The 115,343-nt window shown below is 44.5% G+C and carries 93 protein-coding genes, 1 tRNA gene and 1 riboswitch (2 of these 95 running past the window's edge); of the genes, 33 read left to right on the plus strand and 61 right to left on the minus strand.

Annotation, left to right across the window (positions count from 1 at the left end; translation table 11 throughout):
* From WJM94_RS16360 to WJM94_RS16370, 3 genes are all read left to right on the plus strand, one after another.
* Window positions 1-2,891 carry the 3' portion of a transglutaminase family protein gene (locus tag WJM94_RS16360; protein WP_444495255.1) on the plus strand. 457 nt of this gene lie to the left of the window's left edge, so 2,891 of the gene's 3,348 nt are visible here — the last part of the coding sequence; its start codon lies off the left edge, out of view; its stop codon occupies window positions 2,889-2,891.
* A gap of 105 nt (window positions 2,892-2,996) precedes the next feature.
* Window positions 2,997-5,570 carry a circularly permuted type 2 ATP-grasp protein gene (locus WJM94_RS16365; protein WP_444495256.1) on the plus strand — a complete coding sequence of 858 codons (2,574 nt, stop codon included), beginning with the start codon at window positions 2,997-2,999 and terminating at the stop codon, window positions 5,568-5,570.
* Entirely contained in the window at window positions 5,567-6,448 is an 882-nt protein-coding gene (locus tag WJM94_RS16370) for a transglutaminase family protein (protein ID WP_444495257.1), read from the plus strand. The genes WJM94_RS16365 and WJM94_RS16370 overlap by 4 nt, the downstream gene beginning before the upstream one ends.
* Before the next feature lie 274 nt (window positions 6,449-6,722).
* Here WJM94_RS16370 and melB read toward each other — a convergent pair whose 3' ends face one another.
* Together melB and WJM94_RS16380 are read right to left on the minus strand one after the other, a co-directional pair.
* Window positions 6,723-8,096, minus strand: a complete 1,374-nt coding sequence (melB, locus tag WJM94_RS16375) for a melibiose:sodium transporter MelB (protein WP_444495258.1) — start codon at window positions 8,094-8,096, stop codon at window positions 6,723-6,725.
* A 362-nt stretch (window positions 8,097-8,458) separates the two neighbouring features.
* A complete protein-coding gene (locus WJM94_RS16380; protein WP_444495259.1) occupies window positions 8,459-10,579 on the minus strand; it encodes an alpha-galactosidase in 2,121 nt (706 codons plus the stop codon).
* A 780-nt stretch (window positions 10,580-11,359) separates the two neighbouring features.
* Between WJM94_RS16380 and WJM94_RS16385 the strand changes: the two genes are divergently transcribed.
* From WJM94_RS16385 to WJM94_RS16415, 7 genes are all read left to right on the plus strand, one after another.
* Window positions 11,360-12,601: a carbohydrate porin gene (locus WJM94_RS16385; RefSeq protein WP_444495260.1), complete on the plus strand. Its 1,242-nt coding sequence runs from the start codon at window positions 11,360-11,362 to the stop codon at window positions 12,599-12,601.
* Window positions 12,602-12,671: 70 nt separating this feature from the next.
* On the plus strand, window positions 12,672-13,547 hold the full coding sequence (locus tag WJM94_RS16390) for a MalM family protein (protein ID WP_444495261.1): 876 nt from the start codon (window positions 12,672-12,674) through the stop codon (window positions 13,545-13,547).
* An 83-nt stretch (window positions 13,548-13,630) separates the two neighbouring features.
* The gene (locus WJM94_RS16395; protein WP_444495262.1) at window positions 13,631-16,723 is read left to right on the plus strand and encodes a beta-galactosidase; all 3,093 of its coding nucleotides are present in this window, start codon (window positions 13,631-13,633) and stop codon (window positions 16,721-16,723) included.
* A 176-nt stretch (window positions 16,724-16,899) separates the two neighbouring features.
* On the plus strand, window positions 16,900-17,904 hold the full coding sequence (locus WJM94_RS16400) for a substrate-binding domain-containing protein (RefSeq protein WP_444495263.1): 1,005 nt from the start codon (window positions 16,900-16,902) through the stop codon (window positions 17,902-17,904).
* A 209-nt stretch (window positions 17,905-18,113) separates the two neighbouring features.
* Window positions 18,114-19,436 carry a PqiA/YebS family transporter subunit gene (locus WJM94_RS16405; protein WP_444495264.1) on the plus strand — a complete coding sequence of 441 codons (1,323 nt, stop codon included), beginning with the start codon at window positions 18,114-18,116 and terminating at the stop codon, window positions 19,434-19,436.
* The gene (gene pqiB / locus WJM94_RS16410) at window positions 19,429-21,075 is read left to right on the plus strand and encodes an intermembrane transport protein PqiB (RefSeq protein WP_444495265.1); all 1,647 of its coding nucleotides are present in this window, start codon (window positions 19,429-19,431) and stop codon (window positions 21,073-21,075) included. Before WJM94_RS16405 ends, pqiB begins: the two co-directional genes overlap by 8 nt.
* Window positions 21,075-21,644 carry a PqiC family protein gene (locus WJM94_RS16415; RefSeq protein WP_444495266.1) on the plus strand — a complete coding sequence of 190 codons (570 nt, stop codon included), beginning with the start codon at window positions 21,075-21,077 and terminating at the stop codon, window positions 21,642-21,644. The genes pqiB and WJM94_RS16415 overlap by 1 nt, the downstream gene beginning before the upstream one ends.
* Before the next feature lie 68 nt (window positions 21,645-21,712).
* Here WJM94_RS16415 and WJM94_RS16420 read toward each other — a convergent pair whose 3' ends face one another.
* The 4 genes from WJM94_RS16420 to WJM94_RS16435 all read right to left on the minus strand — a co-directional run bounded on the left by WJM94_RS16420 (window position 21,713) and on the right by WJM94_RS16435 (window position 25,909).
* Window positions 21,713-23,437, minus strand: a complete 1,725-nt coding sequence (locus WJM94_RS16420; protein WP_444495267.1) for an ArnT family glycosyltransferase — start codon at window positions 23,435-23,437, stop codon at window positions 21,713-21,715.
* Window positions 23,434-24,102 (minus strand): TVP38/TMEM64 family protein, encoded by a 669-nt coding sequence (locus tag WJM94_RS16425; protein WP_444495268.1) that lies wholly within the window; start codon window positions 24,100-24,102, stop codon window positions 23,434-23,436. Before WJM94_RS16425 ends, WJM94_RS16420 begins: the two co-directional genes overlap by 4 nt.
* On the minus strand, window positions 24,099-24,842 hold the full coding sequence (locus WJM94_RS16430) for a glycosyltransferase family 2 protein (RefSeq protein WP_444495269.1): 744 nt from the start codon (window positions 24,840-24,842) through the stop codon (window positions 24,099-24,101). Before WJM94_RS16430 ends, WJM94_RS16425 begins: the two co-directional genes overlap by 4 nt.
* A gap of 62 nt (window positions 24,843-24,904) precedes the next feature.
* A complete protein-coding gene (locus tag WJM94_RS16435; protein WP_444495270.1) occupies window positions 24,905-25,909 on the minus strand; it encodes an NAD-dependent epimerase in 1,005 nt (334 codons plus the stop codon).
* Between the two features lie 497 nt (window positions 25,910-26,406).
* On the opposite strand from WJM94_RS16435, the gene WJM94_RS16440 reads away from it, so the two are divergent.
* On the plus strand, window positions 26,407-26,646 hold the full coding sequence (locus WJM94_RS16440) for a hypothetical protein (protein ID WP_444495271.1): 240 nt from the start codon (window positions 26,407-26,409) through the stop codon (window positions 26,644-26,646).
* Between the two features lie 75 nt (window positions 26,647-26,721).
* Here the strand turns inward: WJM94_RS16440 and WJM94_RS16445 are convergent, their stop codons facing one another.
* The 8 genes from WJM94_RS16445 to sohB all read right to left on the minus strand — a co-directional run bounded on the left by WJM94_RS16445 (window position 26,722) and on the right by sohB (window position 35,814).
* Window positions 26,722-28,560 carry an extracellular solute-binding protein gene (locus WJM94_RS16445; protein ID WP_444495272.1) on the minus strand — a complete coding sequence of 613 codons (1,839 nt, stop codon included), beginning with the start codon at window positions 28,558-28,560 and terminating at the stop codon, window positions 26,722-26,724.
* 429 nt (window positions 28,561-28,989) lie between these two features.
* Entirely contained in the window at window positions 28,990-29,691 is a 702-nt protein-coding gene (gene pyrF, locus WJM94_RS16450) for an orotidine-5'-phosphate decarboxylase (protein WP_444495273.1), read from the minus strand.
* Between the two features lie 91 nt (window positions 29,692-29,782).
* Window positions 29,783-30,958 carry a lipopolysaccharide assembly protein LapB gene (gene lapB, locus WJM94_RS16455; RefSeq protein ID WP_444495274.1) on the minus strand — a complete coding sequence of 392 codons (1,176 nt, stop codon included), beginning with the start codon at window positions 30,956-30,958 and terminating at the stop codon, window positions 29,783-29,785.
* An 18-nt stretch (window positions 30,959-30,976) separates the two neighbouring features.
* Window positions 30,977-31,270 (minus strand): LapA family protein, encoded by a 294-nt coding sequence (locus WJM94_RS16460; protein WP_444495275.1) that lies wholly within the window; start codon window positions 31,268-31,270, stop codon window positions 30,977-30,979.
* A 310-nt stretch (window positions 31,271-31,580) separates the two neighbouring features.
* Window positions 31,581-31,865: an integration host factor subunit beta gene (gene ihfB, locus WJM94_RS16465; RefSeq protein WP_444495276.1), complete on the minus strand. Its 285-nt coding sequence runs from the start codon at window positions 31,863-31,865 to the stop codon at window positions 31,581-31,583.
* 213 nt (window positions 31,866-32,078) lie between these two features.
* On the minus strand, window positions 32,079-33,749 hold the full coding sequence (gene rpsA, locus WJM94_RS16470) for a 30S ribosomal protein S1 (protein WP_444495277.1): 1,671 nt from the start codon (window positions 33,747-33,749) through the stop codon (window positions 32,079-32,081).
* A 110-nt stretch (window positions 33,750-33,859) separates the two neighbouring features.
* Window positions 33,860-34,540 carry a (d)CMP kinase gene (cmk, locus tag WJM94_RS16475; protein WP_444495278.1) on the minus strand — a complete coding sequence of 227 codons (681 nt, stop codon included), beginning with the start codon at window positions 34,538-34,540 and terminating at the stop codon, window positions 33,860-33,862.
* Window positions 34,541-34,752: 212 nt separating this feature from the next.
* The gene (gene sohB / locus WJM94_RS16480; RefSeq protein WP_444495279.1) at window positions 34,753-35,814 is read right to left on the minus strand and encodes a protease SohB; all 1,062 of its coding nucleotides are present in this window, start codon (window positions 35,812-35,814) and stop codon (window positions 34,753-34,755) included.
* A gap of 259 nt (window positions 35,815-36,073) precedes the next feature.
* Between sohB and WJM94_RS16485 the strand changes: the two genes are divergently transcribed.
* The 4 genes from WJM94_RS16485 (at window position 36,074) to WJM94_RS16500 (ending at window position 42,169) form a co-directional block, all read left to right on the plus strand.
* A complete protein-coding gene (locus WJM94_RS16485; protein ID WP_444495280.1) occupies window positions 36,074-36,820 on the plus strand; it encodes a YciK family oxidoreductase in 747 nt (248 codons plus the stop codon).
* 146 nt (window positions 36,821-36,966) lie between these two features.
* Window positions 36,967-37,659, plus strand: coding sequence for a translesion DNA synthesis-associated protein ImuA (gene imuA / locus WJM94_RS16490; RefSeq protein WP_444495281.1), 693 nt, complete (start codon window positions 36,967-36,969; stop codon window positions 37,657-37,659).
* Window positions 37,660-37,663: 4 nt separating this feature from the next.
* Window positions 37,664-39,067 carry a Y-family DNA polymerase gene (locus tag WJM94_RS16495; RefSeq protein ID WP_444495282.1) on the plus strand — a complete coding sequence of 468 codons (1,404 nt, stop codon included), beginning with the start codon at window positions 37,664-37,666 and terminating at the stop codon, window positions 39,065-39,067.
* A 27-nt stretch (window positions 39,068-39,094) separates the two neighbouring features.
* Window positions 39,095-42,169: an error-prone DNA polymerase gene (locus WJM94_RS16500; protein WP_444495283.1), complete on the plus strand. Its 3,075-nt coding sequence runs from the start codon at window positions 39,095-39,097 to the stop codon at window positions 42,167-42,169.
* A gap of 92 nt (window positions 42,170-42,261) precedes the next feature.
* Here the strand turns inward: WJM94_RS16500 and mlc are convergent, their stop codons facing one another.
* Entirely contained in the window at window positions 42,262-43,479 is a 1,218-nt protein-coding gene (mlc, locus tag WJM94_RS16505; RefSeq protein ID WP_444495284.1) for a sugar metabolism global transcriptional regulator Mlc, read from the minus strand.
* A gap of 365 nt (window positions 43,480-43,844) precedes the next feature.
* Here mlc and pyk point away from each other — a divergent pair, with 365 nt between their 5' ends.
* Complete coding sequence (pyk, locus tag WJM94_RS16510) at window positions 43,845-45,287, plus strand: pyruvate kinase (protein WP_444495285.1); 1,443 nt, start codon at window positions 43,845-43,847, stop codon at window positions 45,285-45,287.
* A gap of 69 nt (window positions 45,288-45,356) precedes the next feature.
* Here the strand turns inward: pyk and WJM94_RS16515 are convergent, their stop codons facing one another.
* Together WJM94_RS16515 and cydH are read right to left on the minus strand one after the other, a co-directional pair.
* The gene (locus WJM94_RS16515; protein WP_444495286.1) at window positions 45,357-46,508 is read right to left on the minus strand and encodes a patatin-like phospholipase family protein; all 1,152 of its coding nucleotides are present in this window, start codon (window positions 46,506-46,508) and stop codon (window positions 45,357-45,359) included.
* Window positions 46,509-46,540: 32 nt separating this feature from the next.
* Entirely contained in the window at window positions 46,541-46,633 is a 93-nt protein-coding gene (cydH, locus tag WJM94_RS16520; protein WP_444495287.1) for a cytochrome bd-I oxidase subunit CydH, read from the minus strand.
* 127 nt (window positions 46,634-46,760) lie between these two features.
* On the opposite strand from cydH, the gene WJM94_RS16525 reads away from it, so the two are divergent.
* The 3 genes from WJM94_RS16525 to WJM94_RS16535 all read left to right on the plus strand — a co-directional run bounded on the left by WJM94_RS16525 (window position 46,761) and on the right by WJM94_RS16535 (window position 49,380).
* Window positions 46,761-47,351, plus strand: a complete 591-nt coding sequence (locus WJM94_RS16525; protein ID WP_444495288.1) for an outer membrane beta-barrel protein — start codon at window positions 46,761-46,763, stop codon at window positions 47,349-47,351.
* Between the two features lie 470 nt (window positions 47,352-47,821).
* On the plus strand, window positions 47,822-49,288 hold the full coding sequence (locus WJM94_RS16530) for a sodium-dependent transporter (RefSeq protein ID WP_444495289.1): 1,467 nt from the start codon (window positions 47,822-47,824) through the stop codon (window positions 49,286-49,288).
* Window positions 49,285-49,380, plus strand: coding sequence for a MetS family NSS transporter small subunit (locus tag WJM94_RS16535; protein ID WP_017633863.1), 96 nt, complete (start codon window positions 49,285-49,287; stop codon window positions 49,378-49,380). Before WJM94_RS16530 ends, WJM94_RS16535 begins: the two co-directional genes overlap by 4 nt.
* A 60-nt stretch (window positions 49,381-49,440) precedes the next feature.
* On the opposite strand, the gene WJM94_RS16540 is transcribed toward WJM94_RS16535, so the two are convergent.
* The 17 genes from WJM94_RS16540 to yceD all read right to left on the minus strand — a co-directional run bounded on the left by WJM94_RS16540 (window position 49,441) and on the right by yceD (window position 65,338).
* Window positions 49,441-49,842: a hypothetical protein gene (locus tag WJM94_RS16540; protein WP_444495290.1), complete on the minus strand. Its 402-nt coding sequence runs from the start codon at window positions 49,840-49,842 to the stop codon at window positions 49,441-49,443.
* 280 nt (window positions 49,843-50,122) lie between these two features.
* Entirely contained in the window at window positions 50,123-51,553 is a 1,431-nt protein-coding gene (gene ptsG / locus WJM94_RS16545; RefSeq protein WP_444495291.1) for a PTS glucose transporter subunit IIBC, read from the minus strand.
* Window positions 51,554-52,154: 601 nt separating this feature from the next.
* Window positions 52,155-52,604, minus strand: a complete 450-nt coding sequence (locus WJM94_RS16550) for a hypothetical protein (RefSeq protein ID WP_444495292.1) — start codon at window positions 52,602-52,604, stop codon at window positions 52,155-52,157.
* The gene (locus WJM94_RS16555; protein WP_444495293.1) at window positions 52,604-54,220 is read right to left on the minus strand and encodes a PTS transporter subunit EIIC; all 1,617 of its coding nucleotides are present in this window, start codon (window positions 54,218-54,220) and stop codon (window positions 52,604-52,606) included. The genes WJM94_RS16550 and WJM94_RS16555 overlap by 1 nt, the downstream gene beginning before the upstream one ends.
* Window positions 54,221-54,664: 444 nt before the next feature.
* Entirely contained in the window at window positions 54,665-55,432 is a 768-nt protein-coding gene (locus WJM94_RS16560) for a TatD family hydrolase (protein ID WP_444495294.1), read from the minus strand.
* Window positions 55,423-56,385: a DNA polymerase III subunit delta' gene (locus WJM94_RS16565; RefSeq protein WP_444495295.1), complete on the minus strand. Its 963-nt coding sequence runs from the start codon at window positions 56,383-56,385 to the stop codon at window positions 55,423-55,425. The genes WJM94_RS16560 and WJM94_RS16565 overlap by 10 nt, the downstream gene beginning before the upstream one ends.
* Window positions 56,386-56,411: 26 nt before the next feature.
* Entirely contained in the window at window positions 56,412-57,044 is a 633-nt protein-coding gene (tmk, locus tag WJM94_RS16570; RefSeq protein ID WP_444495296.1) for a dTMP kinase, read from the minus strand.
* The gene (gene mltG / locus WJM94_RS16575; protein ID WP_444495297.1) at window positions 57,041-58,057 is read right to left on the minus strand and encodes an endolytic transglycosylase MltG; all 1,017 of its coding nucleotides are present in this window, start codon (window positions 58,055-58,057) and stop codon (window positions 57,041-57,043) included. Before mltG ends, tmk begins: the two co-directional genes overlap by 4 nt.
* Window positions 58,054-58,869, minus strand: coding sequence for an aminodeoxychorismate lyase (gene pabC, locus WJM94_RS16580; protein ID WP_444495298.1), 816 nt, complete (start codon window positions 58,867-58,869; stop codon window positions 58,054-58,056). The genes mltG and pabC overlap by 4 nt, the downstream gene beginning before the upstream one ends.
* Window positions 58,870-58,994: 125 nt before the next feature.
* Window positions 58,995-60,245, minus strand: a complete 1,251-nt coding sequence (fabF, locus tag WJM94_RS16585; RefSeq protein WP_444495299.1) for a beta-ketoacyl-ACP synthase II — start codon at window positions 60,243-60,245, stop codon at window positions 58,995-58,997.
* Window positions 60,246-60,338: 93 nt separating this feature from the next.
* Entirely contained in the window at window positions 60,339-60,572 is a 234-nt protein-coding gene (acpP, locus tag WJM94_RS16590; RefSeq protein ID WP_004406112.1) for an acyl carrier protein, read from the minus strand.
* A 247-nt stretch (window positions 60,573-60,819) separates the two neighbouring features.
* On the minus strand, window positions 60,820-61,554 hold the full coding sequence (fabG, locus tag WJM94_RS16595; RefSeq protein ID WP_444495361.1) for a 3-oxoacyl-ACP reductase FabG: 735 nt from the start codon (window positions 61,552-61,554) through the stop codon (window positions 60,820-60,822).
* A gap of 38 nt (window positions 61,555-61,592) precedes the next feature.
* Entirely contained in the window at window positions 61,593-62,516 is a 924-nt protein-coding gene (fabD, locus tag WJM94_RS16600) for an ACP S-malonyltransferase (protein ID WP_444495300.1), read from the minus strand.
* Window positions 62,517-62,591: 75 nt separating this feature from the next.
* Window positions 62,592-63,542, minus strand: coding sequence for a beta-ketoacyl-ACP synthase III (locus WJM94_RS16605; RefSeq protein WP_444495301.1), 951 nt, complete (start codon window positions 63,540-63,542; stop codon window positions 62,592-62,594).
* Between the two features lie 5 nt (window positions 63,543-63,547).
* Window positions 63,548-64,573, minus strand: a complete 1,026-nt coding sequence (gene plsX, locus WJM94_RS16610; protein WP_444495362.1) for a phosphate acyltransferase PlsX — start codon at window positions 64,571-64,573, stop codon at window positions 63,548-63,550.
* A 10-nt stretch (window positions 64,574-64,583) separates the two neighbouring features.
* Entirely contained in the window at window positions 64,584-64,754 is a 171-nt protein-coding gene (rpmF, locus tag WJM94_RS16615) for a 50S ribosomal protein L32 (protein WP_011080823.1), read from the minus strand.
* A gap of 59 nt (window positions 64,755-64,813) precedes the next feature.
* On the minus strand, window positions 64,814-65,338 hold the full coding sequence (gene yceD / locus WJM94_RS16620) for a 23S rRNA accumulation protein YceD (protein WP_444495302.1): 525 nt from the start codon (window positions 65,336-65,338) through the stop codon (window positions 64,814-64,816).
* Window positions 65,339-65,487: 149 nt separating this feature from the next.
* Between yceD and WJM94_RS16625 the strand changes: the two genes are divergently transcribed.
* A complete protein-coding gene (locus WJM94_RS16625) occupies window positions 65,488-66,069 on the plus strand; it encodes a Maf family protein (RefSeq protein WP_444495303.1) in 582 nt (193 codons plus the stop codon).
* A 60-nt stretch (window positions 66,070-66,129) separates the two neighbouring features.
* Here WJM94_RS16625 and rluC read toward each other — a convergent pair whose 3' ends face one another.
* Window positions 66,130-67,074, minus strand: a complete 945-nt coding sequence (gene rluC / locus WJM94_RS16630; protein ID WP_444495304.1) for a 23S rRNA pseudouridine(955/2504/2580) synthase RluC — start codon at window positions 67,072-67,074, stop codon at window positions 66,130-66,132.
* Between the two features lie 637 nt (window positions 67,075-67,711).
* Here rluC and rne point away from each other — a divergent pair.
* Both rne and WJM94_RS16640 read left to right on the plus strand, forming a co-directional pair.
* The gene (rne, locus tag WJM94_RS16635; RefSeq protein WP_444495305.1) at window positions 67,712-70,813 is read left to right on the plus strand and encodes a ribonuclease E; all 3,102 of its coding nucleotides are present in this window, start codon (window positions 67,712-67,714) and stop codon (window positions 70,811-70,813) included.
* Between the two features lie 319 nt (window positions 70,814-71,132).
* Window positions 71,133-72,692, plus strand: a complete 1,560-nt coding sequence (locus WJM94_RS16640; RefSeq protein ID WP_444495306.1) for a SulP family inorganic anion transporter — start codon at window positions 71,133-71,135, stop codon at window positions 72,690-72,692.
* A 57-nt stretch (window positions 72,693-72,749) separates the two neighbouring features.
* On the opposite strand, the gene WJM94_RS16645 is transcribed toward WJM94_RS16640, so the two are convergent.
* Window positions 72,750-73,199: a low molecular weight protein-tyrosine-phosphatase gene (locus tag WJM94_RS16645; protein ID WP_444495307.1), complete on the minus strand. Its 450-nt coding sequence runs from the start codon at window positions 73,197-73,199 to the stop codon at window positions 72,750-72,752.
* Between the two features lie 124 nt (window positions 73,200-73,323).
* Here WJM94_RS16645 and cobO point away from each other — a divergent pair, with 124 nt between their 5' ends.
* On the plus strand, window positions 73,324-73,929 hold the full coding sequence (cobO, locus tag WJM94_RS16650) for a cob(I)yrinic acid a,c-diamide adenosyltransferase (protein ID WP_444495309.1): 606 nt from the start codon (window positions 73,324-73,326) through the stop codon (window positions 73,927-73,929).
* 220 nt (window positions 73,930-74,149) lie between these two features.
* Here cobO and WJM94_RS16655 read toward each other — a convergent pair whose 3' ends face one another.
* The 3 genes from WJM94_RS16655 to apbC all read right to left on the minus strand — a co-directional run bounded on the left by WJM94_RS16655 (window position 74,150) and on the right by apbC (window position 78,327).
* A complete protein-coding gene (locus WJM94_RS16655) occupies window positions 74,150-76,228 on the minus strand; it encodes an AsmA family protein (RefSeq protein ID WP_444495310.1) in 2,079 nt (692 codons plus the stop codon).
* Between the two features lie 189 nt (window positions 76,229-76,417).
* The gene (gene udk / locus WJM94_RS16660) at window positions 76,418-77,059 is read right to left on the minus strand and encodes a uridine kinase (RefSeq protein ID WP_444495311.1); all 642 of its coding nucleotides are present in this window, start codon (window positions 77,057-77,059) and stop codon (window positions 76,418-76,420) included.
* A 191-nt stretch (window positions 77,060-77,250) separates the two neighbouring features.
* Window positions 77,251-78,327, minus strand: coding sequence for an iron-sulfur cluster carrier protein ApbC (apbC, locus tag WJM94_RS16665; protein WP_444495312.1), 1,077 nt, complete (start codon window positions 78,325-78,327; stop codon window positions 77,251-77,253).
* 162 nt (window positions 78,328-78,489) lie between these two features.
* On the opposite strand from apbC, the gene metG reads away from it, so the two are divergent.
* Together metG and WJM94_RS16675 are read left to right on the plus strand one after the other, a co-directional pair.
* Window positions 78,490-80,565, plus strand: a complete 2,076-nt coding sequence (gene metG, locus WJM94_RS16670; protein ID WP_444495313.1) for a methionine--tRNA ligase — start codon at window positions 78,490-78,492, stop codon at window positions 80,563-80,565.
* A 219-nt stretch (window positions 80,566-80,784) separates the two neighbouring features.
* Window positions 80,785-81,591, plus strand: a complete 807-nt coding sequence (locus WJM94_RS16675) for a hypothetical protein (RefSeq protein ID WP_444495314.1) — start codon at window positions 80,785-80,787, stop codon at window positions 81,589-81,591.
* 108 nt (window positions 81,592-81,699) lie between these two features.
* On the opposite strand, the gene fadR is transcribed toward WJM94_RS16675, so the two are convergent.
* Entirely contained in the window at window positions 81,700-82,539 is an 840-nt protein-coding gene (fadR, locus tag WJM94_RS16680; RefSeq protein WP_444495315.1) for a fatty acid metabolism transcriptional regulator FadR, read from the minus strand.
* Window positions 82,540-83,181: 642 nt separating this feature from the next.
* Between fadR and nhaB the strand changes: the two genes are divergently transcribed.
* Window positions 83,182-84,768 (plus strand): Na(+)/H(+) antiporter NhaB, encoded by a 1,587-nt coding sequence (gene nhaB, locus WJM94_RS16685; protein ID WP_444495316.1) that lies wholly within the window; start codon window positions 83,182-83,184, stop codon window positions 84,766-84,768.
* Between the two features lie 84 nt (window positions 84,769-84,852).
* Complete coding sequence (dsbB, locus tag WJM94_RS16690) at window positions 84,853-85,389, plus strand: disulfide bond formation protein DsbB (RefSeq protein WP_444495317.1); 537 nt, start codon at window positions 84,853-84,855, stop codon at window positions 85,387-85,389.
* Window positions 85,390-85,459: 70 nt separating this feature from the next.
* On the opposite strand, the gene WJM94_RS16695 is transcribed toward dsbB, so the two are convergent.
* Window positions 85,460-86,068: an SEC-C metal-binding domain-containing protein gene (locus WJM94_RS16695; RefSeq protein ID WP_444495319.1), complete on the minus strand. Its 609-nt coding sequence runs from the start codon at window positions 86,066-86,068 to the stop codon at window positions 85,460-85,462.
* A gap of 169 nt (window positions 86,069-86,237) precedes the next feature.
* On the opposite strand from WJM94_RS16695, the gene dusC reads away from it, so the two are divergent.
* On the plus strand, window positions 86,238-87,206 hold the full coding sequence (gene dusC, locus WJM94_RS16700; protein ID WP_444495320.1) for a tRNA dihydrouridine(16) synthase DusC: 969 nt from the start codon (window positions 86,238-86,240) through the stop codon (window positions 87,204-87,206).
* Between the two features lie 267 nt (window positions 87,207-87,473).
* On the opposite strand, the gene malZ is transcribed toward dusC, so the two are convergent.
* The 5 genes from malZ to yfbV all read right to left on the minus strand — a co-directional run bounded on the left by malZ (window position 87,474) and on the right by yfbV (window position 93,222).
* On the minus strand, window positions 87,474-89,300 hold the full coding sequence (gene malZ, locus WJM94_RS16705) for a maltodextrin glucosidase (protein WP_444495321.1): 1,827 nt from the start codon (window positions 89,298-89,300) through the stop codon (window positions 87,474-87,476).
* A gap of 161 nt (window positions 89,301-89,461) precedes the next feature.
* Window positions 89,462-90,256, minus strand: a complete 795-nt coding sequence (locus tag WJM94_RS16710; RefSeq protein WP_444495322.1) for an ABC transporter ATP-binding protein — start codon at window positions 90,254-90,256, stop codon at window positions 89,462-89,464.
* On the minus strand, window positions 90,253-91,188 hold the full coding sequence (locus tag WJM94_RS16715) for an ABC transporter permease (RefSeq protein WP_444495323.1): 936 nt from the start codon (window positions 91,186-91,188) through the stop codon (window positions 90,253-90,255). Before WJM94_RS16715 ends, WJM94_RS16710 begins: the two co-directional genes overlap by 4 nt.
* Before the next feature lie 236 nt (window positions 91,189-91,424).
* Complete coding sequence (locus tag WJM94_RS16720; RefSeq protein WP_444495324.1) at window positions 91,425-92,387, minus strand: ABC transporter substrate-binding protein; 963 nt, start codon at window positions 92,385-92,387, stop codon at window positions 91,425-91,427.
* A gap of 382 nt (window positions 92,388-92,769) precedes the next feature.
* On the minus strand, window positions 92,770-93,222 hold the full coding sequence (gene yfbV / locus WJM94_RS16725) for a terminus macrodomain insulation protein YfbV (protein WP_444495325.1): 453 nt from the start codon (window positions 93,220-93,222) through the stop codon (window positions 92,770-92,772).
* A gap of 345 nt (window positions 93,223-93,567) precedes the next feature.
* On the opposite strand from yfbV, the gene WJM94_RS16730 reads away from it, so the two are divergent.
* Together WJM94_RS16730 and pta are read left to right on the plus strand one after the other, a co-directional pair.
* Window positions 93,568-94,764: an acetate kinase gene (locus WJM94_RS16730; RefSeq protein WP_444495326.1), complete on the plus strand. Its 1,197-nt coding sequence runs from the start codon at window positions 93,568-93,570 to the stop codon at window positions 94,762-94,764.
* Window positions 94,765-94,900: 136 nt separating this feature from the next.
* Window positions 94,901-97,045, plus strand: coding sequence for a phosphate acetyltransferase (gene pta, locus WJM94_RS16735; RefSeq protein WP_444495327.1), 2,145 nt, complete (start codon window positions 94,901-94,903; stop codon window positions 97,043-97,045).
* Window positions 97,046-97,108: 63 nt separating this feature from the next.
* On the opposite strand, the gene WJM94_RS16740 is transcribed toward pta, so the two are convergent.
* The 12 genes from WJM94_RS16740 to moaA form a co-directional block, all read right to left on the minus strand.
* A complete protein-coding gene (locus WJM94_RS16740; protein WP_444495328.1) occupies window positions 97,109-98,383 on the minus strand; it encodes an MgtC/SapB family protein in 1,275 nt (424 codons plus the stop codon).
* Window positions 98,384-98,495: 112 nt separating this feature from the next.
* Window positions 98,496-99,446, minus strand: coding sequence for a glutathione S-transferase family protein (locus tag WJM94_RS16745; protein ID WP_444495329.1), 951 nt, complete (start codon window positions 99,444-99,446; stop codon window positions 98,496-98,498).
* A 201-nt stretch (window positions 99,447-99,647) separates the two neighbouring features.
* Window positions 99,648-100,643, minus strand: a complete 996-nt coding sequence (gene oppF, locus WJM94_RS16750; RefSeq protein WP_444495330.1) for a murein tripeptide/oligopeptide ABC transporter ATP binding protein OppF — start codon at window positions 100,641-100,643, stop codon at window positions 99,648-99,650.
* Entirely contained in the window at window positions 100,640-101,611 is a 972-nt protein-coding gene (locus WJM94_RS16755; protein WP_444495331.1) for an ABC transporter ATP-binding protein, read from the minus strand. The genes oppF and WJM94_RS16755 overlap by 4 nt, the downstream gene beginning before the upstream one ends.
* Before the next feature lie 25 nt (window positions 101,612-101,636).
* Window positions 101,637-102,539 carry an oligopeptide ABC transporter permease OppC gene (gene oppC / locus WJM94_RS16760; protein WP_444495332.1) on the minus strand — a complete coding sequence of 301 codons (903 nt, stop codon included), beginning with the start codon at window positions 102,537-102,539 and terminating at the stop codon, window positions 101,637-101,639.
* Between the two features lie 15 nt (window positions 102,540-102,554).
* Complete coding sequence (oppB, locus tag WJM94_RS16765) at window positions 102,555-103,475, minus strand: oligopeptide ABC transporter permease OppB (RefSeq protein ID WP_444495333.1); 921 nt, start codon at window positions 103,473-103,475, stop codon at window positions 102,555-102,557.
* A gap of 129 nt (window positions 103,476-103,604) precedes the next feature.
* Entirely contained in the window at window positions 103,605-105,290 is a 1,686-nt protein-coding gene (locus tag WJM94_RS16770) for an ABC transporter substrate-binding protein (RefSeq protein ID WP_444495334.1), read from the minus strand.
* 559 nt (window positions 105,291-105,849) lie between these two features.
* On the minus strand, window positions 105,850-106,305 hold the full coding sequence (gene moaE / locus WJM94_RS16775; protein ID WP_444495335.1) for a molybdopterin synthase catalytic subunit MoaE: 456 nt from the start codon (window positions 106,303-106,305) through the stop codon (window positions 105,850-105,852).
* Window position 106,306: 1 nt separating this feature from the next.
* Window positions 106,307-106,564: a molybdopterin synthase sulfur carrier subunit gene (gene moaD / locus WJM94_RS16780; protein WP_444495336.1), complete on the minus strand. Its 258-nt coding sequence runs from the start codon at window positions 106,562-106,564 to the stop codon at window positions 106,307-106,309.
* Window positions 106,561-107,040, minus strand: a complete 480-nt coding sequence (gene moaC / locus WJM94_RS16785) for a cyclic pyranopterin monophosphate synthase MoaC (RefSeq protein ID WP_444495337.1) — start codon at window positions 107,038-107,040, stop codon at window positions 106,561-106,563. Before moaC ends, moaD begins: the two co-directional genes overlap by 4 nt.
* Window positions 107,041-107,067: 27 nt before the next feature.
* Window positions 107,068-107,580 carry a molybdenum cofactor biosynthesis protein B gene (moaB, locus tag WJM94_RS16790; RefSeq protein ID WP_308386786.1) on the minus strand — a complete coding sequence of 171 codons (513 nt, stop codon included), beginning with the start codon at window positions 107,578-107,580 and terminating at the stop codon, window positions 107,068-107,070.
* Window positions 107,581-107,683: 103 nt separating this feature from the next.
* The gene (gene moaA, locus WJM94_RS16795) at window positions 107,684-108,673 is read right to left on the minus strand and encodes a GTP 3',8-cyclase MoaA (RefSeq protein WP_444495338.1); all 990 of its coding nucleotides are present in this window, start codon (window positions 108,671-108,673) and stop codon (window positions 107,684-107,686) included.
* Window positions 108,662-108,800, minus strand: a riboswitch (molybdenum cofactor riboswitch). Its footprint overlaps the gene before it by 12 nt.
* Before the next feature lie 180 nt (window positions 108,801-108,980).
* Here moaA and WJM94_RS16800 point away from each other — a divergent pair.
* Window positions 108,981-109,880, plus strand: coding sequence for a YvcK family protein (locus WJM94_RS16800; RefSeq protein WP_444495339.1), 900 nt, complete (start codon window positions 108,981-108,983; stop codon window positions 109,878-109,880).
* A 65-nt stretch (window positions 109,881-109,945) separates the two neighbouring features.
* Here the strand turns inward: WJM94_RS16800 and luxU are convergent, their stop codons facing one another.
* The 3 genes from luxU to uvrB form a co-directional block, all read right to left on the minus strand.
* Window positions 109,946-110,290: a quorum-sensing phosphorelay protein LuxU gene (luxU, locus tag WJM94_RS16805; RefSeq protein ID WP_444495363.1), complete on the minus strand. Its 345-nt coding sequence runs from the start codon at window positions 110,288-110,290 to the stop codon at window positions 109,946-109,948.
* Complete coding sequence (gene luxO, locus WJM94_RS16810) at window positions 110,287-111,690, minus strand: quorum-sensing sigma-54 dependent transcriptional regulator LuxO (RefSeq protein WP_444495340.1); 1,404 nt, start codon at window positions 111,688-111,690, stop codon at window positions 110,287-110,289. The genes luxU and luxO overlap by 4 nt, the downstream gene beginning before the upstream one ends.
* Window positions 111,691-112,011: 321 nt before the next feature.
* Complete coding sequence (gene uvrB, locus WJM94_RS16815; protein ID WP_444495341.1) at window positions 112,012-114,042, minus strand: excinuclease ABC subunit UvrB; 2,031 nt, start codon at window positions 114,040-114,042, stop codon at window positions 112,012-112,014.
* A 565-nt stretch (window positions 114,043-114,607) separates the two neighbouring features.
* Here uvrB and WJM94_RS16820 point away from each other — a divergent pair.
* Window positions 114,608-114,683, plus strand: a tRNA-Asn gene (locus WJM94_RS16820).
* A gap of 485 nt (window positions 114,684-115,168) precedes the next feature.
* Window positions 115,169-115,343, plus strand: the start of a protein-coding gene (gene rsxA / locus WJM94_RS16825) for an electron transport complex subunit RsxA (RefSeq protein WP_444495364.1). It continues 404 nt past the right edge of the window; 175 of the gene's 579 nt are visible here — the first part of the coding sequence; the start codon lies at window positions 115,169-115,171; its stop codon lies beyond the right edge, outside the window.

A 115,343-nucleotide genomic window follows, 5' to 3' on the forward strand; every position in this document is an offset into this window, starting at 1 on the left:
CAGGACAGATAGAGTACGGTATTCGCATGGAACCGGGGGTGCAAACCTGTGAGGAAACCTTAACCCTGAAAAAGGGCTCCTGCCGGGATACTTCCTGGTTACTGGTTCAAATACTGCGCAGTCTTGGCCTGGCAGCACGCTTTGCTTCCGGTTATCTGGTTCAATTAACCTCTGATATTAAATCTTTGGATGGACCATCTGGACCAGAAGAGGACTTTACCGACCTGCACGCATGGTGTGAAGTTTATCTGCCTGGAGCGGGCTGGATCGGTCTGGATCCAACCAGCGGCTTGTTTGCAGGAGAAGGTCATATTCCGCTAGCCTGTACCGCAGACCCTATCTCTGCCGCGCCCATTACTGGCATGACAGAAAAGTGCGAATGCGAGTTTGAGTACAGCAACACGGTGATCCGAATCCATGAAGATCCGCGAGTAACCAAACCCTACACCGATGACGAATGGGAAAACATCAAAGCGCTTGGCTCTGCAGTGGACAAAGAGCTGGATGAGATGGACGTGCGCCTGACTATGGGCGGAGAACCGACATTCGTATCTATTGATGATATGGACTCGGCACAATGGAATACTAAAGCGCTGGGGGCGGATAAGCTCAAACTGGCAAAAGATCTGCTTATCAGCCTGAAAGACAAATTCAACACCCACGCACTGCTCCACTACGGTCAAGGTAAATGGTACCCGGGCGAAGAGTTACCACGTTGGGCGCTTGGCTGTTTCTGGCGTACCGATGGAGAAGCGCTATGGCACGATCCATCCTTGCTTGCACGGGTAGACCGAGACTACAAACATACGATTGAGGATGCCGAACGTTTCGGGCTGCAGCTTTGTGAGCGATTGGGAATTCATAATCAGTATCTGCAACCAGCCTATGAAGACTCGCTTTACTACCTATGGTTAGAGCGCTCCCTACCGGAGTCTGCCAACCCGAAAAAAGCCAAGCTGAGCGATGATATGGAAAGACGCCGTCTGGCAAAACTGCTGGGACGCGGGCTGGAAAGCGTTAGCGGCTACGTGCTTCCGGTTTCATTTGACGGACAAAGTTGGCGTAGCTCACTTTGGCAGATGCGAAGTGATGTGATCACGCTTATCCCCGGGGATAGCCCAATGGGATACAGGCTGCCGCTGGATTCTCTCCCGCATGTCAGCGAAGAGGAGATCCCGCATGAGCGTGATCCGTTCGAAACCAGAGAGGCACTACCCGTCTATTCGTTAACGGATACTGTCGCCCAGCGCCAACAGCCTCAGGAATCACCGGCACAAGACGCAAAAAGCAACAAAAAGACGGTTGATGTTATCCGTACTTCGATTTGTGTCGAGCCAAGAGACGGCCGATTACATCTGTTTCTGCCACCAGTGACTCATCTGGAGCACTATGTCGAACTCATCTATCAGATTGAGTCAACCGCTAACGCACTCTCTATTCCGGTTGTCATTGAAGGTTACGAGCCACCGAAAGACTATCGTTTGCAAAAATTCCTGATCACTCCTGATCCGGGTGTAATAGAGGTGAATATTCACCCTTCAAGAAACTGGCAGGAACTGGTGGAGAACACAGAGATTCTCTACGAACAGGCTCACCAGTGTCGTTTGGGCACAGAGAAATTTATGTTGGATGGCCGCCATACGGGTACTGGTGGTGGTAACCACATTACTCTTGGAGGTCCGACACCAGCGGACAGTCCTCTACTGAGAAAACCGGATCTATTACGAAGCTTGGTTAACTACTGGCAGCACCACCCTGGTCTTTCTTACCTCTTCTCCGGCATGTTTATCGGCCCAACCAGTCAGGCACCGCGTCCCGACGAAGGCAGAGATGAAGCCTTGTACGAGATGGAGATCGCCTTCCAGAACTTCCCTGAAGGTCTGGTCGATCAACCGTGGTTAGCCGACAGACTGATGAGAAACCTGCTGGTGGATGTGACCGGAAACACTCACCGTTCTGAGTTCTGTATCGATAAACTGTATGCGGCAGGCACCAGCAGCGGAAGACAAGGTCTGCTGGAATTCCGTGGATTTGAGATGCCACCGCATGCCAGAATGGCTCTGGTACAGACGCTCTTACTGCGCTGTCTGGTAGCACGCTTCTGGAAAGATCCTTACCACAAGCCTCTGGTACGTTGGGGCACCACCCTTCACGATAAGTTCATGATGCCTTATCACGTATGGCAAGATATCAAAGAAGTAGTCGACGACCTCCAACGCCACGGCTTCCCGTTTAAGCTGGAGTGGCTGGCACCATTTGAGGAGTTCCGTTTCCCTCATTACGGCCGACAACAGATCGACGATATTGAGATCGAACTGCGCTGGGCGATTGAACCTTGGCATGTTCTGGGTGAGGAAATCACTCAGACTGGTACAAGCCGATATGTCGACTCCTCTGTGGAGCGTCTGCAGGTTCGCCTGTCAGGGATGACAGATAGTCGCTATGTGCTGGCTTGTAATGGTCGTCGTGTACCGTTGAAACCAACAGGCAGAAAAGGCGAGTACGTGGCAGCCGTACGCTACAGAGCCTGGGCTCCGCCTTCGGCACTGCATCCGACGTTAGGAATAGATTCTCCGCTGATATTCGATTTGATCGACAGCTGGAACGGCGTCTCTATTGGCGGTTGCACTTACCACGTCAGCCACCCGGGCGGCAGAAGCTACGAAACCTTCCCGGTTAACGGAAACGAAGCAGAGGCTCGTCGGGTAAACCGTTTCTGGGATCATGGCTTTACTCAAGGGCCGCTGAATCCTCCGCCAGAGTTCGATGCACTGCGCAGCTTCTATGAAAATAAAACGGCACCTCGGCCGATGGCACCACCAAAAGAGGAGATATGCCACGAGTATCCAAACACTCTGGATTTGAGAAAACGAAAAAGCCATATTGCCTGAACCTAAAGCGAAAATTGAATGGTAACTGCCTGTTGATGAGCTGGTTGTCGTTCCCGGGTGGTATATACTAGGCAATAACGCATAGGGTAGTAACAAAAAGAGAATATGAGTCAATTCGTTTTAGACTGCAACGGGGCGGCAGAAAATCCGCCCCTCATCGGTCCTTATCAGGCATCAAAGCAGGCCTATGATGAGGCATATGATGAAAACAACCAGATCAGAGAACACTGGCAGCCTCTGTTTAATCATTTTGACAAACTGAAAGTTGAAAGACTTGAGGATTTGCAAAGGCGTGCACAGAGAATTCTGCGTGACGACGGTGCGACTTATGATCTGAAAAACGATCCACTCTCTCCAACGATGTGGTCTCTGGATGTCATCCCTAATATTATCGATCAGAGTGAATGGGAAGAGACCGAGCAAGGCTTGGCACAGCGTTCAGAGTTGTTTGACCTTATCCTGAAAGATATATACGGTGAGCAACGCCTTATCAAAGACGGAGTGATACCGGCAGAGATTGTTTTCGCCCACCCAGGTTTCTTGCGCCAGTGTCACGGCATTGATATCCCGGGATTGAAAAATCTTATCTTTCACTCCATCGATCTTGTCCGAGACTCGGACGGCTCCTATGTGGTCATAAGTGACAGAACTCAAGCCCCATCAGGAGCGGGATATGCTCTGGAAAACCGCACCGTTATCTCCAGAGTACTGCCATCTGTATTTCGTCGCAGCAATGTAAGACGCCTTTCCAGCTTCTTCCAGACCTTGAGAAACACCTTAAGCCAGCTCGTCGCACACAAGACCGATACACCCAGGATCGTTCTTTTAACACCTGGGTCTGCAAGCAGTACCTATTTCGAACATTCGTATCTGGCCAACTACTTGGGCTACCCTCTGGTACAGGCCGGGGATTTAACGGTAAGGCGCGGCAAAGTATGGCTGAAATCCCTGACCGGACTATCTCCAGTGGATGTCATTCTGCGTCGTACGGATGACAACGACTGCGACCAGTCGGAGCTGAGGCCAGATTCCTGTTTCGGTATACCGGGACTGCTAGAGGCCGCCCGAAGTGGCAACGTGGTGCTCGCCAATCCTCTCGGAAGTGCCGTGCTCGAATCTCCTGTGCTGATGGCATATCTTCCACAAATATGCGAATACTTGCTGGGTGAACCTTTGAAGTTGCATAGCGTCGATACTTACTGGTGTGGTGTCGATGACGCGATGCAATTTGTGACGCAGAATCTTGAAAAACTGATCATCAAGCCTGCATATCGACACGCGAACAGTCGGACCATTTATGGCCACTGTTTATCAGCAGACGAAAAGATAAAAACGCTGGAGATGATTAAGGCTAACCCGAAACAGTATGTGGCGCAGATTTATATTCCCGGTTCCACGGTTCCGGTCTGTTCAGAATCAAAGATAAACCGCCGACATAGTCTGCTGAAAGCCTTTACGGTTGCAGACGGCGACAGTTACTGTGTTATGCCGGGCGCGTTAAGCCGGGTTACTCAGTCCGACCAGGACTACATTGTGACCAACCTATCTGGCGCTAGCAGCAAGGATACCTGGATAACAGCAGATGAACCTGATCTCACGCACCAGTCACTGCTTGACGATTCTGGCTTCCATGTTGCTCAGAAAGGCAACGTACCTAGCCGGGTTGTAGAGAACTTCTTCTGGTTCGGACGTTATGCTGAGCGAGCAGAGCTGAGCATTCGCCTGATGCGGGTGCTATTTAAACAACTCAATGGTATCGAGGTGCTCTCGCCTTCCGCTCGGAATATTCTGTTAAGAGCTATCTCTTTGCAGACTAATTGCCTGCCCGGATTTTTAGCTGGCAGTTCAGAACTGCTGGAAAACCCGGATGAGGAACTGGCTGACTTGGTGGTGAACGGCAACCGAATCGGCAGCATCAAATCCAACCTGCTGGCGATGCTCACCTGTGGTGATCAGGTGCGGGATCGACTCTCTGCAGATACCCGGATTATTCTTAACAAGTTGCGTGACCATCTAAACGAGCTGGACAGAGCATACACCAGCGGCATACCGGATGATCCGGAGGAGTCACTCGATAACCTGGTGACCACTCTGCTGGCACTATCAGGACTTAGCAACGACAGCATGTTAAGAGGTGAAGACTGGATATTCCAGCAAATCGGCCAGCGCACTGAAAGGGCGATTCAGACCGCAAAAATGTTGCAGTCAACATTAAGCGTCAGACTGGACAGTTTTCCGCAGCAACAAGTACTGGAGTCAGTGCTTCTCAGTATGGAAGCGCTTATCTCCTTCAGAAGGCGCTATCGTACCAGAACCCGGGTGCCGTTTGGTCTGGATCTGTTGATGGTTGATCCTTCGAATCCGCGGTCACTGGTCTATCAGACAGAAAAACTAAAAGAATTTCTGGGTATGTTGCCACGCAGTAAAGCCTTTATTCCAGGCGGCTTAACCAGCGAAAACAGACTTATCCTGCTGACGCTGAACGATATTCAGCTCACCGATTTGGAACACCTTGCAAGGGCTAATCCGAACAATCAGACCAGAGAAGCACTTAGCGCTTTGATGGATAAGATAATCGCCCAGCTAGAACAGTTTACCTCACTAATCAGCGATAAATACTTTGATCACACTGTAGGACCTCAGCAGTTGATAAAACCCAAATGGAAATTGGATGTATGAGATATAAAGTCCAGCATAAAACGACCTACTCCTATAGTGCACCGGTAACCCTTTGTTACAACATGGCGCATTTATTACCGAGGGATACCACGAATCAGCGTTGTTTTAACCGAAAGATCAAGGTCACCCCACGGCCATTGTATCAAAATGAGGGACATGACTATTTCGGTAACGAAACCTTTTACTTCTCGATTCAAGAGCCACACCGGGAACTGACTATCGATGTCACCAGCATTTTAGAAATACAACCTCATAATTGGGCAGAGCTGGTAGAAAACCACACACTGACCTGTGGTGAGCTTCGCGGCATACTGAGCAGAGCTGAAAGTGCTGAGGTCAGGATGGCACAGGAATTCTGTCTGGACTCTCGACAAATTAAGCGCTCAGAAAGTCTAAGGCAATATGCTGAAGAAATATTTAGCGACAACCAGCCAGTACTAAAAGCAGCAATGGCATTTACTCATAAAATATTTACTGAGTTTACTTTTGATCCGACAGCAACCGACGTGACAACCCCGACTGAGCAAGTGCTTAAGGAGAAACGGGGCGTATGTCAGGATTATGCCCAACTGGCGATAGGTTGCGTCCGTTCAGTCGGCCTCGCCGCTCGCTATATGAGCGGTTACATAGAAACTCTGCCACCTCCTGGTGAAGAAAAGCTCGTAGGTGCGGATGCCTCTCACGCTTGGTTTGCCATCTTTGTGCCCGATCTTGGTTGGGTAGAATTTGATCCAACTAACGATCTCATCGCTCACGATCAGCATATCGTTACCGGTTGGGGACGCGATTACGCCGATGTTCCCCCACTACAGGGCGTGGTGTTTGATGGTGGTGAAACTCACAACCTAAGTGTGTCGGTTGATGTGGCTAGGGTTTGAAACAGATGGTGCCCGATCCAAACCATTTAGAAGCACTCTAGAAGCACCGTGATACGAGGCAACATCCATACTCACCCGAATCGCTTATTACCAATTATCTAGCATCAAGGCTACTACGGAAAAACACTTAACGGTAAGCAATTGGGCGCAAGCGCGTTTGAAAGCAGTACTGTTGAATAATGAATAAAATAAGGGGAGCGTCTAATACTGGACGCTCCCCTTTCAGTTTAAATAACCCGAGTTACCGCGGAGTTTTTTAGCTTATCTTGGCCCATTAAGCCTTAGCAGGAGCACTTTCTGGCAACGTATCTTGCTCTGCTTCGTCTTTATTAAAGCCTTCGTGTAAGTGGTAGTAACGTCGGTAAATAATACCGCTGATGATCATCATGATTGCAGGCAAACCAATCATCATAAACTCAAGCCCCATGATAGTACTTTCTGATTGTTCAACGTTTGGTACGTAACCAACAATCGACAGGCCTACACCGACAATGAAGCCACCGGCTGCACCAGCGAATTTCACAAGCATGGTTTGTACTGAGAAAATAACACTTTCACTACGACGACCTGTTTTGTGCTCACCATAGTCAACGACGTCAGCCAGCATTACCGTTTGCAGTGCGTTTGCAATGCCCACACCAAACTTAATCGCAGCACCAGCCATACCAATCATGAGCGCATTCGCTGGAGCAACAAAACCCATAACTAGTAGTAGTACACAAGAAATAACAGGGAAGCCACATGCGATTAGCCATAAGTTTTTACGTGGAAGAGCCGCTGCAATACGAGGAAATAAGAATACACCAGCAACTTCAGCCACACCTGCTACCATCATGTACACAGGGAATAATTCAGCATCACCCAACGCGTAAGAGAAGTAGTAAATGGCAAAGCCACCAACCAACAGGTTTGCGATTTGGAACGAAAGAACCGTACCGATAAGTGCTTTTAACTGGTCGTTTTTACCAATAATTGCCAGCACATCTTTGAAGTTAAATTTTTCTACAGTATTTGCGTTTGTAGGAGCTGCTTTCTCTTTTACGTTACGCGCAATCAGGAATGCACTCATAACAAACAGTACCGCAATTAGCATTGCCACATTAAAGAAGCCATCGCCTTGGTCACCGTTACCTAACTCACCCACAATGTGCAAGCCATAAGTACCTGTGATGAACCATGCAAGGCTAGCGAATAAACGAGGCCAAACGACTAACTTCTCACGCTCCTCGCGAGAGCTAGATAGCGCTGGAATCATTGACCAATACGGAATGTCCATGATGGTGTAGGTTAGGCCCCACAAGATGTAAGCCGCCGCCGCATAGATGTACAGAGCCGTACCCTCAAACATGTGAGTACTGAAAAGACCAACCAATACCACTGCGTTTAATAGCGTGCCGATCACAATCCATGGACGGAATTTTCCGAATCGAGAGCGAGTGTTATCAACGATCACCCCCATCATCGGGTCGGTGACCGCATCGATGATACGAGCCGCCAGGAAGATGGTACCAACAAATGCAGCAGACAAACCTGCGACATCAGTAAAGTAAAACATTAAGAAGATATAGATAGGAGCACAGGCAAAGTCTTTACCAAGTGCACCAAGACCGTATGAAGCCTTGGTCTGTAGCGTTATTTTATCAGACATAATAGTTCCTTAGTGTCGTACTGCTATGCATTCCCCTAACTAGAATTCATAACGTCGACGTCTTTTATTTATATTTCGATGGTAATGTTACTCACACACCTGTCGCCTTACTGTGATCCATTACCACTTTATGGAAACGTTTACAGTCAGTTTTTCAAAATGAGACATCGAGCAATATTTTCACCTATTAACGCGGACAAACCCTCTAAATAACCACAATTTATCAATATATTACATGAATCATTAATGAAAACGATTTCATGGAAGCGTTTTTAAATGGTCAAAAAAAGCCGCACAAACTTTACGTCTGTACGGCATGAATCAATAAAATCTGAAATAAACTAAGATCTGGCTATGCGGTGTTATTCGTTGACCCGTTCAAATTTCACCAACATCGCCGTTTCGGCATCTAAAATCGGCATGGTTAAGCCCACTTCCGCACACCAAGCACCGGAGAGCTCGCAATCCGACTCTGTCCATGGAGGCTGATAATTAACGATATCATCGTAATTCGAAGGCTTATCTAACACAGAAACTCGATATATCCCCTCAGGATCTAAACCCGGAACTCGTAAATGACCGCTGAGTGAATTGGTCGGCATCGCGAGCTGAGCGATCATTACCACAGCCTCGGATTGATCCTCAGAAACAACCGCATGAATCTGATGGGCTTTATCATCAGTTGGTACTCGCCATGTTCTGCCACTGTGCAGCAACGGACGCAATACTTTGTGTAGCCTGATGTAGCGCTCAAAGCCCTGCTTTTCTTGTTGTTCTTCTTTTACCGGGTCCAGCTCTATGCCCATGTGACCAAACAGAGCGGTTAGCCCACGAAACTCAATACTGTGACGACGACGCGTGCTATGGCAATGGCTGGCTCCGATATGGCTCCCCATGACTTCAGGCGGGAAGAAGTAGCTCATACCGCGTTGAATGGTTTGACGTTCAAGCGCATCGTTGTTGTCCGAAGCCCAGAAACGATGTGTACGTTTTAATACTTCGTAATCAATACGGCCGCCACCAGCCGCACACGATTCGATCTCAACGTGTGGATGTTTTTCACGTACTTTATCCACTAACTCATAGTAGCGTTGAGTTTGCTTGTGCGCTGCCGCTCGACCAAGGTGACCCGGCTGAACAACTTCACGGTTCATATCCCACTTGATGTAAGCAATATTGTAAGTCGACAGGAAGTGATCCAATCTTTCGAACAAGAAGTTAAAGGCGTTATCATTTTGCAGGTTAATCACATACTGATTGCGACCTGTCGGCTGATCGTATCCATCTACTGCAAGTAACCAATCTGGATGCATGCGGTACAAGTCAGAATCTTTGTTGATCATTTCTGGCTCGAACCACAAACCAAACTCCATACCCAGTACATTTACGTGGTCAACAATCGGTTGCAAGCCATTTGGATACTTGGATTCACATAAGAACCAATCCCCTAATCCTGCTTTGTCGCCATTGCGACCTTTGAACCAGCCGTCATCAATAATGAATCGCTCTACCCCCATTTCTGCCGATTGAGTGGCCATCGACATGATGTATTGCGGATCATGGTCGAAGTAAATGCCTTCCCATGTATTCAAGTGAATCGGACGCGGTTTGTCGCTAAAGTTACGAGGCAAAATTGCATCGCGGACGTGAGAATGGAAGTGATGGCTCATGCCATTCAAACCTGCACTGCTGTGGCTTGCGTACAGCCAAGGCGTAGTTACGCTTTCACCTTCTTCTAACGCTACTTCACCCGGTAGATAAATCACTTCTGCCTGCATGTAGCGACGTCCATCAGCTTTCACATCCGCGCGCAATCTGTGGTTTCCACTCCAGGCAAAATGGAATCCCCATACGTAACCAATCATTTCATCAAAGTGAGCCGTACCTGCAACAAGTGCAGGGTAATGCTCATGAGAGGTACGACCGCGGCGATTTTCTTGTTGGTAACCCCCCTGAGTTAAAGGTTGACGGACAGTCTGGAACTCATGTACCCAGCGTCCGTAATACGTCATCAACTCATTTGCTCTTGCTGGCAACGGAAGTGTATTAGCAAGACGATTTACATGATACGTCCCCGCTTTGATGTTCGTTAGCGTGTGACGGGTCCTGACCACATCATGCTCATCCATCTCCAAAATGGTATTTAAGCGCAGACCGGCAACAGTGTCTTCACTCTCGATAACAATGCAGTTTGTACTCTGTTCAATTCGAGTAATAACAAATACGGGTGCCCAATCCTGCCCATCGCGATGGCCTTCCAATCCAGGGCTACTGAACACTCCGCGACCAAGCTCAGGATTCAGAGTCATGGATACGTCTTTGTCTAAACGTCCATAAGGCACCGGACGTTGTAGAGTGACACGATAACCTCCAAGGTCACCACTTACCTTCTGTCCCCAATGCAGAATCTCCGCATACTCACCCAGCTCTACGATCAGTTGAGTCTCTTTACCTGCTAGCTCAATCAGCGTTGTGTCCGTCATCTTTCTTACCTTGAAACTGAAATTTACGTCGCATCATAATGAAAAGAACAAAATAATCTGTGAGCCAAGCCTAAATCATGGAAACGTTTACAGATAAATTTTTTATATTAAAGCGACAGCCATTTGGCCTACCACCCTCCTATATTTAACTCCTGCCAGAAAGAGAATATAAGTTTTTATTGTTGTAAAAACGGATAACCAAAATGAGCTAACCATTTGTAATAAATAGAACAAGCCCTATAAATCTTACAAGTAATAATGCAAATAAGGCTAAAGTCCACGCAGTTAAACCTTCAAACTCTTGCAGTGATTAAGCGACACTCGTATTCTTAATGCTTCGAGATTCATAATGAAGTGTCTCTCTTGGGTCCTAACTTTATATCCCAGCTTGACGATTCAGCATGTAGTTATGTGCATTATGCCCGTGAACGACTTGTTGTTTATACTTCCTTGTCTCACATGCCCAATTGAGTTCAGTTGGGCTCTCTTTCATCCTATTACACTCATCAAAATCCGCCCTGATAATTCACCAACCTAACAACCTAAAAAACATCAACTCATCCTTTCATACGAAAACGATTCCACAAGAAATACGTCCAAAACCCATCAAACCAAGCTAATAAAGCGATCCAAATCACACAAAACTACAAACAACCCCTATTCAGAGCAAAAATGCCAACCTCATCATGAAAACGTTTCCAGAGTTTCTTTACACTGCTCGCCGAGTTAGGACTCAAATAAAAAATAAATCCATAAATAAAAATAGAATGGAGACACTTCATGAGACAAAAGACGCTTGTAAGAGCGCTTGGGTTAACCCTTGCCCTGGCACCGCTTGCTAGTATGGCTGCAGTGGAAAACGTGACTTACTTTGGCTACGCCAAATGGGGCAATATCTACACAGATAACGACGAACACAACGATGGCAAAGGCGAACGTAACGACGTGATTCGCGCAGGCCAAGGTTATGGTAATTACCGCTTGGGTAACGAGCTGAACTGGTGGGAAGCGGGTGTAAAAGCTGACGTATGGCAGCAAGGCGATGCGTACTTTGATACCACTCTTTATCTGGGCAGTGGTGAAAGTTGGGGTGACGTAAGTTTGATCCAAATGTGGTCAGCTGGTTACGGACTATTCGACGATCAAGAAGAGGCTTCCATCTGGGCGGGTGAACGTTTTTACCGCCGTCATGAAGTGCACATGATCGACATTAAATACTGGGACACCTCAAGCACCGGTATCGGTATTGAAAACTGGGATCTTGGTTTTGCTAAAGGCCATTTTGCGTGGATGGCGCCAAATTCGAGTGCAGATGGACGTAGCTTACACAATTTGGATGCACGCTTGAGCGGTATCGAATTAAGCGACAGCGCAGATCTTACCGTCGGTCTGAATTACGTTTTCACCCAAAACTCAAGCTACGACGAGAGTGACATCACCACTTCTGGTGCAATGTTTTCTGCCCTTTATCGTCAAGCCTGGAACTATGGTTCAAACACGTTTGCATTCCAATACGGCACTGATGCGCTTGCGGGTGGTTTAATGAGTGCAGAAGGCGGCTCTAATCGTAAATACAGCACTGGCGTAGAACACGATGGTTACAGTTGGCGAATTTTTAACTCAGGTGATCTGAACGTCAATGAAGATTTCCAAGTGATGTACTCCATCGCCTATCAAGACAATAACCTGGATAACAACGAAGGCGAAAAGTGGTTTAGCGTGGGTGCCCGACCTCAATACAGCTGGACAGAATATATGGCGACCGCACTGGAAGTAGGTTACGAGTCAGTAGAAGCACAAAACGGTGCTGGCACAAATGATATGTACAAAGTCACGCTGGCGCAGATGTTCCAGGCTGGCAAAGGAGTTTGGGCTCGTCCGTCTCTGCGTTTATTCGCAACATACTCAGAAAAAACCGATGAATGGAATCGCGGTGGTGACGTTTATGGCGACTCACAAAGCATAGGCAAGAGCGACGTAGATGAAGTGACATTCGGCTTTAACGTCGAAACATGGTGGTAATGCACCAAGGCTACTATTTTTGAACGCAATGGGGTGAGAGATTCGCTCACCCCGTAAAAGGACAAAACCGATGAAACTAAAACCGTTGGCAACTCTACTCATGGCACTGTCTCTTGGCGCATGCAGTAGCTTACCAGAACAAGCCTTTAATACTGACTTGAACACGCAGGCTTGTTGTTCAGCATTAGACGCATTACCTTTGACGGCACTGTCGACGCCTTTCCACCAGCAAGTGGTTATGGACGCCAATTTGCCAACATTGAGTGCCGCAGTTTTATCTGGTTCAGAAACCGCTTCATCACAAGCACTTCCTGTAACGAGCTACCGAATTACAGCGGATACGCCTTTCTCACTGTTAGTTCGTTCTTATATCGATAACAATGCACTATTTGCTGCGAACATTCGTATTTATGACGGCAACTGGCAGCTAATTTCCAGCTACTCAGCTGAAACTTTCGACTACCAAACGACAGGAATGCGCGGATTAGAACGCATTGAGAGAGTCGTCACTATCAATCCACAACTTAATGGCGCGAAATACATTGTTATCGCGTCAGATAATGCTCTGCTTGGTACGGAGTTAACACGCATTCATCCTGAACAAGTCTACGCAGATTCACAAAATATTATCGGTAACAAGCAATTACTTCTCACTGCAGAATACCAACCATTTGGCGTGATTGACGTAACCACCAGTGCGTCGGACAACAATGCGGTACTGACACTCTTGGCAGAACTCGGCAAGAATCCTGATGTTCAACAGCACGGGGAAGTGTCACACGCATCAGTAACAGAATCCTCACAAGAGTGGGCACACTACCGGGAACAAATTGATGCGGCTCTGGAAGAGAACAACGTAAAACAAGCAGCAGAAATCGCAAATAAAGCCGAAGAACAAGGCATTCCCCAAGCGAAAGACTATCTCGTGAAGCAGTTAGCTAAATAGCGAGACAAATACAAAGATTTATTCATTACGAGCGTGATTGACGTAATGAAGCAAGATTAAAAATAAAAAATTAAGTAGGAAACATGATGGCATTTTCAGATATTATTCAACGACGCGATTGGGAAAACCCACAATCTGTGAATATTCACTGCCTGAAAGCACATAGCCCGCTTTCTAGTTATCGCAATATTGACCATGCCCGTGACGATATTCATGCTCAGCGACAATCTCTAAATGGTCAGTGGAAGTTTAAGCTATTCGAAGCGCCAGAGCAGGTCGACGGCGAATTCATTAAAACGCACTTCAATGATACCCATTGGGATGAAATTACTGTTCCTTCAAACTGGCAGATGCAAGGTTACGACAAGCCTATCTACGCCAACGTCAAATATCCATTTGAAGTGAACCCTCCGTTTGTACCAGCAGACAACCCAACCGGATGTTACCGCACAACGATTTCTCTTACTGACGAAGAACTTACAAATACACAACGCATCATTTTTGACGGCGTTAACTCAGCTTTCCATTTATGGTGTAACGGTAATTGGGTTGGTTACAGCCAAGATAGCCGACTTCCAGCTGAATTCGACCTTACACCTCACCTGATCGCAGGAGAGAATACTCTCGCAGTCATGGTGATTCGCTGGAGTGATGGTAGCTACTTAGAAGATCAGGACATGTGGTGGTTAAGCGGCATTTTCCGCGATGTGACATTATTATCTAAACCACAACACTGTATTGAAGATGTGTTCATCACTCCGGATCTGGACGCCTGCTATCGCGATGGTTCTTTGTCTGTCGTGACCCATATTTCAGCGCCAGACACATACCAAGTTCAGGTTCAGTTATTTGATGGCGAGCACGCCGTAACGAAGCCTCGTATCGACACACCGAATAATCGCCGGATTGACGAGCGCGGTTCATGGAATGACGTTGTGTTTCAAAACCTGCACGTGGATGATCCGCAAAAGTGGACGGCAGAAACACCAAACCTATATCGCCTTGTTGTCTCTCTACTGGACGAAAATGGTACACATCTGGAAAGCGAAGCCTACCAAGTTGGTTTTCGTAAAGTAGAGATCACCGATGGGCAATTGAAGTTAAATGGTCAACCACTGTTGATTCGCGGCGTGAACCGCCATGAACATCACCCTGAGCTCGGACATGTAATGACCGAAGAAGACATGGTTCGTGACATCTGTTTAATGAAACAGCATAACTTTAATGCGGTACGTACCTCCCACTACCCGAATCACCCACGTTGGTACGAGTTGTGTGACCAATACGGCTTATATGTATGTGATGAAGCAAACATTGAGACTCATGGTATGCAGCCGATGAACCGTCTGTCGAGCGATCCACAGTGGGCAAACGCCTACATGAGCCGCTACACGCAAATGGTCATGCGCGATAAGAACCACGCATCTATCATTATCTGGTCTTTGGGTAATGAATCTGGTCATGGCAGCAACCATAACGCCATGTACGCTTGGTCTAAGCACTACGATCCATCACGTCCTATCCAGTACGAAGGTGGCGGCTCAAATACTACGGCTACCGACATTATTGCGCCAATGTATGCACGTGTGAATACGGTAATCGAAGACGAAGCGGTACCTAAGTGGCCGATCAAAAAATGGATTTCATTACCAAATGAAACACGTCCTCTTATCTTGTGTGAATACGCTCATGCGATGGGCAACAGCTTAGGTAGCTTTAACGAGTACTGGGATGCTTTCCGCGAGTTTCCTCGCCTGCAAGGCGGCTTCATCTGGGATTGGGTAGACCAAGGCTTGAGTCAATGGGATGAAAATGGCAAGCACTTCTGGGCATACGGCGGTGACTTCGGCGATGAAATTAATGACCGCCAGTTTTGTATCAACGGGCTGATATTCCCTGATCGCACCGTGCATCCAACATTAGAAGAAGCAAAATATTGCCAGCGCATGATCACCGTATCACTCCAAGAGCAAACAAAAGAGCGTTGTAAACTGCTAGTCAACAATGAAAACCTTTTCCGCTCCACAGATAATGAACAGCTGAACTGGTCACTATTGGAAGACGGCAAAGTGATTAAGTCTGGCTCAGCACTGCTTGATATCGAAGCCAATAGCCAAGCCCTGTTGGAAATCGAACTAAGCTTCGAACCTAAAGCAGATGCTGTGTATCACTTAAACACGGACATTACCTTAATAAAAGAGACACCATGGGCTCCTGCGGGTCACGTTTGCGCGACAGAACAATGTTCTCTGCGTAACAATTCTGGCCTGGTGATACCGAAACTGGAATCAAAACCAATTCCTTCTTTGATTCAAAAAGATAACGCAATTTTGGTCTCGAGCTTAGATGAGGAATATAAATGGCGCTGGGATCGTCACACAGGCTTACTGGTTGATTGGCAAGTAAAAGGTAAAACTCAAATGCTGGCTGCACCGCAAGACAACTTCTTCCGTGCTCCGCTGGATAACGACATTGGCGTAAGTGAAGTTGACAACGTCGATCCTAACGCTTGGATATGCCGATGGGACATGGCTGGTATTGGTCAGTGGGAACGTGAATGTGTGGCTTGCCAAAGCGAGACGCTTGAGCAGGCAGTACAAGTGACATCTATCTATGCATACCACTTCAAAGGAGACGTGCAGGCTATCACGACTTGGATTTATACCCTAAACAATGATGGCAGAATGCAACTGGACGTTGATGTGAAACTGGCGGATAACTTACCTCCTATGCCACGTATTGGTTTGGAAATGCAATTGCCACTACAAGAGCAAAATACGACGGTAACGTGGCAAGGTTTAGGTCCGTTTGAGAACTATCCGGATCGTTTAGCTGCTGCGCGCTTTGGTCTGCACACTCAAACATTGGAACAAATGCACACGCCTTATATCTTCCCTACGGACAGTGGATTGCGCTGTGGTACTCGGAATTTAGAAATTAACGACCTGATCATTTCTGGTGATTTCCAGTTCAGTGTTAGCCAATATGCGCAGCACGCTTTGGCGGCAGCGAAGCACACCAATGAGATAGTCAAAGAAGAAAAGGTTTATCTGCGTCTGGATCATAAACATATGGGTGTAGGTGGTGATGACTCTTGGAGCCCGAGCGTACATAAGGAGTTCCAGCTTACCGACAATCACTATGCATACCGAGTCTCGTTTCAGCCCGCTCAATAAGGCGCTCTAGACAACTCTGTCGTTTCAATCCCCAAATTCCGGTTTGGGGATTTTTTATTCAAATCAACCTGTAATAAGTACAAAACCTTGAAACACAGCCACTATTCTTATCTCACTAATTGAGTTCCTACTACCTTCATAGTTAAATAGCTGAAAATTAATATTATGAGTTCCCTATGGCTACCATTAAAGACGTCGCAAAAGAAGCTGGAGTATCGATTGCTACCGCATCTCGCGTGATCAATAACGCCCCTCACACCAGTGAAGCTGCCATTATTGCAGTAAAAGAAGCAATGGAAAAACTGGGCTATCGCCCTAATGCCAATGCTCGAGCTTTGGTCAGCAAATCTTCGAATGCGATTGGTGTGTTAGTCAACGACGTTTCCGCCCCTTTCTTTGGCACCATGGTTAAAGCCATCGATACCATCGCTAGTGAGCAAGAAAAACAACTTCTCATCGGCAGTGGATATCACGATGCGATCAAAGAACGTAACGCGATAAACTTGCTGATTAACAGCCAATGTGAGTCTTTAGTTGTTCACAGTAAAGGGATGAGTGACTCGGAGCTTTGCAAGCTAGCAAAAGAAATTCCGGGTATGGTGTTAATCAACCGTATCGTTCCGGAGATTGCATCTCGCTGTATCGCATTAGATAACCGAAGGGGCTCTTACATCGCTACCGAGCATTTGATTCGCAATGGCCACAGGCACATCGGCTACATTTGCTCCAGTCACGATATCGAAGATGCTCGCGACCGACGAGAAGGTTATCTGGACGCTCTGCGTGATAACGGTATCGAAATCCGTGAAGAGTATATTGAATACGGTGAACCCGATGAAACTGGTGGTGAGCAAGCCATGGTGAATCTACTGGCTAAGAACGTTCCAATCACAGCTGTCGCCACCTACAACGATTATATGGCTGCAGGCTGTATGACCCTTCTACAAGAAAACGGCATTCGAATTCCTGAAGATATGTCTGTGATTGGTTTCGATGACGGTCATATAGCCCGTTATATTTACCCTCGCCTCACCACGATTCGCTACCCGATTCAGGTCATGGCCAACGAGGCAGTGAAGCTCTCTTTACAATTGGTCAACTCAGAAGAAGCGGAACGAACCGAGCACAAGCTCTTTATGCCTATTTTAGTCAGGCGCTCGTCCGTGAGCAGTATTAAATAACCCGAATGCTAAATACTCATGATTAGTAGGTTTATTTTATTTAATTTGCACCCAACTTATTTGCGCGCAATATAAATAACACTGTTTAAATTATCCGTACTAATTAGTCACTACCAAAGAATTATAATTTGTGTTAAATGCTTTGCCTTATATAAGCATCTCCTGTAAAACTGAGCATTGTTTGGATAAATGATTTACAATTCTATTCCATGAGTACTCAACCTAATTCACGTCAGCTAATTGCATGTGAAGAATGCGGTCTTGTTGTTCGCATCCCTGACATTGAGCAAGAACAGAAGGCAGAGTGCCCTCGCTGTTCACACCCGCTCACCAAAATTAGCGCCAAACCTTATCAAAGGGCCATTGCCATTTCGTCGGCATGTTTGATCATGCTCGTGCTCAGTATCTCGTTTCCTTTTATGTCCTTCAGTGTCCAAGGGCTATCCCAAGAGATCACTTTGTTACACGCAGCAAAAATGTTAGCGGAGTTCCAGAATGTCCTACTCGGCATTTTGCTATTAGCGACGGTTATCATCCTGCCAACGATCTACGTAGGTTTGATTCTCTTTCTCCATTTTGAAGCATTAAAGACACATAAGCGCCCACCATCTAAAAAGCAACAACGGATGGCAAAAGTCTTGTGCCGTATTTTATTTAAGGTTCAACCCTGGCTAATGGTTGATGTGTTTTTGATTGGCGTGTTGGTCAGCTTAATCAAAATCGCCTCTCTTGCAGATATCGGTATGGGAAGTTCGTTCTGGGCTTTCTGCGTATATACAGTTTTGGTCGTAAAGTGTATTTCGATGGTCGATAAAAGTTGGTTATGGGGACACTTTATTCCTGCGATCGAACTACCAGACGTCGCAGAAGGTGATACCCACCACAACCATAATCATATTGGTTGCCATACATGCCACCAGATTAACCACATTGATGATAAGTTCTGCGTTCGCTGTAAAAGTTCGCTTCACAAATACAACCCTGCGGACAACCTACAAAAAGCATGGGCGCTTTTGTTTGCTTCAGTTGTTTTTTATATTCCGGCCAACCTCTACCCGATGATGTACACCGTCAGCCTAGGTCATTCAGAAGGTTCGACCATCATGGAAGGCGTGATACTACTTTGGCATCTAGGCTCCTACCCGATTGCCATGGTGATTTTCTTCGCCAGTGTGTTTATTCCGATGGCGAAAATGTTGACACTGGCGTGGTTGTATTATCAAGCTCAAAAAGCGCAGTACCTTCCAACAGAAGAAAGTATTTCACGCTTGAAGATATATCGTTTAACTGAATTTATTGGCCGTTGGTCAATGATTGATATTTTTGTTGTCGCTATTTTGGTTGCACTGGTTCAGTTGCAAAATCTTATGGCGATTTATCCTGGCCCGGCTGCACTTTCTTTTGCTGCTGTGGTCATTTTCACCATGCTCTCTGCAATGATTTTTGATTCTCGCTTATTGTGGCAATTACCACAAAGTGATGTGCAAGAGCCTATGCCTGAAAACTTAAAAGAGAAAACCAAATATGAGTGATGAGAACAACGCAACCGCTCAAATAAAACCGCAAAAGCAGGTTTCTGCCATATGGATTGTTCCGATCCTTGCGCTAGTCATGGGAGCGTGGATGCTGTTCCAATACATCAACAGTACTGGTCCACAAATTACATTACAGCTACCAACCGCTGATGGAATTGAAGCGGGTAAGACCGAAATCAGAGCGCTTAACGTTAAAGTGGGCGTGATTACAGAAGTCACCCTCAGCGAAGATTACGGCCACATCATTGCCAAAGCGCAGATGAACAAAGACGCAGGGCGTATGCTCCGGAACGATACGATGTTTTGGGTCGTGAAACCTCGAATTGGTCGAGAAGGTGTATCAGGATTAGAAACTCTGCTATCTGGTGCTTACATTCAGCTTCAGCCTGGGAAATCAAAGAAAGAGAAAGAAAAGTTTACGGTGCTGGATGTGCCTCCGGTTGCCGCTCCCGATGCCGAAGGTCGGAGACTAGTATTAACTCACCGTGAAGCTGGAAAACTGGGTGTAGGCGCCCCGGTTATATATAAAGGTTTTACCGTTGGACGCGTCGAAAAAACCAGTTTTGATGTCGATTCTCGTAAAGCGCTTTATCAGCTATTTATCTTTAAGCCTTACGACAATTTAGTCCGTACCCGAACCAAGTTTTGGCTCAATTCCGGCTTAGATTTACAACTTAATACCGAAGGCTTTGAATTAAAATTCGGCTCTCTTGAAAGCATACTTACTGGTGGCGTGACCTTTGATTCCATTCCGGGTATGGATTCTGGTGATCCGTTAACGGAAGATATGGCAAATTTCCGTTTATATGACGATGCTAAGCAGCTACGTGAAGGCATGTACGACGAATACATCGAGTTTGTCATGCTGTTTGACGAATCTGTTCGTGGCCTCAAAGCGAAAGCACCTGTTGAGTACCGAGGTCTGCGCATTGGTACGGTAATGCGAGTGCCGTTGCGCTTCCCAACTCAGGAAGAAAGTTTTTCAGTGAAAAGAATTCCTGTATTGGTACGTATCGAATTAGGTCGCTTGTTCGAGCACTTCCACACGGATTCAATGTCTGACTACAGCGAAAAATTGAAACTGGAGTTTGCCAAAGGTCTTCGTGGTACGTTGAAAACAGGTAGCTTGATTACTGGGGCACTGTACATTGATACTGATTTCTATCCAGATGCCGAGAAATACGTACCAGACGAGTTTTTGGGCTTAGAGGTATTCCCTACCATGCGTGGCGGATTTGCTCAGGTTCAGAAACAAGTGAATGACTTCCTGGATAAACTCAATAAGTTGCCAATGGAAGACACACTAACGTCGCTAAATGAAACACTGAAAACCTCAGAACGTACATTGGCGTCAGCAGAGCGTGTGGCAAACAGCATTGATAAGTTGTTGAGCCAGAATGATACCCAGCAGATCCCAGCTGACATTCGCCAGAGCCTGCAACAACTGCAAAAAACTCTGGACGGTTACGGTCCTAATTCAACCATGTACAGTGAAATGGAATCCACACTCAAAGAACTAGAGAATGTGATGACAGAATTTAAGCCAGTGCTTAAGCAGCTTAACGAAAAACCAAACTCATTAGTGTTTGGAGAAGATGAAGTCAGCGATCCTGTTCCGGTCAGAGGGCAACAATAATGAAACGTGTATTTCTTTTAGTTTCTGCACTATTAGCCGGTTGTAGCAGCGCACCGGAAACGACAAGCTCGATGTATCTTTTACCTGCAGCCGAGTCTCAGAAGTTAAGCAGTGCGGTGATGGCAGAACGTCCTCTGTTGGTTGTTCGCCCTGTCGAACTGGCTAGCTACCTCAACAATAGTAGTATTGTTTATCGCACGTCTGAATCTCAGATTATTCAAGCGAAACACAATCAATGGGCACAAAGTATTTCAGAGCAAATAACTCAACGTGTCATTGACGATCTTCGCCAAAAGCAAAACCACTATTGGCCAGTTAAAGTACATAGCCTCCTAGACCAGAGTGGCGAAAATAAGCTGCAACTAAGTTTGAATAAGTTCAATGGGAATTATCAGGGTAATGCTGAACTGGAAGGAGAATGGATGCAGATTGATGCCGATGGCAAAGTAAAACGCCGTTCTCAAGTGAAAATCTTAATGCCTTTGCAGGATGAAGGTTACGACGCTTTGGTGAAAGCATTATCAGATGGTCTGAGTAACCTCACGGATAACATTGCCCAACAGCTGTAATTCACTTAGCTATAAACAAAAGTAAGGGGAGCATAATGCTCCCCTTTTCTCTTGTTCAGAACGCTATCTCACGAATATGGTTCATTAACATGTAACTCATAGCGTTTGATGCTTTTCGGTGGCTCGCAGGTATCAAGTACACTCGTTTCATCAAGTAAGATCCAGTCCCTGCGATGCGCTACGCCTAACTTCTTAGCATTGCTCATATCAAAGCAATCCATTTCGTGTTCACTTTGAGTCAATATGTAACGTTTTGGTTTCTCTTTCATCCACAACCAAGCGTTTCGCTCTTGATCTTTACGCTCCGATAAATAACTGAAATGGGTTAAAGATACTGGCGAAAATAGCAAGAACTGTTCTTTAAATTTCGTGAGTCCTAACTCCCCATCTTCACCAATCGCTTTATGCGCTTCAGCCATAATTTCTTTTGCTGGCGTGCGGATTGGGTTGAGCAGCATGTAACCAGCAACACTATACCAAACCCATGTTAGCGACAGAGCAACCCAAAATGCACCAATAGCCGGAACGGAGCGAGATTTGAAAAATGCCAATACCCAAATGATCGCAGCAACCAAAAAGAACGCCGCAAAAGGCAATGCAGAGTTATAGTCATCTAAATGTTTGGTGATTGATTTCACCTCCAGCGCTACCATCACTGCGCCAACAAAAAGAACCACACCCATTACAAGCGTTAGAGCTTTAAGTAATTTGTTTGTCCATGATGGCCAGGACTGATGGCTGAAAGCATAACCAGCCAAGATAGCCATCATTGGCAACGCTGGCAAAATATATACTCCGCGCTTGCCTGGGCTGATACTAAAGAAGATAACAACCAGCACAATCCAAGACAGCAGACTAATAAGAACCGGAGATAGACGTAATTGTTTCCAGAAATTCTTATTGAAGAATGCAAAGTACAGTGGAAACCACATAACGGGGATGACGCTTACAACGAAATAATGCCATGGCTGTATGTGTCCCCAAGAGTTCGCATAGCGCTCGCCGGTTTGCTTAAACAAGATATTATTTTTATAAGCCACAAAATCAGGATTATTGCTCGTTTCTACAAGCGACATCATCGGTATAAACCAACATGCGATAGTAGCTAGCATGAATACAGGACCAAGCAATAGTTTCCAAGTTACCGAGTCATTGAATCTGTGCTTACCGGTAAAGTGAAGAGCCAAAATTGGCAGCAAGAACAATAACGGAAGGAACCCGACGCCTTTAGTGATAATGCCTAGCCCCATGAAAACCCATGCAAGACAGTACCAAGCCCAACTGGCTTTAATAAAGAAATGCCGTAGTAACCCATACATGGAGATGGTAATCCAGGCTGCAACCATGGCATCTATTTGAGCTGCTTTAGACTGAATAATAAATTGCGGAGCAAGCAATAATAAAAAACCAACATTTCGAGCGGTTTTTACATTCCACAGTTTTGCGGAAATGTCATAACAGCAAACTAACGCAATTAAGCTAACAATCGCATTAGGCAGCATAAATGTCGCTTTTATGCTTCCTGTTAACCAGTAAAATACAGCCATCGACCACATAAACACTGGCGGCTTATCCGGATAAAGCTCTCCACCTCGTGTTGGAAAGAACCAGTTACCGGATTGAACCATTTCACGTGCAACTTCAACAAAGCGTGGTTCATCAGCAGGCCAGGGGTCGCGTAAGCCGATCCCTGAAAAAATAATGATCGTTGCGAGGATTAACAAAAAGTATAGGGTTTGGTAATAGTCTTCATTCTGCCAAACTTGCCTGCACTTAGTGACAACTGGATTCATAGTTCCTCTTCCATATTTAATAGTTCAACGCGGCTCTTAATATGATCTCGATAAAGAAAGCCTGTAAGGACAGCGCTTATCACTCCAAATAAAACACTGAGATAGATCATTGAATTACTTGACGATTGAATACCCGCCCCCATGAGCGCAAAGATTATGATTTGTGGGAGATAACCAATCAAGCTTGCAGAAAGAAATGCAACAAAAGGTACGCGAACGCTACCTGATAAGACATTAGTAACCACGTTATTTCCAATCGGAAATAAACGTAAAAGTAATATTTTATAAAATGGTTTACGGCTGGCAAATGAATTAAATTTAATCATTTTTTTTGGAAAGTGGCGATATAGCCAATGTGCAAAAATGAACCTGGCACAATAATAATTTAAAGTAGCGCCAAAAATACAAGCCAATAATGTTAAGATCACACCAAGATTAATATTATATAAATAGCCAAACACTAATGCGATAGCTTGCTTTGGTCCACTAAAAGTTAAAAATACCACACTGAAAGCGAATATAACTACTTCACCTGTCATACCATTTTGCTGAATATAACCAAGCAGCCAGTTTTTATCCGTTAAATGGACCAAAACGGGGTTATCAATTTGATTCGCAATCAAAACCCCAACTGCAATCAGTAAAAAGAGTTTTATCCACTTCATTGCTTTTGATTTGCACAACTAACAGCTTTAACCATTGGGTTTTTAGTACGTCTTTGTAGCCAAATAACGCCAAACAAATCCACTATACCAACCCACGCTCTATTCCATGCGTTGTAATTGGAGATCCCAGCCTCTCTGTCCCTATGCGCGACTTGGTGAACAACAATTTCGCCATCAAGTGACTTAATCAACGCTGGCAGAAAACGGTGCATGTGATCAAAGTATGGTAAACGCAAATAAGTCTCTTTAGGGATGATTTTCAGGCCACAACCAGAATCTGGCACGCCATCTCCCAATAAAGCGTGACGAATTTTATTAGCTACTTTTGACTGAAAGCGAACCCAAGCTGTATCTAATCGTTTCGCCCTATAACCCGCGATACAGAAGTGCGGATTTTTAACTTTAGCGGCAAGCTCAAGCATACTTGGCATGTCTGACGGATCGTTCTGGCCATCAGCATCTGAGGTGATAATCCATTCACCTTTCGCGTGTTTAACGGCCGTTAAAACAGCAGTGCTCTGCCCACAACTTTTCTCATGGCTTACAACTTGTAGGTCACAACCGCACTCCTGTGCGGCCTCAAGCGCTTCCTTCACGGTATTATCGGTACTGCCGTCATCAGTAATCACAATTTCTACTTCAGAATAAGCCTTCAGGCTATCATGAATCTCTTTAACTAACTTTCCGATATTCCCTTGTTCATTTTTGGCAGGGATAACGACTGATATACTCGGCAACATTCACACTAACCTTGTTCAAACATGCTTTAGAGATAAACCCTATAGCAATACAATAACTCATTTTACTTGTTATAAAACTCTCGGTACCAAGAAACAAACTCTGCAATACCTTCTTTTATCGATACCGCTGGTCTATATCCAGTCACCGCATAAAGATCTTCAGTATCCGCGTACGTCCGATACACATCCCCCGGTTGCATTTCTCTGAAGTTCTTTTTAGCTTCAATACCGAGCTCATCTTCTATCCCCTTAATAAAATCCATAAGATTGATAGGTGAACCATGACCGATATTGTATACCGCGAAAGGCGCAGAGCTGCTCGCTGGTGATCCGCTCTCCACCTTCCATTGTTCATTTTTGGCAGGAATGACATCTGCGATGCGTACGATACCTTCAACAATGTCGATAATATGTGTAAAGTCACGCCACATATCCCCATTGTTGTTGATGTCGATCGTTTCTCCTTCCAGTATCTTCTTGGTGAAGATAAAAGGAGCCATGTCGGGACGCCCCCAAGAACCATATACTGTGAAAAATCGTAATCCAGTAGTAGGAATTTGATAGAGATGAGAATAACAATGAGCCATTAACTCATTCGATTTTTTTGTCGCGGCGTAAAGAGAGACTGGATGATCAACGCTGTCTGACGTAGAGAATGGGACTTTATTATTCAATCCATAAACGGAACTGGAAGAAGCGTAAATCAAGTGTTGAATGTTATTCCGACGACAACCTTCGAGTATATTTAAATAGCCTGTTAAATTAGATTCAACATAACTATGAGGGTTTTCTATTGAATATCTCACGCCTGCTTGTGCAGCAAGATGAATGACTCGATCAAAATTCTCTTTTTCAAACAGAGCTTCTATTTCTTCTTTATCTGAAATATCAATAGGAAAAAAACGAAATGACGGGTTATTTATGAAATGTAATCTTGCATGTTTGAGCTGTACATCATAGTAATCATTGAGATTATCAACTCCGACCACTTCGTGCCCTAGTGCATTAAGTTTTTTAACAGTTGCACTACCAATAAAACCAGCAGCGCCGGTAACTAAGTACTTCATAAAGCCAAACCCAAAAATCCATCAAGTAAAAATAGTAATAATTTGTTGAAATGTAAAGTTTATTAACAAAATATAATTTATGAGATGGATTAGAAATCATATGTTGTGATATTGCTCTAGAATATTCTGAAATCATCGGTAACAAAACCAATTTAACGGTTCAAAAAAATCAGATTATGACCTTTGTCACACTTTTTATTCATTTAATATTTATGCAATAGAAACATAATTTTTACTTAATCTAGATAATAAAACTAATTTTAGATTAATATACTCAAGTACATTAATATGAAGGGCTAATTGTTTTTTTTCATCCATTATAATGCTTAATAAATTAAATAAGAATAAATATCATTACCTTATCTAAGACAGATAAGCGAATAGAACAACTTGATCTTCATCAGTCCACCACTTATTTTCTGATGCTATTCTACCAAGAAATATAAAACTGTATTACATGTTCAGTTTTTCACCATAGATAAGATTTTAGAGTAGCAATGTCAATTAACATTTCGGATCTATCCAGTGCACTAAACAAGGTTGAGCACATTCATAAAGTTCAACTAGAAAATGTTCATCGTTTTTTCAAAACAAACGAAGCTTTCTCAGTAAAAACATTTAATTACATCATCTCGAGTGACTCTATCGATGAACGGTTTAAAACAATCGACCAAGCATTTTCTTCGCTTGGGGATGTGAAAACCTATCTTTTAGAGGCTTCATATTTGGTTAGATAGTCAATCCAGGAAACGCGATAATAAAAAACCCCGAATCATCGATCCGGAGCTTCTATTTATAAGTTAAAACGATAACTATAACTTGTAACGATCATCAACAACGCTCACTTCAGGGAAAGTTTCGCCGTTTTTCATCGCTTTTTCCGTTTCTTTCTTAACTTCAGGATCAATCCAAAAGTTACCAATATCCATTGGATGAAGAACCCATTCCGTTGCCTTAGTCATTCCATCTTTTGGAATTTTCACCCAACGCCAATGAGCCACACGCGAATAAGGCACCATATACCCAGGAACGATGATGTTTGCTTGGGTCACATAATCTTGAATCTGGTGTGATAGATCGAAACGTTTTTGCTGATCAAACTCAGCATCATATGCCTCGATCAACTTGTCCAGTTCAGGACTACTAAAGTTAGTATGAGCGTTAGTCTGAGGCTTATTCGCGTTATCTGAGTGCAAATACTCCCAGTATGCCGGAATTTCACCCGATCCCATGTTCAAGAACGCCAGTTGGTGTTTTTTCTCTAGGATGTACTTAAATGCTGACGAACCGTCAACCAGATTAAGTGTAAACTCAAGGCCAGCCAATTTGGCTTGCTCTTTCAGAAAAGCGATGCGAGGCGTATAGGAGTTCGATCCGTATGTGATTGCAAAGCTTAAACGTTGGCCCTTGTCATTCACACGAATGCCATCTGCTCCAATGGTATCAAAACCTGCTTTTTCAAAATGCTTAACTGCCGCATCCACATCAAATTTTGGTGGTGTATTGTTTGGATCATCGTATTCACCGTGTCCAAAACCCAGGCCATGAGGCTTACGTGAGTAATCGCCGCGCATGATGTTTTCAATCATACCGTCGAAGTCGGTAGCCACCATAATACCTTTGCGCACTTCAAGATTATCAAGCAAAGGCATCGCTGTATTCATCCATATGCCACCCGCGCCTTGAGGAGCTTGGTTGAATCCCCAATATTTCTCAATGTAACCGTTCTTATAAACGTCACCGTTCGTTTTATCGTGCCAGTAACTAGGTAATACCATTTCAAAGTAATCCAGGTTGCCTTTTTCAAAGTGCTTCAGGGCAATATCAGGATCGCGAATGACAGTAATACGCACTTTGTCAACGTTGTAGCGATTCTTATAGTAACGGTTGTTATAACCCCACCAATCCTCTCCAACGTGTTTGAACGTTACGCTTTTGCCCTTTTTCACGTCATCCAGGTAATAAGGTGCAGCCGTCGGTTCTGCGTTGAAGTTAAACTTGCGGACGAAGTTATCTGGCATGCCATCTTTATTTTCGTCTTTTTCACCTTCAAAGAAGTGCTTTGGACGAGGCTGAAAACCATTACTCGGCATATTGATCATCACCATAAGAGAGTCATGGCTCTGTGCAACAGCTAGGTTAACACGGATGGTATAGTCATCGATCTTTTCTACGCTCACGATACTGTTCGTGAAGAAGTCGTTGTACCAAGGGTCAATAATGTCTTTCGACGTGTAGTACTGCATCATAAACACGTAATCGTCGGCGGTAATCTTCTCACCATCAGACCATTTTGCGGTTTCATCTAGCTTAAAATAAACCGTTTTATTGTCTTCACCAAACGCCCATGCCTTCGCAAGTTGTGGAATCCATTTGCCAGTATTTGGATGGCGTTGAGCCATTTTGGGGGTGCCGTCCATTAGGTATTGACGCAAGCCGGAATTGGCATCAGGACCAACACTACGTAATGTCTGTGGAAAGCTTTCGATATAAGTACGGTAAGTGCCACCATGAACTGCTTCTTCTGAAGCAAACAGGGGCTCGTTATTATTTGAGGTCCATTCAATATCAGCTGGCAATTCAGCCGCATTCAGTTGAAAACTGGCAGCGGTTAATATCGCAAGTACTGAAAATGGCAGTTTCTTTGTCATTTTTCTTCCTTGTTATGATTGCGATCTAAGGCTGGTACAAGGAAGACCGTGAGTGAAGCTCACAAAATCTGCGAGAAATATTGCACGCAAATAAGAAAGTAAGAGGAGTATAATATGAAGCGACGTCCTGACAACTTCTATATTGATATCAATGAGATTCACTAGGTCATCCTAGACCTTACAACGCAGTAAATGCATCCTCGACATAGTATTCGTAACCTATTTGTAACGCAACCCATCAATAACACATGCTTGCATTTTCTGTTTATCATAGCTCGTTATGTTGTGAAACTGTGACCGATATAGTGTTATGCCCTAGCCCAAAGCCGATTGACCGTAGAGCATTAAACCTACTCCTAAAGTTGCCTGATTTAAAATCAAAAAGGCGAAGCATTAATGCTTCGCCTTATTCATATCGAGATATGATAATTACATGTTCGCCAAACTGTCGTTGATTGACTTCAATACCGCTGCCGGATCTTCCGCCTGAGTGATAGGGCGTCCAATGACAAGGTAATCAGAGCCAGCTTGAATTGCGTCAACTGGTGTCATAATACGACGCTGGTCGCCTTGCTCAGATCCAGCAGGACGGATGCCAGGAGTCACCAACTTAAACTCTTGACCAAGCTCGCCCTTCAATAACGAAGCTTCTTGCGCTGAACATACAACGCCATCAAGGCCTGAATTTTTCGTCAGAGTCGCCAGGCGAATCACTTGCTCTTGAGGCGCAACATTCAAACCAATACCAGCCAAATCACTCTGTTCCATACTGGTGAGCACGGTGACACCAATAAGCAGTGGACGATCTTTACCATACGGTTCAAGAATCTCACGTGACGCTGTCATCATGCGTTCACCGCCGCTTGCATGAACATTCACCATCCAAACACCCAGTTCAGCCGCTGCACGCACTGCTTTTGAACAAGTATTTGGAATATCATGAAATTTCAAATCCAAAAATACTGAGAAGCCACGTTTGTGGAGTTCACGTACGAAATCAGGACCAAATAGTGTGAACATCTCTTTGCCGACTTTTAAACGGCATGACGCAGGATCAATGCGATCTACAAATGCAAGCGCATCCGCTTGGTTATCATAATCCAGTGCGACAATAACTTTTTGGTCGATCATTTCATCTCCTAATTATTTTGTTACTTTTTTACTTATTAAACATAAGGCTAAAAAAATGCAGCGGACAAATAACCTGTCAGCTGCATTAAAATTATTCACCATCCAATCCTCGGATTGGTTTGATTGTCCCCCACCCCTTGCATGAAGGACAATGCCAATAAAGGGATTGGGTAGAAAAACCGCACTTTCTGCATCGATAATGCGGCTTCACTTTTAACTGTTCACCAACCATGGCTTGCAATGTTGAGAGACTGTCTTTTGCACGGCCCTCTTCAGCCTCTGCAATATGGTAATCAATCAAACGATAGAAGCCTTTCATAGTTGGATTTTTTAGAAGCTGTTTAGTCAGCAACTCCTGTGCAGCACCCACACTTTCGTGATGAGCGACTAGCTGCGCCAACATCAATTCAGCAGAGACCCCTGCTTTCTTATCGATACAGGCACGAAGGAACTCCACCAGCTCATCTTCTTGCCCTAGGTGATGGTAGCATTCTGCAATCGTAGGCAAGACATCACTGATAAAGTCTTTGTCTTGATCCAAGATTGAAGTTAAATATTTGATGGTCTGTTTGTAATCTTCGGACTCTAAGTAAATACGCCCCAACGCAATACTGGCTCGAACACATTTAGGGTCTTCAGAGAGTGCCTTTTTAAAATGCTGAACCGCTTTGCTCTTATTGCCATCTGCTTGATCCAACATGGCAATTTCACACCAAAAATGCGCGATGTTGGTACGCATGAGTGAACGCTTGTTACTCACTTTTGCCAACTGATTCGCGTAGTGAATCGCTTTTTCCCATTCGCGAGTTTGCTGGTAAATTGTCACGAGCTGTTGAAGCGCCCCCTCTCGATGATCAGGCTCTTCCACTAACTGCTCAAATATCTTTTCCGCACGGTCTAAAAAACCAGAGACCATGTAGTCTTTAGCAAGCTGCTGAAGTGCAAGGTTTTTCTGATCAAGAGTCAGACCTGAACGAGAAATAAGATTTTGGTGAATGCGAATTGCACGGTCCACTTCCCCACGAGAACGAAACAGGTTACCCAGAGCAAGGTGGGTATCTATGGTTTCGTTATCGACTTGGAGCAATTCTATAAAGTGGTCTACCGCTTTGTCTGATTGATCAGAAAGCAGCAAGTTAAGACCCGTCATGTATTGACGGGAAATTTGATGTGATTGCTTCTGCTTGTCTTGCTGAGCGCTGCGATGCCCCATGTACCAACCATACGCAGCAGCTATAGGCAATAACAAGAAGAGTAATTCAAGCATTAAAGTGAAGCCTTATCCTTATGCCTGTTTGTCGATAGCAGGTTTAGCAGTGGCTTCTGCTTTAACTGGCTCGTACTTTTTCAATTTCTTTTTCAGACGGCGAACTTGAAGTTGAGTCTTAAGTTGGATGCTAGCAAAGATAGCCCATGCCAAAGCAAAACCAACAACAAATACCACGCCTAATAGCGTTGATAAATGGAACTCTCCTTTTGCTAAAAGATAATTAAAGGTCACAACATCTTGGTTTTGTGAGCCTAGAGCTAGCGCAATTAAAAAGAGAGCAAATACAGCAGCGATTTTTATAATTTTCATGTTACATCACCCTTAGAGGAGTAAGTAGGTCAGATTATGCAGTAAAATTTTTCTTCAGACCACGTATATTAGCAATAATCTATACCCAAGTAACCTCAAGATGTCCGGTTTGTAGACACACTTTTGAAGTTATCTGCTCCACCGAGGTCATCAAAACCATATCTCTGGGTTCAGTTCAGAAACGCGATACTTTATCGCCACTTAAATCAACAAGGATGCCCAGGGAATTCTTCTGATAAGTTTTACTTGGGGATTTATAAAAAAGCGGCATACACAAAGTATGCCGCTTTTTCAAACTAATAAGAGAGCATTAAATACCAAGATTTACGCGCTCACGAAGTTCTTTGCCAGGTTTAAAATGTGGGACGAATTTACCTTCTAATTCCACTTTGTCACCCGTTTTAGGATTACGACCTACGCGAGGTTCGCGGTAATGAAGAGAAAAACTACCAAAGCCGCGGATCTCAATACGGTCCCCACTTTCTAGTGTAGAGGCCATGTGCTCTAAAATATCTTTTACAGCATCCTCTACCTCTTTCGCTGATAAATGTGTTTGCTCAGCGCAGAGTCTTTCAATCAGTTCAGACTTAGTCATAGTTGCCCTCTTTGAGTATCTTTATCACTCATTATAGTAAGTAATACTAATTCCAACAAACACTTGCTAGTAATTCTAGACAATTTTTACGCAAAATATGCAATGAAGAAATGTCTTTTATTAAGATAGTTTACTGGTATTAGTATTACTACTTTTATTGCAATAAACATAAAAAAGGAGCCTTGCGGCTCCTTTTTTGCTTAAGCGAGTATATTATTCGCCTTTAGCTGCTTTGAAAGCGTCAGCCATTGCGTTACCGAATGCATTGTCATCTTGCTTGTTGATAGATGCCATTGCTTCTTGCTCGTCAGCTTCGTCTTTAGCTTTGATAGATAGGTTGATTACGCGGTTCTTACGGTCTACACCTGTGAACTTAGCTTCAACAACATCACCAGCGCTTAGGATTAGAGAAGCATCTTCTACGCGATCGCGAGATACTTCAGAAGCACGGATGTAACCTTCAACGCCTTCTGCGATTTCAACAGTAGCACCTTTAGCGTCAACTGCAGTTACAGTAGCGTTAACTAGAATACCTTTCTTGTTGTCAGCAACGTAAGCATTGAATGGGTCGTTTTCCATTTGCTTAACGCCTAGAGAGATACGCTCACGCTCAGCGTCTACTGCTAGAACAACTGCAGAGATCTCGTCGCCTTTCTTGTACTCGCGTACTGCTTCTTCGCCAGCAACATTCCAAGAAATGTCAGATAGGTGAACTAGACCGTCGATGCCGCCTTCTAGACCGATAAAGATACCGAAGTCAGTGATTGACTTGATCTTACCAGTAACTTTGTCGCCTTTAGCTTGTGCTTCAGCGAATGACTGCCATGGGTTAGCTTTACACTGTTTCAGACCTAGAGAGATACGACGACGCTCTTCGTCGATTTCAAGAACCATAACCTCAACTTCGTCGCCAACATTAACAACTTTAGATGGGTGGATGTTCTTGTTAGTCCAATCCATTTCTGAAACGTGAACTAGACCTTCAACGCCTTCTTCGATTTCAACGAAGCAGCCGTAGTCAGTTAGGTTAGTTACGCGACCTGATAGTTTGTGACCTTCTGGGTAACGCTTAGCGATTGCTACCCATGGATCTTCGCCTAGTTGCTTAAGACCTAGTGATACGCGAGTACGCTCACGATCGAACTTAAGAACTTTAACTTGGATCTCGTCACCAACGTTAACGATTTCAGATGGGTGCTTAACGCGCTTCCAAGCCATATCAGTGATATGTAGAAGACCGTCAACGCCACCTAGGTCAACGAACGCACCGTAGTCAGTAAGGTTCTTAACGATACCTTTAACTTCAGAACCTTCTTGTAGAGTTTCTAGAAGCTCGTCACGTTCAACGCTGTTCTCAGATTCGATAACTGCACGACGTGAAACAACTACGTTGTTACGTTTTTGGTCAAGTTTGATAACTTTGAACTCTAGCTCTTTGTTTTCTAGGTGAGCAGTGTCACGGATTGGACGTACGTCTACTAGAGAGCCAGGAAGGAAAGCACGGATACCGTTTAGTTCAACAGTGAAACCGCCTTTAACTTTACCGTTGATGATACCAACAACAGTTTCAGCTTCTTCGTAAGCTTTCTCAAGAACGATCCAAGCTTCGTGACGCTTAGCTTTCTCACGAGAAAGTTGAGTTTCACCGAAACCATCTTCAACAGCGTCTAGAGCTACGTCTACTTGTGCACCAACTTCAACTTCAAGTTCGCCAGCAGCGTTCTTGAACTGTTCAGCAGGGATAGCAGATTCAGACTTAAGACCAGCGTCAACAAGAACGAAACCGTTCTCGATAGCTACTACAGTACCTTTAACGATGCTGCCTTGTTGGAATTCTGTTTCGTTTAGAAACTCTTCAAAGAGTTGAGCAAAAGATTCAGTCATTTATTTAATCTTCAATAAATTAAACGTCCACGGGTGTCCTACCACATGGGGTTATTAAATTCGCCGGTCATCATCCTTGCGACCAACGCTCTTAGCTTAGATGAGCATCATCACTCAGCTAGCTTCGATTCGATATATTGTAGTGCCTTTTCTACCACTTCGTCGATAGTCATCGACGTAGAATCTAGCACAAGCGCATCCTCTGCAGGGCGTAGTGGTGCCACTGGGCGGTTACGATCTCGGTCGTCACGCTCTTGGATCTCGCTCAAAAGGTCAGCAAATCTAACATCTAACCCTTTACCTTGCAACTGTTTAAGGCGTCTATTTGCACGTTCTTCAGCGCTCGCATCAAGGAAAATTTTCGCTTGTGCATGCGGGAAAACAACGGTTCCCATATCACGACCATCAGCGACCAGGCCCGGAGCGGCTTCAAATGCACGCTGACGACGTAATAACGCTTCACGAACACGTGGTAAAGCAGCAACTTTAGATGCAGCCATTCCCGTTTCTTCTTTACGAAGCTCACCTGAAACATCTTCGCCTTCAAGAATCACCTTAACGAGGTCACCTTCAGCGATAAATTGCACATCTAGGTGTGTTGCCAGTGGGACAAGCGCATCTTCAGACTCAGTATCAACACCATGGTGAATAGCAGCGAGTGCAAGTACTCGATAAATCGCGCCAGAGTCTAAGAGTTGGAAACCCAACTTTTTCGCCAGCAACATACACAGAGTGCCTTTACCTGCACCACTAGGTCCATCTACGGTTACAACCGGAGTTTGAGAGGACATGTTCTTCTCCACCTATTATTTCTTTTTAGCAATTTGCTCGGTTTTCGAGGCGCGCATTATAAGGGAAATTGCCTTCTCGGGCGAGGAAAAATGTCATGCAATGCATCACACCACATAAGCAATTTTATTTATAAAAGAATTTTAAAATGTAAATAAAAATGGCGAGAGCCTTCACCCTCGCCATATTCAAATTGGATATCACTCTTATGTGATTACACGATTGGCTTTTGACCACGCTCTGCCAACTTTAAGATCACACCGTCTGCGATTTTTCCGGCAACGCCAACCAGCTTGTCTGCCAGTTTTTTCTTCTGTACGTAATGAACCGCTAATACCGTTTTATCTTTACATGCGGCGACAACGAGATCATCAGACGTACCGATTTCATCAACCAAACCACGCTCTTTTGCTTGAGTGCCAAACCAGTGTTCACCAGTTGCCACTTTTTCCAACTCTAAGCTTGGGCGACGCTCACGAATAAAATCTTTGAACAATACGTGAGTTTCTTCCAGTTCTTGCTTGAACTTGTCACGTGCTTTATCGGTGTTTTCACCAAACATGGTCAGCGTACGCTTGTACTCACCGGCAGTCAGCTGTTCGTACTCAATGTCGTGTTTCTTCAATAACTTATTGAAGTTTGGAATTTGTGCAATAACACCAATCGATCCAACAATCGCGAACGGCGCGGAAACAATTTTATCGGCGACACAAGCCATCATGTAACCACCACTGGCAGCCACTTTGTCCACGGAAATCGTTAATGGCAATCCCGCCGCTTTAATGCGATCAAGTTGTGAAGACGCTAAACCGTAGCCATGTACCATACCACCGCCCGACTCCAGACGAAGTAAAACTTCATCTCCTTCACGCGCAACAGCGAGAATAGCAGTGATCTCTTCACGCAATGAATTCACTTCTTTCGCATCGATGCTGCCATGGAAGTCCAGAACGAACAGATGTGGTTCGCGTTTGCTGTCTAACGCTCCCTCTTTACTCGCTTGTTTGATTTCTTTCTCGCGTGATTTGTTCTTTTCTTTTTCTTCTTTCTTAACGGCTTTATCACGAGCTTTGATGAAAGCCTCGTCATGTAAGTGGTGTTCTAATTGCTCAACCGACTGTTTATGCTGTTCAGAAAGGTTGGTGATCTCGAGTTCACCTTTGGCTGCACCCGACTTTCCACCAGCCGATTTGACAAGAATAATCAGGACAAAGATCGCAGCAACGAATGTGACAATCTTGGCCAAAAATAGACCGTAATCTAATATAAATTCCAATGAGAGCTCCTTTATCTCACTCCAGCATGTGTGTCAGGTATGGTGCGTAGAAAATCAGTTAGAGACTAACGAAGTGTGTAACCACTAGTACTGATTGCACTCAGATAACATACCTATAGTTCTGGAATTGGTATAACACATGAATTGGTGTATTGTAACCATCTTGTCACGATTACCAAGATTTTCCATTGAGAAACCGGCGTATTTTAGCGTCAATTAACTATCATGGACCCTCTTACAATAATAAGGATTAAACACCGTGAACTACTCCGTTTCAGCAGATGCCTTAAAAGATAAAGTAATTCTTGTTACCGGTGCAGGTAATGGTATTGGCCGTCAAGCCGCACTTTCATACGCAAAGCACGGTGCAACGGTGATTTTATTGGGCAGAAACGTTCAAAATCTTGAATCCATTTACGATGAAATTGAAGCTGCTGGTTACCCACAAGCCGCCATTATTCCTCTTGATCTAAAAGGGGCAACAAAACAGAACTACATTGATATGGCGGAAACCATTGAAGGTCAATTTGGTCGCCTCGATGGCCTGCTGCACAACGCAGGCGTTCTGAGCACACTTTGCCCATTCGAACAAATCAAGGAAGATGACTTCGACGACATCATGCAGATCAACGTAAAGGCAGAGGTTCTGATGACCCAAGCTTTACTACCTGTGATGCGCAAGTCTGAAGCAGGTCGTATTATCTTTACATCTTCTACCGTTGGTCACTCTGGTCGTGCTTTCTGGGGTCCATATGCTATCTCGAAATTCGCAGTAGAGGGCATGATGCAAGTCCTTGCTGATGAGCTAAGTGATACACCAATCCGTGTTAACGCAATCAACCCGGGTGCTACACGTACTCGCATGCGTGAAAAAGCGTACCCAGGTGAAGATGCAAACCAGCTAAAAACACCGCAGGATCTGATGCCGCTATACCTACACCTGATGGATCCAAGTGTGACCGATGTGAATGGTCAGTGCATTGATGCACAACCGAAGCGCAAGTGATTCTGCTCGAATTCCTTCACATAACCGATTGAAAAGGCAGCAAACGCTGCCTTTTTTCATTTTTCTCTCCACAAAAATCTTGCGACTTTCCGCCATAGAAATATACTGTACATATATACAGGTAATTAAGTTCTATTGACCTAGCTATGCAAGATATTATTCAGCACTTAAAGAGCCAACATCTTGTTTGGCAAGCAAATTTAACCAAATCGGACTCACATCAGTTCCTCAACAGCTCTGGCTTTCCTAAGTTGGACACTCTGCTTGGTGGTGGTTTTCCACCTCATGGAGTGGTCGAAATGGAATCCGTCGGCAGCATTGGTGAATTGCGTCTGTTAGCGCCTTATTTGAAATCCTCTATGGCCAGAGGCGTCACTGCGTTTATTCAGCCCCCTGCCCTGATGAATTCACTCTTCCTGCACAGCATCGGCTTGGATATTAATCAAGTCTGGGTCGTCACACCTGACCACCAGCGTGACGCGCTCTGGGCAGCGGAGCAGTGCCTAAAAAGTGGTGTGTGTACCAATGTATTACTGTGGCAAGAGGAACTCGAGATCCATCAGGTTAAGCGCCTGCAAGTCGCCAGCGAGCAGGGTTCTTGTCCTCTGTTTATGCTCAAGCCCAATATGACGAATCGTTTGTCTTTACCTGTTTCACTGAGTTTGAAACTACAAGGCCACGAGCAAGGTGTCAGTGTTGAAGTGTTAAAACGTAAAGGTGGCTGGAGCAAAGGTCAGGTAGACATTAACTTCCAACATCATTATCCACAATTGGTGGTACCGGCTAAGGAGCATACTCCGTCGACAGTGGTACATTTCCCTTTAGCCAATCAAGGGTAAGCGCATGTCTTTATGGATTTATTTGCACTTCCCTCGCCTGCAATTGGACACACTGTTTGGTAATAGCCAAACACAGCCAGTGGTGATTGTCGAAAGCCAACGCGGCCGCATCATTCAATACAATGACATCGCGGAGCAGCAAGGTATTAAACCCGATATGGGACTTGGTAGTGCAGCTTCTTTGTGTCGTGACTTACAAGTGCATCCTTACCATCCGCAAACCGAGCTGAATAAGTTGCAGGAGATTGCCCAGTGGCTGTATCTGATCACATCTGATGTGGTATTGATGCCCAATAAGGGGCTCCTGCTACGCGTAACGCCAATGCTCCGTCTATATGAAGGGTTGCAAAACTACTGGCGCAAAGTCACCTCTCACTTAGCCACTTTAAAACTGACTTTTCAGTTTGGCTGTGGGTTTTCGCCATTTGCCGCCAAGCTAATGGCGCTGTCTGGAAGTAACCAACTCAGTGAGAACCGTGAATTCATCCAGCAATCTCTCGATCTTGTGCCGCTGACACTGACTGATTTATCGACTGTTACGGTTGATAAATTGCAGCGTGTCGGTGTAAACACATTACAAGACCTGCTTGAGTTGCCACTGCAAGACATCGCTCGCCGTTTTGATATTGATTTAGTTAACTACGTGGGTCGACTAACAGGTCAATTTAAACACCCTGTCGATTTTTATCACCCAACAGAATCATTTCAGGTGTATTTGGAGCTGTTATTTGAGCTCGAAAATGTTCAATGGGTCGAAAAACCGCTAGTGACGTTACTTCGTCAACTCGAGACCTTTCTGAAGCTGAGAGACAAAGTCGCCTTTGAGCTCCGTTTGACACTTCACCAACGAGATAAACAAGAGCAGTACCTTCCACTCACTTCTGCTCAAGGTGATTACTTATCCCAACGCTGGTTGCAACTCGCCAGTTTGAGCCTGGAATCTCTGACACTCAATGGCCCAGTGGTTGGCTTGACTTTACAGGTTATCCGTCAGGGAGAGCCTATAAGCAGTGCTTGCGATATTTTTGCCGGGCAGAAAGGCCAAATGAATAGCTTAGAACTGCTCTCTTTGCTGCAGGCCAAACTGGGGAAACGTTCCGTACTCAAGCCAGAGATTGCTTGTGACCCAAGACCAGAGAAAGCCTGCCAGTATCGCCCCGCCGATGAACCCGATGTCACGATTACGTCGATTCCCCAATTGCTGCGTCCTGCGATGCAATTACCCACACCGATACCTCTCCAGGAGCAGGTGTCACTGGTGCATGGACCTGAGCGAATTGTTTCAGGGTGGTGGGATGGCGATGAGATCATGCGCGATTACTACATTGCGCACACCAGACAAGGTCGCTGGTTATGGGTGTTTCGCGATCAGCATAAGCATTGGTTTCTTCACGGGTATTTTTGTTAAGTCTATAGTTATTTTTGTTAAGTCGTTATGAATTACGCAGAACTGTTTTGTCAGTCCAATTTTTCTTTTCTTACGGGTGCTTCTCATGCAGAAGAGCTGGTGCTGCAAGCAGCCTTTTATCGCTATCAGGCCATCGCGATCACTGATGAATGTTCCGTCGCTGGCGTAGTAAAAGCGTACGCCACGATCAAACAACATAAGCTCGACATCAAACAAATCGTTGGCAGCATGTTTTGGCTCAATGATGAATGCCAGGTGGTTTTACTGTGTCCATGTCGCCAAGCCTATGCAGAGCTGTGCCGTATCATCACTAACGCAAGACGACGCAGTGAAAAAGGAAGTTATCAACTCTCTGAATGGGATTTGATGTCGATTCAACGTTGCTTTGTCCTGTGGTTACCGACTCATCAAAACAGCGACCATTACTGGGGGCGTTGGTTAAAGCAACATCATGAAAACCGTTTGTGGGTTGCAATCCAGCGTCATCTTGGTGGCGATGATACGGCGTATATCGTTCATTGTGAAAGCCTAGCCCATGAGTTCCAGTTACCCATCACTGCTTGTGGCGGCGTACTCATGCACTCGGTCGAACGTCTACCATTACAACACGTGCTAACAGCAGTGAAACACGGCTGTAGTGTCGACAAACTAGGGTTTGAACGAATTACCAATGCTGAACGTGCTTTGCGACCACTCAACAAACTTTCCCGTGTCTACAAACCAGAGTGGATTGCAGAGAGCAAGTACATCGCCGATTTGTGTGAATTTAAGCTGGGCGATCTGAAATACGAATACCCTGCTGAATTGATCCCTGACGGTTACACACCAGACTCTTACCTGCGCATGTTAGTCGAACGCGGAAAGAAAAGACGTTTTCCTAATGGCGTACCAGAAGACATTCAGAAAACGATCGAGAATGAACTCGCGTTAATAAAAGATCTGAAATACCACTATTACTTCTTAACGATCCACGACATTGTGATGTTCGCGAAAAAGCAAGGCATTCTCTATCAGGGACGAGGCTCTGCAGCGAACTCTGTGGTGTGTTATTGCCTGGAAATCACCTCGGTTGACCCAAGGCAAATTGCTGTGCTGTTCGAAAGATTTATCAGTAAAGAGCGAGATGAGCCACCGGATATTGATGTCGACTTTGAGCATGAACGTCGCGAAGAAGTCATTCAATACATCTACAAAAAATACGGTCGAGAGCGAGCGGCTCTGGCAGCAACCGTGATCAGCTATCGCTTTAAAAGCGCAGTCAGAGAAGTAGGTAAAGCTCTGGGAATAGAAGAAACCCAACTCGACTTTTTCATTAAGAACGTGAATCGCCGTGATCGTAGCCAAGGCTGGCAAGCGCAGATTGTTGAGCTCGGATTACACCCGGAGTCACTCAAGGGACAGCAATTTATTCAACTGGTGAACGAGATCATCGGTTTTCCTCGTCATCTGTCTCAACACGTGGGTGGCTTCGTGATTTCGTCCGGACCGTTATACGAGTTAGTTCCGGTAGAAAATGCGGCCATGGAAGATCGCACCATCATTCAATGGGACAAAGACGATTTAGAAAGCTTAAAACTACTCAAAGTCGATGTGCTCGCATTAGGCATGTTGAATGCGATCAGAAAGTGCTTTCAACTGGTCGAAAAGCACCACCAGCGATCGCTTTCCATTGCAGAGATCACCCGACTTCAGGACGATCCTGATGTTTATCGCATGATCCAGAAAGCAGACACGGTCGGTGTCTTTCAAATCGAATCCAGAGCACAAATGAGTATGCTGCCTCGCTTGAAACCCGCCTGTTATTACGACTTGGTGATTCAGATTGCGATTGTACGTCCGGGTCCAATTCAAGGCGATATGGTTCACCCCTTTCTTAAAAGGCGTAATAAAGAAGAGCCGGTGAGTTACCCATCAAAAGAAGTGGAAAGTGTATTAGCACGAACCATGGGGGTGCCGATTTTTCAGGAGCAGGTGATCAAACTGGCAATGGTCGCAGCAGGTTTCAGTGGCGGTGAAGCGGATCAGCTACGTCGGGCGATGGCGGCCTGGAAAAAGAATGGTGATCTTGCCAAGTTTAAACCGAAGCTGATCGATGGTATGCGAGAGCGAGGCTACGATTTAGCGTTTGCTGAACGCATCTTCGAGCAAATTTGCGGCTTTGGTGAATACGGATTCCCCGAAAGTCATTCGGCTTCGTTTGCGGTGCTGGCGTATTGTTCATCTTGGCTGAAGTACTACTACCCCGCCGAGTTTTATACCGCGCTACTGAATAGCCAGCCAATGGGTTTTTACAGCCCTTCGCAACTGGTGCAGGATGCTCGTCGTCACGGCATTGAAGTTTTGCCGGTATGTGTCAACCACTCACTCTATCAGCACCACCTTACTAGACGTCCAAACGGTCGTCTGGGTGTGCAACTTGGCTTTCGCCTAGTAAAAGGTTTCAATGAAGAGAGCGCAACCCGACTCGTTAAACATCGCCCTAACAAGGGTTATCGTTCAATTCAGGAGATAAAACAAATCTTGCGAAGCCGTCGTGATATCGAACTGTTGGCATCCGCAAATGCTTTCCAGATATTATCAGGCAATCGCTATAGTGCACGTTGGGCGGCCATGGACTCACTATCGGACTTACCTTTATTTTATGATGTGCAAGAGCCAGTTTCTGACTATCAAACGCAGCCTTCGGAGTATGAAAACCTGATCGAAGATTATGCCAGTACAGGGCTTTCTCTCAATCGCCATCCGATTACCCTGCTAGAGCAAGCAGGCAAGCTGCCTCACTTTACCCGCATGAAACAGCTTGTCGAGAAAGAGCATAAATCACTGGTGACCGTTGTGGGTCTGGTCACTGGTCGGCAATCTCCCGGCACCGCTGCCGGTGTCACCTTCATTACTCTGGAAGACGATACGGGAAATATTAACGTCGTGGTTTGGAGCGCTACCGCCCGTGCACAAAAACAAGCTTATCTCACATCAAAGGTAATGATGGTAAAGGGAATTTTAGAGATAGAGGGAGATGTCACACACGTGATCGCTGGCAGACTGATCGACTGCACTCATCACCTGGCGGAGTTACAAAGCAAATCACGCGACTTTCACTAGTTCACTAGCGTTTGGAACCAGGCAGATAACAAAAAGGGATGAGAATTCAAGCCTCATCCCTTTCCTATGTCAGATATAAAATGAATAAAGGGTTATCCCTCTACCACTTTCATCAACAATTGCCCATCGTACAACGCTTGTTTTACCAGCGCAGCACCTGGCATCGTTGCTTGCTTGTAGAAGCGCGACTCAACCAGTTCCAGGTCCTGGTGATAGACCGGCAGGCTCTGCTCTTCAATACAACGACGAATCGCTGGATAGAGCACATCTTTTGCCTGATTGATAACGCCACCAATCAAAACCTTTTCCGGGTTAAAAAGGTTAATCACAATCGCAATTGCAGCACCCAGATAACCTCCCAGTTTTTCGATCACATCAACCGCAAGAGGATCACCATTAGCCGCCGCTTCACATATGCTTTCGATGGTCATTTCTTCTTGTTCGGCAAGACTTGATTCCTCACCATTGGCAATCCGCATCACCACTTCTTCGCGGATAGCCTGTGAACTCGCAACCGTTTCTAAACAGCCGATATTTCCACAATGGCAACGTTTTCCATTCGGATCGATCTGTATGTGTCCCAATTCACCAATGTTACCGTGGCGACCAAGTAGAACACGACCATCCAGAATAATACCGGCGCCTAATCCATGGTGAATAGAGATCAGAACGGAGTTTTCATTCTCTTTTGAGTGACCGAACAGTTTTTCCGCTAGTGCCCAAGCTCGTGTATCGTTGGCAACAAATACTGGTAAACCTGTGGCTTTGTATATTTCTGGCCCCAACGCGAGATTTTCGACATTGTAGTGCGGCATTTGCAACACTATGCCTTGCTCTGAATTCACAAGACCAGGAAGAGTAATCGCAATACTGGTAACACGACCTAGCTGATCGGCGTAGGTTTGGAAAAATTCATCAATCTCATAGAGTAAGCGTTCGAGCACATCATCTTGGTCAAGTTCGTGAATTTCGATTTTGGTATCGATCAACACATCACCGCCAAGTTCGTGGAGCGCAATCGTCAGATAGCCACGCCCCAAACGCATCGACAGGAATTGCCAGCCTTCATTATTGACTTGTAATCCCACTGCCGGACGACCACGGCTCGTCGCTTCTTGAACTGTGGTTTCATGAATCAGGTGTGCTTCAATTAATTCTCGAGTGATTTTGGTGATACTCGCAGGCGCAAGCTCGCTTTGCTTTGATAAATCAATTCGAGATATTGGACCCTTTAGATCAATTAATTTATATACACGACCAGCATTGACCTGTTTGATATGATCAATATGGCCTGGTTGAGCCATGTACATCTTGCACTCCAAAATTCTATAACCCGACAATTTTTTTACTTTGCGAAGTAATTGTGAAGTGAATTAATAAATCCCCGTGACAAGCATCACGCATAAACCTGTATGTTTGTGTATTCAATCAAATAACTAAGAATCTACAGCTGCTAAATTGTGTGAAAAGTAACTTATTTCATTTACCGAATTAGGGGTGAAACTTGAGACAATCTCTGTCACACGGCTATGTTGGGCTGAGATATGGGCTTAGATTTATATCAAAGTGGATCACTTTTTACTCGTGTTCATCTTAATGCCTCTATTCTAGTGAGTATACTTAATACACAGATTTCGAGTTACCTTGTCCCACACTAGCATTCTTCGGAGAATCTATGACTGCCAAATTGAGAAGAACAAAAATCGTCACCACTCTCGGACCTTCAACAGATAAAGACAATGTACTTGAGGAGATCATCAAGGCAGGCGCTAACGTTGTACGAATGAACTTTTCACACGGTAGCAGTGAAGATCACATTCAGCGCGCCAACAGAGTACGTGCAGTTGCAGCAAAATTAGGCCGTCAGGTTGCGATCTTAGGCGACTTACAGGGCCCTAAAATCCGCGTTTCCACATTCAAAGACGGCAAAATCAATCTAAAAGTAGGTGATAGATTCACCCTAGACAGCGACTTGCCGAAAGGCGAAGGTGATCAAGAGACTGTAGGCTTAGACTACAAAGAGCTGCCGCAAGATGTCGCACCAAACGATATTCTGCTTCTTGACGATGGTCGGGTGCAATTACAAGTCACCAGTGTAGAAGGAAATAAAGTCCATACTCGCGTCACTGTTGGTGGCCCGTTATCTAATAACAAGGGAATCAACAAAAAAGGTGGCGGCTTATCTGCCGATGCGCTGACTGAAAAAGACAAAGCAGATATTCTTACTGCTGCTGCGATTAAAGTCGATTATCTAGCAATTTCGTTCCCACGGAATGGCGAAGATATGCACTATGCACGTCGTTTAGCTCGTGACGCAGGTTTAGAAGCTAAGTTGGTGGCCAAAGTAGAGCGTGCCGAAACCGTAGAAAGTAATGAGTCGATTGACGATATCATTCTAGCCTCAGATGTTGTCATGGTGGCTCGCGGTGACTTAGGGGTAGAAATCGGAGACCCGGAACTGATTGGGGTACAGAAAAAACTCATCCGTCGAGCGCGCAGCCTAAACCGTATCGTTATTACCGCAACCCAAATGATGGAGTCGATGGTCAATAATCCGATGCCAACCCGTGCGGAAGTGATGGACGTGGCTAATGCCGTCTTAGATGGCACTGATGCAGTGATGCTATCGGGTGAAACTGCGGCGGGTCTTTACCCTGTAGAAACAGTAAAATCAATGGCTGAAGTGTGCCTTGGTGCTGAAAAAATGTCTGAGGCAAGTTTATCGTCATATCGCTTAGATCGAACCTTTGAGACAGCAGAAGAAACCATTGCAATGGCAACCATGTACTCTGCTAACCACATGGAAGGCATCAAAGCGATGATCTCTTTGACCGAATCTGGCAGAACTGCCTTAATGATGTCACGCCTGAGCTCGGGTTTGCCTATTTTTGCGTTATCAAGAAATGAATCGACACTGAATCGCGCCGCTTTATATAGAGGTGTTACGCCGGTTTACTTTAACTATAAAGGGGATGCAGGATTACCCACTGCGCAAGCTGCAATCACTTGCATCAAAGAGAAAGGACTTCTAGACGACGGTGATTTAGTCATTATTACTCAAGGTGATGTAATGGATGTGGTGGGCTCGACCAACTGCATGCGGATTCTTTCTGCGTAACCTATCCGATTACAATCATTAAGGGCTCCAACTGGAGCCCTTTTTTCAATCCCAAAATTGCGGCTGGTACTAAGCACTTTCCCGACCATCAGCATTGAGATCAAGCTGGTCGTAAAGCTGGACAAAGTTATAACCAGCCTGCAACCCAAGTTGGTAATCATGCTCTAAGGCGTCATGTTCACTTAACAAGGAAGAGGACAAAAGCCCCTCTTTAGGAGCGATTTGCAGGATAAAAGTATCATCAGGAGGCGTAGATAGAAACGCCTGAGTAAGCTCAAACGTCTGGTAATGGATCATAAGCATGTCCGCTAAACCAGAATCAAAATTTTCTCCAATAAGGTGACTCAAGCGATAAAGATTATCCGCGCCAAACAGCCATCTTCCGCCATTCAATAGCATTTTCCCGGAAAGTTTGGATTGATGAGCGACACTTATCTTTTGCTGGAAGAATGATGACCAATCCGACTTCCATTGACTGACTTTTTGTTGCCATGATTGCTGAACCGAGTTGATCGACTCTCGATACCACTGCACTGGCCTATCTCCGATTTCACTTTGTGCCCTTGCTTCCGTTTCAGAGAAAGGTTCAGTTCGGATGACAATGATATTACGCGCATTCTGTCTCCACGCTTCCTGAACAGGGATAGAAGCAGACACACCACCGTCGACAAACTTATGTCCATTCAAATCAACTGGACCAAGATACAGTTTAGGAATCGCACATGTTGCCAGCATAGTAGTAAACCAGGAGTCTCCAAGCATCGGAAGATACTGGTCGGACAGCGTCTCTACGTTGGTGACAGCCGCAAAGGCTCGTCTATTACCTAAAGTCTTACGCCCTAAGTCAAGGTCGAGTTTATATGGAAATTCTTGAATTCTGTGTAGCGCCCACTCGAGCCCTAAATACTGCTGATTACGAATATACTGAAAGAGATTAAAAAACTCTGGAGAGGTGGTGAGTTCAGTAATGAAAGCCTTACCCATGCCGTGTTGGCGACATAAGTACGGGCACAAGTTTAATGCGCCCGCAGAAGTACCATAAAATTCATCAAAAGGATCAAAATTGGAGAGTAAAAATGCGTCAAGCACTCCAGCGGTAAAAATCCCTCTCTGCCCTCCACCTTGCGTGACAAGAGCAGTTTTGCCATGCCTGAAATGCTCATAAACGTCTATATCAAGTTCAGTATGGCTATCAGTAATTATACCGCTGTTACGTATCATCGGCTCACGCCTTCTAACACTCGTCGCCTAGATTAAGCCGACATAATCGCAGTAAATCCAAACGAAAGAAGTACTGCGAAAACTACGGCTACAATGATAAGTGCGGACTTGAGATCGTGTTCCATAAACACCTCCTTTATCTGTAACAAATTAATAACACCAGTGTGAAACATCTTCAAGAATTGCTTAATTTGTTCACACGGTTTTGACTAAGGCATCACAATTAGCTTATTCATAATAAGGAGATAGCACATGAAGAATAAATTAAGCGGCTTACTTGGAGGCATGTTATTAAGTATTGCTGCTAACGCTCAAGCTAATCTCATCATTACCCCATTTCTTGGTTACGCAGCAGGAGGCAAGGTTGAAGATGAAAGTGGCAATAGCTACGATATTGATGGTGCAGCAAACTATGCATTAGCGGTAGAAACGACCTTTCTCCAAGGTAAGATTGGGCTTTTTTATTCTTATCAGCCAACAGAAATAAAAGAGCTATCAAACTCTGCAAACATTCACTATCTGCAATTTCAAAGCAGCATCTCCTATCCTGTTACTCCAAGCTGGCAGACATACATTGGGGCTGGAATAGGTGGTTCTTATAATGATGTTAACTGGGCGGACAAAAAATACGGTTTTTCGGCAAGTTTGTTTGCGGGCGCTGAATATGAATACTCAAAAACGTTTGCTCTCACCGCACAACTACGATGGCTGGGTACAGTAGTTGATAACGATACTTCTGGTGCGTGTACATTACCGTCAGAAGGTTCAAACTGTATTATCAAATATGACACTGACTGGATGAACCAATTTCAATCGAATATCGGATTTAGCTTTCGCTTTTAACTGCAACAGATTGAGGAAACATCATCTAGGTGGATGTACAAAAGCTAGACGTACGCCCTAAACAATCAAAATAGTCCATATGACCATATTGACATTGATTTAGCAGTTATTTATTTCAAAGCTAATACAGATATTCTCAAATATCCCCTAACAAGGTTTCGTTTAACAACATTAAAACCAAACAAAATACTAAACTTAACATTTAGAATCTGTTGCGCTTATTATTATTAGAAGTTAGTCTGAATAACGAAAACAGATAAATATTTCAGTTTTATCAAACACACATCAACAATCTAAGAGTTAAACTCTAATTTCTCTTGAGTTAAGCAGCATATAACTTGGCAAATAAATAACAACTTAGAATTTAGGACATGAAAACTGATGGATAACAGTTGTCCTTACTTCTAAAAAATTGCCTTGCTGCTTACAAGGAGAGCTTCATTCCTTAGGGAGTCGTATAGGAGTCAAATATGAAGCGAGAACAATGGGGATCCCGAGCAGGGTTCATCTTAGCAGCAGTAGGATCAGCCATCGGGTTGGGTAACATTTGGCGTTTCCCATACATGGCATATGAAAATGGCGGCGGCGCATTTTTTATACCTTACCTTTTTGCCATGATCACTGCAGGTATTCCATTTATGATCCTAGAGTTCAGTATGGGACAAAAATACCGAGGTTCAGCACCAAAGACATTAGCTAAAATCCATTCAAAATTTGAATGGCTTGGCTGGTTTCAGGTTGGTGTTGCTGCAACAATCGCCGTTTACTACGTAGCAGTAATTGGTTGGTCTATCTCTTACTTTGGCATGTCGTTCAGCCAAAGCTGGGGAGCAGATACCAACGCTTTCTTCTTTAGTGAATACCTTAAGTTGGGTGACAATTCACCAACTAGCTTAGGTAGCATTCAGTGGAAAATCGCATTGTCTATGGTGATTGCTTGGGCAGTAACTTATGTCGCAATTGCCAGCGGCGTAAGATCAGGGATCGAGCGTGCATCAAAGATCATGATGCCAATCTTGTTCCTGATGGTTCTGTTCCTAATCGGTCGCATGATCTTCTTACCAGGTGCTTTGGCTGGTGTGAATTACATGTTCGAGCCTGATTTCAGTAAGATTTGGGACGTCAAAGTTTGGGCAGCGGCTTATGGTCAGATTTTCTTCACCCTAAGTATCGGTTTTGCCATCATGCTAGCCTACTCTAGTTACCTACCAGAGAAATCAGACATCACAAACAATGCGTTTATGACTGTATTGATCAACTGTGGTTTCTCTATTCTTTCGGGCATCATGATCTTCTCTGTGTTGGGCTACATGGCTCAAGAGCAAGGTAAACCGTTAACAGAAGTAGTTTCTGCTGGTGTGGGCCTAGCGTTTGTAACATTACCTGCGGCAATTAACCTGTTACCAGCTCCATACATTCTTGGTCCATTGTTCTTTTTTGCTCTGGTTGTAGCAGGCTTAAGCTCCCACATTTCGATCATGGAAGCAGTAACATCTGCGATCATCGATAAATTGAACTGGACTCGTAAGAAAGCTGCAAACGTAGTTATCGGCACTGGTTTCATCGTATCAATGGCATTTGCAACCAATGGTGGTCTACTACTGTTGGATCTGGTTGACCATTTCGCGAATAACATCGGTATCATGGTTGGTGGTCTGGTAGAAATCGTATTGATGGCATGGTTGCTTAATCGCGTTGCTGAAGTTCGCGGCTACGTTAACGAACGTTCTGATTTCTCTGTGGGTCAATGGTTTGAAATCTGCTTGCGTTTCGTAACCCCTGCCATGTTAGCGATTATCTTAGCGACTAAGCTATACGCTCTATTTACTGAAGGCTATGGCGGTTATGACTTGACGTTAGGTTGGGCAATTATCGCTGCGCTATTTATCTTCGGGCTATTAATTAACGCAGTAAACCGTAAGGAGACAACAAAATGACAATCAGTGCAATCATCATGATGGTTATTGGTCTGGGTATTACCTGGGGTGGTGCTGCGGTTTGCATAAAGCGCGCAATGAACAAGCAATAACATTTATTGCCTAGAATAAAAATGCCGGCTCGAAAGCCGGCATTTTTCATTGATGCTGAACTAGAAGCTGTATTTCACACCAAACGCTCCACCAAGTTGCAAATCAGCACCTTTGTAAAGATCAAGCTCAGGATGAAGTTGTGCGTACACGTCCCAACCTTGTGATAGATTCCAATTCACACCAAGTGGTACACGAAGACCAAACTCATCGTCCCACTCATACCAACCACCTACACCGACGTACCACGTCACAGGAACGCTCTGGTCAAACGAACCGCGTTTGGCAATGTAGTCAAAAGCCATACCATCGTTACCAATTATCCCACGATACGTTTTATCGATCTCAACAACCACACTCAATTGCTGATCAACTGCCATACCAACAGCCAGATTAGCAGGCTGATTAGCAGCCATTGCAGCGCTAGACAGAAGTCCCGCTGCTAGTATTAATTTCGTCTTCATACACGCTTATCAATTCTAAAAAAAACAACGTGCACAATTCAAACACGTGTGGATTTAATTATGTCAACGATGAGTAAGAAGGATGTATGGAAACACTCAAAAAAGTAAAGATGAGTTTAAAATCACACGAATGCAGGCAGGCTTTCCAATAAAGTAACGCCTTTCAATAGGTATAGATTGGCCCCGTAGCGTATCCGTAAGTAGAGTCCCATGATGCACAACACAAACATTAAAAAAGGAGGCCGAAGCCTCCTTTCAAGTCTTTCATGGACAACTGTGATTAGCCGTGGTTACGAATCCACTCATCCATTTCAGTTTTTAGGTTATCAGACTTAGTACCAAAGATAGCCTGAACACCACCAGCTACAACTACAACACCTGCTGCGCCTAGCTTTTTAAGTTTGTCTTGGTCAACAGCAGCAGTATCCGCTACTGCAACACGTAGACGAGTAATACACGCATCTAGACCAGTAATGTTAGCTTTACCACCGAATGCGGCTACTAGCTCACCACCCATGTCTGAGCCTGAAGTTGTTGATACCGTTTCAGTTTCGTCTTCACGACCAGGAGTTTTCAGGTCAAGAGCAGTAATAACTGCACGGAACACTACGTAGTAGATAACGGCGTAAACAAGGCCAACACCAATCATCAGAAGCATGTTCTTAGCGTTACCAGACAGAACTAAGAAGTCGATAAGGCCGTGAGAGAAAGAGGTACCGTGTACAAATCCTAGAGTATTCGAAACGACGTATGCAGAACCAGCTAGAAGAGCGTGGATACCGTATAGAAGTGGAGCAACGAATAGGAATGAGAACTCGATAGGCTCAGTGATACCAGTTAGGAATGAAGTCAACGCAGCTGACACCATGATACCCAGCACTTTCGCGCGGTTTTCAGGCTTCGCACAGTGAGCAATAGCAATTGCTGCCGCTGGAAGACCGAACATCTTGAACATGTAGCCACCCGCTAGCTGACCGAAGCCATTACCAGCAATACGAGATGCTTCGTCAGCAACCAGGTAACAAGTAAGTACACCGTGCTGAGCTTGACCAGCCGCGTTTACACAGCTACCTGCTTCGAAGAAGAAAGGTACGTTCCACACGTGGTGTAGGCCAAATGGAATTAGAGAACGTTCAACAATACCGTAGATACCAAATGCTAACTGTGGGTTTTGGTTTGCAGCCCAGTGAGAGAATGCACTGATACCACTACCGATTGGTGGCCAAATTACAGAAAGGATAACGCCTAGGATGATCGCACCGAAACCTGTGATGATTGGCACAGCACGTTTACCCGCAAAGAAGCCAAGGTATTCTGGAAGTTGGATTTTAAAGAAGCGGTTGAATGCCCAAGCAGCCAAACCACCACTCAAAATACCACCTAGAACACCTGTATCGATTTTTTCAACGCCCATAACACCAGCCATTACGCCTAGTGTCGCCGTCATGATACCGTAACCTACAATAGCAGCCAGACCTGCAACACCATCGTTATTTGTGAAGCCTAGAGCAACACCGACAGCAAATAGCAGAGCCATTTGGCCAAATACTGAACCACCAGCTTGTTCCATTAGGCTAGAAACAATATCTGGAATGAAACTCAGATGGGCAGCACCAACACCCAGTAGAATACCTGCAACTGGCAACACTGACACTGGAAGCATCAATGATTTACCAACTTTTTGCAGGTTAGCAAAAAGGTTTTTGAACATGTTCAAGCTCCTGATAAGTATATAAGTATTATTTGGGTATTAACGGCCACCCCCCGTAGCCTAAATGTTAGCACCCAATTAAGATGTAACCACAAATCGAGTATATTTTATGCTTCAAAATATATTATTGATAACCTTCAAAGTTCGAAGACAATAATCCTTTACAGATCACGAAAACAACAAATTCATTGATGAATTCCTCTAGTAAAAGAGAGTGAGTCATACTAGTCATCAACGGTTGTCCTTTTGTTACAAATTAAATAAATTTCATATACATAGACAACACACAAAGAGCACAAAATAGTAACGTCGATTCTAAATTCAATGGCCACCTTATCTATAAAGTGACAAAAAAATCTAACAGAAGCATAGGCGAGAAATGGCACTTCGCCCGCTGAAATCGTGAATAAATTAAACAAAGAAATTAATTGAAGTTACCACTGAATTCAGAATTAAAGAACGGACGAGAGATTTCCATCTTCAAGCATATTCTTTTACATCAAAGCAACGAATAGTTTAGAAATGAAGGGATGAATGGTTTGGCGCTTTAGAACATATAATTAAGCCCGCTATACATAGCGGGCTTAGATGTGAAACCTGGTTACTTCCGAGCATGTACCTCGTGCAACGGCTCTCTGTCATACATATAAAACTGTATCGCCGAGTACGCTGCATAGAGACCTAAGCTTGCAAAAAAATAAACAATTTTCTCTTTTTCTCGAGATAAATATGATGACAAATCACTTTGCGCCGTCCCGCAAATGCCCTCTACTCGAAGCAAGTACTTACCTAGTGACTTATTTATCATCTTATAACAAACAGCACAGTAACCTAGATATATACCAATAAAGGTCAATAGCATAATGACAACTATTGCCAATAAAATCGGTAGAGCAATATCATCGTTTAATGAAAAGCCCTTAACCTGGCCGCTCCATAGATTGGATGCGAGTAATGCAAGAACAGACAGTACGACCTGAGTAAACATCTTAGCTATCATCAGGTCGATAACGAATGCACCTGTTCTACGAAATTTGTCACCAATACTCATTATTTACCAAGTAGTGAGTTAATTTGAGCTTTGTAACCAGCAGCTTCAGCGCCGTAAATAGCCTGAATACCAGTATCGCCAACTTTAACCAAACCACGAGCACCAAGCTGTTGAGTCCAGAAATCGTTGTCTTTAACGTCAGCACCATTTTTAACAGTGATACGTAGGCGAGTGATACAAGCATCAACGTCAACGATGTTATCTGCACCACCTAGTGCTTCAATCATGTCTTTCGCTTTTTGTTTGTCACCAGCACCGCCTTTCGCTGCGTGGTAATCTTTCTTAGATACTACAGCTACTGCGCTGCCTTTGCGGCCCGGAGTCTTGATGTCGAACTTAACGATAAACCAACGGAAAACAAAGAAGTAAACAAACGCGTAAGCGATACCTACTAGAGGAATGAAGTACCAGTGGTTTTCAACGCCAGTTACACCAGGAAGAACACCAAATAGTGAGAAGTCAATGAAACCACCACTAAACGTCATACCAACTTTAACATTCAGCATGTCCATAAGCATGAACGATACACCAGCCAATGGCACGTGAATTGCGTAGTAAAGCGCTGGAGACAAGAATAGGAATGTAAATTCAATTGGCTCTGTAATACCTGTTAGGAACGCAGTTAGCGCAACAGAGAACAGTAGACCACCTGCAGCTTTCTTGTTTTCGTCATCCGCTAGTGTGTACATAGCGTATGCTGCTGCTGGCAAACCAAACATCATGAACGGGAATTTACCTGTCATGAAGTTAGTAGAAGTAAACTGAGAGAAATCGCCAGAAGCCAGAGATGCGAAGAACACGTTTTGTGTACCTTTGATCACTTCACCAGCAACCTCTGCTGTCGCGCCGATTTCTGTTTGCCATAGTGGCAAGTAGAACACGTGGTGTAGACCTACAGGGATTAAAGAACGCTCAATCACACCGAAGATGAAAGAAGCAATGTAGCCATGGCCAGATGCTGTCATTTCACCTAGTGCTGCACCGATCGCACCGAACGCGGCACCAAAGAATGGCCAAATGAAAGTCAGAACGATACCGTAGAACAGAGCGGCGAAAGCACTAATAATTGGAACGAAACGAGCGCCACCGAAGAAACCTAGGTAATCAGGCAGTTTTGCATCGTGATATTTGTTATGCAAAACAACAGTGATAGCACCAGCGATCAAACCACCAAATACACCCATACTTAGAGTCTTAGAAATACCTAATGTATCAGCTAATACACCAGCGTATTCACTACCCATAAGGATAACGGTATTTGCGTCAGCGTTGATCATGTTTGCAACAACTAGCGTTTTCGAGATAGCTACGTTCATAACCAGGTAAGAGATAAGAGCAGCTAGTGCTGCAGCACCCTTCTCAGCACGAGCGAAGCCAACAGCAATCGCCAAAGCAAACATTACAGGAAGGTTTGCAAATACGATACCGCCAGCGGCAGTCATAACTTGTAGGAAGCTATTTAGCATGCTTCCCTCTTGAAGCACGCCAATATTGTACGCTTCAATCATTGTAGGGTTAGTAAAACTACCCCCGATACCCAACATGATACCCGCAGCTGGTAGCAAAGCGATAGGCAGCATAATGGATTGCGAAAGTTTACTAAAGAAACCTTTCATTAGTTTTGCTCCTGATAGAATTTTTAGAATGTTAGAGGGCTAGCGGCACACCCCCGCAGCCTGAATGCTAGCCTCTATAGAAAATACAAAAGCGGACGCGATATATTTTCCAGCTCTAAATATATCGCGTAATTGGTACCGGTTTCTAGCAGATGCTGGAGTTTAGTTTCAAAGTAATAGACAGATCACAGTCTGCAACCCCTTAAGTAATGGATTTCATTCTAATTAACTTATTGTTTTTTAAAAATTTTATGAATGACAATATTAATTTTAAGGAGTAAATAAAATAGGGGATGTTGTTACTTTTCATCACAAAATAAATTTAGATTAAATTGATATCAAAAAAACAACAAATTTGGTTAACTACTCTGAAATTTTTAAACAGATTGAATTTTAGGTATAAAAAAAGGAGCCAAAGCCCCTTTTTAATCCAAATCTTTTTATCTATCGTAAAAAAAGATTTCGGAAATTATTGGTCGTTTTTAGTGCAACTTCCGAGAGGGAACAGGATTTAAGTTGAGCAATGTAGGATGCAACCTCAACAACATAAGCAGGTTGATTCTCTTTACCTCGGTGAGGAACTGGAGCCAAATAAGGCGAATCTGTTTCGATAAGCAACTTGTCTAGCGGAAGCATCTTGACTACTTCTTTAAGTTCAGTTGCCTGACGGAAAGTCACGATACCCGAGATAGAGATATAGAAACCTAAATCAAGCGCAGCTTCAGCAAAAGCGAGATCTTCAGTAAAGCAGTGGATAACACCACCACACTTGTCTGCACCGCCATTACGTAGAATATTCAGCGTATCTGCACGAGCATTTCTCGTGTGTATAATCAGTGGCTTATTAAACTCAACGGCTAAGTCTACATGCTGTTCAAAACGTTCTTTTTGCAGATCAGCGGTTTCTGGCTTGTAGTGATAATCCAAACCCGTCTCACCAATCGCGACAACCTTGTTATGTAAAGCATGCTTGCGAAGCGTCTCTAACGAAAATGCACTTTCTACATCCAGAGGATGTACGCCACAAGAAGCGTAAACATTTTCATATGGCTCTATCATTTCCATCATATTGGGAAACGAGTCCAAAGTTACGCCAACAGAGAGTAACTCTGTCACATTAGCCTGTTTGGCTTTGTTAATAACGTCTTCCACACCAGTATGGAGATCGTCGTAATTCAATTTGTCCAAATGACAATGCGAATCTACGAACATAATGCCTCTCGTGATTCAATTAACCAATTGATTGATAATAGCTCAAGGTTTAAGCCTGGAAATGCTTGCACTTGAGCCTTGATGCCCATCAGCTTTTTTGCTGAGGTATATAAACCGTTATAGCTTTTTTGCTGCAGCTTGTAGGCGCCCGGTAAGATGTCATCTTCAGAAACACCAAATTGAGCCTTCTGAGCATCAGTAAGTAGATACCACGCCCAGTTCAACGCTTTCTCCGGATTCTTCGCAATATAGGACGCACAGTGGAAAACATCCGCGACCGGAGATGACACAGCTTCAATGAAGTCACGTTCAAACTTGACATATTCATCCATTTCACCGCTGTTGAGTGCCTCCAGAGTTTTGATTGGAGAACCCATATTGAGCTTTAGCGCATAAGCGGGAAGCTGTGATGCCCCATGTGCGGTTAACCATTGCATCGCTTGCTCTGTTGATGGAGGAGTGACCACCCACTGCTGACACCGGCTTCGAATCGTCGGTAGTAAACGCTCCTGATTGTGAGTAACCAGCAAAAACAGACATTTTTCACCTGGTTCTTCGAGAGTCTTTAACAACGCGTTCGACGCCGATTCGTTCATCATGTCAGCAGGTTCGATGATGAATACACGATATCCGTTTAATTGTGACGACTCATGCGCGAGACGATTACATGCGCGAATTTGGTCAACTGTAATGGCCTTGCCTTCTTTCTCTGGAGTTATCCAGTGTAAGTCTGGATGGCTGTGTGACTGAACTAACTGGCAGCTATGGCAAAAGCCACACGCTTCGCTGCTGTAGTTCTGACAAAGAAGCGCGTGACTAAAGCATTCAACGAGCTGCTCAGCGGCTAAGCCCTGTTCACTTTGCAGGAGTAAAGCTCCGGGTATTCGATCTGAATCTAAACCAGCTTTCAGATTATCCCAAACCGGCTCTAACCATGGAAAATCATTTAACATGAGTAACCTATATCCCCTTTTTTCGCTTATTGGTGCGACAACCACTCATTTAACGCTTCTTGAATGTCTTGGGATACTTTATCAATGGTCTGCTCAGCATTGATGACCACAACAGACGGATCATTATTTGCGATATCCAGGTAACGCTCACGAGTACGTTCGAAGAAACTGATGTCCATCTTCTCGATGCGGTCCAGCTCACCACGCCCGCGAGCACGTTCAAGGCCGATTTTAGGATCAATATCCATATAAAGCGTTAAAGCTGGTTTAAAGTCACCAAGTGTCGTATCTCGAAGATTTTTCATTAAGGAAGCATCAATCTGACGCCCCCCACCCTGATATGCCTGAGAGGACATGTCATGGCGATCACCCACCACCCATTGCCCTTTGGCCAATGCCGGCTTAATGACGTTCTCAACGAGCTGTACGCGCGCCGCATAAAGCAACAGTAGCTCAGTCATATCTTGAAGTACTTCGCCCTCGTGCTCGTCTTTAACCAGCGCTCGCATCTTCTCTGCTAGAGGCGTTCCCCCCGGCTCACGAGTATTAACGATATCGTGGATACCAGCCTCGTTAAGGGTGTCCAGGACGGTTTTAATGGCTGTACTTTTACCCGCGCCTTCTAGGCCTTCTATGACAATAAAGTTCGCTTTCATCATTTATTCTTTCTTAATTCTCTTAAATAGGCTCGTACGGCACGATTGTGCTCGGCAAGAGATTTGGTAAACACATGCCCACCCTTACCGCTTGCAACAAAATATAAGTAGTCACTCTCTTCTGGATTCAGGGCAGCAACAATTGAAGCTTCACCCGCCATCGCGATTGGAGTGGGCGGTAACCCATTAATAACATAAGTGTTGTATGCCGTAGGTGTACGTAAATCTTTTTTGCGGATATTGCCATCGTACGCATCACCCATTCCGTAGATAACTGTTGGATCCGTTTGCAAACGCATACGCTTGTTCAGACGGTTAACAAACACCGATGCGACTCGCTCGCGCTCTGAGTCAATCGCCGTCTCTTTTTCGATGATAGAAGCTAAGATCAACGCTTGATATTTATCTTGAATCGGTAATTTTTCCTGACGCGACTCCCAGTGCGCATCAAGAATGCTGTTTAACTTCTGATGTGCGCGTTTGAGTAATTGGCTTTCACTCGTTCCTGCGGTGTAATGATACGTTTCAGCTAAAAACAGTCCTTCTAGCTTTTCACGCTCAATACCCAACTGAGAAGCCATCTCCTCCTCAGGTAGACCAGTCAAATCGTGCTCTACGTAAGGCGCATCCTTAAGCAGACTGACCCATTCAGAAAAACGGCTGCCTTCCACAAAGGTGATCGCGAACTGATGCTCCTTTCCTGTATTAAGGTGCTCTAATGCCTGATAGAGCGACATTTTAGGCTCGAGCTGATACGTACCAGCCCTTACTTGAAGCAGCTCCGGATAAAGACGCGGTATTAAACGGGTATAATCAGAAGCTTCGATAACTTGTCCTTTCACCAAGTCGCGTATTACCTGTTGAAAGCTTGTGCCATTTTCTACTGTAAATAGCTGAGGTTGCTCAAGTAGAATTGGCTTATTCACGTATTGCTTCGCCTGTGAAACAACGTAAAAAACACCTGCTGCGCCAATCAAAGCAATCAGCACAACAACAGCCAGCAGTTTTTTAATCACGTAGTTAGGTTTCCTTGCAGTCGTTTTGTCACTTTTCCTATTGGAAATTCAATCTTTTGGTTTGATGCCGCAATACTCGTCACCGGAGCGACACCTAATAATGAGTTACACATCCATACCTCGTCGGCTTTAAGCACATCAGGAAGAACAAAAGAGCCTACTTCCACACGGATGCCGTTGGCATGCAAAAACTCAAGCACCTTACGGCGCATAACGCCCGCAACACCGGACAAACTTAAATCTGGTGTATAGACATTATTATCTTTAACCCAAAAAAGGTTGGCCATTGTAGTTTCAATGACATGATTTTGCACATTTAACGTTACCGCATCGGCAAACTCAGTGCCTTCAATTTCGGCTTTCGCAAGGACTTGCTCCAAACGGTTATTATGTTTATGTCCCGCAAGGATAGGCTGAATGCCTAAGCGTGTCTCACATACACCAAGGCTCACGCCATTCTTTTGCCACAGAGCGTAATGACCGGGAAAAGCAAAGTTTGAAATGGTAACCATTGGACCATCAATTCCACTTGGGCTGTACCCTCGTCCACCTGTACCACGGCTGATATGAATTTTAACCCCTGCATATTCATCCTGCAGGACGGCTTTATTTGTCCATTCAAATACATCTTGCCAGTCAGGGAATGGGATCAGCAGCGTTTTTAAACATGCTTCCAACCGTTCGACGTGTTCAGGCCAGTACACCAACTCCCCCTTCTTTGTCAGGATAGTAGTGAAGCAACCATCACCATATTGGAAGGAACGATCGCCAAGCGAAACATGTGTTTGCGGAACTCCATTTACCCAAAACATTCGGCTACCTTTAAAATTGCGGATATCAAATAAAACAAAACGGCTCAATGCTAAGCATCGAGCCGTTAGAATACAAGTTCCACTTATCTAAATAAGGTTAGACAGTGTTACTCTGAGAACAAATGTTACTCGGCAAACTTTTTGAATACCAAAGAACCGTTTGTACCGCCAAAGCCAAACGAGTTACAGATTGCGTATTCCATGCCATCAACTTTGCGCGCAGTATGCGGTACAAGGTCAATATCTAAGCCTTCTTCTGGATCATCAAGGTTAATCGTTGGCGGTACAATTTGATCGACCAAAGACATCACCGTAATAATTGCTTCAACAGAACCTGCAGCACCTAATAGGTGACCAGTCATCGACTTAGTTGAAGAAACGAGAACTTGCTTCGCACCTTCTTCACCAAGAGCACGTTTCACACCCTTGATTTCAGCCACGTCACCAGCAGGAGTCGAAGTACCATGTGCGTTTACGTAACCCACTTGTGTACCTGTGATGTTAGCATCACGCATTGCTGCTTCCATCGCTAGTGCGCCACCTGAACCATCTTCACTTGGAGAGGTCATGTGGTAAGCGTCGCCAGACATACCGAAACCAACTAGCTCAGCATAGATCTTAGCACCACGAGCTTTCGCATGTTCGTACTCTTCAAGTACCATGATGCCAGCACCGTCACCTAGAACGAAACCGTCACGGCCTTTGTCCCATGGACGAGAAGCTTTCTGTGGTTCATCGTTACGAGTTGATAACGCTTTAGCAGCACCAAAGCCTGCCATACCTAACGGTGTTGACGCTTTTTCAGCACCACCAGCAACCATAGCATCTGCATCACCGTAAGCGATCATACGCGCTGCATGGCCAATGTTATGTAGACCAGTAGTACATGCTGTAGAAATCGCGATGTTTGGACCACGAAGACCACGCATGATAGATAGGTTACCCGCAACCATGTTTACGATGGTCGAAGGAACGAAAAATGGGCTAACTTTGCGAGGGCCTTTTTCTACTAACGCAGTGTGGCCTGTTTCAATTAGTTCTAGACCACCGATGCCTGAGCCGATTGCAACACCAACTCTAGCCGCGTTTTCTTCGGTAATTTGTAAGCCAGAGTCATCAATTGCTTGAATACCTGCTGCGATACCGTACTGGATGAATAGATCCATTTTACGAGCATCTTTCTTAGACATGTACTCTGTGCAATCGAAATCTTTAACAAGACCTGCAAAACGAGTTGAGAAATTTGTAGCATCAAAGTGCTCGATATTCACGATACCACTTTGACCTTCTAGCAGGGCTTTCCAAGATGATTCTACTGTGTTGCCTACCGGTGACAACATACCCATGCCAGTGACAACTACACGACGCTTGGACACGATATAATTCTCCGGGAATTGAATATTTCTATGAGAGGATAGAAGAAGTTAGAAAGAACACAGGCGGTCTAGGAGACCGCCTGGGAGAGATAATTACTGAGCGCTGTTTACGTAGTCGATTGCAGCTTGAACAGTAGTGATCTTCTCAGCTTCTTCATCAGGAATCTCAGTGTCGAATTCCTCTTCAAGAGCCATAACTAGTTCTACAGTGTCTAGAGAATCTGCACCTAGATCGTCAACGAAAGAAGCTTCGTTTTTAACTTCTGCTTCGTCTACACCTAGCTGTTCAACAATGATTTTCTTTACGCGTTCTTCGATGTTGCTCATTTTTTCTTTTCCTTTACAGATTTCGCCTAATGCGATGATTCCGTAGTTTATTCGAACTATTGAAAGTTGCAAGGGGGTCCTTGCTGGTCAAACCACAAAATTAGCGAATTTAACCGAATTTCAATACATTTTTGACTTAAATCATGCACAAATCTTGCGCATAAGCATGACAAGTTCATGACAGTTAGATGCAACTATAAGCCATTCTTCACAATGTAAAATAGCTTATTTTGCAAAAACTGTCGTATTAAACCATGTACATGCCACCATTTACATGCAAAGTCTCACCAGTAATGTACGCAGCTTCAGGTGAAGCTAAGAACGCAACTGCTGATGCAATCTCACGTGGATCACCTAGTCGACCTGCTGGCACGTTCGCCAACGTTGCTGCACGTTGCTCGTCATTTAGCGCCTTAGTCATGTCAGTTTCGATGAAACCTGGAGCAACTGTGTTTACAGTTACGCCACGAGAAGCAACTTCACGAGCCATCGATTTAGTGAAACCGATCACACCCGCTTTCGCTGCAGCGTAGTTAGTTTGGCCAGCGTTACCCATAGTGCCCACAACTGAACCTACGTTGATGATACGGCCAGAACGCTTTTTCATCATGCCGCGCAATACTGCTTTAGACATACGGAAAATTGGCGTTAGGTTTGTATCGATGATGTCGTTCCACTCATCATCTTTCATACGCATTAATAGGTTGTCGCGAGTGATACCTGCGTTGTTGACCAGGATATCGATCACACCAAATTCATCATTGATGGTTTTTAGTGTTGCTTCGATAGACTCAACGTCAGTTACGTTAAGAGCCAAACCTTTACCGTTTTCACCAAGGTATTCACTGATAGCAGCAGCACCGCTTTCAGACGTTGCAGTACCGATTACTGTTGCACCGCGTTCAACAAGAAGTTCAGCAATTGCACGACCAATGCCACGGCTTGCGCCTGTCACTAGAGCAATCTTACCTTCTAGATTCATCATGTTCTGTTTTCCTTTTATTATCGTGTTTTTCTAAATTACTTAGCCGCTTCTAACGATGCTACGTCGTTAACTGCTGCTGCATTTAGGGATTTCACGATACGTTTAGTTAGACCTGTCAGAACTTTGCCAGGACCAAGCTCAAGAAGGTTTTCTACGCCTTGCTCACTCATTAGCTCTACGCTCTCAGTCCAGCGAACTGGGCTGTATAGCTGACGAACAAGTGCTTCTTTAATTTTTGCAGGATCGGTTTCAGCTGCCACATCTACGTTGTTGATGACCGGAAGCTGTGGAGTATTAAACTCGATCGACTCTAGAGCAACAGCCAGTTTCTCAGCAGCTGGCTTCATTAGCGCACAGTGAGAAGGTACTGAAACTGGAAGAGGAAGTGCACGCTTCGCACCCGCTTCTTTACATAATGCACCAGCGCGCTCTACTGCGTCTTTGCTACCAGCGATCACAACTTGACCTGGAGAGTTAAAGTTTACTGGAGAAACCACTTCGCCTTGCGCTGCTTCTTCACACGCTTTTGCAATAGCTTCATCATCCAAGCCAATGATTGCGTACATTGCACCAGTACCTGCAGGTACGGCTTCTTGCATTAGCTTGCCACGCAGCTCAACAAGTTTGATTGCTTCTTTAAAATCAATCACACCTGCACATACAAGTGCTGAATACTCACCCAAGCTGTGACCCGCAAGGTTTGCAGGTTGCTCAAGACCAAGCTCTTGCCATACACGCCAAATAGCCACAGACGACGCTAACAATGCAGGCTGTGTACGGAAAGTTTGGTTTAAATCTTCAGCAGGGCCATTTTGAACAAGCGACCATAGATCGTAACCTAGCGCGTCAGATGCTTCTGCAAATGTTTGTTTTACTACGTCATATTGTTCGCCAAGTTCAGCCAGCATACCTACTGCTTGAGAACCTTGACCTGGAAATACGATAGCAAACTTGCTCATGTTGTTTTCCTTTAAGCAATGTAAAAATAAATAAGATGCACTTTGTGCACCTTAAATTTTGAATTCTCGTGAAACTTAGAACTTCACCAGAGCTGAGCCCCAGGTAAAACCGCCACCAAATGCTTCAAGCAGCAAAGTTTGTCCACGCTTAATACGACCATCACGTACCGCTTCGTCCAGCGCAGTCGGTACTGTCGCCGCCGATGTATTACCATGCTTATCTAGTGTTAGGACAACTTGGTCCAGAGACATTGACAGCTTCTTGGCTGTAGCCGAGATAATACGGTAGTTCGCTTGATGCGGCACTAACCAGTCTAGCTCAGACTTGTGCATGTTGTTTGCTTCAAGCGTGTCTTTAACCAGTTTAGACAACTGAGTTACAGCAACTTTGAATACTTCGTTACCTGCCATGTGGAGCCATTTATCGGCATCTTTACCGCGCTCAGGTACTTCTAGGCTCAGTAGGTCGCCAAATTGGCCATCGGCATTGATGTGCGTAGAAATAATTCCTGGCTCTTCGCTTGCACCAACAACGACTGCACCCGCTCCATCCCCAAATAAAATAATGGTCGAACGGTCAGTCGGATCACATGTTTTTGATAACGCGTCAGCACCAATCACAAGTACGTTTTTACACATACCCGTTTTAATGTGTTGGTCTGCAACAGATAAGGCATAAATAAAACCCGAACAAGCAGCGGCTAAGTCAAAAGCCGGACAACCTTTAATGCCAAGCTTTCCTTGCACCTGACACGCAGATGAAGGGAAAGTATGGCTACTGCTAGTAGTAGCTACAATAATAAGATCGATGTCGTTCTTATCTATGCCTGCCATATCGATAGCGTTTTCAGCTGCGTAGAATGCCATGTCAGCCACAGTTTCATCTTCTGCAGCGATTCGACGCTCTTTAATACCCGTGCGAGCAACGATCCACTCATCACTTGTATCTACCATTTTCTCCAGATCTGCGTTAGTACGCACCTGAGATGGCAGGTAGCTGCCAGTACCTAAAATTTTGCTATACATGAAGACTAATAATGCCTCTCGAGTAAAACCGCTTCCAAACGATCGCTAATACGGCTTGGTACTTGTCGTTTGACCTCGTGTACTGCCTCTCCAAGTGCATTGACAATTGCAGATACATCAGCGCTTCCATGGCTTTTAATGACAATGCCGCGCAATCCTAGCAAACTTGCGCCGTTATACTGGTCGGGGTTCAGTGTTTTTAGTTCATTAAATAGCCGAGAAAACAATTTTCTAGCTATCCAACCCTTTATCGTAGATGCCATCATACTGGTTTTAATTTTTTCGATAAAAAGTTGAGCTGTTCCTTCACTGGCTTTTAAACATACGTTACCGACAAATCCATCACAAACGATGACATCAGCAACGTCATGCAATATTTGATTACCTTCAATATAACCAACAAAATTAATTGCGTCGGTTTGAGAAAGCATTTCTGCGCAGCGCTTAACCAAATCATTCCCTTTTATTTCTTCTGCACCGATATTCAGTACCGCTACACGAGAGGGACGACCTAAATGTTGTTCAGCTAAAGCACTGCCCATCACAGCAAACTGAAACAAACTGTCAGCGTCGCATGATACATTCGCACCAAGATCCAGCATCCAGGTTCGTTTACCGCTAATGGTCGGTAAAGCGGAAACTAAAGCTGGACGATCAATACCAGGAAGTAACTTGAGGATAAAGCGCGACAGCGCCATCAATGCGCCAGTATTACCGCCACTGACACAAGCGTCCGCTTTTTGATCAGATACAAGATCGATAGCTTTACGCATAGAGCTGTTTTGGCTATTACGCAATGCTAAAGATGGTTTTTCCGAGTTAGAGATGACTTTTTCGGTATGGAGAATAGTCAAACGGGAACTGGTAGAAGTACCTAATTGAGATAATTGAGATGTGATCAGGGATTGATCACCAATAAGGATCACTTTTAGCTCTGGGAAATGAGACAGTGCCTGCACGGCGGCAGGCACTGTTACGCGAGGACCGAAATCCCCGCCCATTGCATCAAGTGCAACGGTAATAGCTTGCAAAGGATCAACCTTACTTGTTGATAACCTTCTTGCCACGGTAGTAACCTTCAGCAGTTACGTTGTGGCGTAGGTGAGTTTCACCAGAAGTCGCGTCTACAGATAGTGCAGCTGTAGTTAGCGCATCGTGTGAACGACGCATACCGCGCTTAGAACGAGTTTTACGGTTTTGTTGTACGGCCATTGACCCTACTCCTATACTATTGGGTTAAAAACCTGAAGAAGAATCAGCTACCACACCAATTACTTTTTCAGACTTTTCAAAACGTCGAATGGATTCGGTTTCTTTTCCTCAATTTCTTCAGGAAGCTCACCAAAAACCATGTTATTTGAATCAACGCTACAATCCGCTTCATCGTGCATCGCTATTTGAGGTAATGCTAAGATGAACTCGTCTTCAACCAGTTGTATAAGGTCTAATTCACCGTACTCATTTAGATCTACCAAATCATAAATTTCTGGTGCTTCCTCTTCCGTCTTCTCACCGTAGTAAGGAGTGTAAAGGAATTCAACTTCACACATGTGTGTGAATACCTCATTACAACGCTGACATTCTAATTCGACTTCGATGTTAGCTTTACCAGAGATAACAACGAGTCGCTGTTCATCTATCTCAAATGACAATGAGACTTCTGCGTCGCGTTTTACGCCTTCAGTTGCATCCGCTAAGCGCTTGAAAAGACTGGTTTGGATGATGCCATTGTAGTCCAATCGTTTCTGTGCGGCCTTCGCCGGATCAACCGTTCGCGGTATTTTTACCTTTTGCATAGGGCGCGAATATTATCTTCCAAATCAAAATTAGTCAAAGAAAAAGGCAAAAAAATTGTACTTTTTTGCGCTTATCATACAGAGCATTAGCCAGAATCATTTTTAATCGATTATCCTATCGGAAATGCTCCTGCAAATTGTAATTCAAAATGAAAAATTACCAACTGGTTTTAGCCTCAACCTCTCCATTTCGTAAACAACTGCTTGAAAAGCTCTCCGTGCCTTTTATCTGTTTAACACCAAATTGTGATGAAACGCCGTTAGATGACGAGAAACCGCTGGATCTCGTTATGCGACTCGCCGCGAATAAAGCAACCTCTTGCTCGACAGATCAACCAAGTTTGGTCATCGGAAGTGATCAAGTTTGTGTGATTAATAATAAAATCGTCGGCAAGCCACTCAATCGTGAAAATGCCATCGAGCAACTATTAGCTCAAAGTGGCAACGTCATCACGTTCTATACTGGTCTCGCTGTCCACAATACCGCCACCAACCACACCGAAATTGGTTACGATACGTTTGAAGTCCACTTCCGAACCTTAACTCGTGAACAGATAGAACGCTACGTAGACAGAGAAGAGCCGTTCTACTGCGCGGGCAGTTTCAAAAGTGAAGGAATGGGAATATGCTTATTCAAGAAACTTATAGGTAAAGACCCGAACACGCTCGTGGGTCTGCCGTTGATTGATTTGATAGACATGTTACGAGTTCAGGGACTTGAGATTCTCTAGCTCAGTACAAAAAAGGGAGCACATAGCTCCCTTTAATAATTCTTGGACTAAATATCGCGTTTACGCCTTTCTTAAACCTGCCAGCAATTTTTCCAGCTTAGGTTCCATCGGCGCATTGACTTCCATCCATTCATCGTTTGAAGGGTGCTGGAACTTAATATTCGCCGCATGCAAGAACAAACGGTCTAATCCTAATTGCCCGGTATAAGCATCGAAACGGCGGTCACCATAGCGGTCATCCCAAGCGATAGGGTGACCCGTGTACTGAGTATGCACACGAATCTGGTGAGTACGCCCCGTAATTGGACTTGCTTGGATCAGCGTCGCCTGCTCGAACTTCTCCAAAATCTTAAAGCGTGTTTCTGACGGTTTACCGTTTGGATTAACACGAACAATGCTGTTCACTTCGTTTTTAAGCAGTGGCGCGTTGACTACATTGCAACTACTCTTCCACTGCCCCATCACTAACGCAAAGTAAAACTTCTTCACCGTCTTCGCTCGGAACTGTGCTTGAAGGTGACGAAGCGCGGAACGTTTTTTGGCTACAAGTAAAATGCCGGAGGTATCACGGTCAATCCGATGTACGAGCTCCAAGAAGCGGGCTTCAGGGCGCAAAGCACGAAGAGCTTCAATAGCGCCAAATTTCAAACCACTGCCACCATGAACCGCAGTACCAGAAGGTTTGTTAAGAATCAGCATATGATCATCTTCAAAGATGATCATATTCTCAAGCTCAGCGACTCGATTAAGTTTGGTGCTTGGTGCTACATCCTCTTCCTTCTCTTCCACCGTTACAGGAGGAATACGAACCAGATCACCCGCTTTTAGTTTGTACTCTGCCTTAATGCGCTTTTTATTAACACGCACCTCTCCTTTACGCACAATTCGATAAATCATGCTTTTAGGAATGTCTTTTAATTGGTTACGCAAGAAGTTATCAATGCGTTGACCTGCCATGTCTTCGTCGATGTCGACAAACTGGACTTTAGTTCTTATTTCGCTCATGCGCGCTATTGTAAACGCAATTAGACATGACTTCACATTATTCTTTCCGCAAAAGAATTACTTGCCGGTGTAAACAGCGTTAAAATCATCCAAGCTTTTGTTTAAATTATTAAAACTCTCTCATGAGTTTCTGGCATGTTTTGTGTCTTGCACAGTTTAGCCAGTTCAATTGCTTAGGAAACAGCCAGTTATAAAATGCAAAATTTGAATTTTGTGGCAATTTTTTTATCGTTTGCACTAAAGCAGATTGCTGATAGCGACGCGCACTGCTATAGTTCACAGCTGCTAAGGAAGGTTTGGTTACATTTTATTCACAGCCACTCATTACTCCTCAAGCAATGCGAGTAGAACGTTGAAGATCAGGTGCAGCATTGGCGTAAGACACATTGAATTCGACACACTTGCCACCCTACTCCTCGCATATTCACGTTGAGTACCTACCGCCCTAATAGCGGGTTACAAGTCTACGTTTCTAACAGAAACCAGAAGAGACTTGTGATAACTGAAGTGCCCTAGAGCATCCCCTTCCAGCCGGGAGGCTGCAATATATAAGTCATGGGATCAGGCACCGTGGAACAGCGACAAAACAGTGGCAAGTTGACAAGAAAGATAAGAGAAAAGACAACGAGAATTTTCAATGAAAAGAATGTTAATTAACGCAACTCAAAAAGAAGAGTTGCGTGTCGCTCTGGTTGATGGCCAGCGACTTTTCGATCTTGATATCGAGAGTCCGGGGCATGAGTCAAAAAAAGCGAATATCTACAAAGGACGTATCACACGTATCGAACCAAGCTTAGAAGCCGCATTTGTTGATTACGGTGCTGAGCGTCACGGTTTCCTCCCTCTCAAAGAAATTGCCCGCGAATATTTCCCTGAAGGTTACACTTACCAAGGTCGCCCTAGCATTAAAGAAGTGCTGACTGAAGGCCAAGAAGTCATTGTTCAGGTAGAAAAAGAGGAACGTGGTAGCAAGGGCGCAGCCCTGACTACTTTCATTTCTCTGGCTGGTAGTTACCTTGTTCTTATGCCGAACAACCCACGTGCTGGCGGTATCTCTCGTCGCATCGAAGGTGACGAGCGTACTCAACTAAAAGCCGCACTAAGTACACTTGAACTACCGCAAGGTATGGGTCTGATTGTACGTACTGCGGGTGTTGGGAAGAGTGCAGAAGAACTTGAATGGGATCTGAACGTATTGCTTAACCACTGGGGTGCAATTAAAGGCGCGGCAGACTCTAACCCTGCTCCGTTCCTTATTCACCAGGAAAGTAACGTAATCGTTCGTGCAATCCGTGACTATTTGCGTCGTGATATTGGTGAAATCCTCATCGATAGCAACACCATTTACGAACGTGCAAAAGAGCATATTCAACTGGTTCGCCCTGATTTCATTAACCGCGTTAAGAAATACGACGGTGAAGTACCACTGTTCAGCCACTACCAAATTGAAAGCCAAATCGAATCCGCTTTCCAACGTGAAGTGCGTCTGCCATCTGGTGGTTCAATTGTTATCGACCCAACTGAAGCGCTAACTTCAATCGATATCAACTCTGCTCGTGCAACAAAAGGCGGCGATATCGAAGAGACGGCTCTTAACACAAACCTGGAAGCAGCAGACGAAATCGCTCGTCAATTACGTCTGCGTGACTTAGGTGGTCTGGTTGTTATCGACTTTATCGATATGACCCCAGTTCGCCACCAGCGTGAAGTGGAAAACCGTCTGCGTGAAGCTGTTCGTCTGGATCGTGCTCGCGTTCAAATTGGCCGTATCTCGCGCTTCGGTCTGCTGGAAATGTCTCGTCAACGCTTGAGCCCATCTCTAGCAGAAGCGAGCCACCACATCTGTCCACGTTGTAGCGGTACAGGTGTTGTACGTGACAACGAATCTTTGGCGCTTTCTGTTCTTCGTTTGATCGAAGAAGAAGCACTTAAAGACAACACAGCACAAGTACTGGCTGTCGTTCCGGTTCCAATTGCATCTTACCTTCTAAACGAAAAACGTCGCTCGATTAACCACATCGAACGTATTCAGGAAGTGAAAATTACGGTTGTTCCTAACTCGGATATGGAAACGCCACACTTCGAAGTGATTCGTGTCCGTGAAGGTGAAGAGTTTGACCTGATTTCATACTTACTGCCTCAAAAGCTGGAAGCAATGAAAGAAGCTGAGGGTAAAGAGCCAGCGGAAGTTGATATCAAGCCTAAGCGAATTGAAGAGCCTGTACTTAAAGGTTTTGCTTCTCCTGCTCAATCTGCACCAGCTCCTGTTTCTAAACCAGCACCAGCAGTTAAGAAAGAAGCAGCAGTACAGGAAGAGACTCGTCCAGGTCTATTCACTCGCTTATTCAAAGCGATTGGTAGCTTCTTGTTTGGTGGTTCTGAGCAAGTAAAAGAAGAACCGAAACAAGACGAAGACAAAGCGTCTAATCGCGATAACAAACGTAACAAACGTGATCGCAATGACCGCCGTCGAAGCAACCAACGCGACAGCCGTGACAGCCGCGAAAATCGTGATAGCAGAGACAATCGAGATAACCGACGTCGTCGTAAGCCACGTGACGAACAGGCGAACGAACAGATTGATACTCAGCAACCAGCGAGCAAGCAACAAAGCCGTAATCAAAAGCGTAAACCAAAAGCTCCACAAGCAGAGAAAGCTCAAGAGCCAAAAGTAAACGCCAAAGTGGCGGAAAAAGGACTGCAGCTTGCGGCTGAAGCACGCTCTGAAGTTAAACCTGAAGAAAGCAAAGCGAAGCCAAGCGTTAAAACAGAGAAAGTTAAAGAAAGACGTCAGCGTCGTAAACTAAACAAATCTGTACGCGTTAAAGATCAGCAAGCTGCTGAGCAAGAGGCAGAAGAAACTTTAGTTACTGCTCCAGAAGTCGTTGAGTCTCTGGTTGAGCAACCACTTGAATCAGCTGAAGCGCAACAAGACAGCCAACAGGCCGAGTCGAAACAACGCCGCAATCGTCGTTCTCCACGTCACCTTCGTGCAAGTGGTCAACGTCGTCGCCGTGGTCGCGATCGTCGCCCTAACCCATTCCGCCTGCGTAAAGGTGGCGTAGCCTCTCCTGAGATGGCAATGGGTAAAGTAATGCCACGTTACATTCCGAAACCAGCGCCTAAGAAGGAAGAGCGAGTTAAGGAAGAAGCTGTGGTAACAGCAGCACCGACTATGCAAGGTGGTTTCGCATGTCCTGAGATGGCAATGGGTAAAATTATTATCCGTCGCGAACTACCAGTGGTTGCTGAAGTGCCGGTTGTAGAGCCTAAAGTTCGAGAAGTGGTTGAAACGAAAGTTGAAGCACCTGTTGCTGACAAAGTAATTGCAGAGCCAGTGGTAGCGGAGCCAGTACTAGCTGAACAAACTCCAGAAGAACCAATCGTGGAAACGGTAGCCGCTCCTGTAGTTGAAACGGCAGAAGCGTTAGCTGAAACTGCACCAGCTCAAGAGCAAATTGCAGAGCCAGTTAACGCAGCAGTAGTTGACGACATTGAAATCGCAGAAGAGATTGAAGTTCCGGTTAAAGTACAAGAGACTCCAGCTGAAGTTATCAAAGTTGTCGCGAAGCCACGAGCAAGCGCACCAATGACAAAAGCACCTGGTCCTCAAGAACTACGTGAAATCGAAGTTACTGCGGCACCATTAAGAGTCGAGCGCTACCAACCAAAAGGCGCGGGTAGCCAAGTAGCAAGGAACCAAGCTTCAGCTGCTATGACCAAACCAAACTTTGACTAATTGAAGTATTCAATAGTTTGAAAAGTAAAACAAAAGGCTGCCAACGGGCAGCCTTTTTAATCTCTATCGATTCACTCTAATTATTCATAATAAGATCAACGGCTGATCACAATTGTGGGGCATTATCCGTATCATTCTTGAACTTAATCACACTTTTCGGTAGCATTCGCCGACTCAAGTTTTCGACACCATTCTGATGCTGCTCTTTTTTACTACGGTTTACACCAACTGAGTTGATTACATTTTCATCTCTTGGTGGCTTATGCAAATACGAATATGTGTCGGGATAAACTCATCTCAACGAGAACTTAATACAAACATGTTCGAATTTCCGCAATTTTCTAAGCACTCTGTAAAAAATGATGTGCTATCAGGCTTAACCGTTGCGTTAGCATTAGTTCCTGAAGCTGTAGCATTCGCATTCGTTGCTGGCGTAGATCCTATGGTTGGTCTTTACGCAGCATTTATCGTTGGCCTAATCACTTCTATATTTGGTGGACGTCCTGGCATGATTTCTGGTGCTACTGGTGCGATGGCCGTTGTAATGGTATCTCTTGTGGCCAGTCACGGTGTTCAATACCTATTTGCAGCAATCATGCTGGCCGGTATTCTGCAGGTCGCTGCTGGTCTATTCAAACTGGGTAAGTTTATCCGTATCGTGCCACATCCCGTAATGATCGGTTTCGTAAACGGTCTGGCGATTGTGATCTTCCTTGCTCAATTAGGCCAATTCAAAGCACCAGATATTAACGGCATGCTCACCTGGTTACCACAAGACCAAATGATGTTAATGCTAGGTTTGGTTGCATTAACAATGGCAATCATCTACTTCTTACCAAAAATTACGACAGCGGTTCCGTCATCGTTGGTTGCGATTGTAACCGTTACGGCTCTAGTGGTTGGTTTGGATCTTGAAACCCGTACTGTCGTGGATTTCTTGCGTGCTATGTCAGGCAATGACTCAGCAACATTAGCAGGCTCTCTGCCAACATTCTCTATTCCGTCGGTACCATTTACGCTAGAAACGCTGCAAATCATTCTGCCTTACGCAGTGATCCTTGCAGCTATCGGTCTGATTGAATCACTGCTTACTCTGACCGTTCTCGATGAGATGACAAACACCCGTGGTCAATCTAACCGTGAATGTATCGGCCAGGGTATGGCAAACATGACCTGTTCTATGTTCGGCGCTATGGGTGGTTGCGCTATGATTGGTCAATCAATGATCAACGTAAACTCAGGTGGTCGTGGCCGTCTATCAGGAATTGTCGCTGCAGTAGCACTACTCATGTTCATTCTGTTTGCTTCATCACTGATTGAAATGATTCCGCTCGCTGCTCTTGTTGGTGTTATGTTCATGGTTGTGATTGGCACATTTGAGTGGGCGACATTCAAGCTTGCTCGTCGCGTACCAAAACAAGACTTCTTCGTTATCGTTCTGGTAACCGTAGTTACTGTGCTTACGGACTTAGCTGTCGCGGTAGCTGTTGGTGTGATTGCATCTGCTCTGATGTTTGCATGGCAACACGCTAAGCATATCTACGCGGATACTTGCCTCAATGAAGAAGGCTCAAAAGAGTACAAAATCCACGGTCCTATCTTCTTTGGTTCTGCGGCTAATTTCCTTGAAATATTCAATGCACAGGACGACCCGAAAGACGTGATTGTCGACTTTGCAGATTCGCGCGTCACCGACCACTCTGCAATCGAAGCCATTGAAACACTGGCTGAACGTTACGCTATGATTGGTAAAACGCTTCATCTGCGTCACCTGAGCCCAGACTGCCGTAAGCTGCTGGACAAAGCGGGAAGCCTAGTGGAAATCAACGTAAAAGAAGACCCTAGCTATAAAGTCGCAACAGACGTTTTGGCCGGCTAACAAAACAAGAAGGGATGAGTCATGACTCATCCCTTTCTCTATGTGGCCTGCTTTACATCAAAGCTTATGCAAAAGCGCTTCTGAAGCTTCTTCAATTAAGTCTAATACCAATTCAAAGCCATCATCCCCGCCATAATAAGGATCTGGGATTTCCTCATACTCGGAATCACCATGACTCAGAAACAAAGAAACTTTATAGCGGTACTCATCAGGGCACATATCTAATAAATCGGCTAAATTCGCTCTATCTGCGGCCAAGACGATATCAAAATCTTCAAAGTCTCTACTATTGACTTTACGCGCTCGAATACCTTTAAAGGAATAACCTCGCTTCTCCCCCATCGACTTAGCACGAGAATCTGGTGGATTGCCAGTGTGATAGCCAATTGTACCCGCAGAATCAATGTCTACTTTAACACCGAGATCTTTTGCTTTCGCTCTCAGTACCGCTTCTCCAGTCGGTGAGCGACAGATATTCCCCATACATACAACGAGTATTCTTTTCATTATATTCCCTGATATTCCGATGGTTTTTCTTCATAGGCACTTGGTCTATCATAGCGGGATAAAATGACTAACCCAAGCTCATACTCATGTTCGGGGCGGAACAAAAAGGAATTAAGATACCATTATGTCTATCGAAGAAAACAAAGAAGCTCGCCATAAGGCTCGTCAGCAAAAAGTAAAAGAACAGGTGGACGCAAAAATCGCAGCAGCCCAGGAAGAAAAAGGTCTTTTGCTCATTATTACCGGAAATGGCAAAGGTAAATCAACCTCTGGTTTTGGTACCATCGCGCGTGCTGTCGGGCATGGATTGAACTGTGCAGTTGCTCAATTCATCAAAGGCACGTGGGATAACGGGGAGCGCAACCTACTAGAGAAGTTGGGTGTTGAATTCCAAGTCATGGCAACTGGTTTTACTTGGGAGACACAAAACAAAGCGGCAGATACAGCAGCAGCACAATTGGTCTGGCAAGAATGTAAACGCATGCTGCAAGACGAGTCTCTCGACGTTGTTTTGTTTGATGAACTGACTTACATGGTGAGCTATGGTTACATCGATTTAGATGAAGTCGTAGAAGCGCTAAATAATCGCCCTAAGATGCAATCCGTCGTCATTACAGGCCGTGGCGCACATCGTACCCTGATTGAAATGGCTGACACTGTGTCAGAGGTGAAGAACGTCAAACATGCTTTTGAGTCTGGCGTGAAAGCATTAAAAGGTGTGGATTGGTAGTAATCTAGGTCCTAGGTGAAAAAGGTCCTAGATCCTAGGTGTGTTCACCCATGACTCCGTTGTATCTTTCATTAGCATTTGTATTCGTTGTTTTGGAATACGGATTACAGAATACAGGAATAGATATTTAGTCCGTAATCTGTAATCCGTGATCCAAATAATATTTTCCTAGGCCCTAGAACCTAGGACCTAGGACCTAGGACCTAGGACCTCTATATAGTTAGTTAAACAGCCCTTTAAGTAAACCGTCTACTGCTTCTTTGGTTTTCTCGTCTTTGATCTTATCCGTTATCTTCTCTACGCCGCGGTCAATTTCTTTCTGCGCTTTTTGTTTTAGGATATCATCGAATACCAATTTGAATTTCGGATCTGCCCAGTTACCAGAGACATTGATTGGAATCGTAATGTCTTTGAGCTCATCAATATTCTTACCGCCCTGTCCCTCTAATGTACCTACAATAGAGGTGCTGATGGTGAAGTCGACTGTCTCGTTGATATAGTTTGCTTGGCCTTTACCACGCACACGCAGCAGCGGTGACTGTGCCTGCATATTATCTGTCGTTACCACACCCTTATTCAGCTTCAACGTCGCCGTCATCGAACTAAAGTCCGTTTTCTTAGCTTCAGTGGTACCTTCAACCGTCTGACCTTTGAATTTTGCGTAGTTTTCACGTATTAACTGCGCAACGTTGATGCCATTGACCGCACCATCGGCGAAGTTGATATCAACAGTACCCGCAAGATTCTTTTTGATCCCTGTTGGTGTCAGGCTGCTGCCTTGGACATTAATGCCAATGTTACCGGTACCTTCCAACTTATCATTGTCGGCAACATCAATAAGCAGTGGCTGAACACTCACCCCTTTAATCGTGTTTTGCACGCTGTAAGTTGCTGGTGACTTACGTGCGTCTAGTTTCGCTTTTGCGCTGATCGTGCCTTGGTATAGCTGTGAACTGAACGAAGTTAGATCAAACACGCCACGATTGATAGTAAAGCTTGCTTTCACCGCTTCCATTTTTGCGTTAGCGGCTTTGAACTTATCGATAGTGATGTCACCTTTGACATCCAGCGTGTTAAGCGCAGACAAATCAGGCTCTACTTCCGGTTCCGTAGATTTGCTTTCACTGCTTGATGTTGATTTGTCACCACCAGCTTGTTGGTTTAGACCAAGGAAATCATCTAAATCGATGTTTGGGCTATGCAGAGCAAAACGCACCTTCGGTATATCACCTAAAGTAACATCAGCTTTCCCTTCAAGCTCGATAGCATTTGCCGTTAACTTCTCCAACACAAAGCTCAAATGACTTTTGCTTAAATCAAAAGACAAATCTGACACCATATCTACTTTCATCGGCGATTGAGGCAGAGCATCGCCTTCAAATGTTGATTGTAGAGATAGTTTGTCTAGCTGCACTTTGGTGATTGCTTTATCGATACTTAGCTTGCCACCACCTTGCATGTCCAATTTCATATCAGTAGCACTGCCTTTCAGGGCATAGCTCAAGTTGTTTACTTTATCGAACTCAAAAGTGTCCAAACTAATGTTGGCAGACTCAAAATTGTTATTAGGATCAGCATAGGTCGCATCAACGTTGATGTTCTTTAGTGCGTAACTAGCAAGGCCTTTAGCCAGTTGGAAGTCCGCTTTTCCTTGTGCGGTAAACTTCTGATCATTCATTTCTCCTTTCACACCAAATTCAGCTGTAGTCCAGCTATCAAAGGCAAATTCAGAAAGGTTGAGTGAAATATCGTAAAGCTTTGTGTAACTGTCCGCCTGTTTATCCTGTATTTCAAGAGAGCCATTAGATACTGTTATACCTGCAAGATTGATAGTCCAGTCAGAACCAGACTCTTGCGTTTCGGCACTTTTCTCTTGTTCAGTAACATCCGCTTGTTGTGATTGCTGCGCCGTCGTCAGGGCGTCAATATTTTTGCTGCCATCTTGCTTAGTTTCGAGATAAAACTCAGCGCCATCAAGTGTGACATTACCGATTTCCAACTGCTTACGCAGCAGAGGAGTAACGGAGACATCAACACTTACTGTTTCGACTTTAAATAGATTTGGTTGACTAAAACCTTGAGGATTTCTTAGCTCAGTTCGACCCAGTTCAAGGCCAATGGATGGGAAAAATTGCCAACTTAGATCCCCTTCAATGACGAGTTCCAGACCTGTTTGTTTTTGTGTTTGTTCCACAATGAGCGGCTTGAATTGATTGGGATTTACGAAAATGGTTAAAGCTAGAATCGCCCCAACAACTAAAACAACGGGTATTGCGACAATTAAGAGCAGTTTCTTCATTTGTTTTTCCTTGCTCGTGTGTTTTTAAAATTATAATAGTTGATTTGCTCTACCGCTGACAGTTCCGTCAAAGCGTGAAAATCATCCTTTTTTGTATTACAACTGACTAATTTAAAAACAAAAAAAAGAAGTGACACCTAAAGTGCCACTTCTTTTAACAAAAATAAAGCAATATAGTCGTTTATAGACTTAAGCTTTCAAAAGTCTTGCAATGTGAGCTTTCAGTACATCAATTGCGATACGGTTTTTACCGCCGCGAGGAACAATGATATCCGCATATTGTTTAGAAGGTTCGATAAACTGCATGAACATCGGACGCACTGTTTGTTGATATTGCTTCAGTACTGATTCCATTGTGCGACCACGCTCTTCAACATCGCGTTTCACACGGCGAAGCAGACAAATATCTAATGGCGTGTCCATAAATACCGTTGCGTGCATTATGTCACGTAAGCGCGGGTCAGTAAGAAGAAGGATGCCCTCTAAAATAATTACCTTTTTAGGGGTCATTGTAGTCGTGTGAGTTGTTCTTGTGTGTTCAGTGTAACTGTACTCCGGTACTTCTACCGCTTCGCCACGTACCAGTTTCTCAAGGTGCTCACAAAGCAGATCGTGATCTAACGCACTCGGGTGATCGTAGTTAGTCTTTACTCGCTCGTCCATGCTTAGGTGGCTTTGGTCGTTGTAGTAGCAATCTTCCGTGATAACACCGATTTGATGATCGCCTACTTTCTCGCGAAGCTCATTGTAGATTGTGCTCGCGATCAAACTTTTTCCCGAAGCAGAAGCGCCAGCAATACCTACGATGACGCAATGATTATTATCAGACATGAATTTGCACCCGATGATGATTTCTAGTGACGTAAAAAGATAAACCGCCTGATTATAGGGAGTTCACCACTTAGTTACTAGCTGGAATTAGAGTTTAGTTGTAAGTTTCTAACCACCCGGAGGATTAACCTCCGAGCAAACGTTAAAATGTGCAACTTTCAACCATCACTATTAACAAATACAGTTACGAGTTAGTTCACCATTGTAAAACTGATTGCATCTGGTTTGGCTTTGCCTTGCCAAAACATCATGCTACAAACGCGATCCGCTAGCTGTTTATAATAGCCTGCATGTTCACTTTCCGGTCTTCTTGCTACTGTTGGAATCCCGGCATCAATGTCTTCACGCATTGAAATATGTAGTGGAATTTGCCCTAACAGAGCCAAACCAAACTCCTGACACATTTTCTCTGCACCACCCATACCGAAGATGTGCTCTGTCGCTCCACATTGACTACAGATGTGATAGCTCATATTTTCAACCACACCGACTACTGGCACATTAACTTTATTAAACATTGTTGCGCCCTTACGCGCGTCTGCCAGCGCCAAGTCTTGTGGTGTGGTTACCAATACCGTTCCGGTAACAGGGATCTGTTGTGACAATGTTAATTGGATATCCCCTGTACCTGGTGGCATGTCTATTACCAGGTAATCCAGTTCAGGCCAATCCGTTTCAGTTAACAGCTGAGACAACGCTTTTGAGGCCATAGGACCACGCCAAATTGCAGCTTCCGACTTATCAACCAGATAACCGATAGAATGAGTATAGATCCCGTGGGCGAAAATAGGCTCCATCCATTTAGAATCGCGAACTTCTGGTTTGGCATCTTCCTGACCAAGCATCATAGGAACCGAAGGACCGTAAATGTCGGCATCCAGTAGTCCCACTTTTGCTCCCGATTGAGCAATGGCCAGCGCCAAGTTTACAGCAGTGGTTGATTTACCGACCCCGCCTTTAGCTGAACTCACTGCGATGATGTTCTTTACGCCTTTAACACTGTTGGCAACATGCGTTTCCAGTGCTTTGACGTTCTGCTCGATTTGGAATGGGAAATCAGGCACCACACCTGAGGTTTGCTGCTGTTTGATCCAGTCATATAAAAAAGTCTGGAGTTCATTACTAGCAAACGGTAAGGTAATTTTTACCTCACCCTGAGCGGTGATGGCGACCACGCCGTTAATATCGGCCCAACTTTCCACCAATTGCGGATGCTGGAACTGGTTAAACCAATGACAAAAATCTTGTTTTGAAGTGAACTGATGCATACGCCCTCCTTGTTGGGTACCATGCTACCACTGACCTATCGGAATCAGAACCCCAAAAAAACTAAGGCATTCCATAGTTTGACACCTTGGAGTTAGTGAGCTCATGGGGTAGTATTATCCATCAAAAATTTTTATACCTACCAAGAAAAGCGAATATTAAGTATGGCAAACGATCCAAGACCTCTTTCTTCAAGAAAAATGCTGGTAACTTGTGCCCTTCCGTACGCTAACGGTTCGATCCACCTTGGCCATATGCTTGAGCATATCCAAGCGGACATTTGGGTTCGTTACCAACGCCTACGAGGCAACACTGTAAACTTCATCTGTGCTGACGATGCTCACGGCACGCCAATCATGCTTAAAGCGCAACAGATGGGTATGACTCCTGAAGAAATGATTGCCGTCGTTAGCGAAGAGCACCAAAAAGACTTTGCTGGCTTTGATATCAGCTTTGATAACTACCACAGCACGCATTCAGAAGAGAACCGCGAACTCGCTTCACACATCTACCTGGAACTTAAGAAAAACGGCTTTATCTCTAGCCGCACTATTTCCCAGTTGTTCGACCCTGAAAAAGAAATGTTCCTACCGGATCGTTTCGTAAAAGGTACATGTCCTAAGTGTAAGTCTGAAGATCAGTACGGCGACAACTGTGATAACTGTGGTGAGACTTACAGCCCAACAGAACTTATCAATCCAAAATCGGCAGTCTCTGGTGCGACGCCGGTAATGAAAGATTCTGAGCACTTCTTCTTTGACCTGCCTCAGTTTGAGAGCATGCTAAAAGAGTGGACTCGTTCTGGCTCTCTACAAGCTGAAACTGCAAACAAGATGCAAGAGTGGTTCGAATCTGGCCTGCAACAATGGGATATCTCACGTGATGCACCATACTTCGGCTTTGAAATCCCAGGTGAAAAAGACAAGTTCTTCTATGTATGGCTAGACGCACCTATCGGCTACATGGGCTCGTTCAAGAACCTATGTAACAAACGTGACGACCTAGATTTCGACGAGTACTGGAAAAAAGACAGCTCAGCAGAGCTTTACCACTTCATTGGTAAGGACATTGTTTACTTCCACAGCCTATTCTGGCCTGCAATGTTGGAAGGATCTGGTTTCCGTAAACCAAACAACGTATTCGTACACGGCTACGTAACGGTTAATGGCGCAAAAATGTCTAAGTCTAAGGGTACGTTCGTAAAAGCAAGCACTTACCTAGATCACCTAGACCCAGAGTGTCTGCGTTACTACTATGCCGCGAAGCTAAATAGCCGCATTGATGACCTGGATCTTAACCTTGAAGACTTCACACAGCGCGTAAACGCTGACGTAGTGAACAAGATCGTTAACCTGGCATCTCGTAACGCTGGCTTTATCGCTAAACGTTTCGATGGCAAGCTGTCTGACAACTTCGCAGAGCCTGAGTTGTACAACGAGTTTGCTGCAGCAGCAGACCGCATTGCAGAACTATACGAAACTCGCGAATTTGGCCGTGCTATCCGTGAAATCACAGCACTAGCGGACAAAGCGAACCAATACGTTGATGAAAAAGCGCCTTGGGTTGTAGCAAAAGAAGACGGCAAAGATCAGGAACTACAAGAAATCTGCTCTGTGGGTATCAACCTGTTCCGCGTTCTGATGACTTACCTGAAACCAGTAATGCCAGCACTTGCTGCGCGTACTGAAGCTTTCCTAAACCAACAACTGACTTGGGAAGGCATTGCTGCACCACTTACTGGCCATGAAATCACTAAGTTCAAAGCGCTATTCAACCGTATCGATCCTAAGAACATCGAAGCAATGATCGAAGCTTCAAAAGAAGACGCTGCAGCTGAAATGGCAGCGAAAAAACAAGCCGAAGCTAATTCTTCTAAAGAAGCTGAAACAGAGCTAAGCAAAGACCCGATTGCAGACGAGATCGAATTCGATACCTTTGCTCAGGTTGATTTACGAATTGCGCGTATCATTTCTTGTGAAGAAGTACCAAAAGCAGACAAACTGCTTAAGTTCCAATTGGATATCGGTGGCGAGACTCGTCAAGTATTCTCTGGTATTAAGTCAGCTTACAAACCAGAAGAGCTAGAGGGTAAACTAACTGTAATGGTTGCAAACCTTAAGCCTCGCAAGATGAAGTTTGGTATGTCTGAAGGCATGATCCTAGCAGCTGGCCCTGGTGGCAGTGATTTGTGGATCCTTGAACCACACGAAGGTGCTCAACCTGGCATGCGCGTAATGTAGTCAATTAAATTTAGACTCACTTCACAAAATCCCCACCAAAAAGGCGGGGATTTTTTGATCACTTTCACATTATTGTGCATTTATCGCACCAACAATGAGCAACTTATCCATTATTTCTTCATAAAACCTTGATAATACTTTGTTTATATCGAAATATGGCTGGGAATAATTCTTGCATGACTACCTTTGCTAGGGCTTAAGACTAACAAGGAGTTAGTTATGTTTGTTTTGATTTCGACATTACTTTCGGTTGCAATTCTCGCGGGCATTTACCACCTATCAGCTAAACGCGAGCAACAACACGCGAGTAAATATCAGCTACTCACTCTACTGCGTGATATCGTACACCTACTTCGTCGCCACCGTGCAGCGACACACTACTCTATTCAATTCCAAAAAAACAAAGAACAAGAAATAAAGGAACTCAATCAGGAATTGAACCAAAAGCTGCATCTTTTGTTGGAGTCATCTCGCTTCGACAGTAAACCCATGTATCGCGTTTTGCAGATCAAAATTGGCCAGATGTTGGAGCAATGGCAAGACTATAATGTCGCTAGAAATCAGATGGAACATGGTAAGTTAATTCGACATTGCTTGTTCCTGATGGATGAAGTCACTATAGCTTGGTTAGCAGTAGAGCAACGCGACGAACTGCATGACGAGTATCATATTAGCTGGCAAAGCATCATAGATAATTTAGAGACCTTAACTCAATTACGTATCAGCATCAGGGACTTCGATGATCAGGCAGAAAATGAGCGCTTAAAGAAAATCGCCTCTGTTATGCTACGTAGAGTGAATCAATTGGCAGTGATTGCGCCACTGACTATTGCATCACCAGTAGCTGTTCGTGCAATACAATCGTTACACGATTATGTAGAAGGTAGGGTCACAGGGCTAACCGAAGAGCAGCTCTACGATATTACTTCAGACCTGTCTCTGACTATTTTTAACACTTACGATCACGTACTTTCTACTATCGTTGAAACGCTTTACTTACCGTTACCCAGACTCGCATTAGCATGAACTCGGCAGACAATAAGCAATCTTAAATTTTAAGATTGAGAATAAAAAACCGCAGACTTTCCATCTGCGGTTTTTTAATTCCATGAATGAGCTATATCAGAACTAATATTAGCTGTCATCTTCAGTGAAATTAGTTGGCAGTTGTTTCTTCATCTCATTCCAGATTAGCGCACTTTCTATACCGTAGTGACGAATCACCACAGGAAGCTGGTCATGTTTCGCACCTTCACAAGTTTCCAGAAGTTGACGGTAGAACTTTAACGCCAGTTCACGAGAAGCTGAATTCGAGAAGTAGTAACTACCAACACGGTCATACAACTTCTTCAGGCCATTAAAAATAAGACCGTAAATCTGATTACCCGAATGGAATGCTAAGCGTTGGAAAAGCATGTAATCGTAAAAGTTAAACGTTTTTGCGATCAAAATTTCTTGACGCTTCGCTTCGTCTTTTTCGTTCTCTTCTTTGACACTTTGTAGAACTTTGTCTGCGTACGGCGATGAAGCGATAAACTCATCCCAGGAAGAAGCATCCATTAGTGCTTCACAAGACTCGATAACATTCTTAATCGTCCGCTCAGAACTTTCTTTATTCACCTTGAACGCATAACGCATAAAAATTGGGCTGATGTTAGTACGCGCTGCCAGCAAGTCTTCTACAATGTTCGTTGCATTATCCACATCCAACGTCATTAGAGTATCCAAAATATGCAGGCCTGAAGTCTCCATAAACTGGTTTACTTTTGTTGGCTTACCGTGTTGGATTGTCAACCATCCATCACGAGCAAGGCGTTGAAGAACCTCTCGGAGCGTTGTTCGAGTAACACCAATCAGCTCAGATAGTTCACGCTCAGCAGGTAAAATTGAGCCAGGAGGAAAACGGCCGTTCCAAATGCTCTCGATAATGTACTTTTCTGCAAATCCTGCAGGGCTTTTCGCCTTTATGACCATTCTACGTTTTATCCAATATTGATTTTTGGGGTCGATGCCACTCATCATACCACTAGTTAGCGATTTGATAAAACTAACGATCAACAATTGAAATGCACCTTAAGTAGTGCATTAACTCTAGTTGTGATCTCAACCTTGAGTCACCCATAAACTCGTCCAAACTAGTAAAAACAATATTCCATTGACAGAGTACCAGCCATAACTTAAGAAATAATAACGACAACTAGGTCACACTTTTATATTCAAAATATGGAAAATTAATTTATGTTCACTCAATTAAAATCTCAGATATATTATCTTTTCATGTAACTTATTATCATTTAGAGCCCCAAAAGGAGTTTTTTGAAACTTTCATGATATAATAACGCCTATTCGATCGCGTTATTACAATAAAAAAGTTGTTTCCATCGGAAGCAACTCGCTGTGTTATTGACTAATAAAAACCTGAGTGTAAAGTTTGCGATCGAAGAAAATGAGCGGTGCTTAAGTTCAAGGAAATAACTTGGCAATACTACGCTAAAGCAAAGGATTGTTGTTTTACTAAGTTATTGTTTAAAAAGGCTAGCTAATAAGTCTACTAAACAGATATTTACGCACCATTTTGTAGTGTCTATTCATAAACTTATTATAAAGAGATTCATCATGCCGATTTCGCTCGGAAACGCTTTTATCAAGAATTTTCTAGGTAAAGCGCCTGATTGGTACAAAGTTGCCATTATAGCCTTCTTAATAATTAACCCAATTATTTTCTTTTTTATAAGTCCATTTGTTGCTGGATGGTTGTTGGTCGCTGAATTTATTTTCACGCTGGCAATGGCGTTAAAATGCTACCCATTACAGCCAGGTGGTTTACTTGCAATAGAAGCCATTGCAATTGGGATGACCAGCCCTGCACAAGTGAAGCATGAGTTAGTGGCGAATATTGAAGTGTTGCTACTTTTAATATTCATGGTTGCTGGCATCTACTTCATGAAACATCTTCTGCTGTTCATTTTTACCAAAATATTGCTAGGCATTCGTTCAAAAACGCTGCTGTCACTTGCATTCTGTTTTGCGGCGGCCTTTTTATCCGCATTCTTGGATGCACTGACGGTTATTGCTGTAGTTATCAGCGTAGCAGTGGGCTTCTACTCGATTTACCACAAAGTTGCGTCAGGCAACCCTATCGGTGACCATGACCACACACAAGATGACACCATCACCGAACTAACTCGTGATGACTTGGAAAATTACCGCGCATTCTTACGTTCATTACTGATGCATGCTGGAGTGGGTACTGCACTTGGTGGTGTAACAACAATGGTTGGTGAACCTCAAAACCTTATCATTGCGGATCAGGCAGGTTGGTATTTTGGAGAATTCCTAATTCGTATGTCGCCAGTCACGTTACCAGTACTGTTCTGTGGTCTCATTACTTGTGCGCTAGTAGAAAAGCTAAAAGTATTTGGTTACGGTTCACGACTACCAAACAACGTTCGCCAAATTCTCGTGGACTATGACCGCGAAGAGCGTAAAACACGTACCAATCAAGATGTTGCCAAGCTTTGGATTCAGGGATTTATCGCAGTATGGCTAATTGTTGCGCTCGCACTGCACTTGGCGGCTGTTGGTCTGATAGGTCTTTCCGTTATTATCCTTGCAACGGCATTTACCGGTGTTATTGATGAACACTCAATGGGTAAAGCGTTTGAAGAAGCTCTACCATTTACTGCACTACTTGCGGTGTTCTTCTCTGTCGTAGCTGTAATCATCGATCAAGAACTATTTAAACCGGTAATAGATGCTGTACTGGCAGTAGAAGATAAAAGCACTCAGCTAGCCCTGTTCTACGTCGCAAACGGCTTGTTATCCATGGTTTCAGACAACGTGTTTGTTGGTACGGTTTACATTAACGAAGTGAAAACAGCCCTAATTGAAGGTTTGATCACTCGTGAACAGTTCGACTTACTAGCAGTTGCTATCAACACCGGTACTAACTTACCTTCAGTAGCAACGCCAAACGGTCAGGCAGCGTTCCTATTCCTACTAACATCTGCACTAGCACCGTTAATTCGTCTTTCTTACGGTCGAATGGTGATCATGGCACTGCCGTACACCGTTGTGCTAGCGATTGTTGGTCTAATGGGGATCATGTTCTTCTTGGAACCAGCGACAGCTTCTTTCTATGACGCAGGTTGGATCACTCTACATAGTGGTGATTTGACCCCAGTAGTTTCTGCTGGACACTAAAATTTGAGTTGATAAAGAAACTGATACACGATAAAAAGCTCTGAGTATTCAGAGCTTTTTATATTTTCAGACAGGATTGAAACCGTGAATATTTTTAGATCACTAAACCAATTTTCCAAGGGACGCGTATCTTGGCTACTTCTTCTCTTGTTTATCATCTTCTTTGAAGCCTGTGCCCTCTACTTCCAACATGTCATGATGCTGGCACCATGTGTGATGTGTATTTATGAACGAGTGGCAATGTTGGGAATAGGTGCGGCTGCGATTATCGGATTTATCTCTCCGAGTAATCCGCTGTTCCGATGGCTGGGTCTGATAGCATGGGGGCTAAGTGCGTATAAAGGTCTGATGCTGGCGTTGCAACACGTAGATTATCAGTTCAATCCATCGCCATTTGCAACCTGTGATCTGTTTGTAACCTTCCCTAGTTGGGCACCACTAAATCAATGGGCTCCTTGGATGTTCGAAGCCTATGGTGATTGCTCGAAGATAGTATGGCAATTCTTTAGCTTATCAATGCCACAGTGGTTAGCCGTTATATTTGCAGCTAATTTGGTCTTTATCGCACTTGTTGTGATTGCTCAATTTTTCCCGCCAAGACGTAAGAACCCGATTCGTTAAAACAAGTACAAAACGCCGACCAAATGGTCGGCGTTTTGTCATTACTACGTTAGAACGTAACTAACGAAAATTATTTACCACAGCACTGTTTGAACTTTTTCCCACTCTCACATGGACAAGGATCATTTCTCCCCACTCCTTTGAAAGGGTTCAAGCTTTGGGACTTATTGCCAACCATCAGTTCGTCAGCACCTAATGCCACTTCACCTACCATTAAATCGAGTTGTTCAATCAGATCGTTCAGTGCAGGAGGAGTTTCAATGCCAGCATCACACATATGCTGTTGAGTCGTGTCTTCATCGATCGCTAGCATCATTGTCGTTAGCAGACCTTGCAGCATACGTTGTAAGCCATCGTTGAGTTCTGTACCTTGCCACTGCTCTTCAATCAATGGCCAAACCGACATGAAGCCTTCAGCAAAGTCTGCTAGCTGCTCTGGGTCTTTGTTTGTTATTTCTAGCACTGAATACTCGTTTCTTAGAATTCGATTGTGCTGCTTGTGAATTTGCTCTTCAACAGCAGGTTGAATCGCTTTATAGTCTTCACCTAACAGTGGCTCTAACCAAGCTTCTGGAGCCAATGGCTTGGTTGTTAAGTTAGCGGCTAAAACAGCCCCTTCAATAAACAGTGAAGATTCCTCTAACGATACTTCACCTTTTTCGATCAATGTATATTGCATGACATCTGGTTTCCCATAAATTTGCCGGCATTATACCCCAGAGATCAACCCCAAGTAACCTTAGGATATATGGTTGAGCATTTTGATCTCGCCGAGTCTTTTAATGACAAAGTAGCTTTACATCGCTACAATCGCCCTCCTTTTATCTCCAAACTGTATTAGGCAAACTATGCGAGTTGTATTAGGCCCAATGGAAGGCGTTTTAGATCATTTAATGCGCCAAATTTTGACCGAAATAAACGACTATGATCTCTGTGTGACTGAGTTCGTTCGAGTGATCGATCAGTTACTTCCAGATCACGTGTTCCATCGTTTGTGTCCCGAGCTTTTACAAGATTCTCAAACCGCATCTGGTGTGCCTGTACATGTTCAACTGCTTGGTCAAGATCCTAAATGGATGGCGGAAAACGCTATTAGAGCCGCTGAGCTTGGTGCCCGAGGCATAGACATCAATTTTGGTTGCCCTGCTAAACTGGTCAACAAAAGTAAAGGTGGTGCGGCCCTACTTCAACATCCAGAGTTGATCCACCAAGTCGTCAAAGCGTGTCGCGAAGCAGTGCCTGAAGAGATTCCGGTGAGTGCAAAAATCCGTCTGGGCTGGGAAAACCCTGAAGACTGTTTTGAAATTGTGGATGCGATCCAATCCGCTGGTGCAGACGAATTGACCGTTCATGCCCGAACAAAGCAAGGCGGGTACAAGGCGTCAGAAATCAAATGGGAATACATCACTAAAATCCGCGAACGCTTCACCATCCCTTTGATTGCAAATGGTGAGATCTGGAATTATGAAGACGGCCAACGTTGTATTGAAACGACTGGTGCTGATTCTTTGATGGTCTGTCGCGGCGCATTCAACATTCCCAATTTGGGTAATATGGTAAAACACAACCACCAGCCGATGTCGTGGCCAGAAGTCGTTGAATTACTGATTTACTACTCTAAATTCGAGATGAAAGGTGACAAAGGATTGTACTACCCTAATCGGGTTAAACAGTGGTTCTCTTATTTGCGCCAGTCTTACCCAGAGGCGAATGAGTTGTTTCGTGAAATCCGCATCCATAATAAAGCAGCACCGATTGTTGAACACATTCAACGCTATCAGGATGCATTAATGTCCACTGAATCACGCGTGGCTTAATTGATACTGACCTAAATTGGTATCTGTTAAAAATCGCTGATAACTAAAAGTCTATGACTATTCGAATGAGTGACAGCAAACAAAAGGGCGAGTATTCGCCCTTTTGTGTGTATACCATTTTCTAATCGCAAATTTTTCCAGTGCTCTTCGCTTGATTCAGCGAGAATCACTCGGTCTGAACATATTGACAAGATAAAACATTAAACTCCTGCCACTTGAAATCAATTGGGACTGGAGGCAAGAATTTTAATCAATATGAACTACACGTCACTTCAGGTGCCAAATTTTGCTGCTTACCCCTTTCATGTTTACAGAAAGTTCACGCTTATAATCAATAATTTCCTGGGTGTCCAACAAGCTATACAGGCTTTTTACAGCAACACCTAATTGCCATAATGGCAAAGTAATACTGGTATCTTGAGAACTGATATTTAATGCGACAACAACAATCTCCTCTCCCAGTTGTCTCGCATACACCAAAGTCTCTTCACTGCTATATAACCACTGTATGCTACCGGATTGTAAGCATTGGAATCGTTTACGAATGGCTATCCAGCGTTGGTAAACAGTAAGCCATTCCGACTCATCCACGAGATGCCAAGGAAAACAACGTCGATTGTCAGGATCCAGCCCTCCTTCCAAACCGACTTCGCTACCGTAATAAACACAAGGTGTACCGACATAGGTCATCAACAACGTAAGTGCGATGAGCATTTTATCTTGGCTGCTATTCACCAGGGTCAGGAACCTGGCCGTATCATGGCTATCAAGCTGATTAAGTTGAGACAATTGATTAGCAAACGGAATCTTTGCTCTTGCTTCATCTAGCCACTGTTTGAGCTCGGTTGCGTCGAGCTTTATGGGGTCGTATGAGATATCTTTATTCGCCATGAATGCTCTTACCGGGTGTGCGAAGCCATAATAATTCATCGCTCCATCTTCCTGACCACCTTGCAACCATTGAGTTGCCTCAAAAAAGTGCTCACCAAGTACATACGCATCAGGGTTTTCGGATTTTGTTGCCTGACGGAACGCTTCTACGTAATGGGCATTGTTTTTCGCCCCCTCACCTTCCCCTAACATATGAATCACATCAAAGCGCCAGCCATCCACAGAATAAGGCGCTCTCAGCCAGTATTTGATCACCGATTGATCACCCTGATAGATGTAATCACGAACTTGTTCATTTTCGAAGTTCAACACCGGCAAGCTGCTAATGCCTTTCCAGCCAATGTAATTGTTGCTGTCACCTTCAAAAAAATAGTAATTACGATACTTCGATTTTGGATTACCGTACGCTCCGTCTCCTTCCATTTTTATATCGAACCAAGGATGATGAACCGACGTGTGGTTAAACACTGCGTCCAAAACAATTTTCATCTCCTTCGCACGTATCTTGTCGCACAACCTAGCAAACTGTTCATTACTACCAAACATCGGGTCAATGGTGAAATAGTCAGTAGTGTCGTATTTATGGTTACTTGGCGCACTGAATAGCGGATTAAAATACAACGCTGTAACACCCAGATTTTCTAGATAATCCAGCTTCTGCTCAACACCTTTCAGGTCTCCTCCGAAGAACTCTTTCGCGCCCGTGTTTTGATGGTTACCGACATCGTCACCCCATGGCTTTACTATCGCTTCAGGGTTGTATTCACCATAGGCCAGTCGAATCGCTTGTTCATCCTGACTCACAGCAAAACGGTCAGGAAAAATTTGGTAGAAGACCTGCTTTTGCACCCATTCCGGCGGCTGGTTTTTAGCATTCAGTTTGAAGTGGAATTCTTTGGGAGGAATTCGCTTTTGTACCCCACGGCCATCGAGCCAAAACTGCTGATCACCCAGAACCAACTTAAAGACATAGTGAGTCACATCTCTGTCTTTGTTTGGGGCAAAGGTTGCTTGCCAGAGTTTAAGTTCTCCAGCGGTACCAGCCGGGCGCATCTCCGTCATGTACTCTTCGTTGTCTGGTTCAGAACGCACATACACTGCATCAAAGGTGATGTCTTCCATCTTGAGCAATACCGTTATCCTCTCTTGTTCAAAAGAGAGGCCATCAAGCGTCTGACTGTGAAAAATAAAAGGAAGGGTCATAGCAAGTACTCATGTTTCTGAGATATGTAATGAGTTTACTATAGGGTGTAATAATAAAAATCCTCCTTGTGAGGCTGCCAGTTTGCAACATTTCTCAAGGAGGATCACACTTGGTAGGCGTAGTTATACCAATCTTAGTAAATCACTATCTGGCTTAACAGTTAGTTGAGTAACAAACTGTCGTCAGAAAGCTCTTCGCCACGTACTTTAGAGAACATTTCAAGTAAGTCTGGCACTTTCATATTCGCTCTTTGCTCACCAGCGACATCCAGTACGATTTCACCCTGATGTAGCATCACAGTTCTGTCACCACAAGCCAGTGCGTCTTTCATCGAATGTGTCACCATCATGACAGTCAAATCAAATTCATTGACGATGCGTTTTGTCAGGTCGATAACAAAAGCAGCCATTCGTGGGTCAAGCGCGGCAGTATGCTCATCCAGTAATAGCAACTTGCTATCTGATAACGTAGCCATGACCAAGCTGACGGCTTGTCGTTGGCCACCAGACAGCAGTCCAATGCTATCACCCAATCTGTCCTCTAAACCTAAGCCCAGAATGCTGATACGTTCCTGAAACAGTTTGCGGCGTTTGGCTGAAAGCGCCAGACCCCAGCCACGTTTTTTACCACGCATGTAAGCCAGAGCCATGTTTTCTTCTATGGTCAACTCACCACAGGTACCAGCGAGTGGATCCTGAAAAACACGCGCGCATTGAGTGGCACGTTGCGCCACCGTTTGTCGGGTAACATCTTTCCCATCGATGATCACTTGACCACCAATCATTGGTGTCTCACCAGTCACTGCACCAAGCAACGTTGATTTACCGGCACCATTTGACCCGATAACGGTAAGAAACTGATGCTCAGGCACCTCAAGAGAAACGCCTCTTAAAGCTTGGTTTTCCAGTATGGTTCCAAGGTTGAACGTCACTTGGATATTATTGAGTTCAATCATAATGCCTCCCCTGAACCATTTTTCGATGCTGCCTGTTTAGCGTTCGTCACTCGCTGTTTCGCTTTCATTCTCTGCTTTAGTTTTGGAGCAATCAACGCTACCGCAACCAATACGGCTGTCACTAGGTTAAGATCCGATGCCTGCAGACCAAACATGCCTGAGCTCAATGCAAAGGCAACCGCCAGACGATATAGAACAGAACCAACGATAACTGCCAACACCGCTACCCAGATTTTACGACCAGGGATCAACGTTTGACCCAAAATAACGGCAGCCAAACCCACCACAATAGTACCGACACCCGATGTAACATCGGCAAAGCTATTGGTCTGAGCAAACAAGGCCCCTGCAAAACCAACAAATCCGTTTGATAGTGCCAAACCAAAGAAGGTGTAAAAACTCGTGCTGGCGCCCTGAGCTGAAACCATTCGAGAGTTTACGCCCGTGGCTCTGAGCCCGAGACCGAAGTCACTGTTTAACAGTCGAACGACAAAAAATGCGGATAATAGGACAAGTATTCCCACAACAAGCGGACGAATGAACATTGGATCGCCCATCGTTTCAAAAGGCGTAAGTATCGTATCTTCACCAAGAAGCGCCATGTTGGGTTTCCCCATAATGCGAATATTGATAGAAAACGCAGCGATCATGGTCAAAATTGACGCGAGGAGATGCAAAATACCGCAGCGGACAGCAAGAAATGCAGTAACCCAACCCGTCATCGCACCAGCAATGATGGCCATCCCTGTTGCAACCCATGGGTTAATACCCGCAACAATAGCGGTAGCAGCAACAGCCGCGCCCATTGGGAAACTGCCATCAACACTTAAATCAGGGAAATCGAGTACGCGGAACGTGAGGTAGACTCCTAAGGCGACCAGCCCGTATATCAAGCCAATCTCAAGAGCGCCAAAAAAAGCAAATGCAGACATAAAACGGCTCCTTTCTGCATGTTCAGATCAATCATTTGAGATCTGAAATTAAGACTTCTAACTTCGTTGGGATGGGAACATTACTGACGGTTCGCTAATTCGAATAAACTTTAGCTGAACTCCGTTACAATCAGTCGACTTGAGAAAAGTAATAAATCAGAGGCTGACTTATTACTTTCATTGTGATGCCGAACGGAACAGTTAAATAAACCCATTTTGTCCCAATAACAAGTTACTTACTTGCTTGTAGCACGTTCTACAACTGAGCTAGGTAGTTGGATGCCCAGCTTAGAAGCAGCATCCTGATTGATCACTAAGTCAGATCCCATTGCCACTTTGACGTCTAACTTGCCTGGTTCTTGACCATCAAGTATAGCCGCGACGTAATCAGCGGTTTGAACGCCAACCTGATAGTAGTCAAAACCAAGGCCTGCAATCGCACCTTTTTCAACATAGGATGTCGCACCACCAAACACTGGTGTTTTAGCCTGATTCGCCGCCACAATCATACCTTCAATAGCACTTGCCACTGTATTGTCTGTCGGTGCGTAAATGATGTCAGATTTTGCAGCAATGGCCTGCGTCGCCGATTGTACGTCTGCACTCTTCAAAGCTGTCGCTTCTACTACTTCAATGCCTTGCTCTGCTGCGCTTACTTTTAAAAGCTCAACTAAGGTCACTGCATTCGCTTCACCAGGGTTGAAAACAACCCCGATGCTTTTCACTTGAGGTAAGATTTCTTGAATTAGCGCTACATGCTGAGCAACTGGCGATAAATCAGAAAGGCCGGTAACGTTCTGCCCCGGTTGTTCCATCGTTTTGACAAGCTTTGCACCGACTGGATCGGTTACCGCCGTAAAAACAACAGGAATAGAGCGAGTAGCTGAGACTAATGCTTGAGCAGAAGGCGTCGCGATGCCGACTAAAACATCAGGGTTTTCACCAACAAATTGGCGAGCGATTTGTACAGCGATAGCCGGGTTGCCTTGCGCTGTTTTGTAGTCAAATTCTAGGTTTTTGCCTTGCTCATACCCTTTCGCCTTCAAACCGTCTAAAAGTCCCTGACGGGCAGCGTCCAATGCCGGGTGTTCAACAATTTGTGAAACCGCAACTGTTGCTGTCTTAGCTAGCACACTGGCAGAAGCCATAACGGCTGTGGCAGATAAAATAGCGGTGGCGAGTAAACGTTTCGTCTTCATCATAACTCCTTGATGTGTCTTCGTCCTTGTTCTGCGAGCATTACCTAATGGTGGACGCTCGCATGTCCAAAAGTGAGAAGGCGGTGTTGTTGTGTCTGTGAAATAAAATAAATGTGCACTTCTTGTGCATCTTGTTTTTATTATTACTACTAAGTCTCAGTAAAGAAAAGAAACATTTAACACCAAAACAACATTTGTGATCGAGCGATAGTAATACTCTCTGGCGTCAAGTACCCAAGTCGGAAGAGAGTTGTTGAGCTTAAGACATGGGTTAGCGGCGCAATCACCTATAAAATGCGTGAGATATCAGGCGCAACGGGATAAAAAAATGGAGTGGCTAATGCACACTCCATTTTCATTGAAACTTAGATAATGAAATAAACTAGAACCAACGCTCTAAAGCAGTCTTGTCTAACTGACGAAAAGCGCGATTGAGTATTAGCGCCAATTCCTTGTATCGAGGTTTGGCCTTAATAGGCTCTAATGCGAAACCACTTTCTACTATCTTTTGATGTAATTCTCTGTACCACGACGCCAAAGATGGCGGGAGTTTGGTGTTCGAGCGAGTACCCAACCACCAGATACCCTGCAAAGGCAAACTGATTGCAAACAGTGCAATGATGATAGATTGAGGCAAAGCATTATAGTTGTTAAACGCCATTTGAGTAAGAACGCTTATCGCGGCGACAGCTGGCATAACTTTAATACCAAAACGTGTGGCCTTTATAATACGCTGCTCTGGAAATACGGCATTCAGCTCTTTACGAACCGGCCAGATTTCCATGTAGTTTTGACCATCTTTCAGGCTATGGATCAATCCGACTTTATTACTCATACCACTCTCTCACTAAAAAAAAGTTGAACATTTCAACTGAAGGTGCAAAAAATTGATGGAAATTAATATTATTTCAAATTTTTTTTGTTATCATTGCGCATTATCGCTATCCTTCGCAGGCCCTCAATCTCATTGTTGCCGTTATTTACAATTTAAGCAACTCTGAGGTCACTATCTGCAAGGAACGCGTCATCGTGATGAGTGGGCTCATCACAATATCTCTATATGGAAGTTGAACAATTTTTGACCAAGATTAGTACGCAGCCATGCTGGTATCGACTATTCTTGTGATTAATTTTTCATTCTTTAACTGATTTTGATCAGACGAATAACAGGTAGTCATACATGTCTAAGCTAGTTTTAGTTTTAAACTGCGGTAGTTCTTCTCTTAAATTTGCCGTTGTTGATGCCGAGAACGGCGACGAGCACTTATCAGGTCTTGCTGAGTGTCTTCACCTTCCTGAAGCTCGCATCAAGTGGAAACTTGATGGTAAGCACGAAGCTCAACTAGGCAATGGTGCAGCACACGAAGAAGCACTAGCGTTCATGGTAGAAACTATTCTTGCTTCTAAGCCAGAGCTTTCTGAGAATCTAGCAGCTATTGGTCACCGTGTAGTACACGGCGGCGAACAGTTCACTCAGTCTGCACTTATCACTGACGACGTACTGAAAGGTATCGAAGACTGTGCAACACTAGCACCGCTTCACAACCCTGCACACATCATCGGTATTAAAGCAGCTCAAAAATCTTTCCCAGCACTTAAAAACGTTGCTGTGTTCGATACTGCTTTCCACCAAACTATGCCAGAAGAGTCTTACCTATACGCTCTTCCATACAGCCTATACAAAGAGCATGGCATCCGTCGTTACGGCATGCACGGTACTTCGCACCTATTCATCACTCGTGAAGTTGCTGGTCTACTGAACAAGCCAGTTGAAGAAGTAAACATCATCAACTGTCACCTAGGTAACGGCGCTTCTGTATGTGCAGTTAAAAACGGTAAGTCTGTAGATACTTCAATGGGTCTAACTCCACTTGAAGGTCTGGTAATGGGTACTCGTTGTGGTGACATCGACCCTGCTATCATCTTCCACCTACACGACGCACTAGGTTACTCTGTTGAGAAAATCAACACTATGCTAACTAAAGAGTCTGGCCTGCTAGGTCTGACTGAAGTGACTTCTGACTGTCGTTTCGTTGAAGACAACTACGGCGAGAAAGAAGAAGCAACTCGCGCGATGGACGTATTCTGTCACCGCCTAGCGAAGTACGTAGCTGGCTACACAGCTTCAATGGACGGCCGCCTAGACGCAATCACTTTCACTGGCGGTATCGGCGAAAACTCTGCGCCAATCCGTGAAATGGTTCTAAACCGCCTAGGTATCTTTGGTATCGAAGTTGACGGTGAAGCTAACCTTAAAGCACGTTTCGGCGGCGAAGGTACTATCACTACAGCTAACAGCCGTATCCCAGCAATGGTAATCTCTACTAACGAAGAGCTTGTCATTGCTGAAGACACTGCGCGCCTAGCAGGTCTTTAATGAATTATCTGGCTAGCCAATTGGCTAGCCAGTTTTTCTTCCAAAGTAGTTCTTTTGGGGCTCAGTCCCTATTCTTTGAATGTCATGGAATAAGAGTTGAGCTTTTATCTCTCCCAATAGCAAAGGTACTCTTCGAATGTCTCGTACTATTATGCTTATCCCTGCAAGTGCTGGTGTTGGTCTAACTAGCGTTAGCATGGGTGTTCTTCGCGCTATGGAGCGCAAAGGCGTTAAAGTTTCTTTCTACAAGCCAATTGCTCAGCCACGCAGCGGTGGTGATCAACCAGACCTGACTTCAACTATCGTTGGCCGTAATAGCGATATGAAGATTGGCCAACCTATGACGATGTCTGTTGCTGAAAGCCTAATCGGTAACGACAACATGGATGAGCTGTTAGAAACCGTTGTTGAGCGTTACAACCAAATCAACAAAGATGCAGACGTAACCCTTATCGAAGGTTTGGTACCAACTCGTAAGCACCCATTCGCTAACCAAGTGAACGCGGAAATCGCAGCAACACTTGGCGCTGAAATTGTTCTGGTAGCGACTCCGGGTACTGATAACCCAGCGCAACTTAAAGAGCGTATCGAAGTTGCATGTTCAAACTTTGGTGGCACTAAGAACAAAAACATCTCAGGCGTTATCATCAACAAGCTAAACGCACCTGTTGATGAAGCTGGCCGTACTCGCCCTGACCTATCTGAAATCTTTGATGATGCAGACAGCGCGAAACAAAACGAAATGAAAGTGATGGAGATCTTCAACACTTCTCCAATTCGTGTTCTTGGTTGTGTGCCTTGGAGCATCGACCTGATTGCAACTCGTGCAATCGACATGGCGAAACATCTGAAAGCAGAAATCGTCAACGAAGGTGACATCAAAACTCGCCGTATCAAGAGCATTACATTCTGTGCACGTTCTCTGCCGCACATGATTGAGCACTTTAAACCGGGTTCACTTCTAGTAACTTCAGCTGACCGTCCTGACGTAATTGTTGCTGCTTCTCTTGCTGCAATGAACGGCGTAGATATCGGTGCTGTACTGCTTACTGGTGGTTACGATATTCCAGAAGAAATTGCTAGCCTATGTAAGCCTGCTTTTGGCACAGGTCTACCAATCTTCAAAGCACAAGGTAACACTTGGCAGACATCTCTAAACCTACAGAGCTTCAGCATTGAAGTACCTGCAGACGATAAAGAGCGAATCGAGTTCATTAACGAACACGTTGCTGGTCATATCGACGGTAACTGGATCGAGTCAATGACAGAAGGTACTCAGAAGTCTCGTCGTCTAAGCCCACCAGCGTTCCGTTACCAGCTAACTGAATACGCTCGTAAAGCAGGCAAACGTATCGTTCTTCCTGAAGGTGATGAGCCACGTACAGTTAAAGCGGCTGCTATCTGTGCAGAGCGCGGTATTGCTGAGTGTGTGCTTCTAGGTAACCCAGCAGAGATTAAACGCGTAGCAGCACAACAAGGTGTTGAGCTAGGCGCTGGCGTTCAAATTATCGACGCTGATGCGATCCGTGAAAACTACGTTGCTCGTTTAGTTGAACTACGCGGTTCGAAAGGCATGACTGAAGTCGTTGCTCGTGAGAAGCTACAAGACTCAGTTTTCCTAGGCACTATGATGCTTGAGAACAACGAAGTTGACGGTCTGGTTTCTGGGGCTGTGCACACTACGGCGAACACTATCGTTCCTCCGTTCCAAATCATCAAGACTGCACCTAATGCGTCTATCGTATCTTCAGTATTCTTCATGCTTCTGCCTGATCAAGTACTGGTTTACGGTGACTGTGCAATCAACCCAGATCCAACCGCTGAGCAACTTGCTGAAATCGCTATCCAGTCTGCAGACTCTGCCGCTGCGTTCGGTATCGAACCACGCGTAGCGATGATCTCATACTCTACTGGTGAATCAGGTAAAGGTGCTGACGTAGATAAAGTACGTGAAGCAACTAAACTGGCTCAAGAGAAACGTCCAGACCTAATCATCGACGGTCCTCTACAGTACGACGCAGCTATCATGGAAAACGTGGCCGCTTCTAAAGCGCCTAACTCTCCAGTAGCAGGTAAAGCGACTGTATTTGTGTTCCCAGATCTAAACACTGGTAACACAACTTACAAAGCGGTACAGCGTTCAGCAGACCTAGTATCTATCGGTCCAATGCTGCAAGGTATGCGTAAGCCTGTAAACGACCTGTCTCGTGGTGCTCTAGTAGACGATATCGTATACACAATCGCACTAACAGCTATCCAAGCAGACCAAGAGCAGAACTAATTCTCCTCTCAATCTAACTGGTACTATTTTAAAGCCCTCGATTCATCGAGGGTTTTTTTATGATCAGTAGATGGCTAAGAAAGACAGGCCACCGACAATTACACACCCGATCATCACAGGAGTCACTCGGTGCCATAGCCTCCTTTCACCTAACGCTATCACCATCCCCATCTTAACAACCGTATTCACCGATGCTGCGATGATGATCCCCAGAGCCGCTGTTGTCACACTTAAGTGCTCGATACTCTGACGCCCAAGTGCAAGTGAAATGGCATCTACATCTGTGATTCCTGACAAAGCCGACAGAATCAGAATACCCGCATAACCAAACCAATCTGACAGTGCGTGTGAGAGCAACATAATCACTGCAAGTAAGACACCAAAAAATAGAGCAGATCTTAGTGCTAGAGGGTTACTTTGCTTATTCGATGGCTCAACCTGCTCGATTTGACTCCTTCTCCAGATCCACCATGCTGGTAAGTAAAGCGCAGTCATCATCGCGAATACAATAGGCCACAGCAGCTTGACCAGTGAAGGATTAATGACTGACAAAATGATAAGTAAACGCGGGAACATGGTGCCACAGCTAAGTAGAATGCCGCTCGCAAGCAGTGGGCTGATATTCGGTTGTTCACGTGACAAATGAGAGAATTGCAGCGTCAGTGCGGTTGAACTACTGAGCCCGGCGAATACCGACGTAAACAATATCCCCCTTTTTGCACCACCAATCTTGATTGCAAAGTAACCGATGAAGGAGATACTGGCGATCAAAACCACCATCCACCAAATCTCATAGGGATTGAGGGCGTTCCAAGGGCCATAGGTTTTATTGGGTAACAGTGGAAGTAAAACGATAGAGATAAGAAGCAACCGTAACGCTGCATCTAGTTCGTATTCTTGCAGTTTCTGCAAGGCTTCGTGAAGCTCTCTCTTATTGTCCAGTACCAGTGCGGTAATGACTGCCGCTGAGGCGGCAAGTACTGCCTCTCCCGCAACAGCTAAACTACCCAAAACAAAGGTAACCAGAAGGCTAACCAAGCCTGTGATACTAACGTCACCACTGTCTTTTTGCCTCATGATGAATGCAATGCATGCCAATATCACCAAGGCAATCAAAGCAAAACCAAGCAGCAAAGGGGAATAGCGTTCAGCAAGAATGGCAACCAATCCACCAAGCAAACCAACAAGTGAATAAGTACGAATACCCGCGACACGGCTACCTTCAACGCTATTGCGCTTCACCCAGCCACGTTGAATACCGATAATAGCGCCCAACAGCAGAGCAATAAGCAGATTCCAAATCAGATGCTCACCAGTTGCAAACTCGTTGATATTCATACCCCACCTCGTTAAAAGATCGGTTCTATATCATTAGTTTATGTCATGGGTGGGAATCTAGATGTGAAGCGAAACTAAAAAGCACCACAACAGTGATGCTTTATAAGAAGAATTAATTTGAAAGTTGTTCACGCCCGTGTGGCGACTCTAAATCCAAGTCAGGGCCTTTTGGGACAACCTGTGTCGGGTTGATTCCTGTGTGGCTGAAATAGTAATGGCGCTTGATGTGATAGAAGTCCGTCGTCTCTGCGATGCCGTCTACTTGATACAACTCTTTTAGATACCCCTGAATATTTGAATAATCCGCAATTCGTTTCTTATTGCACTTAAAATGGCCAACATATACAGCATCAAAACGTATCAATGTTGTGAACAAACGCCAGTCCGCCTCAGTGATCTGATTACCGGTTAAATAACGATTCGTGGCCAGATGTGCATCAATTTTATCTAATGCAGAAAACAGCGAATCAAATGCGTCTTCATAAGCATCCTGTGTGGTCGCGAAACCACAGCGGTAAACACCATTATTCACATTTGGGTAGATAAAATCGTTCCACTCGTCAATAGCGGGTTGTAAATACGCGGGATAATAGTCAGCGTGATTATCCGTCAACTCATTAAATGAAGAGTTGAACATACGAATGATTTCAGAAGACTCATTTGAAACGATCGTGTTCGTTTTTTTATCCCAAAGAACAGGAACCGTCACACGACCCGTGTAATCAGGTTTCGCTTGGGTATAAATTTGATGCAAACGGGTATGACCAAACAATGGTTCAGGCAGACCCATTTGCCAGCCTTGACTCAACATATCCGGACATACAACAGTAACGTCAATATGATTTTCTAACCCTTTGAGTTTACGGAAAATAAGCGTTCGGTGTGCCCATGGACAAGCAAGAGAAACATACAAGTGGTAACGACCAGATTCTGGTTTAAATTCAGCATCCGGCTCATTTTGGATCCAATTGCGAAACCCAGCATCTTCGCGCATAAACTTGCCGCCGTTTGATTTCGTATCGTACCAGACATCGTGCCAAACACCTTCGACCAGCTTACCCATTCTCGCTCTCCTCTTGTTCTGTTTGTCTCTATATTAGAGGTTCCTGTGAAACAGAAAACAATCGAGCTTAGGACATGTCGTTCAAGAAATTCGAATGACTAAAGCAAATCAAGCGCAAAAATTACTATTGGAGTTCTAAGTTGAATGAAAAAAAGCGCGCCCCTGATAAAAGAGTCGCGCTTAAGCCCGTCACAGGCTGAATTAATTACACTGAACGTGTAGACAAGATACCGCGTGAATATCGTTGCCTTGAATGACCGGTTTTGTCTTCGCACACTCTTCTGTTGCTATAGGGCAACGAGTACGGAATACACAACCCGACGGTGGATTGATTGGTGATGGCAAATCACCTTCCAGCATTTGGATCGTCTTGCTACGTTCAATTTTCGGATCGGGAATTGGTACTGCCGACATCAAGGCACGCGTGTATGGGTGTTTAGGATCAGCAAACAGTGCATCGGCTTCACCAAGTTCTACGGCATTACCCAGGTACATTACCAGTACGCGGTCAGAAATGTGTTTCACAACTGACAGGTCGTGTGCAATGAACACTAAAGATAGGCCAAGCTCTTTTTGTAGCTCTTTTAGCAAGTTCACAACCTGAGCCTGAATCGATACGTCCAGTGCCGAAACTGGTTCGTCACAGATGATCATTTTTGGCTTCAGAATAAGTGCACGTGCTATACCGATACGTTGACACTGACCACCAGAGAACTCGTGTGGGTAACGGTTGATCACGTTTGGTAGCAGGCCTACCTTTGCCATCATCTCTTTAACGCGGCCTTTTATCTCTTGCTTTGAAAGTTCTGGATAGAAGGTTTCTAACGGCTCAGCGATGATGTCACCAACGGTCATACGCGGGTTCAGAGATGCCAAAGGATCCTGGAAAATCATTTGGATTTCTTTGCGCGTTTCACGGCGCTGTGCATCTTTCATCTTGGTTAGGTCTTGCCCAAGCCAAACAACTTCGCCTTCTGTGGCTTCTACTAAGCCGATGATTGCACGCGCAAATGTCGACTTACCACAACCTGATTCACCAACTACCCCCAGAGTTTCACCTTCATACAGACGGACGTTAACGCCATCAACTGCTTTTAGGTTTGAGGGCTTAGACCATGGCCACGCCGATTTTGCTGCGATGCTAAAGTGAACCTTAAGCTCTTTAACGTCTAGTAGTACTGATTTCTGTGCACTCATTTATTCCAATCCTCCCACTGCGAAAAACATGCGCGCTGACGACCAGTACCAAATGGTGTCAAAATAGGCGCTTCTTGCTTACAACGATCCATCACACGGTGGCAACGTTCCTGATAAGGACAGCCTGTTGGCAGGCGTAGTAAGTTAGGCGGGTTGCCTGGGATTGTTGGCAGAATATCACCTTCAGTATCTAGGCGAGGAATCGCTTTCAATAGACCTTCTGCATATGGGTGGCTCGGATTGTAGAATATTTCATCAACCGTACCGTATTCCATAGTACGACCAGCGTACATAACCAATACTTTGTCACATGAGCCCGCGACAACACCAAGGTCGTGCGTGATCATAATAATTGCCGTATTGAACTCTTGTTTCAGTTCGTTAAGCAAATCCATGATTTGCGCTTGAACGGTTACGTCTAGTGCTGTTGTCGGTTCGTCAGCGATCAATAGCTTAGGACGGCACAATAGTGCCATCGCGATCATTACACGCTGACGCATACCACCGGAAAACTCGTGCGGGTACATGGTAATACGCTTGCGCGCTTCTGGGATTTTAACCGCTTCCAGCATGCGTACAGATTCTTCAAATGCTTCTGCCTTACCCATGCCTTTGTGAAGCATTAATACTTCCATCAACTGATCACTTACCTTCATGTAAGGGTTTAGTGACGTCATTGGGTCCTGGAAGATCATCGCGATCTGTTCCGCACGAACTTTATTAAGTTCTTTTTCAGGTAGGTTCAGGATCTCTTTGCCTTCAAACTTCGCGCTACCAGAAATGATACCGTTTTTTGCCAGCAGACCCATGATTGCGAATACGGTCTGAGATTTACCAGAACCAGACTCACCTACGATACCCAGGGTTTCACCTTGGTTCAGAGAGAAATTCAAATCGTTTACTGCGGTGACAATACCATCTTGAGTAGTAAATTCGACGCGCAGATCTTTGACATCTAATAAGCTCATCGTTGCTTCCTTAATCTATCTTTAATTATCTGTCTTTAGGATCCAGCGCATCACGCAGACCATCACCAACGTAGTTGAAGCAGAAAAGAGTCACAACCATGAACGCTGCTGGGAACGCCAGCTGCCAGATCGCCACTTCCATTGTCTGTGCACCTTCTTGTAGAAGTGCGCCCCAACTTGTCATCGGCTCTTGAACACCAAGACCAAGGAACGATAGGAATGATTCAGTCAGAATCATGCTAGGGATAAGCAACGTAGAGTAAACCGCTACGATACCAAGTACGTTCGGTACGATATGGCGAGTAATGATCTTCCAGTTACTCACACCACAAACGTGCGCTGCTTCGATGAACTCTTTACTACGCAGGCTGAGTGTTTGACCACGAACGATACGTGCCATGTCCAGCCATGCGATTGCACCAATCGCAACGAAGATAAGAATGATGTTACGGCCGAAGAAGGTTACTAGTACGATAACCAGGAACATGAACGGTACCGCGTATAGGATCTCGAGAATACGCATCATGATACGGTCAACTTTACCGCCAATGAAGCCAGATGCCGCACCGTAAAGCGTACCGATCAGTACTGCTACCAATGCGCCCATGACACCAACCATCAATGAGATTCGGCCACCAATCAACGTACGTACGTACAAATCACGGCCTAAGCTGTCAGTACCAAACCAGTGGTCAGCGTTCGGAGCGACGTGCATCGCGTACCAGTCTGTATCATCAAATGCATATGTTGCGATCATCGGCAGGAAAATCACTGCCAATGTCATAAGGGACAGGATAAACAAACTCACCATCGCCGCTTTGTTGCGCATAAAACGAATACGAGCATCCTGCCAAAGACTGCGACCTTCAATCTCTAAGTTCTCAGAGAATTTTTCAATCGCTTCTAGGTTTTCTTTTTTCGTTAACATAACCAAACGTCCCTGTTAGTAGCGAATTTTCGGGTCAATCATTGCAAGTAGAATATCTACAATCGCGTTGAATAGGATAAATAAGAAACCAATTAGAATGGTTACACCCATTACTAGCGAGTAGTCACGGTTAAATGCAGCGTTAACGAAAAGCTTACCAATGCCAGGTAGACCGAAGATGGTTTCGATAACAACAGAACCGGTAATGATACCCACGAAAGCAGGACCCATATAAGAAACTACAGGAAGTAGTGCTGGCTTAAGCGCGTGCTTAAGGATGATGTAACGGTAGCTTAGGCCCTTCGCTCGCGCGGTACGGATAAAGTTACTGTTCAGCGTTTCAATCATTGAGCCGCGCGTAATACGAGCAAATGTTGCAACGTATAGAAGAGACATACCTATTACTGGGAGCACAAGGTACTTCAATCCGCCGTCTTGCCAGCCACCAGCCGGGAAAAGATGCCAGTGAAGGGAGAATAGGTAAATAAGCGCCGGAGCCAAAACAAATGACGGCATTACTACGCCTAACATTGCCGTTGACATAATGGCGTAATCAACCCAGGTATTGTGTTTTAAAGCGGCTATCGTACCGACCGTCACCCCCATTATCAGGGTGAAGATGAAGGCGATAAAACCAACTTTTGCAGATACAGGTAACGCAACTGAAATCAGTTCATTAACTGTGTAATCCAGATACTTAAATGATGGTCCGAAATCACCCTGGATAACGTTAAACAAATAAGTCGTGTATTGCTCGAATACAGGTTTATCTAGGCCATATTTAGCTTCGATGTTCGCCATAACTTCAGGCGGTAGTGGACGTTCAGTCGAGAATGGATTTCCCGGTGCAAAACGCATGAGAAAGAAAGATACGGTGATCAAAACCAACATCGTTGGGATCGCCTCAAATATCCTTTTTGCGATGAATTTAAGCATAAACTCACTCTTTCAGTCTGTGACAGTGTAAATTAAAACCAAATGTCCAATTTTTGGACACAACATAAGCACTACATGTAATTTCTTACATGCAGTGCCTAATTTTTTATAATTCTATCTGATTAAGATTTACTCAGTGATGTATAGGTCTTTAGAGTAGATCTTGTCTTCTGCGTTGTTGACTGGGAAGCCACCAACTTTAGGAGATAGTAGACGTGATTTCACGTACTGGTAGATAGGTGCAATTGGCATGTCCTTCGCCATCAGCTTCTCAGCTTCTGCGTAAAGTGCTTGACGCGCTTCGTCTGATGTAGAAGCAAATGCTTTGTTCATGATCTCGTCGTATTCTTTACTATCGTAGTGAATACCACCAGTCGTGTTGTTGCTCATCATTAACGTTAGGAATGATGAAGCTTCGTTGTAGTCACCACACCATCCAGCACGAGCAACTTCGAAGTTACCCGAATCTTTGGAAGATAGGTACGTTTTCCACTCTTGGTTTTCTAGTGTTACGTCAAGACCCAAAGTCTTCTTCCACATAGAACCTAGAGCAACCGCGAGTTTCTTATGGTTTTCTGAAGTGTTGTAAAGAAGATTGAATTTAAGTGGGTTATCTTTACCGTAACCTGCTTCCTCTAGAAGACGAGCTGCTTCTGCATCACGTTCCGCCTGAGTCATCTTACCGTAATCTGGCATTTCAGGGTTGAAGCCTGCAGTAATTTCAGGAGTTAGGAAGTAAGCTGGCTTTTGACCTTGCGCTAGGATTGCATCCGTTACGATATTACGGTCAATTGCGTATGAGATAGCTTTACGAACACGCACATCATCAAACGGTGCTTTCTTAGTGTTGAAGATGTAGTAGTAAGTACATAGGTTACCTGATACAGATACTTCTTCTGGATGCTCTTGTTGCAGACGTTTGAAGTGCTCTGTTGGTAGCTCGTTAGTGAAATTAATTTCACCTGCTAGGAAACGGTTCATTTCCGCTACCTGGTTTTCAATAGGTAGGAAAGTCACTTTGTCCAGAGTCGTGTGCTCGTTGTCCCAGTATTGCTCATTACGCTTTAATACCAAGCGCTCGTTTACAACCCAGTTATCAACAACATACGCGCCGTTACCTACAAAGTTCTCTGGCTTCGTCCACTGATCACCGAACTTCTCAACAGTTGCCTGGTGAACTGGCTTAGCGGTTGTGTGACCCATCATCATTACGAAGTAAGGTACAGCAGTATCAAGTTCAACAACCAATGTGTGGTCATCAACTGCTTTAACACCTAGTTCGCTCTTATCTTTCGTACCAGCAACGATATCTTTCGCATTCTTCATCTTGGTGTATTCCATGTACCAAGCGTATGGAGAAGCAGTTGCAGGATCCACTGAACGCTGGAAGCTGTAAACGAAGTCACCAGCAGTTACCGGATCACCGTTAGACCATTTTGCGTCTTTACGTAGGTGGAATGTGAAAGTTTTGTTGTCTTCAGTTTCCCAAGATTCAGCAACACCAGGGATAGTCTTACCGTCTGCATCTTGGTTTACAAGGCCTTCAAGTAGATCGCGAATCACGTGAGATTCTGGAACACCTTGAGATTTATGTGGGTCGATTGTCGCTACTTCTGTACCGTTACCACGCACTAATTCTTGAACCGCAGCAAGTTTTGGCTCTGACGAATCAGATTTCGCTTCAGAGGTTGGGGCTGGCGCAGGTGCTGGCTGAGCTGCTTGCTTTTCTTCTGGCTTATCACCACCACAACCAGCAAGAGCTAGAGAAAGACCAGCGCCAATAAATAAAGCGCGCGTGATTTTATTCTTATACATGCGTAAAACTCCAAATTTTTTTGTTAGCATCCATGACCTCTTTGTAGGTTCACAAGAACGGGCTGTGATTTAGATCTTTTTAGCGCAAAAACTAAGCGCCAAGATTCTAAAACCATACAAAGACTGCGGCACACATTAGCAATCATTGAAGTTATTTGCCATAAAAATGTAGTAGAAAGACCGATAATCCTGCATCTATCGCACAAATCTAGCAAAAAACGCTAGTTAAAAACTTTTGGCTAGCCAGATAGGGAGTCTAATCTCTTCTTATTAGATTAAAGTTTCGATTAATCTAAAATTAAACCAATTAGTAGCATCATATACTGGCCATATAAAAATTGTTAACACTTCTGAGGTAAAAGGCTTGGCAAACGTTTGCTTATGTGTCGTTTAGCCTGCTCCAACATTGTGCAGAAAAACCGAGAAATACAGGCGAAATATTCGTCTATTGAGCAGTCAGTAATTACACTGAAAATTATATAAAAAAGCAAAAATAAAAAAGCTAAGCATTTGTAATGCTTAGCTTTTAATTTTCATCCTAGGGAAAAGACGTGTTACATTACTTTTCCCAGCGTTCTGCGGCTTTGTGATCGGAGTCTCGCGAATCAATCCAGCGAGATTCGCTTGTTGTGCGTTCTTTTTTCCAAAATGGTGCTTTAGTCTTGAGGTAATCCATAATGAATTCGCAAGCATCAAATGCCGCTCCACGATGAGCACTAGAAACACCAACAAATACAATTTGATCGCCGATGTCCAAATCACCAACGCGATGAATGACTCGTACGCTGAGCAATGGCCAGCGAGATTCAGCTTCATCACAAATATCACTCAGGCTCTTTTCTGTCATACCCGGATAATGTTCCAGATGCAAACCAACGACGTTACTACCCAAGTTCATATCACGAACTTTGCCGATGAAAGTGACAACCGCACCTGCTGCTGTACCTTCGGATAATCGTTGGTACTCTTGTTCAACAGAAAAATCTTCAGCCTGAACAGAAACACGAGGATCCATATTAACCTCCGGTTACTGGTGGGAAAAATGCAACTTCGTCACCCGCCGTAACTTTAGTATCTAGAGGTACGATCGACTGATTAACTGCCGAAAGCAACTTACCTGGCTGCAGCGCTAGATCCCATTTCCCGGTCTTCTCTGTACCCGACTCAACTAAGTGCGTTCGAATAGATTCTACCGTATCGAACTGACCGTCTAACTCAAGGCTATCGACGCCTACCAACTCACGCGTTTGTGCGAAGAACAGTACTTTAATCATGATTCCACCTTGAAGTGTCCAGATTTTCCGCCCGTCTTCTCAAGAAGACGAACTTGACCAATGACCATGTCTTTTTGTACGGCTTTACACATATCATAAATCGTTAACGCCGCGACAGAAGCCGCAGTTAACGCTTCCATCTCCACTCCTGTCTTACCAGCAAGCTTACATACCGATTCAATACGCACTTTACTCTCAGACTCAATGGCTTCTAGCTGAACTTCGACTTTAGAGAGCAAAAGCGGATGGCAAAGAGGAATCAAATCCCACGTCTTTTTGGCTGCTTGAATTCCTGCAATGCGAGCCGTTGCAAACACGTCACCTTTATGGTGCTGTCCAGAAACGATCAGCTGCAGTGTTTCTGGTGCCATGTGAACAAATGCTTCAGCTCGAGCTTCTCGTACCGTTTCAGCTTTCGCCGAAACATCAACCATATTGGCTTCGCCTGATGCATTGATATGTGTAAATTGGGTCATTGTTTTACCTTCGCTAATTTCGAGAGGTTATACAGATAGGTGTGGCATAAAGTTACAAGGGCGATGGCTGGCATCTAGCTGCTGCTTGATGATTTTCGTCCAACCTGTGCGACATGCCCCCGTAGAACCCGGCATTGCAAAAATTACGGTATGGTTAGCAAAGCCAGCAATCGCGCGCGATTGGATAGTCGAAGTGCCAATTTCTTCATAAGAAACCATGCGGAACAGTTCACCGAACCCTTCCACTTCTTTATCGAAAAGCGGCTTAAGCGCTTCTGGCGTGCTATCACGTGAAGTAAAACCAGTACCACCAGTAATCATGATCGCTTGTACGTTTTCATCTGCAATCCATTGAGAAACAATCGCACGAATCTTGTACATATCATCAATCACGATCTGTTTATCAACAACATTGTGCCCCGCTTCTTGAGCATGCTCCGCTAGGTAACGACCTGATGTGTCGTTCTCTTCAGTACGAGTGTCAGATACCGTTAGAACGGCAATGTTTGCAGGTTGAAATTTGCTTTCAGCGTGACCCATTTGTTCACCTATTCTCTTAAATTAGTTTGGATATATTTTTATCGATTCTGGAAAAAGTTTGAAAAAGCCTCAGGGGGACTTCTTTATAAAAAGTTGCGAGAACTTAGCCGCCGATGGACGCGAGATGAGGCGTCATACCCGGATTGCCATCATGTAAGAAATGGCTAACTGACTTAGTTTGCAGTTGAGCTTGAATACGTTCGATTAACTTACTTTCTTGATCATCACGTTCTAGCAGATCGCGTAAATCAATCCCGTGCTCACCAAACAAACACAGATGTAGCTTACCAATCGCAGAAACACGAAGTCGGTTACAGCTCTCGCAGAAGTCCTTCTCATAAGGCATGATTAACCCAATTTCACCCTTGTAATCAGGATGAACGAATACTTGTGCTGGGCCATCATTGTGTGAGCGGACTTTAAGTAACCAGCCATTGGCAATCAACTGGTTACGAATAGAAACACCGGAAACATGATGCTTGTTGAACAAGTCATCCATTTCACCGGTTTGCATCAATTCAATAAAGCGCAGTTGAATAGGACGGTCTTTTATCCAGTTGAGAAAAGAAGGCAACTCATGATGATTGAGATCTTTCATCAACACCACGTTCACTTTTACTTGCTCATAGCCGACTTCAAACGCTCGCTCGATACCATTCATCACTTCTGTGAATTTATTTTCACCGGTGATTTGATGGAACATACGAGGATCAAGGCTATCCACACTCACGTTGATATGTGTAAGACCCGCATCACGCCAGTCTGCCACCTGCTTGGCCATACGATAACCGTTAGTCGTCGTCGCCACTTTTTCTATGCCACGGGTGGTCGCAACCGAGTGGATAATATCAGTAAAGTCTTTACGTAAACTAGGCTCACCACCAGTAATGCGAACTTTTGACGTACCACAATCAGCAAAGGCCGTTACGACCCGTTTGATTTCAGGAAGCGATAAAAAAGATGAGTTTTTTTTACCCGAAGGTTTATAACCATCAGGCAGGCAATAGGTACATTTAAAATTACATACGTCAGTAACAGACAGACGCAAGTAATAAAATTTACGATGAAATTTGTCTTCGAATTGTTGCGCCACGGAACACCTTTCCAAACACGGGAGGCGTGGTCATTTCCAACCAAGCCCTTGTGGCAGCATGCCACTGGCTCAAAACACCTATCCTTCAATTGGACTTAGTATCGTGAGCTCGGAGTTATGGCAACCAGAGATAGTAAAACTCTGATAGCTTTGCAGTGTAAAATACTTAATATTTATAATGGAATCCAGACTTGAGGTCTAAAAAATACCTTTAGACACACAAATTACCGCTAAGTGAGTACCGAAAAGGCACTCGTTACGTTAAATTGTAGCCGTTTTTACCAAATTTATTAGAAGAATGTGACGTATGAGTATCTATACGGAAAATAAAGTAGTCGCAGTCGGCGGTGGTCATGGTTTAGGTCGAATACTGGCTGCATTACGCGATTTTGGCGGAAACGCAACCGGCATCGTTGCCACTACAGATAATGGTGGTTCTACTGGTCGAATTCGTCACTGTCAGGGTGGCATCGCTTGGGGAGATACGCGTAACTGTATCAATCAGTTGATCACTGAGCCTTCTATCAGCTCAATGATGTTCGAATACCGTTTTAAAGGCAGTGGAGAACTGGATGGGCATAATCTGGGCAACTTAATGCTCACGGCACTGGACAACCTCTCGGTGCGTCCACTGGATGCCATCAATCTTATTCGTAATATGCTTAAAGTCGATGTGAATATTCTGCCAATGTCGGAGCACCCATCTGATCTGTCTGCTCTATCGGTGGATGGGAAATGGGTTACTGGTGAGACTGACGTCGACCACATGGATGCCGATCTACGCCGTTTAGATTTGTCCCCTGAAGTTCCGGCGACAAAAGAAGCCATCACAGCCTTGTCAGAAGCGGATGCGATCATTCTTGGCCCGGGAAGTTTTCTGACCAGTATCATGCCACCATTGTTGTTGCCAGAACTGGGCAAAGCTATCGCTAAGAACCAGAATGCCAAAGTCATTTTTGTCGCTAACTTAAGCCCGGAATATGGCCCGGCGGGTCGCATGACTATGGCGCAAAAACTGGAATGGTGTGAGCGTGCATTAAAAGGCAGAAAAATTGATGTCGTGCTTGCTGAACAAGCAGAACAAGAAGTACTCGATAGATGGAATGTTGTAACCGAGTCACTGGCTTCAACCAATCGTGACTGGCGTCATGACCGGAATAAACTCAAGCGAGCAATTGAAAGTCAGCTGTTAAATAAAACAGCCTGAATCTGAAACGACAAAGCCCTTCACACAACATTAAAGGGCTTTGCGTATAGAATCGATTGAGATTTTTACTGATTCCAGGCGCGGTAAACGTCTTGGGTATCGCGTAATAGGCCAATCATACCGGTAGCCTCTGTACCATCTTCCGATAATTCGTTTGCTTTGGCTTTCTTGTCGATAGATATCGCTAACTCACATAAACGATCAGCCCCAAAACTGGCTGCGCTGCTTTTCAGGGCATGGCTGATGTCTCTCAAATATGTCAGTCGCTCTTCACCTTCATATTTCTGTAAATTCTCAATATAAGTATCGATTTCCCCTAAGAATATATCGAGCAGGACGGGTACATTATCACTGCCGATTTCCATGGATAGCTCTTCTATTTTCTTCCGATTCAACACACTCATACTCATATTTTCTGTCGCTCTTGTTTGCTGTTCCATGCTTGCAACTTGCGATAAATCGTTGATGGACTGACATCAAGATAGCCCGCCGCTCTGGGAATATTTCCATCGCATGCTTCAATCGCCCGTTCAATGGCCACTTTTTCGGTCATCCACAATGGCACAATATCAGACGCCGTCATTACCTTTGACTCGACGAAGTTAGCAGCGCTCACACGTTCCAAAGGTTTATTTAGTGGTGGAGGTAACATATCTAAGGTAATTTCTTTACCGTGATTCAACACCACAATGTTACGCAGGACGTTCTGCAACTGACGCACGTTACCCGGCCATTCATAACTGTTAAATCGATCAATCACCTCTTGAGAAAATCGAACGAAGCTTTTTCCCTCTTCATGAGACATGTAGCCAAGCAGTGAATAAGCGATTTCAATTACGTCTTCTCCACGCTCACGCAATGGCGGCAGGTGCAATGGGATAACATATAAACGGTAGTACAAATCTTCACGGAATCGACCTTCCTGAACCTCTTTCCATGGGTCACGGTTGGTTGCACACACAAAGCGTACATCCACACTCTTCATTTTGGACGATCCTACTTTCTGAAATGTACCCGTTTGGATAAATCGCAACAGCTTGGTTTGCAAATCCAAATCCATTTCACACAGTTCATCAAGGAACAATGTGCCGCCATCAGCTAACTCTGCAGCACCCTGACGGTCATTAGCAGCACCGGTAAAGGCACCTTTCACATGACCAAACAGCTCACTTTCAATGAGATCTTTTGGAATAGCCGCACAGTTAATCGCGATGAACGGTTTATCACCGCGTTTACTTGCTGCATGGATAGCCTCGGCACACACTTCTTTACCAGTACCACTCTCACCCGTAATAAAAATGCTCGCCTTACTGCTAGCTGCAGAGTCAATGGTACGATAGACCTGCTGCATGGTTTGGCTACTGCCGATGAAGCCCTGATAATTCTGGTTACCGGGATTATCCGCTTCATTTTTTAACTTGGTGGCTTTACGGATGGCGTTGTTTACCGTGACGCGTAAGCGGTCAGCTTCACACGGTTTAATCAGGAAATCTTGTGACCCATGACGCATCGCCTCCACCGCAGTATCAATGGAACCATGTGCGGTCATAAAGATGATTGGAACATCAGGGTGGCTATTTTTCACAGCATGCAATACATCCATCCCTGTCATGTCGGGCAGACGTAAATCAAGCAAGATGAGGTCTGGAATACGATGCTTAAGGCTTTCAATCGCATCTCGGCCTGTACCGACAATATTAATGTCGATACCTAGCGGTGTAAGGTAGGATCGATACAACGCCGCAACGGATGCGGTGTCTTCGACCATTAACAGATAACGTGATTTTTGATCTACAGTAGTTTGTTGCATAACCTAGCTAACTTTTTTGTTGTGTTTTAAACAATAATCGCATTACGCTTTGCATTTTGCAAATAACAATACTTAGGTTATGGGTAATTGAGATCAATAAAAAATGGATTTCAACAGGTTAATTGACTGGCATAAAACATGCTAAATAAACTTTGACCCCTCGGGTCACCTAGCCAACTGACGTTGTTAGTGAACAAAATGTTCGCATGTAAAGCCAATAGAAACGACTGCCTATTGGCTTCTTTTTTTGCTTGATGCATTACCCATACTTTTAGCATAGCTAATACAGGCAAATACATCGCTCAGTAAGGTACGCCGTCCTTAACTATTCGCAATAAATTGTGCACGCAATTTTTCAATTTCATCACGCTTTTCAGCCGCCAGCTCGAACTCCAGATCCTGCGCATGCTGATACATCGCCGCTTCCAGTCTGCTGATCTCTTTGTCTAACTGCTGTGGAGACATAATGTCATAAGACTGAGACGGCTCAGCCACTTTAGACAAAGGTACCGGCTTGTTCGTGCGCTGACGTTTGGACTTGGTGATATCCCCCAATTCCATAATGTCTTTGATATTGCGTTTCAACGCTTGTGGCACGATCCCCATCTTGTCATTGTATGCTTGCTGTTTCTCTCGGCGACGATTCGTTTCATCCATTGCCTTCTTCATGGATTTCGTGATGGTGTCCCCGTACAAGATAGCCTTACCTTCGAGATTTCGAGCTGCGCGACCAATCGTCTGAATAAGAGAACGTTCAGAACGCAAGAAACCTTCTTTATCTGCATCCAAAATAGCCACTAGCGAGACTTCAGGCATATCCAAACCTTCCCGCAGTAAGTTGATGCCTACAAGCACGTCAAATTCGCCCAAGCGAAGATCCCGAATAATTTCAACACGTTCAACAGTATCAATATCCGAGTGAAGATAACGTACACGAACATCATGCTCATGCAGATACTCAGTCAAATCTTCGGCCATTCTTTTGGTTAACGTCGTGACAAGGACTCTCTCATCTTTCGCCGCTCTGATGCGAATCTCAGAAAGCAAATCATCCACCTGAGTAGCAACTGGCCGCACTTCTAATTCAGGATCCAGCAAACCTGTTGGACGCACAACTTGATCCGCAATATCGCCCGCCGATTTTTCCAGTTCATAATTTCCCGGAGTTGCAGAGACAAAAATAGTCTGCGGCGCGAGTGACTCAAATTCTTCAAACTTGAGTGGGCGGTTGTCTAACGCCGAAGGCAGGCGAAAACCAAACTCAACCAAGGTTTCTTTACGAGAACGGTCACCTTTATACATTGCGCCAATCTGTGGCACGGTCACGTGTGATTCGTCAATAATCAGCAGACCGTCATGAGGCAGATAATCAAAAAGTGTCGGTGGCGGCTCACCCTCAGAACGGCCACTTAAGTAGCGAGAGTAGTTTTCGATACCTGAACAGAAACCGAGTTCGTTCATCATTTCGATGTCGAATTGGGTGCGCTGACTTATACGTTGCTCTTCCAGAAGTTTATTGTTGTCCAATAATTGCTTCTTACGTACTTCGAGTTCCACTTTAATATTTTCAATCGCTTCAAGAACGCGGTCGCGTGGCGTAACGTAGTGCGTTTTAGGATAGATAGTGTAACGCGGTAAATCGCGCTGCTTAACAACACCGGTAAGGGGATCGAATACACTGATACAGTCGACTTCGTCATCGAACATTTCGACTCGCACTGCGTCTTGATCGGATTCTGCTGGAAAGATATCAATCACTTCACCACGAACACGGAATTGACCTCGCTCGAACGCAACATCGTTCCGCTTGTATTGAAGTTCTGCTAAACGACGCAGCATATCACGCTGATCAATCACATCCCCACGACGTAAATGCAACATCATCTGCAGATAGGATTCGGGATCACCCAAACCGTAGATAGCAGAAACCGAAGCTACGATAATCGCATCTTTACGCTCTAATAACGCTTTAGTTGCGGATAATCGCATTTGTTCGATGTGTGCGTTAACCGATGCATCCTTTTCAATAAAGGTATCAGTAGTTGGTACATAAGCTTCTGGTTGGTAGTAATCGTAGTAAGAAACGAAATATTCGACCGCATTATTAGGAAAGAAGGATTTCATCTCACCATATAACTGCGCTGCGAGGGTTTTATTAGGCGCAAGCAGAATTGCAGGGCGTTGAGCCTGAGCAATCACATTAGCCAGAGTGAAAGTCTTCCCTGATCCAGTCACACCTAAAAGCGTTTGGTGTGCAAGACCCGCATCTAAGCCCTCAAGCAACTGCTTAATCGCGCCTGGTTGATCGCCTGATGGCTGATAATCAGAGACCAGTTCATAAACTTTACTCATACCCTTCCTCAACTTTACTTCTTTACTGCATATTATCTGTATATATATACACCTTAGTAGACGAGATCTAGGTCTATCTAAGTTATATCTACCATTAATATTAAATTTCTTTCTTTGTCCATATCGCTATAGCCTTATCTAAGCTACTCTGGTATAGTACTTCGCCCTAGCCAATGATTGTTCCCCAACTTCATTTTTAATTTCCACAAGTTTTCCCCAAAAAATAGTTCAAACTTCCTTTATCCCCAAAAGTCTAACTTTTATCCACTTTAAAAATTTCAGTCTAAGATCTAATAAATCTCTGTTTTCTTTGCTTAATTAGAGCATAATTCTGCTTATACCCCCAGCCAAAATAAACCGTGTTGCATATTAAATAACTTTACTCAGATTTCATCAACACAGTTATCCACAATTTTAGTGGATAAGTAACCCTAGCCCTTTACTGATAAGCCATACAAAAAAGTAAAGAGTTTTACATGATATATTTTCGAAAAAATGTATTTCATTACTGTTGACAGTAGATTTGGTGGTCGGTAAGATTTGCCCCGCTTTCAAGCAAAGCAATTCCCCCTTAGTTCAGTCGGTAGAACGGCGGACTGTTAATCCGTATGTCGCAAGTTCAAGTCTTGCAGGGGGAGCCAGATTCCAGAAAAAGCTCAGTTGAAAAACTGGGCTTTTTTCGTTTTAAACTGCGACAAGTTTGTACCAAACTTTTGCCTCCGACTGAAATGTCGAACTATCTACCCACCCGTGTCGAGTTCCGGCAACAGAGACCAAACTGAAGAAAGAACAGTGTCGCAAGACGCGGATTTCTCGTATCTATTTCTGCAAATGAACTATTTTAAGTTTTTATTCCATTCGAAGTAATTAACGATTGAATGTAATGCCATTTATTCATCGGGCAGTGACCACTGCTCAATAAAATGATGCTCATCAACGAATCGACTTGATCTCATTTCACCCACAAATCATTCACCAAAGCTCTAATTTTGATAAAAATTCATCTATCTGAATCACATACGCGGCTATTTTTCCACCGTGTATATAAAACCACATCGTTCACTGGTTGTTATTGGTGTCACAAAACACGATAATATCGGGATCGGAATTTATGAACGTAATAACTATGACCGAATATATTTTGTTGTTAGTCGGCACGGTGCTGGTGAACAACTTTGTACTGGTAAAATTTTTGGGTCTCTGTCCTTTCATGGGAGTGTCCAAAAAACTGGAAACAGCAATTGGTATGGGCTTAGCAACCACTTTCGTGCTAACGCTCGCGTCAGTGTGTGCATATTTAG

The sequence above is a fragment of the Vibrio sp. YIC-376 genome, assembly GCF_052353105.1.
Lineage (GTDB): Bacteria > Pseudomonadota > Gammaproteobacteria > Enterobacterales > Vibrionaceae > Vibrio.

Excerpts from the sequence above, each read along its gene's own strand:
- WJM94_RS16365 (WP_444495256.1), top strand. The coding sequence starts at position 2,997 with ATGAGTCAATTCGTTTTAGACTGCAACGGGGCGGCAGAAAATCCGCCC.
- WJM94_RS16370 (WP_444495257.1), top strand. The coding sequence starts at position 5,567 with ATGAGATATAAAGTCCAGCATAAAACGACCTACTCCTATAGTGCACCG.
- melB (WP_444495258.1), bottom strand. The coding sequence starts at position 8,096 with ATGTCTGATAAAATAACGCTACAGACCAAGGCTTCATACGGTCTTGGT.
- WJM94_RS16380 (WP_444495259.1), bottom strand. The coding sequence starts at position 10,579 with ATGACGGACACAACGCTGATTGAGCTAGCAGGTAAAGAGACTCAACTG.
- WJM94_RS16385 (WP_444495260.1), top strand. The coding sequence starts at position 11,360 with ATGAGACAAAAGACGCTTGTAAGAGCGCTTGGGTTAACCCTTGCCCTG.
- WJM94_RS16390 (WP_444495261.1), top strand. The coding sequence starts at position 12,672 with ATGAAACTAAAACCGTTGGCAACTCTACTCATGGCACTGTCTCTTGGC.
- WJM94_RS16395 (WP_444495262.1), top strand. The coding sequence starts at position 13,631 with ATGATGGCATTTTCAGATATTATTCAACGACGCGATTGGGAAAACCCA.
- WJM94_RS16400 (WP_444495263.1), top strand. The coding sequence starts at position 16,900 with ATGGCTACCATTAAAGACGTCGCAAAAGAAGCTGGAGTATCGATTGCT.
- WJM94_RS16405 (WP_444495264.1), top strand. The coding sequence starts at position 18,114 with ATGAGTACTCAACCTAATTCACGTCAGCTAATTGCATGTGAAGAATGC.
- pqiB (WP_444495265.1), top strand. The coding sequence starts at position 19,429 with ATGAGTGATGAGAACAACGCAACCGCTCAAATAAAACCGCAAAAGCAG.
- WJM94_RS16415 (WP_444495266.1), top strand. The coding sequence starts at position 21,075 with ATGAAACGTGTATTTCTTTTAGTTTCTGCACTATTAGCCGGTTGTAGC.
- WJM94_RS16420 (WP_444495267.1), bottom strand. The coding sequence starts at position 23,437 with ATGAATCCAGTTGTCACTAAGTGCAGGCAAGTTTGGCAGAATGAAGAC.
- WJM94_RS16425 (WP_444495268.1), bottom strand. The coding sequence starts at position 24,102 with ATGAAGTGGATAAAACTCTTTTTACTGATTGCAGTTGGGGTTTTGATT.
- WJM94_RS16430 (WP_444495269.1), bottom strand. The coding sequence starts at position 24,842 with ATGTTGCCGAGTATATCAGTCGTTATCCCTGCCAAAAATGAACAAGGG.
- WJM94_RS16435 (WP_444495270.1), bottom strand. The coding sequence starts at position 25,909 with ATGAAGTACTTAGTTACCGGCGCTGCTGGTTTTATTGGTAGTGCAACT.
- WJM94_RS16440 (WP_444495271.1), top strand. The coding sequence starts at position 26,407 with ATGTCAATTAACATTTCGGATCTATCCAGTGCACTAAACAAGGTTGAG.
- WJM94_RS16445 (WP_444495272.1), bottom strand. The coding sequence starts at position 28,560 with ATGACAAAGAAACTGCCATTTTCAGTACTTGCGATATTAACCGCTGCC.
- pyrF (WP_444495273.1), bottom strand. The coding sequence starts at position 29,691 with ATGATCGACCAAAAAGTTATTGTCGCACTGGATTATGATAACCAAGCG.
- lapB (WP_444495274.1), bottom strand. The coding sequence starts at position 30,958 with ATGCTTGAATTACTCTTCTTGTTATTGCCTATAGCTGCTGCGTATGGT.
- WJM94_RS16460 (WP_444495275.1), bottom strand. The coding sequence starts at position 31,270 with ATGAAAATTATAAAAATCGCTGCTGTATTTGCTCTCTTTTTAATTGCG.
- ihfB (WP_444495276.1), bottom strand. The coding sequence starts at position 31,865 with ATGACTAAGTCTGAACTGATTGAAAGACTCTGCGCTGAGCAAACACAT.
- rpsA (WP_444495277.1), bottom strand. The coding sequence starts at position 33,749 with ATGACTGAATCTTTTGCTCAACTCTTTGAAGAGTTTCTAAACGAAACA.
- cmk (WP_444495278.1), bottom strand. The coding sequence starts at position 34,540 with ATGTCCTCTCAAACTCCGGTTGTAACCGTAGATGGACCTAGTGGTGCA.
- imuA (WP_444495281.1), top strand. The coding sequence starts at position 36,967 with ATGCAAGATATTATTCAGCACTTAAAGAGCCAACATCTTGTTTGGCAA.
- WJM94_RS16495 (WP_444495282.1), top strand. The coding sequence starts at position 37,664 with ATGTCTTTATGGATTTATTTGCACTTCCCTCGCCTGCAATTGGACACA.
- WJM94_RS16500 (WP_444495283.1), top strand. The coding sequence starts at position 39,095 with ATGAATTACGCAGAACTGTTTTGTCAGTCCAATTTTTCTTTTCTTACG.
- mlc (WP_444495284.1), bottom strand. The coding sequence starts at position 43,479 with ATGTACATGGCTCAACCAGGCCATATTGATCATATCAAACAGGTCAAT.
- pyk (WP_444495285.1), top strand. The coding sequence starts at position 43,845 with ATGACTGCCAAATTGAGAAGAACAAAAATCGTCACCACTCTCGGACCT.
- WJM94_RS16515 (WP_444495286.1), bottom strand. The coding sequence starts at position 46,508 with ATGATACGTAACAGCGGTATAATTACTGATAGCCATACTGAACTTGAT.
- cydH (WP_444495287.1), bottom strand. The coding sequence starts at position 46,633 with ATGGAACACGATCTCAAGTCCGCACTTATCATTGTAGCCGTAGTTTTC.
- WJM94_RS16525 (WP_444495288.1), top strand. The coding sequence starts at position 46,761 with ATGAAGAATAAATTAAGCGGCTTACTTGGAGGCATGTTATTAAGTATT.
- WJM94_RS16530 (WP_444495289.1), top strand. The coding sequence starts at position 47,822 with ATGAAGCGAGAACAATGGGGATCCCGAGCAGGGTTCATCTTAGCAGCA.
- WJM94_RS16535 (WP_017633863.1), top strand. The coding sequence starts at position 49,285 with ATGACAATCAGTGCAATCATCATGATGGTTATTGGTCTGGGTATTACC.
- WJM94_RS16540 (WP_444495290.1), bottom strand. The coding sequence starts at position 49,842 with ATGAAGACGAAATTAATACTAGCAGCGGGACTTCTGTCTAGCGCTGCA.
- ptsG (WP_444495291.1), bottom strand. The coding sequence starts at position 51,553 with ATGTTCAAAAACCTTTTTGCTAACCTGCAAAAAGTTGGTAAATCATTG.
- WJM94_RS16550 (WP_444495292.1), bottom strand. The coding sequence starts at position 52,604 with ATGAGTATTGGTGACAAATTTCGTAGAACAGGTGCATTCGTTATCGAC.
- WJM94_RS16555 (WP_444495293.1), bottom strand. The coding sequence starts at position 54,220 with ATGAAAGGTTTCTTTAGTAAACTTTCGCAATCCATTATGCTGCCTATC.
- WJM94_RS16560 (WP_444495294.1), bottom strand. The coding sequence starts at position 55,432 with ATGTTCGTAGATTCGCATTGTCATTTGGACAAATTGAATTACGACGAT.
- WJM94_RS16565 (WP_444495295.1), bottom strand. The coding sequence starts at position 56,385 with ATGTTAAATGATTTTCCATGGTTAGAGCCGGTTTGGGATAATCTGAAA.
- tmk (WP_444495296.1), bottom strand. The coding sequence starts at position 57,044 with ATGATGAAAGCGAACTTTATTGTCATAGAAGGCCTAGAAGGCGCGGGT.
- pabC (WP_444495298.1), bottom strand. The coding sequence starts at position 58,869 with ATGTTTTGGGTAAATGGAGTTCCGCAAACACATGTTTCGCTTGGCGAT.
- acpP (WP_004406112.1), bottom strand. The coding sequence starts at position 60,572 with ATGAGCAACATCGAAGAACGCGTAAAGAAAATCATTGTTGAACAGCTA.
- fabG (WP_444495361.1), bottom strand. The coding sequence starts at position 61,554 with ATGAATCTAGAAGGTAAGATTGCTCTAGTGACAGGCGCAAGCCGTGGC.
- fabD (WP_444495300.1), bottom strand. The coding sequence starts at position 62,516 with ATGAGCAAGTTTGCTATCGTATTTCCAGGTCAAGGTTCTCAAGCAGTA.
- WJM94_RS16605 (WP_444495301.1), bottom strand. The coding sequence starts at position 63,542 with ATGTATAGCAAAATTTTAGGTACTGGCAGCTACCTGCCATCTCAGGTG.
- rpmF (WP_011080823.1), bottom strand. The coding sequence starts at position 64,754 with ATGGCCGTACAACAAAACCGTAAAACTCGTTCTAAGCGCGGTATGCGT.
- yceD (WP_444495302.1), bottom strand. The coding sequence starts at position 65,338 with ATGCAAAAGGTAAAAATACCGCGAACGGTTGATCCGGCGAAGGCCGCA.
- WJM94_RS16625 (WP_444495303.1), top strand. The coding sequence starts at position 65,488 with ATGAAAAATTACCAACTGGTTTTAGCCTCAACCTCTCCATTTCGTAAA.
- rluC (WP_444495304.1), bottom strand. The coding sequence starts at position 67,074 with ATGAGCGAAATAAGAACTAAAGTCCAGTTTGTCGACATCGACGAAGAC.
- rne (WP_444495305.1), top strand. The coding sequence starts at position 67,712 with ATGAAAAGAATGTTAATTAACGCAACTCAAAAAGAAGAGTTGCGTGTC.
- WJM94_RS16640 (WP_444495306.1), top strand. The coding sequence starts at position 71,133 with ATGTTCGAATTTCCGCAATTTTCTAAGCACTCTGTAAAAAATGATGTG.
- WJM94_RS16645 (WP_444495307.1), bottom strand. The coding sequence starts at position 73,199 with ATGAAAAGAATACTCGTTGTATGTATGGGGAATATCTGTCGCTCACCG.
- cobO (WP_444495309.1), top strand. The coding sequence starts at position 73,324 with ATGTCTATCGAAGAAAACAAAGAAGCTCGCCATAAGGCTCGTCAGCAA.
- WJM94_RS16655 (WP_444495310.1), bottom strand. The coding sequence starts at position 76,228 with ATGAAGAAACTGCTCTTAATTGTCGCAATACCCGTTGTTTTAGTTGTT.
- udk (WP_444495311.1), bottom strand. The coding sequence starts at position 77,059 with ATGTCTGATAATAATCATTGCGTCATCGTAGGTATTGCTGGCGCTTCT.
- apbC (WP_444495312.1), bottom strand. The coding sequence starts at position 78,327 with ATGCATCAGTTCACTTCAAAACAAGATTTTTGTCATTGGTTTAACCAG.
- metG (WP_444495313.1), top strand. The coding sequence starts at position 78,490 with ATGGCAAACGATCCAAGACCTCTTTCTTCAAGAAAAATGCTGGTAACT.
- WJM94_RS16675 (WP_444495314.1), top strand. The coding sequence starts at position 80,785 with ATGTTTGTTTTGATTTCGACATTACTTTCGGTTGCAATTCTCGCGGGC.
- fadR (WP_444495315.1), bottom strand. The coding sequence starts at position 82,539 with ATGGTCATAAAGGCGAAAAGCCCTGCAGGATTTGCAGAAAAGTACATT.
- nhaB (WP_444495316.1), top strand. The coding sequence starts at position 83,182 with ATGCCGATTTCGCTCGGAAACGCTTTTATCAAGAATTTTCTAGGTAAA.
- WJM94_RS16695 (WP_444495319.1), bottom strand. The coding sequence starts at position 86,068 with ATGCAATATACATTGATCGAAAAAGGTGAAGTATCGTTAGAGGAATCT.
- dusC (WP_444495320.1), top strand. The coding sequence starts at position 86,238 with ATGCGAGTTGTATTAGGCCCAATGGAAGGCGTTTTAGATCATTTAATG.
- malZ (WP_444495321.1), bottom strand. The coding sequence starts at position 89,300 with ATGACCCTTCCTTTTATTTTTCACAGTCAGACGCTTGATGGCCTCTCT.
- WJM94_RS16710 (WP_444495322.1), bottom strand. The coding sequence starts at position 90,256 with ATGATTGAACTCAATAATATCCAAGTGACGTTCAACCTTGGAACCATA.
- WJM94_RS16715 (WP_444495323.1), bottom strand. The coding sequence starts at position 91,188 with ATGTCTGCATTTGCTTTTTTTGGCGCTCTTGAGATTGGCTTGATATAC.
- WJM94_RS16720 (WP_444495324.1), bottom strand. The coding sequence starts at position 92,387 with ATGAAGACGAAACGTTTACTCGCCACCGCTATTTTATCTGCCACAGCC.
- yfbV (WP_444495325.1), bottom strand. The coding sequence starts at position 93,222 with ATGAGTAATAAAGTCGGATTGATCCATAGCCTGAAAGATGGTCAAAAC.
- WJM94_RS16730 (WP_444495326.1), top strand. The coding sequence starts at position 93,568 with ATGTCTAAGCTAGTTTTAGTTTTAAACTGCGGTAGTTCTTCTCTTAAA.
- pta (WP_444495327.1), top strand. The coding sequence starts at position 94,901 with ATGTCTCGTACTATTATGCTTATCCCTGCAAGTGCTGGTGTTGGTCTA.
- WJM94_RS16740 (WP_444495328.1), bottom strand. The coding sequence starts at position 98,383 with ATGAATATCAACGAGTTTGCAACTGGTGAGCATCTGATTTGGAATCTG.
- WJM94_RS16745 (WP_444495329.1), bottom strand. The coding sequence starts at position 99,446 with ATGGGTAAGCTGGTCGAAGGTGTTTGGCACGATGTCTGGTACGATACG.
- oppF (WP_444495330.1), bottom strand. The coding sequence starts at position 100,643 with ATGAGTGCACAGAAATCAGTACTACTAGACGTTAAAGAGCTTAAGGTT.
- WJM94_RS16755 (WP_444495331.1), bottom strand. The coding sequence starts at position 101,611 with ATGAGCTTATTAGATGTCAAAGATCTGCGCGTCGAATTTACTACTCAA.
- oppC (WP_444495332.1), bottom strand. The coding sequence starts at position 102,539 with ATGTTAACGAAAAAAGAAAACCTAGAAGCGATTGAAAAATTCTCTGAG.
- oppB (WP_444495333.1), bottom strand. The coding sequence starts at position 103,475 with ATGCTTAAATTCATCGCAAAAAGGATATTTGAGGCGATCCCAACGATG.
- WJM94_RS16770 (WP_444495334.1), bottom strand. The coding sequence starts at position 105,290 with ATGTATAAGAATAAAATCACGCGCGCTTTATTTATTGGCGCTGGTCTT.
- moaE (WP_444495335.1), bottom strand. The coding sequence starts at position 106,305 with ATGGATCCTCGTGTTTCTGTTCAGGCTGAAGATTTTTCTGTTGAACAA.
- moaD (WP_444495336.1), bottom strand. The coding sequence starts at position 106,564 with ATGATTAAAGTACTGTTCTTCGCACAAACGCGTGAGTTGGTAGGCGTC.
- moaC (WP_444495337.1), bottom strand. The coding sequence starts at position 107,040 with ATGACCCAATTTACACATATCAATGCATCAGGCGAAGCCAATATGGTT.
- moaB (WP_308386786.1), bottom strand. The coding sequence starts at position 107,580 with ATGGGTCACGCTGAAAGCAAATTTCAACCTGCAAACATTGCCGTTCTA.
- WJM94_RS16800 (WP_444495339.1), top strand. The coding sequence starts at position 108,981 with ATGAGTATCTATACGGAAAATAAAGTAGTCGCAGTCGGCGGTGGTCAT.
- luxU (WP_444495363.1), bottom strand. The coding sequence starts at position 110,290 with ATGAGTATGAGTGTGTTGAATCGGAAGAAAATAGAAGAGCTATCCATG.
- luxO (WP_444495340.1), bottom strand. The coding sequence starts at position 111,690 with ATGCAACAAACTACTGTAGATCAAAAATCACGTTATCTGTTAATGGTC.
- uvrB (WP_444495341.1), bottom strand. The coding sequence starts at position 114,042 with ATGAGTAAAGTTTATGAACTGGTCTCTGATTATCAGCCATCAGGCGAT.